At 71.1% G+C, this 112,177-nt stretch carries 112 protein-coding genes and 1 riboswitch (1 of these 113 cut by a window edge); of the genes, 63 read left to right on the top strand and 49 right to left on the bottom strand.

The genetic code is table 11. The annotated features are described in order from the left end of the window. From ACFYWS_RS37205 to ACFYWS_RS37195, 3 genes are all read right to left on the bottom strand, one after another. Positions 1-792, bottom strand: the 5' portion of a protein-coding gene (locus ACFYWS_RS37205; RefSeq protein ID WP_389283887.1) for an ABC transporter substrate-binding protein. The gene continues 582 nt to the left of window position 1, outside the view; 792 of the gene's 1,374 nt are visible here — the first part of the coding sequence; its start codon is at positions 790-792; its stop codon lies beyond the left edge, outside the window. A 25-nt stretch (positions 793-817) separates the two neighbouring features. Beyond that, complete coding sequence (locus ACFYWS_RS37200) at positions 818-1,579, bottom strand: DeoR/GlpR family DNA-binding transcription regulator (protein ID WP_389283885.1); 762 nt, start codon at positions 1,577-1,579, stop codon at positions 818-820. Positions 1,580-1,848: 269 nt separating this feature from the next. Next, a complete protein-coding gene (locus tag ACFYWS_RS37195) occupies positions 1,849-2,694 on the bottom strand; it encodes an NAD-dependent epimerase/dehydratase family protein (protein ID WP_389283884.1) in 846 nt (281 codons plus the stop codon). A 215-nt stretch (positions 2,695-2,909) separates the two neighbouring features. Between ACFYWS_RS37195 and ACFYWS_RS37190 the strand changes: the two genes are divergently transcribed. The 15 genes from ACFYWS_RS37190 to ACFYWS_RS37120 all read left to right on the top strand — a co-directional run bounded on the left by ACFYWS_RS37190 (position 2,910) and on the right by ACFYWS_RS37120 (position 20,477). Next, positions 2,910-3,854, top strand: a complete 945-nt coding sequence (locus ACFYWS_RS37190) for a 5-dehydro-4-deoxyglucarate dehydratase (RefSeq protein WP_389283883.1) — start codon at positions 2,910-2,912, stop codon at positions 3,852-3,854. Further along, positions 3,851-5,011, top strand: a complete 1,161-nt coding sequence (locus ACFYWS_RS37185) for a hypothetical protein (protein ID WP_389283881.1) — start codon at positions 3,851-3,853, stop codon at positions 5,009-5,011. Before ACFYWS_RS37190 ends, ACFYWS_RS37185 begins: the two co-directional genes overlap by 4 nt. A gap of 140 nt (positions 5,012-5,151) precedes the next feature. Continuing rightward, positions 5,152-5,823 carry a GntR family transcriptional regulator gene (locus ACFYWS_RS37180; protein ID WP_389283879.1) on the top strand — a complete coding sequence of 224 codons (672 nt, stop codon included), beginning with the start codon at positions 5,152-5,154 and terminating at the stop codon, positions 5,821-5,823. Beyond that, on the top strand, positions 5,820-6,737 hold the full coding sequence (locus ACFYWS_RS37175; protein WP_389283877.1) for a dihydrodipicolinate synthase family protein: 918 nt from the start codon (positions 5,820-5,822) through the stop codon (positions 6,735-6,737). Before ACFYWS_RS37180 ends, ACFYWS_RS37175 begins: the two co-directional genes overlap by 4 nt. After that, on the top strand, positions 6,734-8,470 hold the full coding sequence (gene araD, locus ACFYWS_RS37170) for an L-arabinonate dehydratase (protein ID WP_389283875.1): 1,737 nt from the start codon (positions 6,734-6,736) through the stop codon (positions 8,468-8,470). The genes ACFYWS_RS37175 and araD overlap by 4 nt, the downstream gene beginning before the upstream one ends. A 129-nt stretch (positions 8,471-8,599) precedes the next feature. Further along, the gene (locus ACFYWS_RS37165; RefSeq protein ID WP_389283874.1) at positions 8,600-9,541 is read left to right on the top strand and encodes a carbohydrate ABC transporter permease; all 942 of its coding nucleotides are present in this window, start codon (positions 8,600-8,602) and stop codon (positions 9,539-9,541) included. Between the two features lie 77 nt (positions 9,542-9,618). Next, positions 9,619-10,464: a carbohydrate ABC transporter permease gene (locus ACFYWS_RS37160; protein WP_389283942.1), complete on the top strand. Its 846-nt coding sequence runs from the start codon at positions 9,619-9,621 to the stop codon at positions 10,462-10,464. An 8-nt stretch (positions 10,465-10,472) separates the two neighbouring features. Further along, positions 10,473-11,717: a Gfo/Idh/MocA family protein gene (locus ACFYWS_RS37155; protein ID WP_389283872.1), complete on the top strand. Its 1,245-nt coding sequence runs from the start codon at positions 10,473-10,475 to the stop codon at positions 11,715-11,717. Beyond that, a complete protein-coding gene (locus ACFYWS_RS37150) occupies positions 11,714-12,580 on the top strand; it encodes a PmoA family protein (RefSeq protein WP_389283870.1) in 867 nt (288 codons plus the stop codon). Before ACFYWS_RS37155 ends, ACFYWS_RS37150 begins: the two co-directional genes overlap by 4 nt. A gap of 499 nt (positions 12,581-13,079) precedes the next feature. Beyond that, the gene (locus ACFYWS_RS37145; protein WP_389283869.1) at positions 13,080-14,651 is read left to right on the top strand and encodes a family 43 glycosylhydrolase; all 1,572 of its coding nucleotides are present in this window, start codon (positions 13,080-13,082) and stop codon (positions 14,649-14,651) included. After that, positions 14,648-16,018, top strand: a complete 1,371-nt coding sequence (locus ACFYWS_RS37140) for an ABC transporter substrate-binding protein (protein ID WP_389283867.1) — start codon at positions 14,648-14,650, stop codon at positions 16,016-16,018. Before ACFYWS_RS37145 ends, ACFYWS_RS37140 begins: the two co-directional genes overlap by 4 nt. A gap of 116 nt (positions 16,019-16,134) precedes the next feature. Continuing rightward, positions 16,135-16,980 (top strand): rhamnogalacturonan acetylesterase, encoded by an 846-nt coding sequence (locus ACFYWS_RS37135; RefSeq protein ID WP_389283866.1) that lies wholly within the window; start codon positions 16,135-16,137, stop codon positions 16,978-16,980. Positions 16,981-17,025: 45 nt separating this feature from the next. After that, complete coding sequence (locus ACFYWS_RS37130) at positions 17,026-18,339, top strand: polysaccharide lyase family 1 protein (protein ID WP_389283864.1); 1,314 nt, start codon at positions 17,026-17,028, stop codon at positions 18,337-18,339. A gap of 88 nt (positions 18,340-18,427) precedes the next feature. Beyond that, positions 18,428-19,525 (top strand): pectinesterase family protein, encoded by a 1,098-nt coding sequence (locus tag ACFYWS_RS37125; protein WP_389283862.1) that lies wholly within the window; start codon positions 18,428-18,430, stop codon positions 19,523-19,525. Positions 19,526-19,682: 157 nt separating this feature from the next. Next, complete coding sequence (locus tag ACFYWS_RS37120) at positions 19,683-20,477, top strand: HAD family acid phosphatase (protein WP_389283861.1); 795 nt, start codon at positions 19,683-19,685, stop codon at positions 20,475-20,477. A 58-nt stretch (positions 20,478-20,535) separates the two neighbouring features. On the opposite strand, the gene ACFYWS_RS37115 is transcribed toward ACFYWS_RS37120, so the two are convergent. The 5 genes from ACFYWS_RS37115 to ACFYWS_RS37095 form a co-directional block, all read right to left on the bottom strand. Further along, positions 20,536-21,363 (bottom strand): pectate lyase, encoded by an 828-nt coding sequence (locus tag ACFYWS_RS37115; RefSeq protein WP_389283859.1) that lies wholly within the window; start codon positions 21,361-21,363, stop codon positions 20,536-20,538. 42 nt (positions 21,364-21,405) lie between these two features. After that, complete coding sequence (locus ACFYWS_RS37110) at positions 21,406-22,041, bottom strand: hypothetical protein (protein ID WP_389283857.1); 636 nt, start codon at positions 22,039-22,041, stop codon at positions 21,406-21,408. Then, entirely contained in the window at positions 22,038-22,625 is a 588-nt protein-coding gene (locus ACFYWS_RS37105) for a SigE family RNA polymerase sigma factor (protein ID WP_389283855.1), read from the bottom strand. The genes ACFYWS_RS37110 and ACFYWS_RS37105 overlap by 4 nt, the downstream gene beginning before the upstream one ends. A gap of 124 nt (positions 22,626-22,749) precedes the next feature. Next, complete coding sequence (locus ACFYWS_RS37100) at positions 22,750-24,210, bottom strand: peptidoglycan D,D-transpeptidase FtsI family protein (protein WP_389283853.1); 1,461 nt, start codon at positions 24,208-24,210, stop codon at positions 22,750-22,752. 204 nt (positions 24,211-24,414) lie between these two features. Beyond that, positions 24,415-25,200, bottom strand: a complete 786-nt coding sequence (locus ACFYWS_RS37095) for an IclR family transcriptional regulator (RefSeq protein ID WP_389283852.1) — start codon at positions 25,198-25,200, stop codon at positions 24,415-24,417. Positions 25,201-25,331: 131 nt separating this feature from the next. Between ACFYWS_RS37095 and ACFYWS_RS37090 the strand changes: the two genes are divergently transcribed. The 6 genes from ACFYWS_RS37090 to ACFYWS_RS37065 all read left to right on the top strand — a co-directional run bounded on the left by ACFYWS_RS37090 (position 25,332) and on the right by ACFYWS_RS37065 (position 31,294). Beyond that, positions 25,332-26,864: an aldehyde dehydrogenase (NADP(+)) gene (locus tag ACFYWS_RS37090; RefSeq protein ID WP_389283850.1), complete on the top strand. Its 1,533-nt coding sequence runs from the start codon at positions 25,332-25,334 to the stop codon at positions 26,862-26,864. 45 nt (positions 26,865-26,909) lie between these two features. Continuing rightward, a complete protein-coding gene (locus tag ACFYWS_RS37085; RefSeq protein WP_389283848.1) occupies positions 26,910-27,518 on the top strand; it encodes a DUF1349 domain-containing protein in 609 nt (202 codons plus the stop codon). A gap of 88 nt (positions 27,519-27,606) precedes the next feature. Beyond that, positions 27,607-28,323 (top strand): DsbA family oxidoreductase, encoded by a 717-nt coding sequence (locus ACFYWS_RS37080; RefSeq protein WP_389283846.1) that lies wholly within the window; start codon positions 27,607-27,609, stop codon positions 28,321-28,323. A gap of 61 nt (positions 28,324-28,384) precedes the next feature. Further along, entirely contained in the window at positions 28,385-29,491 is a 1,107-nt protein-coding gene (locus ACFYWS_RS37075) for an aminotransferase class V-fold PLP-dependent enzyme (RefSeq protein WP_389283844.1), read from the top strand. Positions 29,492-29,546: 55 nt separating this feature from the next. Next, complete coding sequence (locus tag ACFYWS_RS37070; RefSeq protein ID WP_389283843.1) at positions 29,547-30,179, top strand: sigma-70 family RNA polymerase sigma factor; 633 nt, start codon at positions 29,547-29,549, stop codon at positions 30,177-30,179. Next, positions 30,179-31,294, top strand: a complete 1,116-nt coding sequence (locus tag ACFYWS_RS37065) for a maleylpyruvate isomerase family mycothiol-dependent enzyme (protein ID WP_389283841.1) — start codon at positions 30,179-30,181, stop codon at positions 31,292-31,294. The genes ACFYWS_RS37070 and ACFYWS_RS37065 overlap by 1 nt, the downstream gene beginning before the upstream one ends. A 78-nt stretch (positions 31,295-31,372) precedes the next feature. On the opposite strand, the gene thpD is transcribed toward ACFYWS_RS37065, so the two are convergent. From thpD to ACFYWS_RS37040, 5 genes are all read right to left on the bottom strand, one after another. Further along, positions 31,373-32,269 carry an ectoine hydroxylase gene (gene thpD / locus ACFYWS_RS37060; RefSeq protein WP_389283839.1) on the bottom strand — a complete coding sequence of 299 codons (897 nt, stop codon included), beginning with the start codon at positions 32,267-32,269 and terminating at the stop codon, positions 31,373-31,375. Between the two features lie 5 nt (positions 32,270-32,274). After that, positions 32,275-32,679, bottom strand: a complete 405-nt coding sequence (locus ACFYWS_RS37055) for an ectoine synthase (RefSeq protein WP_266721029.1) — start codon at positions 32,677-32,679, stop codon at positions 32,275-32,277. Positions 32,680-32,719: 40 nt separating this feature from the next. Beyond that, positions 32,720-33,991 (bottom strand): diaminobutyrate--2-oxoglutarate transaminase, encoded by a 1,272-nt coding sequence (gene ectB / locus ACFYWS_RS37050; protein ID WP_389283838.1) that lies wholly within the window; start codon positions 33,989-33,991, stop codon positions 32,720-32,722. Between the two features lie 65 nt (positions 33,992-34,056). Continuing rightward, positions 34,057-34,599: a diaminobutyrate acetyltransferase gene (gene ectA / locus ACFYWS_RS37045; RefSeq protein ID WP_389283836.1), complete on the bottom strand. Its 543-nt coding sequence runs from the start codon at positions 34,597-34,599 to the stop codon at positions 34,057-34,059. Positions 34,600-35,007: 408 nt separating this feature from the next. Further along, complete coding sequence (locus ACFYWS_RS37040) at positions 35,008-36,108, bottom strand: pyridoxal-phosphate-dependent aminotransferase family protein (protein ID WP_389283835.1); 1,101 nt, start codon at positions 36,106-36,108, stop codon at positions 35,008-35,010. A gap of 75 nt (positions 36,109-36,183) precedes the next feature. Here ACFYWS_RS37040 and ACFYWS_RS37035 point away from each other — a divergent pair, with 75 nt between their 5' ends. After that, positions 36,184-37,278: an amidohydrolase family protein gene (locus tag ACFYWS_RS37035; RefSeq protein ID WP_389283834.1), complete on the top strand. Its 1,095-nt coding sequence runs from the start codon at positions 36,184-36,186 to the stop codon at positions 37,276-37,278. Positions 37,279-37,508: 230 nt separating this feature from the next. Further along, positions 37,509-38,432, top strand: a complete 924-nt coding sequence (locus tag ACFYWS_RS37030; protein WP_389283833.1) for an SCO1860 family LAETG-anchored protein — start codon at positions 37,509-37,511, stop codon at positions 38,430-38,432. An 86-nt stretch (positions 38,433-38,518) separates the two neighbouring features. On the opposite strand, the gene cobC is transcribed toward ACFYWS_RS37030, so the two are convergent. Beyond that, complete coding sequence (gene cobC / locus ACFYWS_RS37025; RefSeq protein WP_389283831.1) at positions 38,519-39,970, bottom strand: Rv2231c family pyridoxal phosphate-dependent protein CobC; 1,452 nt, start codon at positions 39,968-39,970, stop codon at positions 38,519-38,521. 72 nt (positions 39,971-40,042) lie between these two features. Continuing rightward, the gene (locus ACFYWS_RS37020; protein WP_389283829.1) at positions 40,043-40,462 is read right to left on the bottom strand and encodes a cobalamin biosynthesis protein; all 420 of its coding nucleotides are present in this window, start codon (positions 40,460-40,462) and stop codon (positions 40,043-40,045) included. Between the two features lie 6 nt (positions 40,463-40,468). On the opposite strand from ACFYWS_RS37020, the gene ACFYWS_RS37015 reads away from it, so the two are divergent. After that, on the top strand, positions 40,469-41,203 hold the full coding sequence (locus ACFYWS_RS37015) for a ZIP family metal transporter (protein ID WP_389283828.1): 735 nt from the start codon (positions 40,469-40,471) through the stop codon (positions 41,201-41,203). Positions 41,204-41,382: 179 nt separating this feature from the next. Here the strand turns inward: ACFYWS_RS37015 and ACFYWS_RS37010 are convergent, their stop codons facing one another. The 8 genes from ACFYWS_RS37010 to ACFYWS_RS36975 form a co-directional block, all read right to left on the bottom strand. Further along, positions 41,383-42,834, bottom strand: coding sequence for a cobyrinate a,c-diamide synthase (locus ACFYWS_RS37010; RefSeq protein ID WP_389283826.1), 1,452 nt, complete (start codon positions 42,832-42,834; stop codon positions 41,383-41,385). Continuing rightward, a complete protein-coding gene (cobO, locus tag ACFYWS_RS37005) occupies positions 42,828-43,427 on the bottom strand; it encodes a cob(I)yrinic acid a,c-diamide adenosyltransferase (RefSeq protein ID WP_389283825.1) in 600 nt (199 codons plus the stop codon). The genes ACFYWS_RS37010 and cobO overlap by 7 nt, the downstream gene beginning before the upstream one ends. Beyond that, positions 43,428-45,521, bottom strand: coding sequence for a putative cobaltochelatase (locus ACFYWS_RS37000; RefSeq protein ID WP_389283823.1), 2,094 nt, complete (start codon positions 45,519-45,521; stop codon positions 43,428-43,430). It lies immediately after the preceding gene. Between the two features lie 85 nt (positions 45,522-45,606). Further along, on the bottom strand, positions 45,607-47,124 hold the full coding sequence (locus ACFYWS_RS36995; protein WP_389283822.1) for a cobyric acid synthase: 1,518 nt from the start codon (positions 47,122-47,124) through the stop codon (positions 45,607-45,609). Beyond that, a complete protein-coding gene (locus ACFYWS_RS36990) occupies positions 47,121-48,083 on the bottom strand; it encodes a cobalamin biosynthesis protein (RefSeq protein WP_389283820.1) in 963 nt (320 codons plus the stop codon). Before ACFYWS_RS36990 ends, ACFYWS_RS36995 begins: the two co-directional genes overlap by 4 nt. A 37-nt stretch (positions 48,084-48,120) precedes the next feature. Further along, positions 48,121-48,265, bottom strand: a riboswitch (cobalamin riboswitch). Positions 48,266-48,342: 77 nt separating this feature from the next. Further along, on the bottom strand, positions 48,343-48,564 hold the full coding sequence (locus ACFYWS_RS36985) for a hypothetical protein (RefSeq protein WP_389283818.1): 222 nt from the start codon (positions 48,562-48,564) through the stop codon (positions 48,343-48,345). A gap of 22 nt (positions 48,565-48,586) precedes the next feature. After that, positions 48,587-49,861, bottom strand: coding sequence for an anion permease (locus ACFYWS_RS36980; RefSeq protein WP_389283816.1), 1,275 nt, complete (start codon positions 49,859-49,861; stop codon positions 48,587-48,589). 204 nt (positions 49,862-50,065) lie between these two features. After that, positions 50,066-50,815 carry a lysozyme gene (locus ACFYWS_RS36975; protein ID WP_389283814.1) on the bottom strand — a complete coding sequence of 250 codons (750 nt, stop codon included), beginning with the start codon at positions 50,813-50,815 and terminating at the stop codon, positions 50,066-50,068. A 191-nt stretch (positions 50,816-51,006) separates the two neighbouring features. Here ACFYWS_RS36975 and ACFYWS_RS36970 point away from each other — a divergent pair, with 191 nt between their 5' ends. The 3 genes from ACFYWS_RS36970 (at position 51,007) to ACFYWS_RS36960 (ending at position 54,367) form a co-directional block, all read left to right on the top strand. After that, positions 51,007-51,690 carry a class II aldolase/adducin family protein gene (locus ACFYWS_RS36970; RefSeq protein WP_389283812.1) on the top strand — a complete coding sequence of 228 codons (684 nt, stop codon included), beginning with the start codon at positions 51,007-51,009 and terminating at the stop codon, positions 51,688-51,690. A gap of 76 nt (positions 51,691-51,766) precedes the next feature. Beyond that, the gene (locus ACFYWS_RS36965) at positions 51,767-52,894 is read left to right on the top strand and encodes an alpha/beta hydrolase (RefSeq protein WP_389283810.1); all 1,128 of its coding nucleotides are present in this window, start codon (positions 51,767-51,769) and stop codon (positions 52,892-52,894) included. 81 nt (positions 52,895-52,975) lie between these two features. Further along, entirely contained in the window at positions 52,976-54,367 is a 1,392-nt protein-coding gene (locus ACFYWS_RS36960; protein WP_389283808.1) for a hypothetical protein, read from the top strand. Positions 54,368-54,392: 25 nt separating this feature from the next. Here ACFYWS_RS36960 and ACFYWS_RS36955 read toward each other — a convergent pair whose 3' ends face one another. Next, positions 54,393-55,280: a neutral zinc metallopeptidase gene (locus tag ACFYWS_RS36955; protein WP_389283940.1), complete on the bottom strand. Its 888-nt coding sequence runs from the start codon at positions 55,278-55,280 to the stop codon at positions 54,393-54,395. Positions 55,281-55,503: 223 nt separating this feature from the next. Here ACFYWS_RS36955 and ACFYWS_RS36950 point away from each other — a divergent pair, with 223 nt between their 5' ends. From ACFYWS_RS36950 to ACFYWS_RS36940, 3 genes are all read left to right on the top strand, one after another. Further along, complete coding sequence (locus ACFYWS_RS36950; RefSeq protein WP_389283806.1) at positions 55,504-57,102, top strand: ABC-F family ATP-binding cassette domain-containing protein; 1,599 nt, start codon at positions 55,504-55,506, stop codon at positions 57,100-57,102. Positions 57,103-57,484: 382 nt separating this feature from the next. Then, complete coding sequence (locus ACFYWS_RS36945; RefSeq protein WP_009337982.1) at positions 57,485-57,706, top strand: helix-turn-helix domain-containing protein; 222 nt, start codon at positions 57,485-57,487, stop codon at positions 57,704-57,706. Between the two features lie 117 nt (positions 57,707-57,823). Beyond that, positions 57,824-58,615, top strand: coding sequence for an enoyl-CoA hydratase/isomerase family protein (locus tag ACFYWS_RS36940; protein WP_389283804.1), 792 nt, complete (start codon positions 57,824-57,826; stop codon positions 58,613-58,615). A 12-nt stretch (positions 58,616-58,627) separates the two neighbouring features. Here the strand turns inward: ACFYWS_RS36940 and ACFYWS_RS36935 are convergent, their stop codons facing one another. Beyond that, positions 58,628-59,365, bottom strand: coding sequence for a nucleopolyhedrovirus P10 family protein (locus tag ACFYWS_RS36935; protein WP_389283802.1), 738 nt, complete (start codon positions 59,363-59,365; stop codon positions 58,628-58,630). A 107-nt stretch (positions 59,366-59,472) separates the two neighbouring features. Between ACFYWS_RS36935 and ACFYWS_RS36930 the strand changes: the two genes are divergently transcribed. The 5 genes from ACFYWS_RS36930 to amaP are packed head-to-tail and all read left to right on the top strand — an operon-like array spanning position 59,473 to position 61,754. Further along, positions 59,473-59,943, top strand: a complete 471-nt coding sequence (locus ACFYWS_RS36930; protein WP_389283800.1) for an Asp23/Gls24 family envelope stress response protein — start codon at positions 59,473-59,475, stop codon at positions 59,941-59,943. Between the two features lie 43 nt (positions 59,944-59,986). After that, a complete protein-coding gene (locus ACFYWS_RS36925; RefSeq protein WP_266721070.1) occupies positions 59,987-60,172 on the top strand; it encodes a hypothetical protein in 186 nt (61 codons plus the stop codon). A gap of 3 nt (positions 60,173-60,175) precedes the next feature. Then, complete coding sequence (locus ACFYWS_RS36920) at positions 60,176-60,520, top strand: Asp23/Gls24 family envelope stress response protein (protein ID WP_389283798.1); 345 nt, start codon at positions 60,176-60,178, stop codon at positions 60,518-60,520. Beyond that, on the top strand, positions 60,517-61,170 hold the full coding sequence (locus ACFYWS_RS36915; RefSeq protein WP_389283797.1) for a DUF6286 domain-containing protein: 654 nt from the start codon (positions 60,517-60,519) through the stop codon (positions 61,168-61,170). The genes ACFYWS_RS36920 and ACFYWS_RS36915 overlap by 4 nt, the downstream gene beginning before the upstream one ends. After that, complete coding sequence (gene amaP / locus ACFYWS_RS36910; protein ID WP_389283795.1) at positions 61,167-61,754, top strand: alkaline shock response membrane anchor protein AmaP; 588 nt, start codon at positions 61,167-61,169, stop codon at positions 61,752-61,754. Before ACFYWS_RS36915 ends, amaP begins: the two co-directional genes overlap by 4 nt. 16 nt (positions 61,755-61,770) lie before the next feature. Here amaP and ACFYWS_RS36905 read toward each other — a convergent pair whose 3' ends face one another. The 6 genes from ACFYWS_RS36905 to ACFYWS_RS36880 form a co-directional block, all read right to left on the bottom strand. Further along, on the bottom strand, positions 61,771-62,526 hold the full coding sequence (locus ACFYWS_RS36905) for an SDR family oxidoreductase (protein ID WP_389283793.1): 756 nt from the start codon (positions 62,524-62,526) through the stop codon (positions 61,771-61,773). Between the two features lie 4 nt (positions 62,527-62,530). Next, positions 62,531-64,351, bottom strand: a complete 1,821-nt coding sequence (locus ACFYWS_RS36900) for a glycoside hydrolase family 15 protein (protein WP_389283791.1) — start codon at positions 64,349-64,351, stop codon at positions 62,531-62,533. A 69-nt stretch (positions 64,352-64,420) separates the two neighbouring features. Further along, positions 64,421-65,215: an SURF1 family protein gene (locus ACFYWS_RS36895; protein ID WP_389283790.1), complete on the bottom strand. Its 795-nt coding sequence runs from the start codon at positions 65,213-65,215 to the stop codon at positions 64,421-64,423. Between the two features lie 77 nt (positions 65,216-65,292). Further along, positions 65,293-65,526 carry a hypothetical protein gene (locus ACFYWS_RS36890; protein ID WP_351336486.1) on the bottom strand — a complete coding sequence of 78 codons (234 nt, stop codon included), beginning with the start codon at positions 65,524-65,526 and terminating at the stop codon, positions 65,293-65,295. Positions 65,527-65,615: 89 nt separating this feature from the next. Then, on the bottom strand, positions 65,616-66,605 hold the full coding sequence (locus ACFYWS_RS36885) for a DEDDh family exonuclease (RefSeq protein WP_389283789.1): 990 nt from the start codon (positions 66,603-66,605) through the stop codon (positions 65,616-65,618). A 79-nt stretch (positions 66,606-66,684) separates the two neighbouring features. Further along, complete coding sequence (locus ACFYWS_RS36880) at positions 66,685-67,311, bottom strand: TetR/AcrR family transcriptional regulator (RefSeq protein WP_389283787.1); 627 nt, start codon at positions 67,309-67,311, stop codon at positions 66,685-66,687. Positions 67,312-67,440: 129 nt separating this feature from the next. Here ACFYWS_RS36880 and ACFYWS_RS36875 point away from each other — a divergent pair, with 129 nt between their 5' ends. The 8 genes from ACFYWS_RS36875 to ACFYWS_RS36840 all read left to right on the top strand — a co-directional run bounded on the left by ACFYWS_RS36875 (position 67,441) and on the right by ACFYWS_RS36840 (position 75,127). Next, positions 67,441-68,238 carry an acetoacetate decarboxylase family protein gene (locus ACFYWS_RS36875; protein ID WP_389283786.1) on the top strand — a complete coding sequence of 266 codons (798 nt, stop codon included), beginning with the start codon at positions 67,441-67,443 and terminating at the stop codon, positions 68,236-68,238. A 1-nt stretch (position 68,239) separates the two neighbouring features. Continuing rightward, positions 68,240-69,124: an SDR family NAD(P)-dependent oxidoreductase gene (locus tag ACFYWS_RS36870; protein ID WP_389283784.1), complete on the top strand. Its 885-nt coding sequence runs from the start codon at positions 68,240-68,242 to the stop codon at positions 69,122-69,124. Between the two features lie 25 nt (positions 69,125-69,149). Further along, the gene (locus tag ACFYWS_RS36865) at positions 69,150-70,433 is read left to right on the top strand and encodes an amidohydrolase family protein (RefSeq protein ID WP_389283782.1); all 1,284 of its coding nucleotides are present in this window, start codon (positions 69,150-69,152) and stop codon (positions 70,431-70,433) included. Beyond that, entirely contained in the window at positions 70,430-71,665 is a 1,236-nt protein-coding gene (locus tag ACFYWS_RS36860; protein ID WP_389283780.1) for an amidohydrolase family protein, read from the top strand. Before ACFYWS_RS36865 ends, ACFYWS_RS36860 begins: the two co-directional genes overlap by 4 nt. A 24-nt stretch (positions 71,666-71,689) precedes the next feature. After that, positions 71,690-72,412: a VIT family protein gene (locus ACFYWS_RS36855; protein ID WP_389283779.1), complete on the top strand. Its 723-nt coding sequence runs from the start codon at positions 71,690-71,692 to the stop codon at positions 72,410-72,412. A gap of 72 nt (positions 72,413-72,484) precedes the next feature. Then, positions 72,485-73,369, top strand: a complete 885-nt coding sequence (locus tag ACFYWS_RS36850) for a sterol desaturase family protein (RefSeq protein WP_389283777.1) — start codon at positions 72,485-72,487, stop codon at positions 73,367-73,369. Continuing rightward, positions 73,366-74,043 (top strand): lysoplasmalogenase, encoded by a 678-nt coding sequence (locus ACFYWS_RS36845; protein ID WP_389283775.1) that lies wholly within the window; start codon positions 73,366-73,368, stop codon positions 74,041-74,043. The genes ACFYWS_RS36850 and ACFYWS_RS36845 overlap by 4 nt, the downstream gene beginning before the upstream one ends. Positions 74,044-74,083: 40 nt before the next feature. After that, positions 74,084-75,127, top strand: coding sequence for a zinc-dependent alcohol dehydrogenase family protein (locus tag ACFYWS_RS36840; protein WP_389283773.1), 1,044 nt, complete (start codon positions 74,084-74,086; stop codon positions 75,125-75,127). Between the two features lie 22 nt (positions 75,128-75,149). Here the strand turns inward: ACFYWS_RS36840 and ACFYWS_RS36835 are convergent, their stop codons facing one another. The 3 genes from ACFYWS_RS36835 to ACFYWS_RS36825 all read right to left on the bottom strand — a co-directional run bounded on the left by ACFYWS_RS36835 (position 75,150) and on the right by ACFYWS_RS36825 (position 79,398). Beyond that, positions 75,150-76,163 carry a CopD family protein gene (locus ACFYWS_RS36835; RefSeq protein ID WP_389283938.1) on the bottom strand — a complete coding sequence of 338 codons (1,014 nt, stop codon included), beginning with the start codon at positions 76,161-76,163 and terminating at the stop codon, positions 75,150-75,152. Between the two features lie 154 nt (positions 76,164-76,317). Beyond that, positions 76,318-77,730 carry a CoA transferase gene (locus ACFYWS_RS36830; protein WP_389283771.1) on the bottom strand — a complete coding sequence of 471 codons (1,413 nt, stop codon included), beginning with the start codon at positions 77,728-77,730 and terminating at the stop codon, positions 76,318-76,320. 111 nt (positions 77,731-77,841) lie between these two features. Beyond that, positions 77,842-79,398 (bottom strand): S8 family serine peptidase, encoded by a 1,557-nt coding sequence (locus ACFYWS_RS36825; protein WP_389283769.1) that lies wholly within the window; start codon positions 79,396-79,398, stop codon positions 77,842-77,844. Between the two features lie 289 nt (positions 79,399-79,687). Between ACFYWS_RS36825 and ACFYWS_RS36820 the strand changes: the two genes are divergently transcribed. The 3 genes from ACFYWS_RS36820 (at position 79,688) to moaA (ending at position 82,821) form a co-directional block, all read left to right on the top strand. Continuing rightward, positions 79,688-80,056: a DUF485 domain-containing protein gene (locus ACFYWS_RS36820; protein WP_389283768.1), complete on the top strand. Its 369-nt coding sequence runs from the start codon at positions 79,688-79,690 to the stop codon at positions 80,054-80,056. Beyond that, on the top strand, positions 80,053-81,681 hold the full coding sequence (locus tag ACFYWS_RS36815) for a cation acetate symporter (protein WP_389283766.1): 1,629 nt from the start codon (positions 80,053-80,055) through the stop codon (positions 81,679-81,681). Before ACFYWS_RS36820 ends, ACFYWS_RS36815 begins: the two co-directional genes overlap by 4 nt. Before the next feature lie 150 nt (positions 81,682-81,831). Beyond that, the gene (gene moaA / locus ACFYWS_RS36810) at positions 81,832-82,821 is read left to right on the top strand and encodes a GTP 3',8-cyclase MoaA (protein ID WP_389283764.1); all 990 of its coding nucleotides are present in this window, start codon (positions 81,832-81,834) and stop codon (positions 82,819-82,821) included. Positions 82,822-82,825: 4 nt separating this feature from the next. On the opposite strand, the gene ACFYWS_RS36805 is transcribed toward moaA, so the two are convergent. Then, a complete protein-coding gene (locus tag ACFYWS_RS36805) occupies positions 82,826-83,071 on the bottom strand; it encodes a hypothetical protein (protein ID WP_389283762.1) in 246 nt (81 codons plus the stop codon). 205 nt (positions 83,072-83,276) lie between these two features. Next, positions 83,277-83,630 (bottom strand): DUF3099 domain-containing protein, encoded by a 354-nt coding sequence (locus tag ACFYWS_RS36800; protein WP_389283760.1) that lies wholly within the window; start codon positions 83,628-83,630, stop codon positions 83,277-83,279. 221 nt (positions 83,631-83,851) lie between these two features. On the opposite strand from ACFYWS_RS36800, the gene ACFYWS_RS36795 reads away from it, so the two are divergent. Further along, positions 83,852-84,127 carry a GlsB/YeaQ/YmgE family stress response membrane protein gene (locus ACFYWS_RS36795; RefSeq protein ID WP_389283758.1) on the top strand — a complete coding sequence of 92 codons (276 nt, stop codon included), beginning with the start codon at positions 83,852-83,854 and terminating at the stop codon, positions 84,125-84,127. Positions 84,128-84,238: 111 nt separating this feature from the next. On the opposite strand, the gene tyrS is transcribed toward ACFYWS_RS36795, so the two are convergent. From tyrS to ACFYWS_RS36780, 3 genes are all read right to left on the bottom strand, one after another. Next, the gene (gene tyrS / locus ACFYWS_RS36790) at positions 84,239-85,513 is read right to left on the bottom strand and encodes a tyrosine--tRNA ligase (protein WP_389283756.1); all 1,275 of its coding nucleotides are present in this window, start codon (positions 85,511-85,513) and stop codon (positions 84,239-84,241) included. Positions 85,514-85,565: 52 nt separating this feature from the next. Continuing rightward, positions 85,566-86,960, bottom strand: a complete 1,395-nt coding sequence (locus ACFYWS_RS36785) for a metallopeptidase TldD-related protein (RefSeq protein WP_389283755.1) — start codon at positions 86,958-86,960, stop codon at positions 85,566-85,568. 82 nt (positions 86,961-87,042) lie between these two features. Beyond that, positions 87,043-88,566: a TldD/PmbA family protein gene (locus ACFYWS_RS36780; protein WP_389283754.1), complete on the bottom strand. Its 1,524-nt coding sequence runs from the start codon at positions 88,564-88,566 to the stop codon at positions 87,043-87,045. A 183-nt stretch (positions 88,567-88,749) separates the two neighbouring features. Between ACFYWS_RS36780 and fabG the strand changes: the two genes are divergently transcribed. The 3 genes from fabG to ACFYWS_RS36765 all read left to right on the top strand — a co-directional run bounded on the left by fabG (position 88,750) and on the right by ACFYWS_RS36765 (position 90,669). Beyond that, positions 88,750-89,469 carry a 3-oxoacyl-[acyl-carrier-protein] reductase gene (gene fabG / locus ACFYWS_RS36775; RefSeq protein WP_389283752.1) on the top strand — a complete coding sequence of 240 codons (720 nt, stop codon included), beginning with the start codon at positions 88,750-88,752 and terminating at the stop codon, positions 89,467-89,469. 3 nt (positions 89,470-89,472) lie between these two features. Next, positions 89,473-90,249 (top strand): enoyl-ACP reductase FabI, encoded by a 777-nt coding sequence (gene fabI / locus ACFYWS_RS36770; protein ID WP_389283750.1) that lies wholly within the window; start codon positions 89,473-89,475, stop codon positions 90,247-90,249. Positions 90,250-90,327: 78 nt separating this feature from the next. Continuing rightward, positions 90,328-90,669 carry a hypothetical protein gene (locus tag ACFYWS_RS36765; protein WP_389283748.1) on the top strand — a complete coding sequence of 114 codons (342 nt, stop codon included), beginning with the start codon at positions 90,328-90,330 and terminating at the stop codon, positions 90,667-90,669. Here the strand turns inward: ACFYWS_RS36765 and ACFYWS_RS36760 are convergent. Next, a complete protein-coding gene (locus ACFYWS_RS36760) occupies positions 90,644-91,339 on the bottom strand; it encodes a FadR/GntR family transcriptional regulator (RefSeq protein WP_389283746.1) in 696 nt (231 codons plus the stop codon). The two genes, ACFYWS_RS36765 and ACFYWS_RS36760, sit on opposite strands and share 26 nt — an antisense overlap. Before the next feature lie 86 nt (positions 91,340-91,425). Between ACFYWS_RS36760 and ACFYWS_RS36755 the strand changes: the two genes are divergently transcribed. The 4 genes from ACFYWS_RS36755 to ACFYWS_RS36740 all read left to right on the top strand — a co-directional run bounded on the left by ACFYWS_RS36755 (position 91,426) and on the right by ACFYWS_RS36740 (position 93,911). Continuing rightward, a complete protein-coding gene (locus ACFYWS_RS36755; RefSeq protein WP_389283937.1) occupies positions 91,426-92,718 on the top strand; it encodes a CynX/NimT family MFS transporter in 1,293 nt (430 codons plus the stop codon). A gap of 38 nt (positions 92,719-92,756) precedes the next feature. Further along, on the top strand, positions 92,757-92,867 hold the full coding sequence (locus tag ACFYWS_RS36750) for an SGM_5486 family transporter-associated protein (protein ID WP_266725572.1): 111 nt from the start codon (positions 92,757-92,759) through the stop codon (positions 92,865-92,867). Between the two features lie 189 nt (positions 92,868-93,056). After that, positions 93,057-93,263, top strand: coding sequence for a hypothetical protein (locus ACFYWS_RS36745; protein WP_389283936.1), 207 nt, complete (start codon positions 93,057-93,059; stop codon positions 93,261-93,263). Between the two features lie 129 nt (positions 93,264-93,392). Further along, complete coding sequence (locus ACFYWS_RS36740) at positions 93,393-93,911, top strand: SixA phosphatase family protein (RefSeq protein ID WP_389283744.1); 519 nt, start codon at positions 93,393-93,395, stop codon at positions 93,909-93,911. 74 nt (positions 93,912-93,985) lie between these two features. Here the strand turns inward: ACFYWS_RS36740 and serB are convergent, their stop codons facing one another. Continuing rightward, positions 93,986-95,227 (bottom strand): phosphoserine phosphatase SerB, encoded by a 1,242-nt coding sequence (gene serB / locus ACFYWS_RS36735; protein ID WP_389283742.1) that lies wholly within the window; start codon positions 95,225-95,227, stop codon positions 93,986-93,988. A gap of 163 nt (positions 95,228-95,390) precedes the next feature. Beyond that, positions 95,391-96,869, bottom strand: coding sequence for a streptophobe family protein (locus ACFYWS_RS36730; protein ID WP_389283740.1), 1,479 nt, complete (start codon positions 96,867-96,869; stop codon positions 95,391-95,393). A 272-nt stretch (positions 96,870-97,141) separates the two neighbouring features. Between ACFYWS_RS36730 and ACFYWS_RS36725 the strand changes: the two genes are divergently transcribed. Beyond that, a complete protein-coding gene (locus ACFYWS_RS36725; RefSeq protein ID WP_389283739.1) occupies positions 97,142-99,667 on the top strand; it encodes an FHA domain-containing protein in 2,526 nt (841 codons plus the stop codon). Between the two features lie 102 nt (positions 99,668-99,769). Here ACFYWS_RS36725 and ACFYWS_RS36720 read toward each other — a convergent pair whose 3' ends face one another. The 3 genes from ACFYWS_RS36720 to ACFYWS_RS36710 all read right to left on the bottom strand — a co-directional run bounded on the left by ACFYWS_RS36720 (position 99,770) and on the right by ACFYWS_RS36710 (position 102,614). After that, positions 99,770-100,516 carry a transglycosylase SLT domain-containing protein gene (locus ACFYWS_RS36720; protein WP_389283737.1) on the bottom strand — a complete coding sequence of 249 codons (747 nt, stop codon included), beginning with the start codon at positions 100,514-100,516 and terminating at the stop codon, positions 99,770-99,772. Positions 100,517-100,836: 320 nt separating this feature from the next. Beyond that, positions 100,837-101,919 (bottom strand): S-adenosylmethionine:tRNA ribosyltransferase-isomerase, encoded by a 1,083-nt coding sequence (locus ACFYWS_RS36715; RefSeq protein ID WP_389283735.1) that lies wholly within the window; start codon positions 101,917-101,919, stop codon positions 100,837-100,839. Continuing rightward, positions 101,919-102,614, bottom strand: a complete 696-nt coding sequence (locus ACFYWS_RS36710) for an SDR family NAD(P)-dependent oxidoreductase (RefSeq protein WP_389283733.1) — start codon at positions 102,612-102,614, stop codon at positions 101,919-101,921. Before ACFYWS_RS36710 ends, ACFYWS_RS36715 begins: the two co-directional genes overlap by 1 nt. 185 nt (positions 102,615-102,799) lie before the next feature. Between ACFYWS_RS36710 and ACFYWS_RS36705 the strand changes: the two genes are divergently transcribed. The 4 genes from ACFYWS_RS36705 to ACFYWS_RS36690 all read left to right on the top strand — a co-directional run bounded on the left by ACFYWS_RS36705 (position 102,800) and on the right by ACFYWS_RS36690 (position 105,470). Beyond that, complete coding sequence (locus ACFYWS_RS36705; RefSeq protein WP_389283732.1) at positions 102,800-103,945, top strand: GAF domain-containing sensor histidine kinase; 1,146 nt, start codon at positions 102,800-102,802, stop codon at positions 103,943-103,945. Next, complete coding sequence (locus ACFYWS_RS36700) at positions 103,938-104,579, top strand: response regulator (RefSeq protein ID WP_389283731.1); 642 nt, start codon at positions 103,938-103,940, stop codon at positions 104,577-104,579. The genes ACFYWS_RS36705 and ACFYWS_RS36700 overlap by 8 nt, the downstream gene beginning before the upstream one ends. Before the next feature lie 171 nt (positions 104,580-104,750). Next, complete coding sequence (locus tag ACFYWS_RS36695) at positions 104,751-104,996, top strand: chaplin (RefSeq protein ID WP_389283729.1); 246 nt, start codon at positions 104,751-104,753, stop codon at positions 104,994-104,996. Positions 104,997-105,230: 234 nt separating this feature from the next. Then, the gene (locus tag ACFYWS_RS36690) at positions 105,231-105,470 is read left to right on the top strand and encodes a chaplin (protein ID WP_389283727.1); all 240 of its coding nucleotides are present in this window, start codon (positions 105,231-105,233) and stop codon (positions 105,468-105,470) included. Positions 105,471-105,548: 78 nt separating this feature from the next. Here ACFYWS_RS36690 and ACFYWS_RS36685 read toward each other — a convergent pair whose 3' ends face one another. Next, a complete protein-coding gene (locus ACFYWS_RS36685) occupies positions 105,549-106,331 on the bottom strand; it encodes a hypothetical protein (protein WP_389283725.1) in 783 nt (260 codons plus the stop codon). Between the two features lie 164 nt (positions 106,332-106,495). Between ACFYWS_RS36685 and ACFYWS_RS36680 the strand changes: the two genes are divergently transcribed. From ACFYWS_RS36680 to ACFYWS_RS36670, 3 genes are all read left to right on the top strand, one after another. Next, the gene (locus ACFYWS_RS36680; protein ID WP_389283723.1) at positions 106,496-107,293 is read left to right on the top strand and encodes an ABC transporter ATP-binding protein; all 798 of its coding nucleotides are present in this window, start codon (positions 106,496-106,498) and stop codon (positions 107,291-107,293) included. Positions 107,294-107,371: 78 nt separating this feature from the next. Continuing rightward, complete coding sequence (locus tag ACFYWS_RS36675) at positions 107,372-107,806, top strand: NfeD family protein (protein WP_389283721.1); 435 nt, start codon at positions 107,372-107,374, stop codon at positions 107,804-107,806. Positions 107,807-107,942: 136 nt separating this feature from the next. Beyond that, positions 107,943-108,899, top strand: coding sequence for an SPFH domain-containing protein (locus ACFYWS_RS36670; protein ID WP_389283719.1), 957 nt, complete (start codon positions 107,943-107,945; stop codon positions 108,897-108,899). 60 nt (positions 108,900-108,959) lie between these two features. Here ACFYWS_RS36670 and ACFYWS_RS36665 read toward each other — a convergent pair whose 3' ends face one another. From ACFYWS_RS36665 to ACFYWS_RS36655, 3 genes are all read right to left on the bottom strand, one after another. Further along, a complete protein-coding gene (locus tag ACFYWS_RS36665) occupies positions 108,960-109,466 on the bottom strand; it encodes an HNH endonuclease (RefSeq protein WP_389283718.1) in 507 nt (168 codons plus the stop codon). A 174-nt stretch (positions 109,467-109,640) separates the two neighbouring features. Beyond that, positions 109,641-110,183, bottom strand: coding sequence for a YbhB/YbcL family Raf kinase inhibitor-like protein (locus ACFYWS_RS36660; RefSeq protein ID WP_389283716.1), 543 nt, complete (start codon positions 110,181-110,183; stop codon positions 109,641-109,643). 68 nt (positions 110,184-110,251) lie between these two features. Continuing rightward, the gene (locus ACFYWS_RS36655; RefSeq protein WP_389283714.1) at positions 110,252-111,034 is read right to left on the bottom strand and encodes a sporulation protein; all 783 of its coding nucleotides are present in this window, start codon (positions 111,032-111,034) and stop codon (positions 110,252-110,254) included. A 116-nt stretch (positions 111,035-111,150) separates the two neighbouring features. Between ACFYWS_RS36655 and ACFYWS_RS36650 the strand changes: the two genes are divergently transcribed. After that, positions 111,151-111,792, top strand: coding sequence for a DNA-3-methyladenine glycosylase (locus ACFYWS_RS36650; RefSeq protein WP_389283712.1), 642 nt, complete (start codon positions 111,151-111,153; stop codon positions 111,790-111,792). Positions 111,793-112,177 lie beyond the last annotated feature (385 nt).

Genomic DNA, 112,177 nt, shown 5'->3' with positions numbered 1-112,177 from the left:
GGACTGGGCGGCGCCGGACTGGCCGTGCTTGCGTACGAGGTCGACGTAGAACTCGGTGGCTTCCTTGAAGCCCTTGTCGTCGAGGCGGGCCTTCCAGTCCTTGTCGAACCAGGTGCCGCCGAAGGTGTTCACGACGGTGGTCAGCGGCGCCATCGACTCGCCCCAGCCGGGGAGGCCGCGCAGGCAGATGCCCTTCATGCCCTTCTCGGCGCCGTCGGCCTTCGCCGAGAGGTCCGCGACCTGCTGCCAGGTCGGGTGCGCGGGCATCTTGAGGCCCTTCTTCGCGAAGACGTCCTTGCGGTACATGAGGAAGGACGACTCGCCGTAGAACGGTTCGCCGTAGAGCTTCCCGTCGTCGCCGGTGAGCGACTCGCGCATGGGGGTGAGGATGTCCTTCTGGTCGAAGGCCTTGTCCTTGCTGACGTACGGGCCGAGCGAGCGCAGCCAGCCGTTGCGGGCGTAGATCGGGATCTCGTAGTTGGAGAGGGTCGCGACGTCGTACTGGCCCGCCTGGTTGGCGAAGTCCTGGCTGATCTTGTCGCGGACGTCGTTCTCCGGCAGCACCGTGAAGTTCACTTTGATGCCGGTCTCCCGCGTGAAGTGCTTCGCGGTGAGCTTCTGCAACTCGACCATCTGCGGGTTGTTGACCATCAGGACGTTGAGGGAGTCACCGCCGCTGCCGAGCCCGCCGGCGCCGGCCCAGCAGCCGGACAGGAGGGGGGTGAGCAGCGTCCCTGCGGCGGCCATCACGAGCAGGGGGCCCGGTGGCCTGCGTCGGCTCTGGGTTCGCATCGATGCTCCTGGAGTTGTGGGTGTGTCAGACGCGGATGACCTGCGGCCCCATCAGCGAGTAGCGGTGGGCCTCGGCCGCGGGCAGCTGGGTGCTGGTGACGATCGCCTCCAGGGCGCCCACCGGGGCGAAGCGGCAGAAGCTGATCGCGCCGAACTTGGTGTGCACACCCGCGAAGACCGTGCGCCGCGCGGCCCTGATGGCCTGCGACTTCACCTCGCTGACGGCCGGGTCGGGGGTGGTCAGGCCGTGGTCGCGGGAGATGCCGTTGGCGCCGATGAACGCGAGGTCGACGACGAACCCGGCGAGCATCTTCGCCGTCCAGTGGTCCACGGTCGCGAGCGTGCCCGGGCGGACCCGGCCGCCGAGCAGCAGCACGGTCGAGTTGGCGTTCTCGGCGAGCGTGCCCGCGGTGGCGAGGGAGGCGGTGACGACGGTCAACGGCCGCTCGCGCGGCAGCGCTTCGGCGATCAGCTGCGGAGTGAAGCCCTCGTCGACGAAGACGGTCTCGGCGTCGCCGAGCAGATCCGCGGCGGCCGTCGCGATCCGCCGTTTCTCCGGTACGTGCATCGTCGTGCGGAACGCCAGCGTCGTCTCGAACCCGGCGCTCTCCACCGGATACGCGCCGCCGTGCGTGCGCCGCACCAGGCCGTGGTCCTCCAGGGCCCGCAGATCGCGGCGCACGGTCTCCTTCGCGACGCCGAGCGCGGCCGCGAGCTCGTTGACGTCGACGGAGCCGGAGTGCCGCGCCGCCCGCACGATCTCCCGCTGTCGTTCCTCGGCGCTCATGCCCGCCGGCCTCCTGACGTACCGTCCTGCCCGTTCGGGCCCGGAAGGGCCCGCACCGGAAGTTTTACCGGGGGTACGACGAGGTGAACAGGCCTGTAGCGGGCCCGATGCGGCCCGTTCCCGCCCGTTTCGCGGGGCGTGCGGTCCGGCGCGGACCTGCGGGGGAGCGGGGGATCAGGTGGGTTCGGGCGGGGCGGATGTCCGAACAAGGCGGCGGGCGGGCCCGTTCGGTGCCCGCCCGCCTGGAAGTGCCGTGCTCGGTGCCGTGCTCAGTAGGGCCAGATCGGCGGGTCGTTGACGAAGCGGCCGCCCATGTACTGGTGCGCCGGGTTGTCGTCGCTGAGCGGGCCGTGCTCGGCCAGGAGCTTCTCCGCGTACACCTCCGAGTCGTCCTGCGGCTCGTAGCCGAGGGCGCGGGCGCTGGAGAGGTCCCACCACAGGCGGGTGTTGGCGGACGAGCCGTAGACGACGGTGTGGCCGACCTTCTCGGCGGTCAGCGCCGCGTGGAAGAGGCGGGCGCCGTCAGCGGGGCTCATCCACACCGACATCATGCGGACGTCCGTGGGCTCCTTGAAGCAGGAGCCGATCCGCACGGAGACGGTCTCGACGCCGTGCTTGTCCCAGTAGAACTGGGCGAGGTCCTCGCCGAACGACTTCGAAAGGCCGTAGTACGTGTCGGGGCGGCGCAGCGTCTCGACCGGGACCAGCGGTGCGCCGTCCTCCACGTGCGGGCGCGGCGTGTAGCCGATCGCGTGGTTGGAGGAGGCGAAGACGATACGCGGCGCCGTGCCGTCCTCGCGGGACACGGCCTCGTCGCGTACGGCCTCGTAGAGGTGGTACGCGCCCTTGATGTTCGAGTCGAGGATCTTCTCGAAGGTCGACTCCACGCTGATACCGGCGAGGTGCAGCACGGCGTCGACGCCGCGGACCGCCTCGCGCAGCGCGTCCGTGTCGTTGAGGTCGGCGATGATCGCGTCGGGCGCGTCCTCGACGGGGCGCACGTCGAGCAGGCGCAGCTCGTAGCCGTACTGGGGCAGCAGCTCGCGCATCAGGGTGCCGAGTCCGCCGGCCGCGCCGGTGAGCAGGATGGTGCGGGTTCGGGAGGGGACTGGCATGCGTGTGATCTCCGGGTGCGTGAGCGGCATTCACATTCATGGACACGCTATGAAGCCCCCGGGTGGCCAGTCAAGAGGCGTGCGTGCGAAGTGAGTTCGCGTGATTCGCGTGCTTGACCGGCCCGGAAGGGGCGTCCTACCGTGGCTTTGTTCAGAAATGTAAACGCGGATCACAAACGTGCACATCGTGCGATGTGTGCGCCCAGGGAGAACTCGTGACCCCAGTCCCTCTCGCCGCTCGCCTCAGTATCCCCAGCGGGCCGCTGTTCTTCCCCGTCACCGCCTACGGATCCGACGGGGCCGTGGACCTCGACACCTACCGCACCCATGTCCGGCGCGGCGTCGAGGCCGGGGCCGCCGCCGTGTTCGCCTGCTGCGGCACGGGGGAGTTCCACGCCCTCACGCCCGAGGAGTACGAGGCCTGCGTCGCGGCCGCGGTCGAGGCGACGGCGGGCCGGGTGCCCGTCGTCGCGGGCGCCGGATACGGCGCCGCGCTCGCCGTCCGCTACGCGCGCGCGGCCGAACGGGCGGGCGCGGACGGCCTGTTGGCGATGCCGCCCTATCTCGTCGTCGCCGGTCAGGAGGGGCTGCTGCGGCACTACTCCGAGCTGGCCGACGCGACCTCCCTCGACACGATCGTCTACCAGCGCGACAACGCGGTCTTCACCCCGGAGACGGTCGTCGCGCTCTCCCGCCACCCCAAGGTGATCGGCCTCAAGGACGGGCTCGGCGACCTGGACCTGATGCAGCGGACCGTGAGCGCCGTACGCACGGAGGGCGCGGCGGAGTTCCTCTACTTCAACGGCCTTCCCACCGCCGAACTCACCGGCCTCGCCTACCGCGGCATCGGCGTCACCCTCTACTCCTCCGCCGCCTTCGCCTTCGCACCCGAGCTCGCGCAGGCCTTCCACAAGGCGCTGAACGCGGGCGACGACACCACGGTGAACCGGCTCATCGACGGCTTCTACCGGCCCCTCGTCGAACTCCGCAACCAGGGGCGGGGGTACGCGGTCTCCCTCGTGAAGGCGGGGGTACGGCTCAGCGGGCTGGACGTCGGCGGGGTGCGGCCGCCGCTGCACGAGCCGCGCGAGGAACACATCGAGCGGCTCACCGAACTCATCGAGCGGAGCACCAAGTTGCTGGAAGGAATCGACGCATGAGGACCTCCACCTTCGTCTACCCCTGGGACGTCAACGGCGACCCGGACGCCGCCCGCCGCATCGCGGACCTCGGCGTCCAGCAGGTCACCCTCGCCGCCGCGTACCACTCCACGCGCGCGCTGACGCCCCGCCACCCGCGCCACCGGATCGTGACGGCGGAGCATGCCGCCGTGCTGTACCCCGTCGACCAACAACGTTGGCAGGGGCGGGAGTTGGCGCCGTACGAATCCGGGGACTGGGCCCCCGGTGACGCCTACGGAGAGGCTGCCGAGGCCCTCGCGGGCGCCGGGCTCGACGTCCACACGTGGGTCGTGCTCGCCCACAACTCCCGGATGGGCGCCGAGCATCCGCACACCTCCGTCGTCAACGCCTATGGAGACCGCTACCCCTGGGCGCCGTGCATCGCGCAGCCCGCCACGCGCGCGTATCTCGTCGACCTGGCCGCGGAGGCGGCGACGCGCCCCGGCGCGCGCGGCACCGAACTCGAATCGCTCGGCTGGTACGGCCTCGCGCATCTGCACGCCCACGACAAGACCGGCGGCGTCGGTCTCGGTGAGGCCGGGCAGTACCTGATGTCGCTGTGCTTCTGCGACACCTGCCGCGAGGGGTACGCCCAACAGGGCCTGGACCCTGTCGAGTTGGCGGTGTCCGTGCGGTCCGCCCTGGATCCCGTATGGCGGGGGGAGGTGACGGACGACGGCTGGGGGACGGTCGAGAAGCTGCTCGGCGCCGAGGTCGCGGCCGCCACGCGCGCGTACCGCGACACCACGGCCCGCACCCTCCAGGAGGCGGCCGTGACGGCGGTACGGGCCGCGGCCCCGGCCGGCTTCCAGGTGCTGCTGCACGCCGACCCGGCCTCGTACCACTGCGGCGCCAACGCCGGCGTCGACCCGGAGCACATCCTCTCCGTCGCCGACGGCGTCACCGTGCCCTGCACGGGCGGCGCGGACCTGGTGCGCCCGTTCGCGGAACAGGGCAGGGGTGTCGTCGCCGCGAACCTCACCGTCGTACGCGGCATGGGCGGCAGTCCGAGCACCCTCGCCCGGGACGCACGGGCCGCGCGCGACCTGGGCGCGACGCAGCTGCGGCTGTACCACGCGGGGCTCGCGTCGGACGGGGACCTGGAGGCGGTGGCGGGGGCGCTCGTGGAACTCTGATCAACGCCCCCGGGATGTATGGAAGTTGTGTGAACTTCTTTCGTCGGAAGCGTTGACGAAACAGGGCCGCCCTTCTAGCTTCAACGCGTCGTACTTCGTACGTCATATATGAGACGCGATACGCCATACGAGAGGCCCGCATGACCTCTGTGCCCACGCCGATCCCCTCCCGCACCCAGTACGTCCTGGAGGAGATCAAGCACCGCATCCTGACGGGTCGGCTGCGACCCGGCCAGGCCCTGGTGGAGACCGATGTCGCCGCCCAGTTCGGGGTCTCCAAGACCCCGGTGCGCGAGGCGCTCAAGACCCTCGCGGGGACCGGACTCGTCGTCATGAGCCAGTACAAGGGCGTCACGGTGCGCATGGTGGACGCCGACATGGCCCGCGAGGTCTACGACGTGCGGCTGCTGCTCGAACCGGAGGCGCTGCGCCGCACCGTGTGCCGCCGCGCCTGTCTCGACGCCGCCCGCGACGCGCTGCACAGCGCCGCCACCGCGAGCGACACGGCCCAACGCTCCCTCGCCAACCGGGAGTTCCACCGCGCCCTCTACCTCCCGTGCGGCAACCCGCTGCTCGGCAAGATGCTCGACGAGGTCCGCGACCAGGCCGCGCTGGTGTCCGCCGTGGCGTGGGCCGCCGACCCCTCGTGGGACCGGGAGGCCGCCGAGCACCGGGAGATCCTGGAGCTCGCCCTCGCCGGCGACGCCCAGGGGGCCTCGCGTGCGCTGCGTGGCCACATCGCTTCGTTCGTCGAGCGGGCCTTCCCCGAAGCGCGGGAGGACCGAGAAGAAGAGGGTGAGCACCACTCATGAGAGTCACACCAGCCATGTTCGAGACCCAGCGGGCCGCGCTCGCCGATGTGGTCGCGATCCCGGTGACCCCGTTCGCCGAGGACGGATCCGTCGCCGAGGGGCAGTACAGGACCCTGCTGCGGCGCCTGCTCGACAGCGGGGTGCGCACCCTCACGCCGAACGGGAACACCGGCGAGTTCTACGCCCTCGGCCCCGAAGAGCGCCGCCTCGTCACCGAGTCGACCCTCGACGAGGTGGGGGAGCGGGGCATCGTCCTCGTCGGCGTCGGCCATGACGTGCCGACCGCGATCGAGGCCGCCCGGCACGCCCGCGAGCACGGCGCGCACATGGTGATGGTCCATCAGCCCGTGCACCCGTACGTCTCCGAGGTCGGCTGGGTCGACTACCACCGGGCGATCGCGCGGGCCGTGCCCGAGCTCGGTGTCGTCCCGTACGTCAGGAACGCGGCGCTGCCCGGCGCCCGGCTCGCCGAACTCGGCGCGGCCTGCCCGAACGTGATCGGCGTGAAGTACGCGGTGCCGGACGTGGCGCGCTTCGCCGGCTTCGCCCGGGACGCGGGCCTCGACCGGTTCGTCTGGGTGGCCGGGCTCGCCGAGCCGTACGCGCCCTCCTACTTCTCCGCGGGCGCCACCGGCTTCACCTCGGGGCTCGTGAACGTCGCGCCGAGCGTCTCGCTGTCCATGATCGAAGCGCTTCGATCCGGCGACTACGCCGCCGCCATGAAGGTGTGGGAGCAGATCCGCCGCTTCGAGGAACTGCGCGGCGCCGACGCCTCCGCCAACAACGTCACCGTCGTCAAGGAGGCCCTGGCCTCCCTCGGCCTGTGCCGCCGCGACGTCCGCCCGCCGAGCAAGGAACTGCCGGAGGCGGCGCGCGCGGAGGTCGCCGAGATCGCAGCGGGGTGGTCCATATGAGCACCGACCGGAGACTCGCGCCCGAGCGGCTCCGCTCCCACCAGTGGTACGGCACCGAGGGTCAGCTGCGCACCTGGTCGCACAACGCCCGGATGCGCCAACTCGGCTACGAGGCCGAGGAGTACCAGGGCCGCCCCGTCGTCGCCGTCCTCAACACCTGGTCCGACATCAACCCCTGCCACGTCCATCTGCGCGAGCGCGCCGAGGCCGTCAAGCGGGGCGTGTGGCAGGCGGGCGGCTTCCCGCTCGAATTCCCCGTCTCCACGCTCTCGGAGACGTACCAGAAGCCGACCCCGATGCTCTACCGCAACCTGCTCGCCATGGAGACGGAGGAGCTGCTGCGCTCCTATCCCGTCGACGCGGCGGTGCTGCTCGGCGGCTGCGACAAGTCGACTCCCGCCCTGCTCATGGGCGCGGCGTCCGCCGACGTGCCGGCGATCTTCGTGCCGGCCGGGCCGATGCTGCCTGGGCACTGGCGCGGCGAGACCCTCGGCTCCGGCACCGACATGTGGAAGTACTGGGACGAGCACCGCGCGGGCAACCTCACCGACTGCGAACTGCGGGAACTCCAGGGCGGGTTGGCGAGGTCGCCGGGTCACTGCATGACCATGGGGACCGCGTCCACCATGACCGCGGCCGCGGAGGCCCTCGGCATGACATTGCCGGGCGCCTCCTCGATCCCGGCCGTCGACTCCGCGCACGAGCGAATGGCCGCCGCCTCCGGGCGCCGCGCCGTCGGCCTCGCCTGGACGGCCCTGAAGCCCTCCGAGATCCTCACCCCCGAGGCCTTCGAGGACGCCGTCACCACGGTGCTCGGACTCGGCGGCTCCACCAACGCCGTCATCCACCTCATCGCCATGGCGGGACGGTCCGGGGTGTCGCTCACCCTCGACGACTTCGACCGCGTGGCGCGCACCGTTCCCGTGCTCGCGAACGTACGGCCGGGCGGACAGACATACCTGATGGAGGACTTCTACTTCGCCGGCGGCCTGCCCGCGTTCCTCTCCCGGATCACCGACCTGCTGCACCTCGAACGGCCCACGGTCAACGGGCGGTTCGGCGAGCAGATCGAGGGCGTCGAGGTCCACGACGACGACGTGATCCGCACCCGTACGAACCCGGTCGCGGCCGAGGGAGGCGTCGCCGTCCTGCGCGGCAACCTCTGCCCCGACGGCGCCGTCATCAAGCACATCGCCGCCGAACCGCGACTGCTCAAGCACACCGGCACGGCAGTGGTCTTCGACGACTACAAGACCATGCAACGCACCATCAACGACCTGGAGTTGGGCATCACCGCCGACAGCGTCCTGGTGCTGCGCGGCTCCGGCCCCAAGGGTGGGCCCGGCATGCCCGAGTACGGGATGCTGCCCATCCCCGACCACCTGCTCAAGCAGGGCGTGCGCGACATGGTGCGGCTCTCCGACGCCAGGATGAGCGGCACGAGTTACGGGGCGTGTGTCCTGCACATCGCCCCCGAGTCGCATGTCGGGGGGCCGCTCGCGCTGATCCGCAGCGGGGACACCGTCACCCTCGATGTCGCCGCCCGCTCCCTTCAACTCAACGTAACTGATGAGGAGTTGGAGCAACGGAGGGGCGAGTGGGCGCCGCCTGCCGAGCGCCAGCAGCGCGGCTACGGCGTGCTCTACAACGAGCAGATCACCCAGGCCGACACCGGCTGCGACTTCGCCTTCCTGGCGCGGCCCGGCACGGTCCCGGACCCGTACGCCAGCTGAAGCACCTCGAACCCCGCTTGTGAAGCGTTTCGACAGGTGTGTCGTGCAAGCGCTTTCTGTCGACCGTGAAACAGACCCGTGGAAAAGCAAGAAGCACCGACCTGAGCCACCGAGAACGGAGTTCCCGTCATGGCCCAAGCCGCAGCAGTGGCCAAAGCCCCGCAGGGTGCGTCGCCGCCCCGGCGCCGCAAATCAGCCACCCCGCGCAGGCTCCCGTATCTGCTGATCGCGCCCGCCGGGCTGCTGATGCTGGGCTTCATCGCGTATCCCGTCATCAGCGTCTTCTACTACAGCCTTCAGCACTTCAACCCGACCAAGCCCTGGCGGAACGGGTTCGCGGGACTCGACAACTTCGTCACCGCGTTCACCAACGACCCTGATTTCTGGCGGACGCTGGGCTTCAGTCTCCAGTGGGTCGTCGTCCAGGTGGTGCTGCAGCTGCTGCTCGGCCTCGGGCTCGCACTCGTCGTCAACCAGACATTCGTCGGCCGCGGCATGGCCCGCGCCCTCGTCTTCTCACCGTGGGCCGTCTCCGGCGTGCTGACCTCCGCCGTCTGGATGCTGCTCTACAACTCGCAGACGGGCATCACGCGTTACCTCGCGGACATGGGCATCGGAACGTACGGCACCTCATGGCTGTCGGACACCGCGACCGTCTTCCCCGCCGTCGTCACCGCCGAACTCTGGCGCGGCGTCCCCTTCTTCGCGATCCTCATCCTCGCCGACCTGCAATCCGTGTCGAAGGATCTGTACGAGGCCGCCGAGGTCGACGGGGCGAGCCGGCTGCGCCAGTTCTTCCACATCACGCTGCCGCACCTCAAGGACGCCATCATCCTGTCCACGCTGCTTCGCGCGGTATGGGAGTTCAACAACGTCGACCTGCTCTACACCCTCACAGGCGGCGGGCCCGCGGGCGAGACGACCACCCTGCCGCTGCGCATCGCCTCCATCGCCGTCGACAGCCACGACTTCGGCTACGCGTCCGCGCTGACGTCCATCGCCTTCGTGATCCTCCTGTTCTGCTCGATGATCTATCTCCGCCTGAGCAAGTTCGGGGGCGACGACAAGTGACCGTCAAGGAAGCCGAATTGACCGCCACCACGACCGCGCCCGACACCACGACGGGCGGCGGCCGGCACCGGGCCGCCCTGCGCCCCTCCAAGAAGGGCCGCTCCGGGCCCTCCTGGGAAGACGTGCCGCGCTGGCAGATCTACGTACCGCTCGGCGTCTATCTCCTCTTCACACTCATCCCCTTCTACTGGATGCTGCTGTTCGCGTTCCGGCCCGCCGGATCCACGTCCCTCGTGCCGTGGCCGCTCACCTTCGAGCACTTCGACAAGGTGTGGAACGAGCGGTCGTTCGCGATCTTCTTCCAGAACAGCCTGCTCGTCGGCCTCGCCTCGATGCTGATGACGACGGTCGTGGCGCTGGCCGGCGGCTACGCGCTCGCCCGCTTCAACTTCCGGATCAAGCGGGGCTTCATGCTCGCGCTGCTGTGCTCGCAGTTCATTCCGGGCGCCCTGATGCTGGTCCCGCTGTTCCAGATCTTCGCCAATCTGCGGCTGATCAACTCGCTCGGCAGCGTCATCATCGCCGAGACCGTCTTCCAGCTGCCGCTCACGATGATCCTCATCAGCGGCTTCATCAGGAACGTGCCGTACTCGCTCGAAGAGGCCGCCTGGGTCGACGGCTGCGGACGCTTCCGCGCCTTCTGCGCCGTCGTGCTTCCCCTTCTGCGGCCGGGGCTCATCGCGGTCGGCTCCTTCGCCTTCGTGCACAGCTGGAACCACTTCCTGTTCGCCCTCATGTTCCTCTCCAACCAGGACAAACAGACGATCCCGGTCGGCCTCGCCACCCTCATGGGCGCCGACTCCGTCGACCTGGGCGCGCTCGCCGCCGGCGGCGTCGTGGCCGCGCTGCCCGTCGTGATCGTCTTCGCGTTCATCCAGAAATGGCTCGTCACGGGGTTCAGCGCGGGGGCGGTGAAGGGATGACAAGCCCTATGAAGATCAAGCAGATCAAGCCGCTCGTGGAGACACGCGACAGCGGCCCGGTGCGCGAGCCCGTCCCCGTCGTCCTCGCGGGGGCGCGCGGGCACGGACGCTGGCACCTGAACAACCTGCGGGGCCTCGCGGAGGCGGGGCGGGTGCGGCTCGTGGGAGTGTGCGAGCTGCGGCCGCTGGACGCGGCGGAGCTCGACGGGTTCGATGCCGACGACGTGGTGCAGTCCGCCGACTTCGGGGAGCTGCTCGACCGCACCGGCGCCCGGATCGCGGTCATCTGCACCCCGATCCAGACCCACACGGACCTGGCGCTGGTCGCCGCCGAGCGGGGCGTGCATCTGCTCCTGGAGAAGCCGCCCGCGCCGTCGTACACGGAATACGAGCGGATGGCGGCCGGGGTGGCAGCGGCGGGCATCGCCTGCCAGATCGGCTTCCAGTCGCTCGGCTCGCATGCGGTGTCCCACATACGGGATCTCGTACGCGACGGCGCCATCGGCGAGCCCCTCGGCATCGGCGCCGCCGGAGCCTGGGCCCGCGACGAGGCCTACTTCCGGCGCGCCCCCTGGGCCGGGCGCCGCCGCCTGGACGACGGCAGCGGCACGGGCCGCACGGTCGACGTCGTCGACGGCGTGCTCACCAACCCCCTCGCCCACGCCGTCGCCACCTCCCTCGCCCTCGACGGAGCGACCGGCGGCGACGACCTCACCGCGATCCGCACCGAGCTGTACCGCGCCAACGACATCGAGGCCGACGACACCTCGTACGTCGAGCTGACCACCCGTACCGGATCGCGCGTCACCGTCGCCGCGACCCTGTGCGCGGAGCTGCCCGACGAGCCGTACGTCATCGTGCACGGCAGCCGTGGCCGGATCACGTTCTGGTACAAGCAGGACCGCGTCCTCGTGCAGCGCGCGGGCCGCGGCCCCGAGGAGACCGTGCACGGGCGCACCGACCTCCTCGCGAACCTCGTCGAGCACCTCGCCACCGACGGGGAGACGCCGCTGCTCGTGCCGCCCGCCTCGACCGGCGCGTTCATGCGCGTGGTCGAGGCGATCCGGCGGGCCCCCGCCCCGGCGGCGCTGCCCGACGACGCGTGGAGCGTGGTGCCCGCCGACCGGCCCGACGCCGTACGCCGGGTGGTGCACGGAGCCGACGGTCTCGTCGCCGCTAGCGCCGACAGTCTCACCGGCTTCGCGGGACTCGGCGCGTCCTGGGCCCGCTCCGGAGCGGAGGCCTCGTCGTGACCCGAACCGTGCACGGCCTCGCCACCGCCCCGCTGACGCTGAGCTGCGCGGGCCGCCCCGTCGCCCGCTACGAGATCCGCCCCGACGTCGAACGGCGCCTCTCGCCGCGCCCCTTCCTGCACCCGGTGACCACGCTCGCCGGCACCCCCGTCACCGAGTACGCGCCCGCCGACCACGCGCACCACCTCGGGGTGGGCGTCGCCGTGCCGGACGTCGCGGGGCGCAACTTCTGGGGCGGGCGCACCTACGTCGAGGGCCGGGGGCCGACCGAGCTCGACAACCACGGCGAGCAGCGGCACCGCGAGTTCAAGCTGTGCGACCCGGACGGGTTCGTGGAGGACCTGGACTGGACCGCGGACGGCTGCGAACCGCTCCTGCGTGAGCGCCGCACCGTGGCCGTCACCCAACTGTGCCGCGACGCCTGGGCGTTGGACTTCACGTTCTCGCTCACCAACCCGTCGGGGGACGGCCTGAGCATCGGCAGCCCCGCGACCAACGGCCGCCCCGGCGCCGCGTACGGAGGCTTCTTCTGGCGCGCGCCGAAGGAGGCCGCCGCCCCCGCCGTGTTCACCGCGGACGGCGAGGGCGAGCAGGCGGTCCACGGCCGTACCGCCGACTGGCTGGCCATGGCGGGCGACGGCTGGACCCTCGTCTTCGCGGGCGCCACCGCCGAGACCCGCCGCGACCCGTGGTTCGTCCGCACCGACGAGTACCCGGGCGTCGGCTCCTCGCTCGCCTCCGCCGCCCGGCTGCCCATCGGCCCCGGTGACACCGCCGTACGCCGCGTGATCACGGTCGTCGCCGACGGCACGCTCGACCCGAAGCGGGCGGCGACACTCGTCCGAAAGGCGGTGGCCGCATGAGCCGCGCGCGGAGTGGAATCGGTGGCTCGGGTGGCGGCGTGTGCCGCGCCCTCGCGCGTGCCGCGGTCGGTGGGTCTGCTCGGAGGCGGTGCGCGGGGCCGGTGGTAGTGGCGGTGGCCTGCATGAGCCGTGCGCGGAGCGGAGTCGGTGGCTCGGGTGGCGGCGTGTGCCGTGCCCTCGCGCGTGCCGCGGTCGGTGGGTCTGCTCGGAGGCGGTGCGCGGGGCCGGCGGTACTGGCGGTGGCCTGCATGAGCCGTGCGCGGAGTGGAATCGGTGGCTCGGGGGTCGGCGTGTGCGGCGCCCTCGCGTGTGCCGCGGTCGGTGGGTCTGCCCGGAGGCGGCGTGCGGGGCCGGTGGTACTGGCGGTGGCCTGCATGAGCCGTGCGCGGAGCGGAATCGGTGGCTCGGGGGTCGGCGTGTGCGGCGCCCTCGCGCGTGCCGCGGTCGGTGGGTCCCCCCGGAGGCGGCGCGCGAGGCCGGCGGAACTGGCGGTGGCCGCATGAGCCGCCGCGCCCTGCCGACCGGTGACCTGGGTGACGGCACGTACCGCAACCCGGTGCTCGCCGCTGACTGGTCCGACCCCGACGTGGTCCGTGTCGGTGACGACTTCTACCTGACCGCGTCCAGCTTCGGCCGGGTCCCCGGGCTGCCGCTGCTGCACTCCCGCGACCTCGTCAACTGGACGCTCGTCGGGCACGCCCTCGACCGGCTCGAACCCGCCGAGGCCTTCGCCGCCCCGCGCCACGACTGCGGCGTGTGGGCCCCGGCGATCCGCCACCACGACGGCCGCTTCTGGATCTTCTGGGGCGACCCCGACCACGGCGTGTACCAGATCAACTCGCCGTCCATTCAAGGGCCTTGGACGGAACCCCACCTCATCAAGGCGGGCAAGGGTCTCATCGACGCCTGCCCACTGTGGGACGAGGAGACCGGCGAGGCGTACCTCGTGCACGCCTACGCCAAGTCCCGCGCCGGCATCAAGAACCGCCTCACCGGACACCGCATGGCACCCGACGGCAGTGAACTCCTCGACGAGGGAATGGTGTTGATCGACGGGGACCGCATCCCCGGCTGGTTCACCCTTGAGGGCCCCAAGGTCTACCGGCACGACGGCTGGTACTGGATCCTCGCCCCGGCGGGCAGCGTGGAGTCCGGCTGGCAGGGCGCCTTCCGCTCCCGCTCGTTCTTCGGCCCCTACGAGGAGCGGGTCGTGCTCGAACAGGGCGACACCGACGTCAACGGCCCCCACCAGGGCGGATGGGTGCGCACGGCGACGGGCGACGACTGGTTCCTGCACTTCCAGCAGCGCGGCCCGTACGGGCGGGTGGTGCACCTGCAGCCGATGCGCTGGGACGCCTCCGGGTGGCCGGTGATCGGCGACGACGGCGCCCCCGTCGACGTACACGAGAAGCCCGCGCTGCCGCCGCGGCCGGTGACGGCGCCCGCGACGGACGACACCTTCCCCGGTGGGCGCTTCGGGCCGCAGTGGCAGTGGACGGCCAACTTCGCGCCGGACTGGACGAGTCCGCACGACGGAGACGGCCTGCGGCTCGCCTGTGTGCGCTCCGCCGACGGGGTGCGCGACCTGCGCCGCGTCCCGCACCTGCTGACCCAGCGGCTGCCGCTCCTGCCGAGCCGGGTGGAGGTCGACCTACGGCTCGACGCCACAACTCCCGGTGTCCGCGCCGGACTTGCCGTTCTCGGCGACGCGTACACGTGGATCGGCCTGGAGCGCGGGGCTGACGGAGCGGCCCACGCGGTGCACCGGTTCGCCGAGACCACCGCCGACACGGAACGAGACGCGGCGCACCCCCGGGCGGCGCCCGACGCGACCGCGCGGCTGCGCGTCGACATCACTGACGGGGCCCGCTGCCGCTTCTTCGTCGACACCGGAGACGGCTTCCGGCGCTCGGGCCAGGTGTTCGCCGCGCAGCCCTGGCGCTGGGTCGGCGCCCTGCTCGGCCTGTTCGCGGCGGCGCCACCCGACGGTCAGGCCGTCGGCGCCGCCTGGTTCACGCACTTCCGCAGCACCACCCTCCAGTTGGATCCAGAAGAAGAGAGCCGATCATGACCATCCGTACACGCAGAGGAACCCGCAACGGCATCCGCCGATCCGCGCTGCGCACCGGCACCGCCGTCGCCATCAGCACCGTCCTCGCGCTGACCGTCACCGCCTGCGGCGACGACGGCAGCGGGGCCGGCGGCGACAAGGGCGACGAGGGCTCGGGCAAGGGCGAGATCACCTTCTGGGACAACAACACGGCCGTGCGCCGTGACGTCTGGATGCAGATCATCAAGGACTTCGAGAAGAAGTACCCGGACATCAAGGTCAAGTACGTCGGTATCCCCGCCGAGAACGTGCAGTCCAAGTACGACACCGCCATCCAGGGCGGCGGACTGCCCGACGTCGGCGGCGTGGGCACCGCGATGCTCGCCGGTGTCGCCGCGCAGGGCGCCCTCGAACCGCTCGACGAGCGGATAGCGACGAGTCCGCTCAACGGGAAGCTCAACGACGCCTTCATGGAGTCGGTGAAGTCCGCGGGCGCGGGCGACAAGCTCTACGAGCTGCCGACCTCCGCCAACAACGGCGTCCTCTACTACCGCACCGACCTGTTCAAGCAGGCCGGCCTGGGCGCGCCGACGACCTGGGACAAGTTCTTCGAGGCGGCGTCCAAGCTCACCAACGCCGGGAAGAACGAGTTCGGTTACACCATCCGCGGCGGCGAGGGCTCCATCGCGCAGGCCCTCGACGCGACCTACGGGCAGAGCGGCATCACGTCCTTCTGGGACAAGAACAACGAGAAGACCACGGTCAACGACCCCAAGAACGTGGCCGCGCTCCAGAAGTACGCCGACCTCTACAAGAAGGCGACGCCGTCCGCCGACGTCAACAACGACTTCACGAAGATGGTCGCCCAGTACGACAGCGGCAAGATCGGCATGCTGAGCCACAACCTCGGCTCCTACGGCGACCACGTGAAGGCCTTCGGCACCAAGTTCCGCGGCATTCCCAACCCGACGGGCCCGAACGGCACCCGCGTCCAGGTCTCCAACCCGGTCGACGGACTCGGCCTGTTCAAGGCGAGCAAGAACAAGAAGGCCGCCTGGCAGTTCATGGAGTTCGCCGCCTCGCACGCGGAGAACAGCAAGTGGAACGAGGCGGCCAAGCAGATCCCGGCCAACACCGAGGCCGCCAAGGACGACTGGGTGCAGAAGTCCGAGCCGACCAAGCTCGCCGCCGACGCGCTGCAGTCCGGCTCCACCAAGATCGTGCAGCTGCCGTACTACCTGCCCGACTGGAACACCATCTCCAAGGCCGAGAACGAGGACGACTTCCAGAAGGTCATGCTCGGCAAGACGACGGCCAAGACCTTCCTGGACGCGCTCGCCGACCAGCTCAACAAGGCACAGTCCGAATGGAAGCAGCAGGCCAACTAGCCGCCCCTGCTTGTCTGTTCACCTCCTACCGGGCCGGCGGCGGGACGCCCCGTGCCCCGCGGCTCCCGCCGTCGGCCCCACCACACCCTGGTTCTCTGAAAGGACGGCACCTCGACGTGTCGACCACCCGAAGATCCACCCGAAGAGCCACACTGGCCGCCCTCGCGTCCCTGCCGCTCGCGGCGGTCCTCGCGCCCCCTGCATCGGCCGCCACCGACCGCCGCGAGCGCCGGACCCTCTTCATCGCCGGCGACTCCACCGCCGCCCAGAAGTACCTCGACGCCAAGCCCGAGACCGGCTGGGGCATGGCCCTCCCGCTCTTCCTCTCCGACCGCGTCCGGGTCGCCAACCACGCGGTCAACGGCCGCAGTTCGAAGAGCTTCGTCGACGAGGGCCGCCTCGACGCGATCCTCGCCGCGATCCGCCCCGGCGACCTCCTCCTGATCCAGTTCGCGCACAACGACGAGAAGAGCGCCGACCCCACGCGCTACACCGAACCCTGGTCCACGTACCAGGACTTCCTGAAGCTGTACGTCGACGGGGCGCGGGCCCGAGGCGCCCGCCCGGTGCTCGCCACCGCCGTCGAGCGCAGAAAGTTCGACGGAAACGGCAACTCCGCGCCCACCCACGGCGACTACCCGGCGGCGATGCGCGCCCTCGCCGAACAGGAGGGCGTCGCGCTGCTCGACGTCCAGGCGCTGTCCCTCGCCCTGTGGCAGAAGCTCGGCGTCGAGGACACGAAGACGTACTTCAACTGGACCGCGACCGAGCAGGACAACACGCACTTCAACCCGCCGGGCGCGATCGCGGTGGCCCGCCTCGTGGCCACCGAACTGCTGCGCCGCAAAGTGCTGCCCGCCCGCGACGTGCGCCGTACCGGCGACGGTAAGGACGCCGTCGACGAACGGGACCCGGCCTGGCAGTCCCGCCTGACCTGGCTCGCCGGAACCACCCCCGCCTGAACCACCACCGCCTGACCCCCGCCACCGTCCTCCAGGAGCCGCACAGTGAGAGCACACAGGAAGAGCAAGAAGGCCTACGCGTTCGCCGTCGCAGGGGCCGCCGGCTGCACCGCCGTCGTCCTCGCCGTCACCGGCACGGTCACCACCGCGGGCGCCGCGGAGCCCCACGGCCGCGACCTCGCCCGCCAGACCCTCGCGAAGGGCGACGGCTGGGGCTCGGCCACCACCGGCACCACGGGCGGCGCCGCCGCCGACGCCGCGCACGTCCGCACCGTCACCACCTGGGCGGGGCTGAAGGCCGCCTTTGCCGAAGGCGGCACCGCGCCGAAGATCATCAAGATCAAGGGCACCCTCGACGCGGACGGCGCGACCTGCGCGGACTTCGCCGCCGACGGCTACGACCTCGACGAGTACCTCGCCGACTACGACCCCGCCACCTGGGGCTACGACAAGGAGGTCAGCGGAGAACAGGAGGACCTGCGCGCCGCTTCCGCCGCCGCCCAGGCCAAGGCCATCAAGGCGAACGTGCCCGCCAACACCACGATCATCGGCGTCGGCAGGAACCCCGGCATCGTCGGCGGCAGCCTCCAGATCAACGGCGTCGACAACGTCATCGTGCGCGGTCTCACCCTGGAGTCCCCGCTCGACTGCTTCCCGCAGTGGGACCCGACGGACGGCGACACCGGAAACTGGAACTCCGAGTACGACGCGGCCGTCGTCTACAACGCGACCCATGTCTGGCTGGACCACAACGAGTTCACCGACGGCGACCACCCGGACTCCACGCTGCCCAGCTACTACGGCCGCGTCTACCAACAGCACGACGGCGAGCTCGACATCGTCAAGGGCGCCGACTACGTGACCGCCTCCTGGAACGTCTTCGCCGACCACGACAAGACCCTGATGATCGGCAACAGCGACGGCGCGGCCGCCACGGACCGCGGCAAACTGCGCGTGACGCTGCACCACAACCTCTTCAAGAACCTCGTCGAGCGCGCCCCGCGCGTCCGCTTCGGGCAGGTCGACGTCTACAACAACTCGTATGTGGGCAATGCCGATTACGCGTACTCGTTCGGCATCGGCTTCGAGTCGCAGCTCTACGCGGAGAAGAACGCGTTCACGCTGCCGAAGGGGACCGGGGCGGGGTCCGTCCTGCACCGCTGGAACGACTCTCCGCTGACGGCCTCGGGCAACCAGGTCAACGGCAAACCGGTCGACCTCGTGGCCGCCTACAACGCCACACACGCCGACGCGCCGCTCCGCGAAGGGGCGGGCTGGAAGCCGAGCCTGCGACGCGACGTGGACCCGGTGAAGTCGGTGCCGCGGGTGGTCGCGCGGGGCGCAGGCCCGGCCAATTGAGCTCTCCGGCGATTGAGGCGCGGGGTCCGGGGCGGAGCCCCGTGACGTGCGCCTCAATCGCCGCCCACCCCCTCCCAGGAGCCGCCCCATGCGCACACGTCTCGCCAGACGCACCTTCCTCGCCGGCACGGCACTCGCACTGACCGCCACAGCCACACCCGCCCGGGCCACGCCACCCCGCCCCTTCGGCCGCTACGGCTCACCCAGGTCCCGCCTCACCCCGACCACCCTCTACGTCCACCCCCGCGGCGCGGGCGACTTCACCACCGTGCAGGCCGCGGTCACCGCCGCGACCGGCGCCGGCCACACCCTCGTCATCGCCCCCGGCGTCTACCGCGAGACGGTCACCGTCCCGGCCACGGCCACCGACACGACCTGGCTCGGCGCCACCGGCGACCCCCGCGACACGGTCATCGTGTACGACAACGCCGCAGGCACCCCGAAGCCCGACGGCTCAGGCACATACGGCACCACCGGCAGCGCCACCACCACCCTGCGCCCCGACGGCTTCACCGCCCACGCCATCACGTTCGCCAACGACTGGCTGCGCGCCGACCACCCCGGGATCACCGGCACCCAGGCCGTCGCCCTCAAGGTGCAGGGCGACCGCTCGGCGTTCTTCCGCTGCCGCTTCCTCGGCCACCAGGACACCCTGTACGCCGACTCGACGGCGCTGACCGCCTTCGCCCGCCAGTATTTCCGCGACTGCCACGTCGAAGGCGACGTCGACTTCGTCTTCGGCCGGGCCACCGCCGTCTTCGAGCACTGCCACTTCCGGGCCCTGACCCGCACCGACCTGGCCGCGGCCCCGTACGGCTTCGTGTTCGCGCCGTCCACCGCCGGCGCCAACCCGCGCGGCTACCTCGTGTCCCGCTCCCGCGTCACCAGCACCGCCCCGGACGCGTACTACAAGCTGGCCCGCCCCTGGGTGCCCAGCTCCGACACGACGGCCCGGCCCTCCCTCATCGTCCGCGACACGCGTCTGGGCGCCGGGATCGACGCCGCCGCGCCCTACGCCAACATGTCGGACAGCTTCCCCTGGCAGAACCAGCGGTTCGTCGAGTACCACAACACAGGGCCGGGCGCCGCGACCGCCGCCCCGGCGAACCGCCCCCAACTGACCCGCCTCGAAGCCGAGTCGGCCACGCGCGCGACCTACCTCGGCGACTGGCGGCCCCATGCGTGAGCTGAGCAGGCTGTGGCCGGGCCCGCGTCGGGTATCGATCGGGTAAAGCGGGTCGCGGGGCTGATGTGATGCGCGTAGACATGCATTCACCTGCACGAAGTCCCCCGTCCCCGACGGCTGTCAGAGCCGTCACGGCCAGAATTGGATCACGTCACCGATGCGCAAGCGCCATCTCGCCGCCGCCACAGCGACGGTCGCTTCCCTCGTACTCGCCGGCATCGGCACCGCCGGCTCCGCCGACGCGGGCGGAACGAACGACAAGGCCACCGCGGAGCCGCACAACATCGGCCTCCTCACCCAGGAGATCGACTCCTACTACGGAGCGAAGCAGGACGCCGACGGCGTCTGGCAGGCCTCGCCCGACAGCCCGTACGCCCAGGACCTCGCCCGCATCGAGAAGGGCGCGAAGCGGCAGATCGCCGCGGCGGCCCGGCAGCACCACGCAAAGGGCGACAAGCCGGCGATCGTCTTCGACATCGACGACACGCTGCTGCTCAGCCTCGACTACGAGAAGAAGACCAACTACGTCTACAACGACGCCAGTTGGAAGAGCTACGTGGGCAAGGCGGACCGCCCCGCCGTCTTCGGTACGCCCGCGCTCATCCGCTACGCCGAGTCCAAGGGCGTCGAGGTCTTCTACAACTCGGGGCTCGGCGAGACACAGCGCTCCGCCGCCGTGGAGAACCTGAAGAAGGTCGGCATCGACGTCAATCTCGACGCCGACCACGTCTTCCTGAAGGACAAGGCCGACCCGCCCGCGTACCTGGCCGACTGCGCCACGGCCGCCGCCTGGAACTGCACGACGGTGCAGTACAAGTCGGGGACCCGGAAGCACATCGAGTCCCGTGGCTACGACATCGTCGGCAACTTCGGCGACCAGCACTCGGACCTGGAGGGCGGGTACGCGGACAAGACGTACAAGCTCCCGAACCCGACGTACTACGTGGACTGATGTGGGTGGGCCGTGGGACGTACCCGCCGTCGGGCGGGTACGTCCCACGGCCGCCCGGTCAGTCGTACGTCAGGTCCGACGCCGTGTACCGGCAGTACGTGCCGTCGGGGCCGCTGCCCAGTTCCTTGGGCTCGGCGCCGGTGTTGTTGCCCTCGTACCGGATGCACGGCTTGATCTTCTTGCTGCTGTCGCCGTGGATGCGCACGTTGCGCAGGGCCGCCGTGTCGCCGTAGTTGGAGTTGATGCCGACGAGCGACTTGCCCGGCGCCGTCACGTCGACGTCGTTGATGGTGATGTCGCGGTTCTTGTACTGCGTCGAGCAGTTGCCGCAGGAACGGACCAGCTTGCCGAAGTCGGAGACCTGGAACTTGGTGACGACGAGCTTGCCCGCGCCGTTGAACTGGAACACCTTGTCGTCGGCCTTCTTCGCGCCGCCTCCGGTCACCGTGTACACGGACGACGTCGACTTGCCCTTGAACGTGGCCGCGTCCTCGCCGACGTCCTCCCACCAGACGTTCTGGAGCGTGCAACTGCCCGCGCAGTGCACGCCGTCGGCGGCGGGCGAGCCGATGATGACGTTCTTGAGGACCGCGCCGTCCTTCAGGTTGAAGATCGGGTCCTGGCCCTCCTCCTGCCCGTCGCCGCCGAGCTCCCCGGAGCCGTAGTGGCGCTTGAGCCCGCCGTCGTACGTGCCCGAGACGGAGATCGAGCTGCTGACGGCCTTGGTGCCGGTGGGCGAAGGCCAGGCGGACGCGGCCCCCGCGGTGCCGAGCATGCCGCTCGCCATGAGCGCGCCCCCGGTCAGCGTGAGCGCCCCGAGCCCGCCGAGCAGGGCTCTGCGGCGGGTGGTGCGGCGGCGATGAGTGTGTCCTGTTGTGTTGGTCATGCCCTTCAGTGGTCACCGGCCGGGGAAGGGTTGCCGCCTTCGTCAGGCGAAGTCCCCGTCCGCGTGGACCTGTTGGCCGGAGCCGGTCCGCCCGCTGACGGAGTACCTGTCGGAGCCCGCGTCCCGCCCGCCCTCGGCGTGGTTGTACTGCCCGGCGAACACATGCTCACCCACCGGCACCGTACGTCCCGGCCTCAGCGTCCACCGATACACGAGGAACCCGTCCCGCTCGGTGACGGACTCCTTGAAGTCGGTGGCGGGCAGGGAGCGCCAGTGACCCGTGCTGTTGACCTTCCCGGTCCGCGCCACCCTCAACTCGACGGTCAGCGCGGCAAGTTCACGCTTCGTCTTGAAGGTGACGTTCGACTGCGCCCAGTACGCGTTGGACCCCGGGTCCACCGAACCGTCGGCCCACAGCGGGTCGGCCGGGGGCGACACCGCGACCTGCCGCTGCTGCGGCCCCGGGTCGGGGCGCAGCGCCGAGCCGACCGCGAAGCCGCCGACGGCCAGCGCCGCCGCGGCGCCCGCGGTGAGCGCCGCGATCCGTACCCAGCCCACCGCGGGCCGCCGCTCCGGCTCGTGCAGCCCGCGCTCGACGCGGGCGAGCATCCGCGCGCGGTCGGGCCGGTGGGCGTCGGCGGCCGCGCGCAGCCGCTGCCGCACGTCCTCCTCGCTCATCGATGGCCCCCTTCCGTGGCGTCGAGCGGCGCGCCGACCGACCGTACGCGCCCGGACGCCGGAGCGCCGGACCCGCCGTGTCCCAGCCGTCGTTCCAGCTCGGCCATGCCCTTCGAGGTCTGGCTCTTCACCGTACCGACCGAGACGCCGAGCGTGAGCGCGGTGTCCTTCTCCGACAGATCGAAGGCGTGCCGGAGCACCACGCAGGCCCGCTTGCGGAACGGGAGTTCACGCAGCGCGCCCTGCACGTCGACGACCGCCGGCACGTCGGGCCCCTCGGTGCGGTCCTGCCGGCCGGACCAGAAGAGGGCCACGCGCCGCCGCTCGCGCACCGCGCTGCGGATCCGGGTGCGCGCGAGATTGGCGACGACGCCGCGCGCGTACGCCACCGGGTGCTCGGCGTCGCGCACCCGGTCCCAGCGGTGCCAGAGCGCCAGCAGGGCGTCCGCGGCGAGGTCGTCGGCGGCGTCCGCCTCACCCGTCAACAGGTGGGCGAGGCGGGCGAGTTCACGGTGGTGCCGTTCGAAGAAGGCATGGAACTCGGCGGAAGCGGAATCGTCCCGGGTGTCCACAACCGTGCTCACGCGATCCCTCCCTCACAGTGGCGGCCCGATGGGGGAGGCGTGAGCGTACCAGCGTTGCGTACGACGCACCGAAGGGTGTCCGTGATACCGGACACCCTTCGGTGGAGCTGAGCTTGATGAGGCGTCAGTTCTTCAGCGCCGCCTCCATCATCGCCTTGGCGATCGGCGCCGCCAGACCGTTGCCGCTGACCTCGGAGCGGGCCGCGTTCGACTGCTCGACGAGCACCGCCACGGCGACCTTCTTGCCGGTCGAGTCGTCCTTCGCGTACGAGGTGAACCAGGCGTACGGCGTCTGGCTGTTGTTCTCGCCGTGCTGCGCCGTGCCCGTCTTGCCGCCGACCGTCGCGCCGTCGATCCGCGCGTTCGTACCGGTGCCCTCCGAGACCACGGTCTGCATCGCGGACTGCAACTGCGAGGCCGTCCGCTCGCTGACGACGCGGGTGTCGTCGCCGTCCGCGAACTCCTTGACCGCGTCGCCGTCGGCGTTCGTCACCTGGGACACCATGTGCGGGGACGCCTGCTCGCCGCCGTTCGCGATGGTCGCGGAGACCATCGCGATCTGCAGCGGCGTCGCCGTCACGTCGAACTGGCCGATGCCGGACAGGGCCGTCTGCGCGTCGTCCATCTTCGTCGGGTAGACGCTCTTGGAGGCCCGCACCGGCACATCCGTCTTGGCGTTGTTGAAGCCGAACTTCTCGGCCGTCGCCGCGACCTTGTCCTTGCCCAGGTCTGCGGCCAGCTTGCCGAAGACGTTGTTGCAGGAGTACTGGAGCGCCGTGCGGAGCGTGGCGTTCTCGCAGGGCGCGGAGGCACTCTCGTTCTTCAGGTACGTGCTGGTGCCGGGGAGCCTGTACGGGTTCGGCGAGTCGGTCTTCTCGTCGACCGAGGAGTACAGACCGTCCTCCAGCGCGGCAGCGGCGACCACCAGCTTGAACGTCGAGCCGGGCGGCAGCGCCTGCTTCAGCGCCCGGTTCACGGTCGGCGCGTCCTTGTCCTTGGCGAGCTTCTGCCACGCCGAGGCGTCCGAGGAACCGGAGCCGCTGATCTTCGTCGGGTCGAACGACGGCGTCGACACCATGCCGAGGATCTTGCCGGAGTCCGGGTCGATGGCGACGGCGGCGCCCTTCTTGTCGCCGAGCGCGCCGTACGCGGCCTTCTGCACGCCCGGGTCGATCGTCGTGATCACGTCACCGGGGTCGGTGCTCTTGCCGGTGAGCGTGTCCAGCGGGTTCTTCAGCTGCGTGTCGGTCCCGTCGAGCACGCTCTGGTAGATCCCCTCCAGCTGGGTGGCGCCGTACACCTGCGAGGTGTAGCCGGTCACTGCCGAGTACAGCGAACCGTCCGTGTACGTCCGCTTGTACTTCAGGTCGCTGGAGTCGTCCGTCTTCGCCGAGCCGGTCACCGCCTTTCCGCCCACGATGATGTCGCCGAGCGGATTCGCGTACTGCGAGATCGTCTTCCGTCGGTTGTCGTCGCTGTTGGCGAGGGCCTGGCCGTCGTAGAACTGCACCCAGGTCGCCCTGACCAGCAGGGCGAACACGAGAAGCAGCGTGAAGACGGAGGCGCGCCTGATCGTCTTGTTCATTGCGTACGGAAAGACGAGCGGGTCGGGGCGATTCGTTCCTGCCGGTGCGATTTCTCACCGTACGTTCATGTGGGAACCCGGCACCGGCGTTGCGGCCACGGGGCTCCGCCCCGGACCCCGCTGCTCAATCGCCGCAGGGGCTTGAAAAATCAAGCCCCGCCGGCGATTGAGGCGCGGGGTCCGGGGCGGAGCCCCGAGACCGGGTCACAGCCTCCGTGTCGCCAGCGTCAACCGGTCCCGCGCATCGAACAACGCGTCCTTGACCATCTGCTCGTGCGCGGGCGTGAGACGCGCCACCGGCACCGAGCAGGAGATCGCGTCACGGGCCGGTGTGCGGTACGGGACCGCCACGCCGAAGCACCGCAGGCCCAGCGTGTTCTCCTCGCGGTCGACCGCGAAGCCCTGCTCCCGGATCTGGTGCAGCTCCTCGATGAGCTTCTCCCGGTCGGTGATCGTGTGCTCGGTCAGCGCGGGGAGCGTCTCCGGGAGCAGCTTGCGGACCTGCTCGTCGGTGTGGGTGGCCAGCAGTGCCTTGCCGAGCGACGTGGAGTGGGCGGGCAGCCGGCGGCCGACGCGGGTGAAGGGGCGCAGATAGTGCTGCGACTGGCGGGTGGCGAGGTAGACGACGTTGATGCCGTCGAGCCGGGCCAGGTGGATGGTCTCCGTCGTGTCGTCGGACAGGCGGTCGAGGGTGGGGCGGGCCGCCGCCACGACCTCGTCGCCGTCGATGTACGAGGTGCCCACAAGGAGGGCGCGGACCCCGATGCCGTACCGCGTGCCGGTCGCGTCCGTCTCCACCCAGCCGAGGTCGACGAGCGTGCGCAGCAGCATGTAGAGGCTGGACTTCGGGTACCCGACGGCCTCCTGGACCGCGGCCAGGGAGTGCATCCCGGGTCGGCCCGCGAAGTACTCGAGCAATTCCACGGTCCGCACCGCGGACTTGACCTGCCCGCCGCCGCCCGCCGCGGCCCCCGTCTCGTCTGCCGACATCGCCCTTGACCCCTTCGTTCCACGAGAAATAGTCTCGGTGAGTAGTTCATCATCAGAGACAGCGTTCAGTATATCGAACGATCCTCGTTGCTCACCCTGGTGCGCGGCGAGAAAAGCTGGAGGAATGTGCCGTGGCAGCAACACCAGTCTGGAGTGTCGACCCCCGAACCGGGAAGCAGCGGGAGCAGGTCGCGGACGAGGCCACGGCGCAGGAAGTGGACGAGGCGGTGCGCGCCGCGCAGGCCGCCCGCGGCGCCCTCGCCGACCGCGCCGTGCGTGCCGCGTTCCTGCGCACCGCGGCCGACCGCCTCGAAGAGGCCAAGGACCACCTCGTGGAGGCGGCGGACGCGGAGACCGCGCTCGGCCCGGTCCGGCTCACCGGCGAACTCACCCGCAGCTGCTTCCAGTTGAGGAAGTTCGCGGACATCGTCGACGAGGGCGCCTTCCTCGGCGTCGTCATCGACCACCCCGACGACACGGCGACGCCGCCCATCCCGGACCTGCGTCGCTACAAGATCCCGCTGGGCGTCGTCGCGGTCTACGCGGCGTCGAACTTCCCGTTCGCCTTCTCCGTGCCCGGCGGCGACACGTCGAGCGCGCTCGCGGCCGGCTGCCCGGTCGTCGTCAAGGCGCACCCCGACCACCCGGCCACCTCCGAGCTGGTCGCCGCCACCATCCGGCGGGCCGCCGCCGAGCACAGCATCCCCGAGGGCGTGCTCGGCCTCGTGCACGGCTTCGAGGCGGGCGTCGAGCTGGTCAAGCACCCGCTGGTGTCCGCGGCCGGCTTCACCGGTTCCGTACGCGGCGGGCGCGCGCTCTTCGACGCCGCGGCCGCGCGTCCGGTGCCGATCCCGTTCCACGGTGAGCTGGGCTCGCTGAACCCGGTCGTGATCACCGAGGCCGCGGCCGCCGAGCGCGCCGACCAGATCGGCACGGGGCTCGCCGGTTCCATGACGCTGGGCGTCGGCCAGTTCTGCGTGAAGCCGGGTCTTGTCTTCGCGCCGAAGGGCGAGGCGGGCGACACGCTCGTCAAGTCCCTCACGGCCGCCGTCAGCGACACAGCCTCCGGCGTCCTCCTCGACCACCGCATGCGGGACAACTTCGTCGCCGGTGTCGCCGCGCGCGCCGAACTCCCCGACGTGGAAGCCCCCGTCACCCCGGGCGCGGGCAGCGAGCACACCGTCGCGCCCGGCTTCCTCACGGTCCCGGCCACCCGGCTCGCGACCGAGGGCGGCGCGCACGACCTCCTCCTGGAGGAGTGCTTCGGCCCGGTGACGGTCGTCGCCCGCTACGAGACGCCCGACGAGATCACGGCGGTTCTGGAGAGGCTCCCCGGCAACCTCACGGCGACGGTGCAGCTGTCGTCGGGCGAGGCGTCCGGCGAGGGCCGCGGCGCCGAGATCCTCGCCGAGCTGACGCCCATCGCGGGCCGCGTCCTCGTCAACGGCTGGCCGACCGGTGTAGCGGTCGCGCCCGCCCAGCACCACGGCGGCCCGTACCCGGCGACGACGTCGACGTCCACGTCCGTGGGCGGCACCGCGATCGAGCGCTGGCTGCGCCCGGTCTCGTACCAGACGACGCCGGAGGCGCTCCTCCCGCAGGAGCTGCGCGATGCCAACCCGCTGGGGCTGCCGCGCCGCTTCAACGGCCGCCTGGAGAACTGAGGCTCCGACCGGACGGGGCCCGCGGGCCCCTGCGAGACTGACGGCATGGACCTCGACATACCGCCCCTGCCCTTCCCGTTGCGCACGTACGGACCCGACGGCCACTGGTCGTACGAGGACGGGGTGCTCACCGGGTGGGCGGGGCCCCGCCAGGACCGCTTCGTGCCGCCGACCGGTACCTCGCTCGAACCGGCGTCGGACGCGCCGCGGCTCCTCGGGGCCCCCGACGGTGACTTCCAGCTGATCGCCCGCGTCACGGTCGGCTTCGCCGCGGCCTTCGACGCGGGGGTGCTCTACGTCCACGTGGGCGACCGGGAGTGGGCGAAGCTCTGCTTCGAGCGGTCCCCGGACGAGCCCACCATCTGCACGGTCGTCACCCGCGGCCACTCCGACGACTCGAACGCCTTCGTGGTGCCGGGCTCCTCGGTGTGGCTGCGCGTCAGCCGCACGGGCTCGGCCTTCGCCTTCCACGCCTCGACCGACGGCTCGACATGGACGTTCATCCGCATCTTCTCCCTGGGCGACGAGAAGTCCGCTTCGGCGGCCCTGATCGGCTTCCTGGCGCAGTCCCCGGTGGGGGAGGGGTGCGTGGTCACGTACGACCACATCGAGTTCCGGCCGACGTGGCCGAAGGGCCTGCGGGACGGCTCCTGACCGGTCGGGGAATGCGCGGCGGATCCGTCCGGTTGTAGCGGAGCGCAGGGCACCCCCTGTCCCGTACGACACCAAAGCGAGAGACCCCATGCGCGTCGAGATCTGGACCGACATCAACTGCCCGTTCTGCTACATCGGCAAGGCGCGCTTCGAGGAGGCGCTCGACGGGTTCGCGCACAAGGGCGACGTTGAGGTCGTGCACCGGTCCTTCGAGCTCGACCCGAACGCCAAGCCGGGGGAGACCGGGCTCGTCGTCCCGTACATCGCCAAGAAGTACGGCATCAGCGAGGACCAGGCCGCCGCCAACGAGCAGGGCCTCGGGCAGCAGGCCGGCGCCCTCGGCCTGCCCTACCTCACCGAGGGCCGTGACTTCGGCAACAGCTTCGACCTGCACCGGCTGCTCCACCTCGCCAAGGACAAGGGCGTGCAGGACGCGATGATCGACGCCCTGTACCGGGGAAACTTCGCCGAGGAGTCCTCCGTCTTCGGTGACGAGGAGACCGTCGTGCGGCTCGCCGTCGAGGCCGGTCTCGACGAGGGCGAGGTCCGGGCGACGCTCGCCGACCCCGACGCGTACGCGGACGCGGTGCGCGCCGACGAGCGAGAGGCCGCCGAGCTCGGCGCGAACGGCGTGCCGTTCTTCGTGCTCGACCGCAAGTTCGGCGTCTCCGGCGCCCAGCCCGCCGAGGTGTTCACGCAGGCGCTGACCCAGGCGTGGGCCGACCGCTCCCCGCTCACCGTCATCGACAGCACGGACGGCGGCGACGCCTGCGGTCCCGACGGCTGCGCGGTGCCGCAGGCCTGACCCATTCGCCCTGACCCATTCGTAATGGACGGGCAGTTGGCGGCGCGGCACAGTGGGTGCCATGGAGACTTCCGGTGCGCACCAGGACCAGCCTCAGGCGCAGGTTCTCGACGCGGAGCTCGTCCGCGCGCAGTACACACCCGCCACCACCTACCTGAACACCGCGAGTTCCGGACTGCTCCCGGCGCGGGCCGCGGACGCGATGCGGGCCGCGATCGCCGACATGACCGAGGGCCGTTCCCCCGACTCGCTCTTCGCCGACGTCGAGGAGGCCCGCGCGGCGTTCGCCCGGCTCGCGGGAGTCCCGGTGAGCCGGGTCGCGGCCGGCGGTTCCGTCGCCGTCTACAGCGGCCTGATCGCCGCCTCCCTGCCCGCCGGGGCCGAAGTCCTCACGGCGGAGGGCGACTTCAGCTCCACCGTCAACCCGTTCCACGTACGCGGCGACCTCAAGGTCCGCGCCGTGCCGCTCGACGCGCTGCCCGACGCCGTACGCCCCGGAACCGCGCTCGTCGCGGTGAGCGCGGTCCAGTCGGCCGACGGCCGGGTCGCGGACGTGCCCGCACTGCGCGCCGCCACCCGCACGCACGGCGCCCGGCTCTACGTCGACGTCTCGCAGGCGGCCGGCTGGTATCCGGTCGCCGCGCACGCGGCCGACGCCGACTATCTGGCCTCCGTCGCCTTCAAATGGCTGACCTGCCCGCGCGGCGCCGTCTTCTTCGTCGGCCCCGCGGACCCGGAGGGCTTCGACGCGCTCGCACCCGTCTTCGGCGGCTGGGTCTCGGGGGAGAACCCCTGGGACAGCTGCTACGGGCCCGTCACCGAACCCGCCCGATCGGCCCGCCGGTTCGACGAGACCCAGAGCCTCGTCGCGTACACCGGGGCCCGCCGGTCCCTCGCCCTGATCGAGGAGTTGGGCCCTGAGGCGATCCACGCCCATGACCTGGCGCTCGCGGACCAGTTCCGCACGGGCCTCGCGCGGCTCGGACACGATCCGGTGCCCTCGCCCGGCTCCCCGATCGTCTCGGTCCCCGAACTCGGCGTAAAGCAGGCCGACTTGCAGCGCGCCGGTATCGAAGTCTCCAACAGGGCGGGGAACTTGCGGGCCTCCTTCCATCTCTACAACACCCTCGCGGACGTCGACCGGCTCCTCGACGCGCTCTCGTCCTGAAGTCCGGCCTACCCCTGGCGTCCCGGTCCCCAGGACGCTAGGAAGGCAGTACGAGGTGGTGGTGCCGGTGGCCCGTACGGACGCGTACGACCCCAAGGACCGGGCCGCGGACGACGCCGAGCTGCACCGACGTCTCGTCTACGGTGACGAGGCCGCGCTCTCCGAGGCGTACGACGTGTACAGCGGGCTCGTCCGTGGCGTCGCCGTGCGTGTGACCCGCTCCGCGGGCGCCGCGGACGACGTGGCGCAGGAGGTCTTCGCGCAGCTGTGGGCGCGGCCCTACGCCTTCGACGCGCGGCGCGGCTCGCTCCGCACCTGGCTGGCCATGCTGGCGCACCGCCGCGCCGTCGACTGGGTGCGCAGCGAGGCCCGCCACCGCAAGGCCGTCACCGCGGACGACGCGGCGCTGCACGCCATCCCGGCCCCCGACCCGGGGCCCGACGAGCGGGTCGTCGACCGCGAGCGCTCGCTGCTCCTGCACTCGGCGCTGGCCCAACTCCCGCTGCCCCAGCGTCAGGTGGTGCATCTGGCGTACTTCGCGGGCCGGACGTACCGTCAGGCGGCGGCGGAACTCGGCATCCCGGAAGGGACCGCCAAGACCCGCCTGCGCACCGCACTGCACCGCCTGGCCGAAACCCTGGCGGACCCGGCGGAGCCGGGCTACGAGGCTCACGAAAGGGGTGCCTGATGGCCATGGACGCGCGCGACCACGCGACAGTGAGCGAACTTCTGGGCGCCTGGGCCGTGCGGGCCCTGCCCGCCGACGAACAGCGCGCCGTCCCCGCGCATCTCGCGGACTGCGAGGAGTGCGCGGCCGAGGCGGAACGGCTGAGGGCGACGGTACGGTCCCTGAACGGGCCGCAGGAAAACGGGCCGGAGGGAAACGGTCCGGAGGGAAACGGGAACGCTTCGAACGGGCACGGGGTGGGACACGTGCCGCAGGACGACGCGGCGGGTCACCCGTTCCGTACCGGCACAGGACCGCTCGCCACCGCCCTGGCGCGGCGCCCGCCCGTACCCCGCGCCGCCCCCGCCATCGCCCCGCACGCCCAGCCCTACGCGGCCACCGTCGCCGCCCTCCAGGCGCTGCTCGCCGAGGCGGACGACGCGTGGTCCACGGAGGTGGTCCACGGCTGGACGGCGCACGACACGGTCGCGCACCTCATCGCCGCCGACGAGCCGCTGGCCGTCCACCTCGGTCTGCCGGCCCACGAACCGCCCGCCGACGCGGCGGACGACGGCGACTGGCGCACGGCCTGGGAGGCCCGCACCCGCACCGTCATCGCCCACGAACGGGCGCGTGACCCGCACGCCACCGTGGCCGTCTGGCGCGCCCGGGCCGCCGAGCTGCTCACCGCCCCGGCCGCCCACGACCCCGAACTCGCCGCGCAGGCCGCTATGTTGATGGGAGCGCGGCTCCCCGTCGCCGAGCACTTCCTGGTCCGCGCCTTCGAGACGTGGATCCACAGCTACGACATCGGCCGCGCCCTGGACCGCCCCGTGCCCCCGCCGCCCGCAGGTCATCTGTGGCACCTGGTCCGGCTGGCCGTGCGGATCCTCGGCCAGGCGATCGGACCGAAGGCCCCGCCCGTCGCCCTCACCGTCACGGACGCGAGCCGCACCACGGAGTGGATCCTCGGCTCCGAGGACGAACCGGTGCGGGCCGAACTCGCCCTGGACCCGGTCGACTTCTGCCTCCTCGTCGGCGGCCGCACCACCCCCGACACCCTCCCACCGGGCACCGGCGACCCGACGGCGGCCCGCACCCTCCTGAACCGGGCGGCTCGACTGGCCTGGCTGTGAGCCCTTACGGGCGTGGACGACACAGCAGTTGGGGCGGGACCGAAGACGGTCCCGCCCCAACTCGTGCGCGTACGAGGATCACTTCACCGGAGTGAAGTCCCGCGCCCCGATGAACTCCGGACGCCGCACCGGCGCCGCGAACGGCTCCACCGCCGTGTTCTCCACGCTGTTGAACACGATGAACACGTTCGAGCGCGGGTACGGGGTGATGTTGTCGCCGGAGCCGTGCATGGCGTTGCAGTCGAACCACGTCGCCGAGCCGGGAGAGCCGGTGAACAGCTGGATCCCGTGTGCGTCGGCGAACTTGGTGAGGGCCTCGTCCGAGGGCAGGCCCGCGTCCTGCATCTGCAGCGACTTCTTGTAGTTGTCCTTCGGCGTCTCACCCGCGCAGCCGAGGAACGTCTTGTGCGAGCCGGGCATGATCATGAGCCCGCCGTTGGTGTCGTAGTTCTCCGTCAGCGCGATGGAGACGGACACCGTCCGCATGTTCGGCAGGCCGTCCTCGGCGTGCCAGGTCTCGAAGTCCGAGTGCCAGTAGAAGCCCCGCGCCCCGAAACCGGGCTTGACGTTGATCCGCGACTGGTGGACGTACACGTCCGAGCCGAGGATCTGCCGGGCCCGCTCCACGATGAGCTCGTCACGCACCAGACTGGCGAAGACCTCGCTGATCTTGTGGATCTCGAAGACCGAGCGGATCTCCTGCGACTGCGGCTCGACGATGGAACGCTCGTCGGCGCGCATCGTCGGATCGGTCACCAGACGGTTCAACTCGGCCTGGTAGATGCCGATCTCGTCCGGGCCGATCAACTCGTCGATGGCGAGGAAGCCGTCCCGCTCGAAGGAAGCGAGGTCCGACTGGCGGATCGGCCCTCGCGCTCCCTCCGCCGACCAGACGACCGGGTCGACACGCGGCGTGGCCACCTCGGAGGCGCCTCGCGTCGGGTACAGGTCCGTGATGTCGGGTGCGGTCGTCATCGGGATCAGGCCTCCTCGTCCTCTGTCAGCAGCGGGTAGACGCCGTTCTCGTCGTGGTCCTCCCGTCCGGTCACCGGAGGGTTGAACACGCAGACGCAGCGGAAGTCGGTCTTCGGGCGCATGGTGTGCTTCTCGTGGCCGTCCAGGAGGTACATCGTCCCTGGCTCGATCCAGTGCGTCTCCCCGGTCTCCCGGTTGGTGAGCTCGGCCTCGCCCTCCACACACAGCACGGCCTCGATGTGGTTGGCGTACCACATGTCGGTCTCGGTCCCCGCGTAGAGGATCGTCTCGTGCAGAGAGAAGCCGACCTTCTCCTTGGCAAGCACGATGCGCTTGCTCTCCCAGGTGCCGGTCGCCGACTTCACGTGTCGGTCGGTGTTCTCTATCTCCTTGAACGAACGGACAATCACGGTGAGTTGCTGCCTTTCCTCGTAAACTTGGTTGTGCTGGTCAGGCGGTCTCGCGCACGGCTCGGGTGAGCGTGCGAAGCCCCTCTTCCAGCTCCTCGCGCGTGATCGTCAGCGCCGGAAGCAGCTTGACGACCTCGCTGTCGGGGCCGGAGGTCTCGATGAGCAGGCCCAGCTCGAAGGCCCGCTTGGCGACCTTGTTGGCCCGCTCCTTGTTCCGGAACTCGATGCCCCAGACCAGGCCGCGGCCGCGGTATTCGACGATCTCGTCGTGGTACTCCGTGCGCAGCGCGCCGAGCACCTCGTCGACCTGCTCGCCGCGCTCCAGGGTCTGCTTCTCCATGGCCGCGCCGTCGGTCCAGTACGTCTCCAGGGCAGCGGCCGCCGTCACGAACGCCGGGTTGTTGCCGCGGAACGTGCCGTTGTGCTCGCCCGGCTCCCAGATGTCGAGCTCCGGCTTGAACATGCACAGGGACATGGGGAGCCCGTACCCACTGATGGACTTGGAAACGGTCACGATGTCCGGCGTGATGCCCGCCTCCTCGAAGGAGAAGAAGGCACCGGTGCGGCCGCAGCCCATCTGAATGTCGTCGACGATCAGGAGCATGTCCCAACGTTCGCAGACATCTGCCAGTTTGCGCAGCCACTCTGCACGGGCGACATTGATGCCGCCCTCGCCCTGGACCGTCTCGACGATCACTGCGGCCGGGGTGTTCAGGCCGGAACCGGAGTCCTCCAGGAGGCGCTCGAACCAGATGAAGTCCGGCGTCTGCCCGTCGAGGTAGTTGTCGAACGGCATCGGCGTGCCGTGCACCAGCGGGATGCCGGCGCCCGCGCGCTTGAACGCGTTGCCCGTCACCGCGAGCGCGCCGAGCGACATGCCGTGGAAGGCGTTGGTGAAGGACACGATGGACTCGCGGCCCTTGACCTTGCGGGCCAGCTTCAGCGCGGACTCGACGGCGTTGGTGCCCGTCGGGCCCGGGAACATGACCTTGTAGGGCAGGTCGCGCGGGCGCAGGATGATGTTCTGGAAGGACTCCAGGAAGTTGCGCTTGGCCGAGGTCGACATGTCGAGCCCGTGCACGACGCTGTCGCGCTCCAGGTAGTCGATCAGGGCGCGTTTCAGGACCGGGTTGTTGTGGCCGTAGTTGAGCGAGCCGGCACCGGCGAAGAAGTCCAGGTACTCGTGGCCGTCCTCGTCGTACATACGGCTGCCCTGGGCCCGGTCGAAGACGGTGGGCCAGCTGCGGCAGTAGCTGCGCACCTCCGACTCAAGGGTCTCGAAGACGCTCAGGTCCGGCTGGGTGATGGTCACAGCAAAAACTCCTCTAGGGAGGGAAAGTTGAGGGGGGTCCGTGGTGAGTGGGGTCGAGGGCGCGCTCAGGCCAGCGGGCCTATGCGGTACAGCTCCTCGGGCAGGTGCCCGTCGTCCGGGAACAGGCCCGCGTCGAACAGCACCGTGCGGGCCACACCGACGCGGTGCCGGCGTGCGAACGAGGTGAACAGGGCCTGGGAGGCGGCGTTGTCGGGCGTGATGGTGGTCTCCAGCGTGGTGACCGGACGCGCCGCCGCGACCCGCGCTGCCAGCCCGTCGAGCAGCGCGGCGGCGAGGCCGCGCCCGCGCTGCGCGGCGTCCACGGCGACCTGCCACACCACGAGGATGTCGGGCCGGTCGGGACGTACGTAACCGGTGATGAAACCGGCCACCTCTCCCTTCTCGTCGCGGGCGATCACCGACGTGGCGGCGAAGTCGCGACACCACAGCAGGTAGCTGTAGGAGGAGTTGAGGTCGAGCACCTTCGAGTCGCGGGCGATACGCCAGATCGCGGCTCCGTCGGCCACCTCGGGGTGGTCGATCTTCAGCCCGTCGGGGACCGGGGCCACTGCGGCGACTTCCAGGAATTGCGCTTGTGCGGCGGTCATGCAAATTGAATTTACCGAGCAATTTCCGGGATTGCACCCGCAGAAGGGGTTACGGAAAGCGGGGTTGTGTGTTATCGCGCGCAGGTGTGTGCGCGCACGAGATCGCGGCGGTATGTCCCGGTTCGACCGGGACAAAATGGTCGTATCTAAATTAGTGTGGAGTGCGTCACAGCGTCGTAATCGCCACGAGACGCGTCCGAATTACGACGGTTCCCGTTGATGAAATCTCAGTGTTTACGCCGCAAGAAAGCGGGCAGAAGCAGAACAGGAAGCCTGGCCGTATGGCCCCGATAAAGTGCGGGATAATTCTGCCCGAATAATTCTTGGATAAAAGCAAAGGCGCCGCCCGGAAAAGGGCGACGCCTAGTCGAGTGCGCCGGTTCGTGTGCCGGTTCGTGCGCCGGGGGCCTATTCCCAGGCGGCCGCGACCGCCTTTCGCGCCCCTTCCAGATCGACCTCGAACCCGGCCTCCGCGAGCGCCCCGCCGAGCGCCGCCAGCGAGGACTGCACAACGCCACGGGTCGCCTGCGGACCGTAGTGGTTGACCCGGATCATCTCCTGCGCGAGCGCGCCACCCCCCGCGACCAGCGGAAGCACCGGGTCCACGGTCAGGGCCCTCGCCACCAGTTCGCGGGCGTCCGTACCGGCAGGGGCGCGCAGTGTAGTGGCGACAGGGGCGGCGTCGCGGGCTTCGTGGACGTATGGCTCAAGTCCACCGCCCAGCGCCAGCGTTCCGGCGCGGGTGGCCGCGGCGGCCGAGGCGTGCCGCGCCATCAGGGCGTCCAGGTCCTCGCTCTCGATGCGCTCCACACACGCCTCCAGGGCGAGCATCTCCAGTTGCGCCGGCGCGTGCAGCAGCGCCTTGCGCCCGCCGTCCACCCACCGCTGCTTCCAGTCGAGGAGCGAGAGGTAGGAGTGGCGCGGCGCGTTCGGATTGGCGGCCATCCGCTCCCACGCCCGCGCGCTCACGGAGACGGCCGAGACGCCGGCCGGGCCGCCCATCGCCTTCTGTGCGCCGATCACACACAGGTCCACGCCCCACGCGTCGGGGAGCACCGGCTCGGCGGCGATCGACGCGACGGCGTCCAGGTAGAACAACGCACCGTGCCCCCGCACCACTTCACCGATCTCGGCGACCGGATTGGTGTTGCCGGTCGCGGCCTCCGCGTGCACCAGGGACACGAAGTTGATCTCGGGGTGCTCGGCGAGCGCCTGCCCGACCTGCTCGGCGGTGACGGCCGTGTGGAAGGGCACCGCGAGGTCGTGCACCGTGGCGCCGCAGTCGCGCAGCCAGTCGCCGAAGGTCTGCCCGTACGGACCGGTGATCACGTTCAGCGCCACCGTGCCGGGGCCCGCGGCGGCACGGATCGCGCCCTCCAGCGGAAGCAGCGCCTCACCCTGCATGATCACGACATCCTGCGAGGTGTCCATCAGCCGGGCCACCCGGTCCTCGATGGAGGCGAAATGCTCGGCGCTCAACGGGGCCAGGTCGAGAAACGGATGCGTCACGGTGGTGCTCTCTTCGCTCACGGGTTCGTACGGGTGCCGGTGTCGAGCGTACCCACCGCCTCATAGGCTGCGCGCATGAGTATTGGCGGGGTACTGCACGTGAAGGGCCGGGTCCTGGTCGGGCCCGACGACGTACGCGACGAACTCTGGGTGGTGGACGGCCGGATCACCTACGAACGGCCGCGGACCGCCGGCCTCGACATCACCACGGTCGAGGGCTGGACGCTGCCGGGCCTGGTCGACGCGCACTGCCACGTCGGGCTCGGCACACACGGCCCCGTCGACGCCGAGACCGCGGAGAAGCAGGCCCTGACCGACCGCGACCACGGCACGCTGTTGCTGCGCGACGCGGGCTCCCCCTCCGACACCCGCTGGGTCGACGACCGCGAGGATCTGCCGCGCATCATCCGCGCCGGCCGGCACATCGCCCGCACCCGCCGTTACATCCGCAATTTCGCGCACGAGATCGAGCCGGACGAGCTCGTCGCGTACGTCGCCCAGGAGGCGCGCCGCGGCGACGGCTGGGTCAAGCTCGTCGGCGACTGGATCGACCGGGGGACGGGCGACCTCGGCGCCTGCTGGCCGCGCGACGCGGTCGAGGCGGCGATCGCGGAGGCGCACCGGCTCGGCGCCCGCGTCACGGCCCACTGCTTCGCGGAGGACTCGCTGCGCGATCTCGTCGAGGCGGGCATCGACTGCGTCGAGCACGCCACGGGCCTGACCGACGACACCATCCCGCTGTTCGCGGAAGCCGGCGTCGCGATCGTCCCGACCCTCGTGAACATCGCTACGTTCCCGCAGCTCGCGGCGGGCGGCGAGAGCAAGTTCCCCGAGTGGTCCGCGCACATGCGCCGCCTCTACGACCGCCGCTACGACACCGTCCGCAATGCCTACGACGCCGGGATCCCGGTCTACGTCGGCACGGACGCCGGCGGCTCCCTCGCGCACGGTCTGGTGGCGGGCGAGGTCGAGGAGCTGGTGCGGGCAGGCATCCCGCCCGTCGAGGCGCTCTCGGCGACGGCGTGGGGCGCGCGCTCCTGGCTCGGCCGCCCCGGCCTGGAGGAGGGCGCTTCCGCCGACCTCGTGGTCTACGGGGCGGATCCGCGCGACGACGTACGGGTGCTGGCGGCGCCGCGCAGGATCGTGCTGCGGGGCAACGTGGTGGGTTGACGCGGTGTTACCCCCGTACGGGCGACTCGCGGGCGGTATAGGTGGGGCGGATGGGAACGCACGAGCCTGAAGATTCGAAGGCGTGCGCGGAAACGCCCCGTTGGGGTGAACTCACGCCTGGTTGCTGACCGTTCACTCTCAGTGCGTAAAGATTCCCCTCACGATGACCAGCCGGGACCGTCCCGTCCCGGCGCTGTCCCGGTTCAGCTCTCTCTGGGGGTCCCACCAGCATGCCCAGCTCCACCCTGAACACCGTCCTGCGCACACCCGCCCGTCGCCTCGCCGCGACCGCCGCCGCCACCGCGCTCGCCCTCGGCCCCGCGGTCCTCGCGACCGCGGGCCCGGCCGCCGCCACCGAGCACAGCGGCGGCAAGGCCGGCGCCGTCGTGCTCCGCACAGGACTCGACGTATCGCTCCTCAACAAGACCGTGAACGTCCCGCTCAAGGTCTCGCTGAACGAGGTGCAGGCGCCCAAGAGCGCCGACAGGACCGCGCTGAGCGCCCAGTTGGACGGAGTCGACGGCGGGCAGCCGTTCAGCGTGCTGCGCGCCGACGTGGCACGGACGAAGGCCACGGTCGAGGGCGGAAAGGCGGAAGGGCTCACCCGGCTCGCCCACGCCAAGGTGCACGTCCCCGGCCTTCCGCTGCTCTCCCTCATCGAGGTCGACCAGGTCACGTCCAGGGCGCTGTGCGTGGCGGGCGAGAAGCCGGTCGCCGAGTCGAACCTGCTCGGCGGCGTCACCGTCCTCGGCAAGAAGATCACGCTGTCGACCGGCGGCACGACGTCCATCAAGGTCCCGGGGGTCGGCGAGGTGACACTCGGCCTCTCCAGCCGGTCCACGACGGACACCACGGCGGCGGCCTCCGCCCTCCAACTCAAGGTCCACGTCAACCCGTTGAACCTCAACGTCGCCGAGGTCGACGGCGAGGTCACACTCGCGGAGGCCACCTGCGAGACGCCGAAGGCGGCGTCTGCGCCTGCGCCTGCGGCTCCGAAGCCGCAGGGTGAGCGGGCCGAGGCTCCGGCCCAGAAGGCCCAGTCGCAAGACCTCGCGGAGACGGGTGGCGATGAGATGACGCCGTACATCGCGGGCGGGGCGATCGTGCTGCTCGCCGCCGGCGGTGGGGCGGTGGCGATGGCCCGCCGGCGGTAATTCAAGCTCCTCCCGCGCCGGGGTTTCGGGGCTCCGCCCCGGACCCCGCTGCTCAATCGCCGCAGGGGCTTGAATGCCGCAGCGGCTTAGGCGAAGGCACGCAACACCCCGGCCAGTGCGGCAGCGAATGTGTCGCTGGTGCGGCGGTCCCGGACCGCGACCCGGACCCAGTCCGGGCCGAGGCCCGGGAACGTGTCGCCCCGCCGCACCGCGAACCCGGCCCCCCGCAACCGCTCCCGCACGGCGTGCGCGCCCGGCACCCGCACCAGCACGAACGGGCCCTCCGCCGGTCCGGCCACCGACACCCCGTACGGCGCCAACTCCCGCAGCAGGCCCACCAGATACTCCCGGTCCGCCGCGACGGCAACCGCCGCCTCCGCCGCCTCCGCCACCCCGCGAGCGGACACGCACGCCTGCGCGGCGACGAGTGCGGGCGAGGACACCGGCCACAGCGGCTGCGCCCGCTCAAGCGCCGCCACCACCTCCGGCTCCGCCACCACGTACCCGACCCGCAGCCCGGCCAGGCCCCACGTCTTCGTCAGGCTCCGCAGCACCACGAGCCCCGGTACGTCCGTCCGCCCGGCCAGTGACTCCCGCTCGCCCGGCACGGCGTCCATGAACGCCTCGTCGACCACCAGGAACCGCCCCGGCCGCGCCAGCCCGGCCACCGTGTCCGCCGGATGCAGCACCGAGGTCGGGTTCGTCGGATTGCCGACGACCACCAGATCCGCGTCGTGCGGCACGAGCGCCGGATCGATCCTGAAGCCGTCCTCCGCCCGCAGCAGCACCCGCCCCACCGCGTGCCCGGCATCCTCCAACGCGGCCTCGGGCTCGGTGAACTGAGGGTGTACGACGACGGGTCTGCGCACCCGCAGCGCCCGCGCGAGCAGCACGAACGCCTCCGCCGCCCCAGCCGTCAGCAGCACCCGCTCCACCGGCACCCCGTGGTGCGCCGCCACCGCGGCCCGCGCGGCCCGCCCGTCCGGATACGCCGCGAGCCCGTCCAGCGACGCGGCGATGTGCTCCCGCAGCCACGACGGCGGCGTGCCCGTGCGCACGTTCACCGCGAGATCCGTCAACTTCTCACCGTCGTCGCGGACTTCGGCGTCCCCGTGGTGCCGCAGATCGGGCCCGTCGACCGGATCCGCCGCGGCGGGGGCGGCCGCGCAGCGCACATCCACCTCCGGATGCGCCGCCGCCCACCCCACGGCCTGCGCGTGGTACCGCTCCGAGGGCAGGGTTCCGTAAGGCAGTACGACGACCCGCCGCGCGCCGAGCGCCGCGCACCGGTCGAGCCCCGCGGGCACGTCCGGCGCCGCCGACACATACGCCGGCTCCACGCCCGCGTAGCCGCTTCCCTCCCACAACAGCCTTGCTGCCGCGGCGAGTTCGGCGTTGGCCGCGGAGTCGGCCGAGCCGGCCCCGACGAGCAGCACGGTCACATCGGCACGGTCGCGCGGCGTGCGGCGGCCGCCGCCCAGAACGTCGTCGAGCCGTTGCTCCAGAGCGGCGAGCAGGGCCGGGGGAGGGGTGTGCATCGGGACGGGCTCCTTGCGGGAAGTCGAGAGGGGAATCCGGGGATCCAGAGGAGGGCGAAGCAGGGCCGGTCCCTACCCGGGCCGTGCCACCGCACACGTCACCCGGCCCGGGCCCCCGCCCACCCCGGTCGACGTCCGCTTCGGGACGAGCAGTTCACCCCCGCGTACGAGGGCGGCGGCCTCCGCGACCGACGGGGTGCCCACGGCGTCGCGCGCCCGCGAGGACGGATGCGGCACGGGGACGGCGGCGAGCCGCTCGGGCGCGTACGCCTCCAGGGGCACGCCCAGGGCTTCGGCTGCCGCGACGATGCCGGGCTCCCGGCGCTTCGCGTGCAGCGTCGCGAGCGCCAGCACGTCCGTCGCGCCCGCCTCGGCCAGCACGGCCCGGACGAGCCCGAGCACCTCGTCGGCCGACGCGCCGGACCGGGCGCCCACTCCGACGACCACGGCGCGGCGCCGGATGTGCGCGCAGGCCTCCGGATGGGTTAGCAAGGGGCCATGGCCGTGATCGTGGCGCTGAGCGCCTTCTTGATGACTTTGGTCGGCGGCTGGACCGCGCAGCGGGTCACCGACCGGCGCCACCTGGTGCTCGGCCTCGCCGGTGGCCTGATGCTCGGCGTGGTCGGCCTCGACCTGCTGCCCGAGGCCCTGGAGGCGGCGAACGGCGAAGTGCACGGGGTGCCGACGGCGCTGCTGCTGTTCGTGGCCGGGTTCCTCGGGGCGCACATCATGGAGCACCTGCTGGCCCGCCGCCAGGCCGCCCACGGGGCGGAGGAAGGCGCGTCGGGCGGCCGGGCCCCCGAGGTGGGGATCACGGCGGCGTCCGCGATGGTCGGGCACAGCCTGATGGACGGCATGGCGATCGGCGCCGCCTTCCAGATCGGCGGCGGCATGGGCACCGCCGTGGCGCTCGCCGTGGTCGCCCACGACTTCGCCGACGGCTTCAACACGTACACGATCACCCGGCTGTACGGGAACGCCCGCCGCAAGGCGCTGATCATGCTGTTCGCGGACGCCGCGGCGCCCGTCGTGGGCGCCGCGTCCACGCTCCTGTTCACCATTCCGGAGCAATTGCTCGGCGGCTATCTCGGCTTCTTCGGCGGCGTGCTCCTCTACCTGGCCGCCGCCGAGATCCTCCCCGAGGCCCACCACGAGCACCCGGCCCGCTCGACGCTGCTGTGCACCGTCGCGGGCGTGGCCTTCATCTGGCTGGTGGTCGGCATCGCGGGCTGAGAGCCTGTGCCGGAGCCACCGCCTGCGCCACGACGTCCGGCACGCACGCTCGCGGCGTTGCCGAATCGTCCGAGTAGCTCCGCTACTAGGACGCTCCGGCGCCTTGCGATCGCACGCACCGGACGCCGTGACGCCCGCCCTTCGGGCGGACGACGGTGGCTCCGGCACAGGCTCTCCGTTCACCGTGCGCCGCTCCACTGGACCAGGCGGTGCGCGATGTCCGGCAGCGCCGCCCAGTGCGTGTGCAGATAGCTGGCGTGCACGCCGCCCTGTACGAAGCCCTCGACACGCGGCGTCGGCAGCCGCATGCCCCACGCGGGCGTGGGCCCCGCCCCCGGCTCAAGGACGGTCCGGTGGAACTCGTGGCCGCGCAGCCGGGCCCCCGTCGCGGTGAGCGGGCTGTCGGACAGGGCCACGGCGTCCCGGTAGCCGAGGGTGAGCCGGCCGGACATCTTCGCGTCCGCGTCCAGCACTCCGCACATCGGCTGTCCGTCGAGCGAGCGGGAGAGGTAGAGCAGGCCCGCGCACTCGGCGATCACGGGGGCGCCGCCGCGGGCGAGCTCCGCCACGGCCTTGCGGAGCTGTTCGTTGGCGGACAGTTCCGGGGCGTAGACCTCCGGGAAGCCACCACCGATCACCACGGCCGAGGTGTTCTCGGGAAGCTGCTCGTCGCGCAGCGGATCGAACGTGACGACGTCGGCGCCCGCCGCACGCAGCAGCTCCGTGTGCTCGGCGTACGAAAAGGTGAACGCGGCCCCTCCGGCCACCGCAACAACGGGCCGGGCCACTCCAGCCCCGCCGGCAAATCCAGCCCCGCCGGCGTTTGAGGCGCGGGGTCCGGGGCGGAGCCCCGCGGCCTCAACCCCGGCTTCGGCCAGACCCTCCGGCCCACCGGGACTCCACACCTCCGTATGGAGCGGCGGCGCGCTACGGGCCAGCCCCAACAACCCCTCCAGGTCACACCCCTCCCGCACCATCGCCGCCGACACCCGAACCGAGTCCACCGCGTCAGCGCTCCGCTCGGCCACCGGGACCAGGCCCAGGTGCCGGGACGGCGTGGCCACCCGCGGGGTGCGGCGCAGCGCCCCGTACACCGGGACGCCGACCTCCTCCATGGCCTCGCGCAGCAGCTCCTCATGGCGGTCGGAACCGACCTTGTTGAGGATGACGCCCGCGAGACGCACCTCGGGGTCGAAGGAGGCGAAGCCGTGCACGAGCGCCGCCACCGACCGCGACTGCGAGGAGGCGTCGACGACGAGCACGACAGGGGCCTTCAGCAGCTTCGCGACGTGGGCCGTCGAGGCCAGCTCGCCCTCTCCCGACGCACCGTCGAACAGGCCCATCACGCCTTCCACGACGGCGAGTTCACACCCGGCCGTCCCGTGCGCGAACAGCGGGGCGACGAGCTCGGGTCCGCACATGTACGCGTCGAGGTTGCGGCCGGGACGGCCGGTCGCGAGCGCGTGATAGCCGGGGTCGATGTAGTCGGGCCCCACCTTGTACGGCGACACGGCGAGCCCGCGCTCGGCGAACGCCGCCATCAGGCCCGTCGCCACGGTCGTCTTGCCGGTGCCGGAGGCGGGCGCGGCGACCACAAGGCGCGGCACGCCCACGGTCTGCGTACCTACCATTCGATGCCCCGCTGGCCCTTCTGGCCCTCGTCCATCGGGTGCTTCACCTTCGACATGTCGGTGACGAGATCCGCGAACTCGACCAGCTTCTCAGGGGCGTTGCGGCCGGTGATGACGACATGCTGCTGCCCGGGACGGTTCCGCAGCGTCTCGACGACGTCGTCCACGTCGATCCAGCCCCAGTGCATCGGGTAGGCGAACTCGTCGAGCACGTACAGCTTGTACGTCTCGGCGGCCAGGTCACGCTTGACCTGCTCCCAGCCCTCGCGCGCCTTCTCCTCGTTGTCGGCCTGGTCGTCGCGCTGCACCCACGACCAGCCCTCGCCCATCTTGTGCCAGGCGACGGTGCCGCCCTCGCCGCTCGCGCCGAGCGTCCTGAGCGCGTTCTCCTCGCCGACCTTCCACTTCGCCGACTTGACGAACTGGAACACCCCGATCGGCCAGCCCTGGTTCCAGGCGCGCAGCGCGAGCCCGAACGCGGCCGTCGACTTGCCCTTGCCGATGCCGGTGTGCACGAACACCAGTGGGCGGTTGCGACGCTGACGTGTCGTCAGCCCGTCGTTCGGTACGACGCTCGGCTGTCCCTGCGGCATTTAAGCGGCCCTCCTGATGGTGTTCTGCGTCCCAGTGACGTCCTTCACGAGCCCGGCGATCGAATCCGCCCGCAGCTCGTCCAGCGTGACGGCGGTGCCGCCGAGCCGGCCGGCCAGTTCCCCGGCGAGCCCGAGCCGCACCATGCCGGTCTCGCAGTCGACGACGACGCTCGCCGTCCCCTCCGCGGCGTGCAGCCCGGCCGCCCGGCCCGCCAGCTTCACGGGCTCAGGACCACCGGTCGCCCGCCCGTCGGTCACGACGACCATCAGCGGCCGCCGCGCCGGATCCCGCAGCCGCTCCACACGCAGCACCTCGTGCGCCTTCAGCAGCCCGGCCGCCAGCGGGGTGCGCCCGCCGGTCGGCAGCGACTCCAGGCGGGCCGCCGCCGTGTCCACGCTCGACGTGGGCGGCAGGGCGACCTCGGCCGCCGACTTCCGGAAGGTCACGAGCCCGACCTTGTCCCGCCGCTGGTACGCGTCGAGCAGCAGCGACAGCACGGCGCCCTTCACCGCGGTCATCCGCTGCCGCGCCGCCATCGACCCCGAGGCGTCGACCACGAACAGGACGAGGTTCCCCTCGCGCCCCTCGCGGGTTGCCTGCCGCAGATCGTCACGGCGTACGACGAGCCCCCGGCCCGAACGTCCGCGCGCCCGCTGGTGCGGGGCGGCGGCCTGCACGGTGGCCGCCAGGTGCAGCTTCGTCAGGGCGCCACGGGGTCGCGTCGCCCCCGTCGTGCGGCCGTGCTCGGTACGCGCCCGGGACCGCCGTCCCGCGGCTCCTTCGCCGAGGCCGGGGACGCTCAGCATCTTCGTACGAAAGGGCTCACCGGCCGCCACGGGCTTCTGCTCGGGGGCGCCGCCGCCGGACGCGGGGGCAGCGGCGGGCTCCTCGGGGGAGTCCTCCCGGCCGTCGCCGGCCGGGGCGTCCTGCGTGTCCTGCGAGTCCCGCGAGTCCTTGGTCTCCTGGGGGCCGTCGTGCGGGCCGTCCTGCGGAGGCACGCCGCCACCGGAGCCGCCGCCGTCGGGCCCACCGTCCGGATCGTCGTCGCCCTCGGGACCCTCGGACTCCTCGGGCTCCTCCTGTGGTCCGAACTCGTCCAGGGTCTCGTCGAGCTTGTCCTCGTCGAGTCCCGGCGCGTCAAAGGGGTTCCGGCGCCTGCGGTGCGGGAGCGCGAGCAGCGCGGCCTGCCGCACGTCCTCCGCGAGGACGTCGGTGCGCCCGGCCCAGGCCGCGAGCGCGGTGGCGGTGCGCGCCATCACGATGTCGGCGCGCATGCCGTCCACCTCGAAGGCCGCGCACGTCGCCGCGATCTGCGTCAACGCCCGGTCGCCGAGCCGCACTTGGGGCAACAGCTCACGCGCGGCGACGATCCGGGCCCGGACATCGGCCTCCTCGTCGGCCCACTCGCCCACGAAGCTCTCGGGGTCGTCGTCGTAGGCGAGCCGCCGCTTGACGACCTTCACCCGCTGCTCGGGCTCGCGCGAGGCCGCGACCTCCACGGTCAGCCCGAACCGGTCGAGCAACTGCGGCCGCAGCTCGCCCTCTTCGGGGTTCATCGTCCCTACGAGGAGGAAGCGTGCGGCATGCCGTACGGAGACGCCCTCGCGCTCCACGTACGAGGCGCCCATGGCGGCGGCGTCGAGCAGCAGGTCCACAAGGTGGTCGTGCAGCAGATTGACTTCATCCACATACAGGATTCCGCGATGCGCGTCCGCGAGCAGTCCCGGCTCGAAGGCCTTCACGCCCTCGGAGAGCGCCCGCTCGATGTCGAGCGCACCCACGAGCCGGTCCTCGGAGGCGCCGACCGGCAACTCGACCATGCGCGCGGCTCGTTGGGCACCCGGGGTGTCGGCGTGCGGCCCGTCGGGGCACTGCGGATCGGGCGCCACCGGATCGCACGAGAACCGGCATCCGGAGACGACGTCGACGCCCGGCACGAGCGCGGACAGGGCACGTACGGCGGTGGACTTGGCGGTCCCCTTCTCCCCGCGCACGAGCACACCGCCAACGGCGGGCGACACGGCATTCAACAACAGGGCAAGCCGCAGATCGTCCTGCCCGACGACGGCGGTGAACGGGTAAGGGGTGGGCATCAGCCGACAACCTCCAGTGAGTAAAACGTGTCCAGGGGCGCGGGGAACGGTGCAAAGGGGGGCGGGTGGCGGGGGCGACCTCCCATCACGGCGTCCCCGGTGCTCCCGGCGGCACGAACGGCAACCCCGCCGGCGCACCCCCCTCGATCAACCGCCAGAGCGCGTCCGTATCCGCATGCCGCTCGATCAGATCCCCGAGCCGATCGAGCTGCTCCTCCCGCAGCGCCTCGAACGACGTGTCCGGCGCCGGTACGAACCGCCGCCCCGCCGCGTCGGAGACGGCCCGCAGGAACGCCCGCCGGAAGCCGTCCGACTCCAGCGAGCCGTGCCAGTGCGTCCCCCACACGGACCCGACCCGGCACCCGTCCAGGAAGGACTCGCCGCCCAGCACTTCGGCGACGCCGTGATGGATCTCGTACCCCTCGACGTACTCGCCGAGCGCCTCGCCCACCGGCCGGGAGAGGGTCTTCTCGGCCTCGAACCGTACGCGTACGGGAAGCAGCCCGAGCCCGTCGACGACACCGGCCCGCGACTCGACCTCGTCCTCGATCGTCTCGCCGAGCAGCTGGAAGCCACCGCAGATACCGAGCACGGGCCGCCCCTCGGCGGCCCGCCGCGCGAGGGCGTCCGCGAGCCCGCGCTCACGCAGCCACTCCAGCGCCTTCACGGTGCCGCGCGTGCCCGGCACCACGACCAGGTCCGCGTCGACGAGCTCCTCGGCCCGGTCCACGAACCGCACGACGACACCGGGCTCGGCGGCCAGCGCGTCCACATCGGTGAAGTTCGACATCAGAGGGACCGCGCACACGGCGACCCGCAGCACGTCCTCGCCCACGGGCGGCGCTACGACCGACTCCCGTACGGAGCCCCGCAGGGATACCCGGAGCCCGTCCTCCTCGTCGATGCCGAGACCGTGCTGGAACGGCAGGACACCGTAAGTGTCGCGCCCGGTAAGGGACTTGAGCATGTCGAGCCCCGGCTCCAGCAGGCTCACGTCGCCGCGGAACTTGTTGACGAGGTACCCGGCGAGCAGCTCCTGGTCCTCCGGCGCGAGCAGCGCCGTGGTCCCGAAGAACGAGGCGAAGACACCGCCCCGGTCGATGTCGCCGACGACGAGCACCGGCAGCCGCGCGGCCCGCGCGAGCCCCATGTTCACGATGTCGGTGCGCCGCAGGTTGATCTCGGCGGGCGACCCGGCGCCCTCACAGATCACGGCGTCATGGGTGGCGCGCAGCTCCTCCAGGCACCCCACGACGGTGTCGAGCAGCGCCGCCTGCCGACCGCCGTGGTAGCCGCGCGCACTCAGCTCGCCCACGGGCTTGCCCATGAGGACGACCTGGCTGCTGCGGTCGCTGCCGGGCTTGAGCAGGACGGGGTTCATGAGCGCGCTCGGCTCCGCCCGCGCGGCCTGCGCCTGCATGGCCTGCGCGCGCCCGATCTCGGCGCCCTCCCTGGTCACGAACGAGTTCAGGGACATGTTCTGCCCCTTGAACGGCGCGACCTTCACGCCTTGGCGCACCAGCCACCGGCAGATCCCGGCGGTGACGACACTCTTCCCGGCGTCGGAGGTGGTTCCGGCGACGAGCAGTCCTCCGCCGGTCATCGCCGCCCCCGTGCTCGTACCAGTCGCGCACCCACACAGACTCCCAACGCCAACAGAGACACCCGCCGTGACAAGCGCACGGCCCGATCCACATCACGCACTTCGACCGCGCGCCCCGGCGCGTTCAGCACCGGCCGGTGCTCGACCAGGCCGCCGTACGCCAAGGTCCCGCCGAGCCGCACCCCGAGCGCCCCCGCGAAGGAGGACTCGACGACGCCCGCGTTCGGGCTGGGATGGCGCCGCGCGTCCGCACGCCACGCGTCCAGCGCCTGCCGGGGCCTGCCGCCCGCGAGGACCGCCAGGGCGCCGGTGAGGCGCGCTCCCGGCCAGCCCGCCACGTCGTCGAGGCGGGCCGAGGCCCAGCCGAACCGCCGGTACTTCACGGACTTGTGCCCGACCATCGCGTCGAGCGTGTTCACGGCGCGGAAGGCGACCAGGCCCGGCACCCCGCCGAGCGCGCCCCACACGAGCGCGCCCACGACGGCGTCGGAGGTGTTCTCCGCGACGGACTCGACGACGCCGCGGGCGATCCCGTCGGCGTCGAGCCCCTGCGGGTCGCGGCCGCACAGCCGGGGCAGCAGCTCCCGCGCGAGCTCCACGTCCCCGGCGTCGAGCGCGGATCCGACCGCCCGCGCCTCCCGGCCCAGCGAGGTGCCGCCGACGACGGCCCAGGTGACGGCGGCCGTCAGCGCGACGGTGGCGGCGGGGGAGCGGCGTACGGCACGGGAGGCGGCAGCGGCGAGAGCGGCGGCGCCACCGGCGCACACCGCGGTGTGCAGGGCGCCCGCGCCACGGTGGTCCCGCCACAGGCCGCGCTCGACGGCCGAGGCGGCGCGTCCGAATCCGGCGACGGGATGCCCACGGCGCGGATCGCCGAGAAGAAGGTCGGCGAAGATTCCGGCGGCGGCACCGCACGCGTACACGCGCTCGTGCCGCCAAGTGCCGCGCGGGGCGAACATGGCGGTAGGTGTCCTCACTCAGGGTGTCCACGCCCTGGTTCGAAGAGACCGGCAGCGAGAGTTCCTGGCTCACCCCGAGTGATGCAGGGGGTTCACAGTGGCGGGACCGCGCCGGATTCGCACCGGCTTCCTCAACTGCTGCCGTATATGGCGGGGGAAGTCCACCACGCTCCGAGTTGGCACGTCAACTTGCTGTTGATCACGCAAGCGGGGTGCGGGACGTCGCACGTCCCGCACCCCGCTCACCTATGACTGCCTGTCAGGCCACGATCAGATAGATCCCGTAGGCCACGGCCGCCGCGCACAGCGCGAAGCAGACATACGCCCCGGACGTCAGAGCCGCCGCCGAGCCACCGTCGCGCGCCGCCGACTCCCGCTTGGAGAGGCCCACGATGCCGAGGGTGAACAGGCCGACGAGGGCCACGGTGACCACGAGAGAGACGCCGAAGACGGAGCCGAGGGCCGCCCAGTCGATGTTCATTCCTGCCCTGCTTCCTTCTGCACTACAGCGTGGCGCCGGCGGGGCGCGCGGGGTCGCTCACCGCACCGGCCTTCGGGCGGTCGGAGATCTTCGCCTCGGACTCGGCCGATTCGACCGTGCCCGTCGGCGGCGGGGTGACCGAGGCGATCGCGGTCGTCACGACGCCCGGAGCCTCCTGGGCGGGGGCGGCGTGCGGCTCGTCCGCCGTCACGTTGGTGTGGTCGATGGAGTTGCGGCGCGACAGCTTCCAGATGATGCCGGAGCCGATCACGAGCAGCGCGGCGGTGAGACCGATGCCCCACGGGCCCTGCTTGGTCAGGAACTCGGCGCCCGCGCCCACCAGGCCCGCGGCCGGCAGCGTCAGACCCCACGCGATGAACATCCGGGAGGCGGTCGACCAGCGGACGACGCCGCCCTTGCGGCCGAGGCCCGCGCCCATCACACCGCCGGAGCAGACCTGCGTGGTGGAGAGCGAGAAGCCCAGGTGCGAGGAGGCGAGGATCGCGGTCGCCGCACTGGTCTGCGCGGCGAAGCCCTGCTGCGGCGCGAGTTCGGTGAGGCCCTTGCCCATGGTGCGGATGATGCGCCAGCCGCCCAGGTAGGTGCCGAGCGCGATGGCGACACCGGCCGAGACGATGACCCACATCGGCGGGTCGGCGTCCGGCGCGATGACCCCGCCGGTGATCAGGGCGAGGGTGATGATGCCCATCGTCTTCTGCGCGTCGTTCGTGCCGTGCGCGAGGGAGACGAGGCCCGCGGAGGCGATCTGCCCGGCGCGGTAGCCCTTGGCGGTCGCCCGCTCGTCCGTCTTCTTGCTGATGCGGTACGTGAGGCGGGTGGCCAGCATCGAGGCGATGCCGGCGACGAGCGGCGCGGCCACCGCGGGCAGCAGCACCTTGGAGACGACCGTGCCGCCGTTGACCGAGGACCAGCCCATCGACATGACCGCGGCGCCGATGAGGCCACCGAACAGGGCGTGCGAGGAGCTGGACGGCAGGCCGAGCAGCCAGGTCAGCAGATTCCAGAGGATGGCGCCCACAAGCGCCGCGAAAATGACCTCTGTTTTGAGGCCGTCCTCATTGACGATGCCGCCGGAGATCGTCTTCGCGACTTCGACGGAGAGGAATGCTCCGACGAGGTTCAGCACGGCGGACATGGCCACCGCCGTCTTCGGCTTGAGAGCGCCTGTCGAGATGGTCGTCGCCATCGCGTTGGCGGTGTCGTGGAAACCGTTGGTGAAATCAAAGACCAGCGCGGTAACGATCACGATCGCTAGGAGCAGCGTGATGTGTTCCATTTACCCAGGCTTCGGTTGGACGTCAGTGGCTCTTGGAACGTAAAGAGCCCGAGTGAACGGAAGATGAACTGGGTCGGGCGTCGCGGTGACCCGAACCGGAGGGGCCTCGCTCCGCTTGCCGCGAGGTGGCGCCGCGGGTTCCGGTTCGAGGTGCCCGCAGCCCCGGAACCAGGGGCTCCGGGGACCTTCGGCCGGGTCTTTCGGCTACCCCCTCGCGAACCGCTTGAGCTGGGTCATCGAGCCGTTGAAGAGATTCTGATCACCTGGCAGCCGGCCCTTGTCGGCGTACTGCCAGAACGTCCAGTAGGTCCAGCCCGCCGGGAGTGCGCCCGCGCTCTTGTCGTACCGGGCGAGCCACAACGCGTGGTTGCCGGCGAACGCCCCGCTGTTGCCGGTGCACTGCTTCCACCATCGCGCGTTGGTGTAGATGACCGGACGGCGCCCTGTCTTGCGTACGACCTCGTTGCTGAAGGACTTGATCCAGGACACCAGCGTCGACTTCCGCAGCCCGTAGCAGGGGTGCTTGCCCTTGCCGTACGGGTTGTACTCGATGTCGAGCGCGGGCGGCAGCGTCCAGCCGTCGCGCCGCCAGGCCCCGCCGTTGCGCACGAAGTACGAGGCCTGCGCCTTGCCGGAGGACTTCTGCGGCAGCGCGAAGTGGTAGGCGCCGCGGATGATGCCCGCGTTCCGGGCGCCCTTGTACTGCCGGGAGAAGTAGGGGTTGCGGTAGTTCGTCGACTCGGTCGCCTTGACGTAGGCGAACCGGGCGCCCTTGTTCTTCGCGCTCTGCCAGTTCACGTTCTTCTGGTGCGACGAGACGTCGTTCCCGCGCGGCTTGCCCGCGCCCTGTGCCGGCAGCTCCGTGAGCAGGGTGCCGCCGATGGTCAGTGCGGCGACGGACGTGAGTGCGGCGGCGCGGCGGCGGCGCGGGGACGCGGTGAGACTGAGAGCCATGAATACCCCCCGAAAGTGACGACGTGCATGACAAATCCCCAGGGAACTCCCAGAGAGTAGCGAGAGATCATTAATTACCCGGCCAAGGTCAGCCAAATAACATCAGAGAGTGATCAATCCCCATATGGGGCATTCCGGAAGATCGGACTCCGTACGGATCCGCCCCGGCCACGCTCCGGGCGGCTGGCAGGATGCGCGCCATGACACAGCTTCAGGAACTCGACGAGGCTTGGCAGGAACTGGTGCTGACGGCCCGTCGGACGGTGACCGACGGCCTGGTCGTCGGGACCTCGGGCAACGTCTCGGTACGAGTGGGCGGGGCGGACGGCGACACGGTCCTCGTCACACCGACCGGCGTCCCGTACGAGGACCTCGGCCCGGACGATCTCGTCGCCGTCGGCCTCGACGGCGAACGGCGGGCCGGCGCCCTGAAGCCGACCAGCGAACTCCCCATGCACCTCGCGGTCTACCGGCACACCGACGCCCGCGCCGTCGTGCACACCCACGCCGTGCACGCCACCGCGGTCTCCACGCTCGTGCCCGAACTCCCACCCGTGCACTACATGACCGCGACGCTCGGCGGCCCCGTCCGGGTCGCCCCCTACGCCACGTACGGAACCCAGGAGTTGGCCGAGAACATGCTGCTCGCCCTGGCCGACCGCACGGGATGCCTGCTCCAGAACCACGGCACTCTCACATACGGAGCCACTCTCGCCGCCGCTTACGACCGCACCGCCCAACTGGAGTGGATGTGCCGCTTGTGGCTCACCGCCCACTCCGTCCCCGGCCTGACCCCGTCGCTGCTGACCGGGGAGCAGCTGCGCGAGGTGGAGGAGCGGCTGAGCGGATACGGGCAGCGGGGCGCCACCCGGTGACCGGTTCGCGCTGTTCGCGTCACCCGTAGCCGTCGCCCCACTGGCCGGGGCGGGCGCGGACGCCGACACTGGACGGGTGCGCACCGCCAGAGCGACGGCCGCTGCCGTCACCACCGTCATAGGGGCCTCGGCCGCCGCGATCGCCGTCGGCCGCCTGGCCAGCGACGCGGCGCTCAAGGCAGCCCCGGGCCGCCCGCTGCCCACCGAGCCGAGACTCACCGTGCACGCCACCGCCGCGGGCCAGGTCACCCTGACCCGCGACCTGGCCTCGCTGCGCCCCGGCACCTACGGGCTACGGGGCGACGGCTACCACGCGGTGGTCGGCCCGGTCGTCGAATCGGCCACGACCTCCGCCGACACCGTCGTACGCCGCCTGGAGCGGGTCACCCACGGCACCCTGGAACCCGGCGCCAGGGCCTGGCTCACGCCCCAGGTGCACATCGGTGACCCCAAGGCCGCACTCGGCCTCGACCACGCCGACGTCGACGTGCCCGGCGAACTCGGCGCGCTGCCCGCCTGGTTCGTGCCCGGCACCCGCGACACATGGGTGATCACCGTGCACGGCCTCGGCACCACCCGCGAACACCCCATGAACCTCATGGAGTTCCTGCACCACCACCAGTTCCCGGTGCTCGACCTCGCCTACCGCGGCGACCTCGGCGCGCCCCGCTCCCCGGACGGCCTCGGCCACCTCGGCGAGACGGAGTGGCGCGACCTCGACGCGGCGATCCGCTACGCCGTGCGCTACGGCGCCCGCGACGTCATCGTGCTCGGCTTCTCCACGGGCGCCGCGATGGCCCTGCACGCGGCGGCCCACTCGGCGCTGCGCGACCGCGTCAAGGGCCTGGTCCTGGACTCGCCGGTGCTCAGCTGGGAGGTGACGCTGCGCGCCCTGGCCCGCGCCCGCCGCACCCCGGGACCGCTGCTCCCGCTCGCGGTCCGCGCCGCGCAGGGCCGCACGGGCCTGAGCGGCGACCGCCTCTCGGAGGCCGCGGACCCGCGCTCCCTCAAGGTCCCCACGCTCCTGGTCCACGGCCCCGGCGACGAGGTGTCCCCGTGGGTGCTCTCCCGCCGCCTGGCGGACCGCCGCCCGGACCTGGTCACCCTCCACGAGGTGGACGAGGCCCCGCACAACGCGATGTGGAACGCGGACCCGAAGGGCTACGAGGAGGCGCTGAGAAGGTTCCTGACGCCGCTGATGTAGCCGGCGCCGGAACCGTTGGTGAAACGGCTTTACAGGCCCCCCGTTTGGGAATTGGCGGGGTCAACCGAGAGACTGCCCCTCGTGACGTCCCGTACCCCGCGCGACTCCCGGCTCCGACTCGTCAGCCCGCGCCGCCAGCCCCTGGCCGCCCCGACCCCGCGGCCGGTCGCCGCACGCCGTCCCGCACCCCGCCCACCGGAGGGCACCCCGCCGCCCGCCGAGCTCGCCCGCGCAGCGCGCCGCGACCTCGCCGCCGCCGTCCGCGTGGCCCGCTGGGCGGACACCAGGATCGGCCCCGGCAACAACATGGCCGCCCGCGACGGCAAGGGCACACTCGCCGACGCGACCGCCCTCCGCGCCGCGGACGAGCTCGGGCTGACGGTCGATCAGGTCCGTGCGGACTGGGACACGGCCCGCCTCGCGGGACTCGTCGAGGTACACGGAGCCAGCGCCCGGCCCGGCTGGCGGCTGCGCGCCTGGGACCGTGACGACACCGCCGTACTGCGCGGCTGGGTCGCCCTGTTCGACGCCTGGTCGCTGGTCCACCGGGCGCCGGAGGAGGTCGGCCCCGCCGCGGTGGCCGAGGTCGTCGAGGCGGTGCCGCAACTGCTGAGCTTCCTGCAGCTGATGGCGGACCGCGTCGCCGCGACCCAGCTCCTCGACCTCCTCGACCAGCGCGTCACGGAACTGCGCACGGAACGCTGCGAGATCCCCTTTGGGCCCCAGCCGGAACCGACCCCGCCGCAGGACACCCCGCTCCGCCCGCTGCTCGACTGGTCCCTGCGCGGCCTCGCCGCCGTGGGCGCGCTCACCTACGACGACGGGCACGCCACCCTCACGCCGCTGGGCAGCTGGGCGGTGTGGGTCAAGCTGGAGCAGATCTGCGTCGCCGCCCAGTCCCCGGCGGGGAACATCGAGGTGTCGGCCGAGGACATGCTGCGCGGCTGCGCACGGCTTCGCCCGAAGGCCGCGCGCGACGAGTACCGGGCCTGGCTCGCCGCCCGCGACATCGGCACCGCCGTCACCGACCTCCTCGACGCCGCCCGCGGCGAGGACGCCCTGCTGCGCGGCCTCGCCTTCGAGGCGCTGCGGGTCGTCGGCGCCCCCGCCGAGCCCGAGGTCCGCCGCGCCGCCGACGACTCCCACCTGCGCCCCTACGCCCTGCTGTGGCTCGCCGAGTACGAGGGCGCCGACCCCGAGGACGTGCACACGGTGCTCAGCCGCGAGGAGGCGACCTGGCTGTGGGTCGACACCGCCGCCGCCGTCGCCGACCACGGCGAAGCCCCCCTCCTCGTACGGCACTTGGAGGCCGCGGTGCAGCCCACGGTGCCCGCGCTGATCGCGGAGGTGCGCGCCGTCGGGCACCCGCGCACGGTGCAGGTGCTCGTCGCGCTCGCCGCCGCGCACCCCGACCCGGCGCTCGCGAAGGCGGTCCGCAGAGCGGCCTTCCAGGTCCACACGGGCGGGGTGTAGGTCAGCGGCGCACTGGCTCAGCGGCTCACCGGAAGGTGTCGCACCGGTCCATGTCGCCGCTCTCGAAGCCCCGGTAGAACCACTGCTGCCGCTGCCGCGCCGAGCCGTGCGTCCACGTCTCCGGCGTCACCTGCCCCTGGAACCGCTCCTGGATCCGGTCGTCGCCGACCGCCGCGGCGGCGTCCAGGCCGTCCCGGATGTCCGCGTCGGTCAGGCTCGTGATCAGCGGCCTGCCGGTGGACTCGGTGGGCGTCGTCGTCGCGTGGTGCGCCCACACGCCCCCGTAGCAGTCCGCCTGCAGCTCGACCCTGACCGCGTTGCTGTTCTCGCCCGTGCGCCCGTCCTGGGCGCGCGTCAGCGTGCCCATCAGGTTCTGCACGTGGTGCCCGTACTCGTGCGCCACGACGTACGCCTGCGCGAAGGGCCCGCCGCTCGAACCGAACTTCGTGCGCAGCTCGTCGAAGAAGCCGAGATCGAGATAGACCCGCCGGTCGCCGGGGCAGTAGAACGGCCCGACCGAGGAGGTCGCCGAGCCGCAGGCGGTGGCGACCTGGTTGGTGAAGAACACCGTCGAGGCGGGCGTGTACGTGGCGCTCCTGCGGCCGAATTCCGAGCCCCAGAAGTCCTGCACGCTGTTGACCACGGCGACGGTCCGGCAGTCCTGTCTGCTGTTCGCGTCCGAGCCCGTCCGGCACTGCTCCTGGACCTGCGCCTCGCTGGACATCTGCGCCGCCGGAGCGCCGGTGGTCCCGTCGGACAGCCCGAACTGGTCCGTGCCGAAGAGCAGCCCGAGGACGAGCGCGATCACCCCCACGAGCCCGCCGCCCATGGTGGCCCTCCCGCCGGGAAGCCGGCTGCCGCGTACGTCCTGGACCTCCGAGGTGTCCAGACGCGCGTCGTCGTCGAACTGCATGCGCACCGCCTTCTCGCCGGTCATCGACCCCCTCATCCTGTTACGTCCCTGGTCAGCGGGGTCGGATCCGAGGGCCGAACGGGGGACGCGCAGGCCTGGGAAAAGAGCTTGCACGTCACCGGTAAACTGGTTCGTATGACGTTCCTTCTCTGGGTGCATTAGCGGCGCTGATTGGCCCCCCGCCCTGTCAACCAGCCGTTAATCCTGTCCTGGAGTACTTCCCTTGATCACCGCATCCGGCATCGAACTGCGCGCGGGCGCGCGCATGCTCATCGAGAACGCCAACTTCCGTATCGCCAAGGGCGACCGCATCGGCCTGGTCGGCCGTAACGGAGCGGGCAAGACGACCCTCACGAAGTGCCTGGCCGGCGAGGGCATCCCGGCCGGCGGCACCATCAGCCGCTCCGGCGAGGTCGGCTACCTCCCGCAGGATCCGCGCACCGGCGACCTCGACGTGCTGGCCCGCGACCGCATCCTCTCGGCGCGCGGTCTGGACACCCTGATCCGCAAGATGCGCGAGAACGAGCAGCGCATCGCGACCGGCTCGGGCGCCACACAGGCCAAGGCCCTGCGGCAGTACGAGCGCCAGGAGACGGAGTTCCTCACCAAGGGCGGGTACGCCGCCGAGGCCGAGGCCGCCACCATCGCCGCCGCGCTGAACCTCCCCGACCGTGTGCTCGGCCAGCCCCTGCACACGCTCTCCGGCGGTCAGCGGCGCCGTATCGAGCTGGCCCGGATCCTCTTCTCGGACGCGGACACCCTGCTCCTCGACGAGCCCACGAACCACCTGGACGCGGACTCGATCGTCTGGCTGCGCGACTACCTCAAGAGCTACAGCGGCGGCTTCATCGTGATCTCCCACGACGTCGAGCTGATGGAGACGGTCGTCAACAAGGTCTTCTACCTGGACGCCAACCGCTCCCAGATCGACGTCTACAACATGGGCTGGAAGCTCTACCAGCAGCAGCGCGAGGACGACGAGAAGCGCCGCAAGCGCGAGCGGCAGAACGCCGAGAAGAAGGCCTCCACGCTGCACGCGCAGGCCGACAAGATGCGGGCCAAGGCGACCAAGACCGTCGCCGCGCAGAACATGGCCAAGCGCGCCGACAAGCTCCTCGCCGGTCTCGACGAGGTCCGCCAGTCCGACAAGGTCGCCAAGCTGCGCTTCCCCGAGCCCTCGCCGTGCGGCAAGACGCCGCTGATGGCCGAGGGCCTGTCGAAGTCGTACGGCTCCCTGGAGATCTTCACGGACGTCGACCTGGCCATCGACAAGGGCTCGCGCGTCGTCATCCTCGGCCTCAACGGCGCGGGCAAGACGACCTTGCTCAAGCTCCTCGGCGGCGCCGAGAAGCCCGACACGGGCCAGGTCATCGAGGGCCACGGCCTCAAGCTCGGCTACTACGCGCAGGAGCACGAGACCCTCGACCCGGAGCGCACGGTCCTGGAGAACATGCGCTCCGCCGCCCCCGACCTGGACCTGATCCAGGTGCGCAAGACGCTCGGCTCGTTCCTGTTCTCCGGCGACGACGTCGACAAGCCGGCCGGGGTCCTCTCGGGCGGCGAGAAGACCCGCCTGGCGCTCGCCACGCTCGTCGTGTCGTCGGCGAACGTGCTGCTCCTCGACGAGCCCACGAACAACCTCGACCCGGCAAGCCGCGAGGAGATCCTCGGCGCGCTGCGCACCTACAAGGGTGCCGTCGTCCTCGTCACGCACGACGAGGGCGCCGTGGACGCGCTGCAGCCGGAGCGGATCATTCTGCTTCCGGACGGAATCGAGGACCTGTGGGGCCAGACGTACGCGGATCTCGTGGCCCTCGCATGATCCACTCGGTGATCGCCGGGCTGATCCACGCCCCGGTCACCGGTTGATCCATTGAATGATCCACTCCGTCTGGATCATTCGGCCGATCCGTGATCCTTCATCTGGGTGAGATCGCCTCGTACCCAGGTGTGTCGTGCACGGAATTCGCGGCCGCGTCGTCCATGGCGCCCTTGTGGCGCCTGGGCGGTGGCTGACCTGCCACTTCTGTCGCGCAGGCGCTTTTCAGGGCCGGGAAACCACGCCGGAATTCCGGATTCCACTCGTGTGGATCCCCGTCGCGCCCGGAATTGGGGGTCTATGGACCTTGCCGAATGGGTGGCCAGGAAGCCCGCAAGGGGTGATCATGGGAAATCCAGAGCGCACTTCCCATGAGGAGGCACGGGTGGCCGAGACTCTGAAGAAGGGCAGCCGGGTAACCGGCGCCGCGCGCGACAAGCTCGCGGCAGACCTGAAGAAGAAGTACGACTCCGGTGCGAGCATTCGGGCATTGGCCGAGGAGACCGGCCGCTCGTATGGCTTTGTGCACCGGATGCTGAGCGAATCCGGGGTCACGCTGCGCGGTCGCGGCGGGGCCACGCGAGGCAAGAAGGCCACGTCGGCCTGACCCTCGTAGGGCGCGTTCGGTGCACTGGCTCCAACTGACCACCCGGTCGGTCCGCTGTCCGGCCGGGTGGTTACTGTGCAGTCACTTATGTTCGGCTGCGCAGACCCGGAGGCCCAGATGAACCTGCCCGCACCGCTGCTCGACCAGGACGGCGTCCGGCTCACCGTCGACGATGCGATCGCCACGGTCAGCCTGACCAACCCGGACAAGCGCAACGTCCAGAGTCCCGCGCTGTGGCGGGCGTTGGGTGAGGCCGGGAACGCCCTGCCGGGTTCCGTGCGGGTCGTCATCGTGCGCGGTGAGGGCAAGTCCTTCTCCGCGGGCCTCGACCGTCAGGCCTTCACGCCCGAGGGCTTCGACGGCGAGCCGTCCTTCCTCGACCTGGCACGCGGCGACGACGACGTCCTCGACGCGACGATCGCCGAGTACCAGGCCGCGTTCACCTGGCTGCGGCGCAGCGACATCCTGTCCGTCGCCGCGGTCCAGGGGCACGCCATCGGGGCCGGGTTCCAGCTCGCCCTCTCCTGCGATCTGCGCGTCGTCGCCGACGACGTGCAGTTCTCCATGCGCGAGACCAGCCTCGGCCTGGTGCCGGACCTGACGGGCTCGCATCCCCTCGTCGCGTTGGTCGGATACGCGCGCGCCCTCGAAATCTGCGTCACCGGGCGCTACGTCCACGCCGACGAGGCGGTACGCAGCGGCCTGGCCAACGTGTCCGTCCCCGCGGGCGAACTCGCGGACGCGACCCAGGACCTGGTCGCGGCGCTCGTCGCCGCACCCCGCGACGCCGTGATCGAGACGAAGGCGCTGCTCCAGGGCGCGGCCGACCGCACCCTCGACGACCAGCGCACCGCGGAGCGAGCGGCCCAGGGCCGCCGGCTGCGTGACCTGGCGGGGCTGGGCGACTGACGTCACGCCGGTCTACGTCGTGAGCTCCGTGACCAGCACCGCGACCGTCGGGTTGTTGGGGAGCGCCTTCGCCACCGCCGCCCGAACGGCCCCGGTCACCTCGATGGCGCGGACGTCCGCGGACACCGCCAGCTCCACCCGCACGTGACGACGGGGGAGTGCCGCCTCCCCGGGCTGCTCCTCGATGTGGACCGCGCGCCCGAGTCCGCCCAGCGCCCCGGTCAGCCGGCTCACCCCCGGCACCGCGAGCGCGGCCTCGGCGGCGCGGCCCGCGTCCCCCGAGGGAGCGGTCGGCTTCGAAGCGGCGGGATCCGGCTCCCCGGCGGAACCGGAATCCGCTTCCGCCACCTGATCGGCCTCATCGAGCAGCGCCGTGATCTGGAGGTCGACCTCCGTCACCACCAGGCCGACCCACTCCGCCGCCCCCGCGAGCGCCTCCCTCAGCCGATCGGCGGCAACCGGCAGCGGTTCGTCCGTCGTCGCCGCACAGTCCGCGGTGAGCCGCAACGACCCCGGCGGCAGCGCGCTCGGCGGGGCCGGCACCGCGGGCTCCGCCGCCGTGTCGGGGTCGGCGAGACCGATACGCAGCGCTCCTAGGCGTACGCCGTGCAGCCCTTGGACCGCACGGCGCAGCGCCTGTGTCGCCGCCGGTTCCGTGAGCCACGCGCCGTCCTGCGGCCCGCCGAGCGGCAGCAGTCTGCCGAGTCCCAGCTGCGTACGCACTGCCTGTGTCCATCGATCAGCCGTCATTGCCCCAGGCTGCCCCATTGCGAGCGCGCCTTCCTGTTGCTGGACCTAATGTGGGCAAAAGAAAGCAACACCCCACCGATATCGCACCTCACCGAGGGGACGGCCCGATGAGTGACACCGCGCAGAAGCCGGGCGAGACGCCCGGTCCGGCCGCAGCCAAGGCCAATGTGACCAAGCGGGGCGGCGGTGATCCCGCCAACAGGGGGCGGACCACCATCGCCGACGGCGTCGTCGAGAAGATCGCGGGCCTCGCGGCGCGCGACGTCGAGGGCGTCCACGCCATGGGCAGCGGCATCTCCCGTACGTTCGGCGCGGTGCGCGACCGGGTCCCCGGCGGCGCCAAGTCCGTGTCGCGCGGAGTGAAGGCCGAGGTCGGCGAGGTACAGACGGCGCTCGATCTGGAGATCGTCGTCGAGTACGGCGTGTCGATCGCGGACACCGCGCGCGCCGTCCGGGAGAACGTGATCGTCGCCGTCGAGCGCATGACCGGGCTCGAGGTCGTCGAGGTCAACATCGCCGTCAGCGACGTGAAGCTGCCGGACGAAGAGGACGAAGAGCCGGAGTCCCGGCTCCAGTGACATCCGTCGGCACAGCTACGGGCTTCCCTAGGAGGAGCGCACGATGAATCTGGCCGTGGTCGGCATGATCGCCGGCATGGCCCTCGGATTCGCCGGATACTTCGGCGGTTTCGGGGCCTTCCTACTGGTGGCGGCGCTCGGCGCCATCGGTTTCGTCGCGGGCAGGTTCCTGGAAGGGGACCTGGAAGTCGGCGAGTTCTTCCGTTCGCGCGGCGATCGGCGGGGGTGACCGATGGCGGCACAGGTCGCGCCGGCCGAGCGCGGCGCGACCCGGATCGCCGACCGGGTCGTCGCGAAGATCGCCGCGCACGCGGCACGAGAGGCACTGAGTCGGATCCCCGAGGACGGTGCGGCGCCGGGCGCCACGGTCACCGTACGGCAGGACAGCGCGCGGGTCCGGATCAGCCTTGAGCTGGAGTACCCGACGGACATCGGCCGCCAGTGCGGCGCTGTGCGTCGTCAAGTGTCCCAGCGGGTAAGGGAGTTGGCGGGAATGGAAGTGCCCGAGGTGGCCGTCCAGGTCGAGCGGCTGCACTCGGCGCACACTCGTGGCACGGACCGGGGGAGGCTCCGATGAGTGAACCCACCCGGCCGATTCCGGTGGTCGAGCGGGACGGAAGCTCGCTCGACCAGTCGGCGTCCGCCGCCTCGTACGAACCACATCCGACGCTGGACAGCGAACCGAAGGCGAGCCGTTTCTGGTCGGGGCGGCGCGTCCCCGCGGCGCTCGTGGCCCTGGTGATCCTGGCCGCCGCCGGACTGCTGCTCTACGACGTGGCAGCGGTGCGGGCGGGCCGCGCGTCGATGCAGTGGCGGCAGACGCTCGCGGACGAGCTCTCCACGCGGCCCCTCGACGACACCGCGGTCCTCGTCGGCGCGGGCGTCGCGGCCGCGCTCGGCCTGTGGCTGATCCTGCTCGCGGCGACGCCCGGGCTGCGCGCCCTGCTGCCGATGCGCCGTACCCACCCCGAGGTCCGCGCGGTGCTGTACCGGGACGCCGCGGCGATGGTGCTGCGCGACCGGGCCATGGAGGTGTCGGGCGTGCAGTCCGTACGGGTCCGTATGAAGCGCTCCAAGGTGGACGTGCGGGCGCTCTCGCACTTCCGTGAACTCGACGACGTACGGGCCGACTTGGACGCGACGCTCGGCGACGGGATCAAGGAGCTGGGGCTCGGCAAGGCGCCGGGCCTGTCCGTGCGTGTCGCACGGCCGGGGAAGAAGGGGTGAGCGGCGTGCTCAGGACCGTCAACCGGATCGTGCTGGGGTTGCTGGGGCTCGTCCTCGTACTCGGCGGCGGTTCGGTGCTCGCCGTCGGGCTCGGGGTGAAGCCGCCGTCATGGTGGATCCACGACGGACCGGACGACGTGCTGGTCAGCGATGCCGACCGGGCGCGCTGGCACGACGAGGGCTGGTTCTGGCCGACGGTGATCGCCGTGCTCGGCGTCGTCGTGCTGCTCGCCCTGTGGTGGCTGGTGGCTCAACTGCGGCGCCGCAGGCTCGCCGAGGTGCTGGTCGACAGCGGCGACGGCGAGGGGGCGGTGCTGCGGGGCCGGGCCCTGGAGAACGTCCTCGTGAGCGGCGCGGAGTCCCTGGACGGGGTCGACCGGGCCGGGGTGCGGCTGACCGGCCGCCGCTCCAGCCCGCTGGCCCGCGCGACCCTGAGCCTGGAGCCGCACGCGGTTCCCGGCGAGGCCCTGCGCCTGCTGAGCCAGGAATCCCTGAGGCAGGCGAGGGACTCGGCGGGCCTGAGCGAACTGCCGACAGAGGTCCGCCTGAGGGCGGTCAAGCACCGCGCGGAACGGGTCAGCTGAGCCCTGCCGCCGACCGTCAGAAACCGTGCCGGAAACCTCCGTCCACCGGCAGCATCACACCGGTGAGGTAGGACGCGGCGGGGGACAGGAAGAACGCCGCCGCCCGACCGAACTCCTCCGGAGTCCCGTACCGCCGCAGCGGGATACGGGACTCCTGCGCGATCCGCGCCGCTTCCGGGTCCGCCGCCATCCCGTCCAGCTCGCGCACCCGGTCCGTGTCGATACGGGCGGGCAGCAGCCCCACGACACGAATGCCGCGCGGCCCCAGCTCGTTCGCGAGGGACTTGGCGAAACCGGCGAGCCCGGGCCGCAGCCCGTTCGAGATGGTCAGCCCTGGGATCGGCTCGTGCACGGAGCCGGAGAGCACGAAGCCGATGACCCCGCCCTCCTCCAGCTGCGCCGCGGCCGCCCGCGCGAGCCGCACCGCCCCGAGGAACACGGACTCGAACGCGGCCGTCCACTGCTCGTCCGTGTTGTCGGCGACGAAGCCGGGCGCGGGCCCGCCGACGCTCACCAGAATCCCGTCGAAGGAGCCGAACTGCTCCCGGGCCGCCCCGATGAGCCGCTCGGCGACGTCCGGGTCCGAGTTGTCGGCGGCGACGCCGTACGCGTTCGGCCCGAGCGCTGCCGCCGCCTCCTTGGTCTTCTGCTCGTCGCGGCCGCTGATGACGACCTTCGCGCCGTCGGCGACCAGCTCGCGCGCGGCCGCGTTGCCGAGGCCCCGCGTCGCGCCGGTGACTACGTACACACGGTTCTTCAGTCCAAGATCCATGGCCCTATCCTCCCGCTCCCTCGTCCGCCGCGCCGAACAGGGTCAGCGCGGTGCCCACGAGGCCGATATGGCTGAACGCCTGCGGGAAGTTGCCGAGCTGCCGGCCCGCCACGGGGTCGTACTCCTCGGCGAGCAGTCCCACGTCGTTGCGCAGCGCCACGAGTCGCTCGAACAGCTCGCGCGCCTCCTCCGTACGCCCTGTCATGTGCAGCGCGTCCGCGAGCCAGAACGAGCAGACCAGGAACGCGCCCTCCTGGCCGGGCAGCCCGTCCACGACGGTGTCGTCGGCGCTGTAGCGACGCAGGAAACCCTCGTACGACAGCTCCTCGCGGACCGCGTCGACCGTGCCGATCACGCGCGGGTCGTCCGGCGGCAGAAAGCCGACGCGCGGCAGGAGCAGCAGGGCCGCGTCCAGTTCGGACGAGCCGTAGAACTGGGTGAACGTGCCGCGCTCCGCGTCGAAGCCGCGCTCGCACACCTCCCGGTGCACGGCGTCGCGCAGCTTGCGCAGCCGGTCGATGTCGCCGGGCAGCCGCGGGTCGTCCTCCATGGCGCGCACGGTGCGGTCGGCGGCGACCCACACCATCACCTTCGAGTGCACGAAGTGGCGGCGCGGCCCGCGCACCTCCCACAGCCCTTCGTCGGGTTCGCGCCACGCCTCCTCCAGGAAGTCGAGCAGCGCCAACTGGAGCCGCCAGGCGTGGGGTTGGGCCTTCAGCCCCTCGCGGCGGGCGAGCGCGAGGGAGTCGACGACCTCGCCGTACACGTCCAGCTGCAGCTGATGGGCGGCGTCGTTGCCCGCGCGCACGGGGCGGGAGTCGCGGTAGCCGCTCAGCCAGTCGAGCTCCTGCTCGGGAAGGCGTCGCTCGCCCGCGAGGCCGTACATGATCTGCAGGTCGGCCGGATCGCCCGCGGCGGCCCGCAGCAGCCAGTCGCGCCAGGCCTCGGCCTCGTCGAGATAGCCGGCCGAGAGCAGCGCGCCGAGCGTCAGGGTCGAATCGCGCAGCCAGCAGTACCGGTAGTCCCAGTTCCGTACGCCGCCGATCTCCTCGGGCAGCGAGGAGGTGGGGGCGGCCACGATGCCGCCGGTCGGCGCGTAGATGAGGGTCTTGAGCGTGAGCAGGGAGCGGAGTACGGCTTCCTTGTGCGGGCCTTCGTAGGTGCAGCGGTCCGTCCACGCCTGCCAGTCCTCCAGGCTGTGCCGCAGCGACTCGTGCGGGTCGATCAGCGGCGGGCGCTTCTCGTGCGAGGGGTGCCAGGTCAGGACGAAGGCGACGGTCTCGCCGGCCTCGACCGTGAACTCCGAGTGGGTGCCGAAGTCCTCGCCCCACGTGTGGACGTCCGGTTCGCTGCGCAGCCATGCCGAGTCCGGGCCCGCGACGGCGACCCGGTGGCCGTCGGCGCGGCGCATCCACGGCACGACGGAGCCGTAGTCGAAGCGCAGCCGCAGCGTGCCGCGCAGGGTGACGCGTCCGCTGAGGCCCTCGACGATGCGGACGATGTCCGGGGCCTCGTCGCGCTGCGGCATGAAGTCGGTGACGCGGACGCTGCCGTCCGGGGTCTCCCACTCGGTGTCGAGCACGAGGGAGCCGGGGCGGTACGCGCGCGTGGTGCGGTGTTCGGCGCCGGAGGCGCTGTCGGCGCTGTCGGCGCCTTTGGGAGCGAGCCGCCAGTGGCCGTTCTCCTCGTTGCCGAGCAGTGCGGCGAAACAGGCGGGGGAGTCGAACCGGGGCAGGCACAGCCAGTCGATCGACCCGTCCCTGCCGACGAGCGCGGCGGTCTGGTGGTCACCGATGAGGGCGTAATCCTCGATATGTGGGAGCACACGCCATGGGTTCCCCGTCAGCGGCCCGGGGTTGCATGAAATTTCGGGCGGGTCCCGGGAGGCGCTCGGTCAGCCGACGGCGGCCGGCGTCTCGGCCTCGGCCGTGGGCGTCTCTTCCTTGCGTCGCCGCTCCCGCAGCTCGCGCCGCACCAGCACCACCCAGCCCACGGGCACCGCGGCGGCGAACAGCCACCACTGGATCGCGTACGCGTAGTTCAGCGCGGAGTCCTCCTTGCCGGGGGCTCCGACCAGCTCAGGGATGTCGCCCTTCGGGGCGGGGGCGGTCTGGGCGACGTAGCCGCCGAGCACCGTCCTGCCGAGACGCTCGGCCTCCTGCTTGCTGTTGATCAGCATGACCTGCCGGTCGGGCAGGTCCTTGAGGTCCTTGATGCCGCTGGCCTCGGTCGTCTCGTTGGGCATCAGACGGCCGGTGACGGTGGTCTCGCCGCGCGGCGGGGCGGGGACCTTCGGGAAGGAGGTCTGCGCCCCGTTCGCAGGGATCCAGCCGCGGTTGACCAGCAGGACCCTGCCGTCCTTCAGGACGAACGGGGTCAGGATGTGATAGCCGACCTCTTCGTTGGAGTTGACGCGGCGTCGCACCACGAGCTCGTCGTCGGTGTCGTAGCGGCCCTTCGCGGTCACCGCGCGGTACCGCTCGTGGCTGTTGACGACGTGGCCGGGGGACGCCAGGTCCTCCACGGGCACGGGCTTCGCGTTGAGCGCGTTCGTGACCAGCTGGTTCCTGGCGTCGCGCTCCTCGTAGCGGTGCATCTGCCAGATGCCCAGCCAGATCATCGTGGGGATGAGGACGAGGGCGACCAGGGTGAGGATCACCCACTGCCGGGTCAACAGGAAGCGGTACACCCCATGACCGTACAGCGGCGGGCATGGGGTGCTTTCAGTGGGGTGTGCCCGATTGTGTCGGGCGTGTGCCGAGGGTTTCAGGCGTTGTCGACGATGCCCACCTTCCCCTCCGCGCGGGAGCAGTGCGCCCCGCAGAACCAGTGCCCGTCGACCTCGACGCCCTGCCCGATGATGCGGCAGCGGCAGTGCTCGCAGATCGGCGCCATGCGGTGGATGGCGCAGCTGAAGCAGTCGAAGACGTGGACCGCTCCCTGGGCATGGACCTCGAAGGACATGCCGTAGTCGTTTCCGCAGACTTCACAACGTGCCATGCGCCACAGGGTGGGCGTCCGAAGCGGCGCCGGGCGAGCGGGCGCGGGGCGAGTCGCCCCGCGTTCACCCGTCTGCCAGGCCCCGTGGCCTACGCGCCGTCCGCCGCCGTCACGTCCTGCAACAGCTGTCCGAACGCCGCCTCGTCCATGACCGGCGTCCCGAACTGCTTCGCCTTCACGACCTTCGACGTGTACGAGTCCGGGTCATTGGTCACCAGGAGGCTGGTGAGCCGGGACAGGCTCGTCGCGACATGGAGGCCCGCTTCGGTCGCCCGGTCCTCCAGGAGCTCGCGGTCGACCGACGTGTCCCCGGAGAACGCCACCCGCATGCCCTGCTTGAGCGGCTTGTCCGGCTCGTAGCGGCCCGGGTTCGGGTAGGGGCAGGCGGGGCGCTTGCGGGAGGCGCGCCAGGTGCCCCCGCCGCCTCCTCCTCGGTAGGAGGAGGACCCGGACTGACGCGGCACCGAGCCTTCCGACCACTCGGTGAGCGGGCGGCATTCGAGCAGCGGCAGCCGCACGCTCGAAGCCGCGGCCGTGCGCAGGCTCGGGCGGAACGCCTCCGCGAGCACGCGCGCGTCGTCGAGCGCGTTGTGCGCGTGCTCCTGTACGACGCCGAAGTGCGCCGCGAGGGACTCCAGCTTGTGGTTGGGCAGCGGCAGGCCCAGCTCCTTGGAGAGCGCGATGGTGCACAGGCGCTGGCGGACCGGGGCGGTGCGCTGTGCGCGCGCGTACTCGCGGGCGATCATCGACCAGTCGAACACCGCGTTGTGCGCGACCAGGACGCGGTCGTCGAGGCGCGCGGCGAACTCCTCGGCGATGTCCGGGAACAGCGGGGCGGCCGTGAGCATGTCCGTCGTCAGGCCGTGGATCCACACGGGGCCTGGGTCGCGCTGCGGGTTGACCAGCGTGTACCAGTGGTCCTCGACATCGCCCCGCGCGTCCAGGCGGTAGACGGCGGCGGAGATGATCCGGTCGTCCCGGGACAGACCGGTGGTCTCCACGTCGACGACCGCGTATCCCTTCGGATACGCGGCCGGCCAGGAGGCTGCGGACGCTGCGGTCGGATGGTCTTCGAGCATGGTCCCAGAGGATACGGGCCGGGACTGACACTCCGGTCGCCGCCTTCCCCACAAGCCGTGTCGCGGATCACGTCGCGGCTCAAGTGGGCGGGTCCAGGAGCGACTTCACCAGGGCGCGTACGGAAGTTGTGAAGATCCGCTCCGGGTCGGCGGGCGCGGCGAGCGCGCGGGCCAGCACCCGGTCCTCCTCCGCGGTGCCCGCGCCCCAGAGTTCCTCTTCGCGCGGGTGCTGGGCCGGGGCCCGCTCCCGGTTCCGCTCGACGAGGACGTGGCCGACGACCTGGAAGAGGACCGCGCGCACGGCCTCGGCGGCGCGCGTCCCGCGCAGTCCCGCGGCGTGCACCTCGTGCACGAGGGCCTGCTGTGCGGGCAGGAACATCCGCTCGGTGAGGCCGCGTTCATGGACCATCGCGATCAGGTGCGGGTGGGCGCGCAGCCGGCGGCGCAGTGTGCGGGCGACGGAGAGGACGCGGTCCTGTGGCGTGGCGCCGCGGGGCCGGAAGCCGCCGAGGTCGGCGACGGTGCGCTCCACGAGGGCGTCGAGCAGGGACTCGCGGTTGCCGACGTGCCAGTAGATGGACGTGACGGCCGTGCCCAGTTCGGCCGCGAGTTTGCGCATGGTGAGTGCCTGCGGGCCGTGCTGCTTGACGAGGTCGGCGGCGACGGCGACGACCTCTTCGCGGGTGAGCGGTGCGCGTGCTGCCACTTTCCGCCTCCCGGTCCTTGCCCTGTGCGCATGTCTTTACCCTTCATCGCCTCCGGTGTAACTGTGTTACAGGCGACTCGCGAACGACCGAACGACCCCCATCACGTCTCGTACGAAGGGTGGTACGACATGGCACGCGTACGCTACGGAGCGCGCAGTGAGGCGGAGATCGCCGCTTCGCGCTCGGCGAGCAGCAAGCTTCCCGACATCTGGTCCACCGGTGTGGTGGCCGTGTGGGAATCCGATCCGGACGCGGTGGCCGCGGTGCTGCCGCCGCCGCTGAAGCCCACAGGACGGCCCCTGGTGCGGGCCAACATCAGCAAGGTCGACCTGCCGGGCTATCCGCTGGGCGCGGGCTCGGTGGCCGTCGCCGCCGAGCACGGGGGAGTGGAGGGCTGGTATCCGCTCGTCATGCCGATGACGCACGAGCGGGCGCTCATCGGCGGGCGCGAGGTCTTCGGTGAACCGAAGAAGCTCGGCGAGGTCACCGTGGAGCGCGACGGGCTCGTCGTGACGGCGGCGCTCGCGCGGCACGGCATCGCGTTCGTGGAGGTGCGCGGCGCCGTCAGCGCCGACCTGCCGATCCCGGAGCCCTCGCAGAAGACGGACTTCTACTTCAAGTTCCTTCCAGGAGTGGACGGTTCGGGTTTCGACGCGGAGCCGGTCCTGGTGCACTGCCTGCGCAACGAGAAGATCAGGAAGCTGGAGCGGATCACCGGGGACGTCGTCCTGCGGGAGTCCATGTACGACCCGGTCGCCGACCTTCCGGTGCGTTCCCTGGTGGACATCACCATCGGTGAGAAGACCACCGACCAGAAGGGCAAGGTCGTCGAGCGGGTCAGCGCGCAGGCCCTGCTCCCGTACATCCATCAGCGCTACGACGACCCGCAGCAGATCCACGACGGCCCGCCCGAGGGGAGCGCCTGACATGGAACTGCGCGAGGGACAGGTCGCCGTCGTCACGGGCGCGGCGAGCGGGATCGGGCTCGCCATGGCGCGGCGGTTCGCGGCGGACGGACTGAAGGTGGTCCTCGCCGACGTCGAGAAGGGCGCGCTGGAGAGCGCGGCCGAGGACCTGCGCCGCACCGGCGCGACCGTGCACGCGCGCGTGGTCGACGTCGGCGAGCGCGAGCAGGTCATGGACCTGGCCGCGGACACGTACGCGACGTTCGGCGCCTGCCATGTGCTGTGCAACAACGCGGGTGTCGGCTCGGGCGCCGAGGGCCGCATGTGGCAGCACGAGCCGAACGACTGGAAGTGGGCGTTCAACGTCAACGTGTGGGGTGTCTTCCACGGCATCCAGGCCTTCGTGCCGCGCATGATCGAGGGCGGCGAGGAGGGCCACATCGTCAACACGTCCTCCGGGGACGGCGGCATCGCGCCACTGCCGACGGCGTCCGTGTACGCGGTCACGAAGGCGGCCGTCGTGACCATGACCGAGTCGCTGTACGCGCATCTGAAGGCGGAGCACGCGCGCGTGGGCGCGTCCGTGCTGTTCCCCGGCCCCCATATGTTGCGCACCGGCCTGTGGGAGTCGCACCGCAACCGGCCCGACCGGTTCGCGAAGGAGCGTCCCCGTAAGACGCCGTACCGCAGCCTCGACCAGTGGGAGACCGCGATGAAGGAGGCCGGGAACGAGGTCGCGTTCACGCCCGTGGAGGAGGTCGCCGACTTCGTCGCGGAGGGCATCGCGGCGGACCGGTTCTGGCTGCTTCCGGCCAGCGAGCACAGCGACAAGCAGATCCGGGCGCGGTCGCGGTCGATGCTGGACCGCGGCAACCCGGCGTACCTGGAGAGCTTCATTCTCGACTGAGCACGAGGGGACGTGTGACGACCGAATGACCGACCAAGACCCGTACCTGATCATCTCCTCCGACTGCCACGCCGGACTGCCCACCGAGGAGTACCGGCCCTACCTGAACAGCCGGTTCCACCGCGAGTTCGACGCGTTCCTCGGCGAGCGGGACAAGCGCCGCGAGGAGGCGACCCGGCTCGGCATCCGCAACGACGCGTTCGCCGCCAAGTGGTTCGAGGACAACGAGGAGGGCCTGCGCGGCGGCTGGGACTCCGCACAGCGCCTCAAGGAGCTCGACGGCGACGGGGTGGCCGCCGAGGTCGTCTTCCCCGACGCGGACGCCGTGGACAGCCAGACGGCGGCGCCCTTCGGTGTCGGGCTCGGCCTCTCCGGCGACCAGGACCCCGAGCTCGGCATGGCGGGTGCGCAGGCGCACAACCGCTGGCTCGCCGAGTTCGTCTCGCAGCACCCGGAACGACACTGCGGTGTCGCCCTGTTGCCCGTCACCGCGGACCCGGACAAGGTCGTCGCGGAGATCCACCGGGCGAAGGAGTCGGGGCTCGGCGCTCTGATGATCCCCTCCATGTGGGTCGACCAGGACCCGTACCACGCGCGCCGCTACGACCCCGTGTGGGCGGCCGCGGCCGAGTGCGAGATGCCGGTGGTGACGCACTCGGGGGCGGCGCCGCGGCACGAGTACGGCGACCATCTGGGCATCTACGTAAGCGAAGTGACGTGGTGGCCGGCCCGGCCGCTCTGGTTCCTCCTCTGGTCGGGCGCCTTCGAGCGGCATCCGGGGCTGAAGTTCGGTGTCGCCGAGTCGGGCTGCTGGTGGCTGCCGAACCTGCTGTGGTTCATGGACCGCCTCTACCTGGGCGCGCACGGCGGCAAGAAGCTGTCCCCGTTCGCCGAGTTGAAGCGCTCCCCGGCGGAGTACCTGGACCGGCAGGTCTTCGTCTGTGCCACCAACACCAAGCGCCGCGAACTCGCCCAGCGTTACGAGATCGGCGTCGACAACATCCTGTGGGGCAGCGACTTCCCGCACCCCGAAGGGACCTGGCCGGACACGCGCGCGTGGTTGAAGAAGACCTTCCACGACATCCCGGTCCCGGAGACCCGGCGGATGCTCGGCCTGTCCGCCGCCGAGGTGTTCGGCTTCGACACCGCCAAGCTGGCGCCGCTCGCGGCCCGCATCGGCCCGACTCCCGCCGACCTCGGCCAGGACGCCGACCAGAGCGCCGTGGAGGCGTCCTGGGCGCGCTCGCGCGAGGTGGGACGGCACTGGCTGACCGAGCACGACTTCCCGCACATCGGGGTGACCCCATGAGTGCCGCTCAAGATCGCTACACCGTCATCTCGGCGGACTGCCACGCGGGCGCCGATCTCCTCGACTACAAGCCGTACTTGGAGGCGCGGCACCACGACGCGTTCGACGCGTGGGCCGCCGGCTACGTGAACCCGTACGAGGACCTGGTCGCCGACACAGCCGACCGGAACTGGAACTCGAAGCGTCGCCTCGAAGAGCTGGAGCAGGACGGCATCGTCGCCGAGGTCGTCTTCCCGAACACCATCCCGCCGTTCTTCCCGTCCGCCTCGCTCATGGCGCCCGCGCCCACCCGCGAGGAGTTCGAGCAGCGCTGGGCCGGTCTGCGCGCCCACAACCGGTGGCTGGCGGACTTCTGCGCCGCCGCCCCTGGCCGCAGGGCGGGCGTCTTCCAGATCCTCCTCAACGACGTCGACGAGGCCGTCAAGGAGATCCGCTGGGCGGCCGAAGCGGGCCTGAAGGGCGGCCTGTTGCTGCCCGGTACGCCGCCGGGCTCGGGCCTTCCGGAGCTCTACTCGTCGACGTACGACCCGATCTGGCGGACCTGCGCCGAGCTCGGCGTCCCGGTCAACCACCACGCGGGTTCGGCGTCCCCGCCGCTCGGCGAGGAACCGGCCGCCCGCGCGGTGTTCATGGTCGAGACGACGTGGTTCTCGCACCGCGCACTGTGGCACCTCGTCTTCGGCGGCGCCTTCCGTAAGCACCCCGATCTGAGGCTCGTCCTCACGGAGCAGGGCTCGGGCTGGATCCCCGGAGTCCTGGACATGCTGGACTACTACCACGCGCGCCTGGTCAGGGCGGCCACGAAGGCCAACACGGCCGAGGCCAAGTTCGGTGCGGGGCTCGCCGATTCGATGGGCAAGGGCCCCTCTACGGTGTGGCGTGAGAACTGCTACGTAGGCGCGAGTTTCATGCGGCCCCACGAAGTGCCCCTGCGCAACCGGATCGGCCTCGACAAGATCATGTGGGGCAGCGACTACCCGCACGACGAGGGCACGTACCCGTACACGCGCGAAGGTCTGCGCATCGCCTACGCGGGGCTCCCGAAGGACGAGATCGCCGCGATGGTCGGCGGCAACGCGGCCCGCGTCTACGGGTTCGACCTCGGCCTCCTCGACCCCATCGCGGCCCGCGTCGGTCCCACCGTCGCGGAGATCGACGAACCGCTCAAGGAGCCGCCCGCGGACGCGACGAGCCCGGTGTTCGCGCCAGGGGCGTCGGTACGCGTGTGGTGACGCGCCGGGTGGCATGCTCACCGCGTGACGGAACCAGGAGCGCACACCACCCATGACGAGTCGCACGGCGGCGCGCTCGGCTCGCGGCTCAACTGGCTGCGCGCCGCCGTACTCGGCGCCAACGACGGCGTGGTCTCCACCGCGGGACTCGTCGTCGGCGTCGCCGGAGCCACCGACGACCGCTCCACGCTGCTCACGGCGGGGCTCGCCGGGCTGCTCGCCGGATCGATGTCCATGGCGGCCGGCGAGTACGTCTCCGTGTCCACGCAGCGCGACTCCGAGAAAGCCGCCATCGCCATGGAGAAGCGCGAGCTGACCGAGCAGCCGGACGCCGAACTGGAAGAACTCACCGACCTGTTGGAGGAGCGCGGGCTCAGCCGCGACGTCGCCCGCGAGGCCGCCGAGCAGCTCACCGAACGGGACGCGCTGCGCGCCCACGCGCGCGTGGAGCTCGGCATCGACCCCGACGACCTCACCAACCCGTGGCACGCCGCCTGGGCCAGTTTCCTCGCCTTCACGGCGGGCGCGCTGCTGCCGCTGCTCGCGATCGTCCTGCCGCCCTCCGAGTGGCGGCTGCCCGTCACGGTCGGCTCCGTCCTCGCGGCGCTCGCCTTCACCGGCTACAGCAGCGCCCGGATGGGCAGCGCGGCGGTGCGGCCCGCGGTGTGGCGCAACGTGGGCGGGGGAGCGCTCGCGATGGCGGTCACGTATGCGGCGGGTTCTTTGTTGGGTGCTGCCGGAATTTGACCCTTACCGGCGGTACTACTTGTCGGTAACTACCTATAGCCGGGGGCAGGTCAGGGACCTTACGGTGCACGTATGCCGTCCCCGAACCTGCCCGATGCCGTGCTGTGGTCGATCCCCGCCTTCGTGCTGCTCACGATCGTGGAGATCATCAGCGTCCGGATCCACCCCGACGAGGACGCCGCGGGCTACGAGACCAAGGACGCGGCGACCAGCGTCACCATGGGGCTCGGAAGCCTGGTCTTCGACCTCCTGTGGAAGATCCCGATCGTCGCGATCTACACGGCCGTGTACGAACTGACGCCGCTGCGCGTGCCCGTCCTGTGGTGGACGATCCCGCTGATGCTGCTCGGCCAGGACTTCTTCTACTACTGGTCGCACCGCGGACACCACGTGATCCGCATCCTGTGGGCGTGCCACGTGGTGCACCACTCCAGCCGCAGCTTCAACCTCACCACGGCGCTCCGGCAGCCCTGGACGAGCCTGACCGTGTGGCCGTTCTACCTGCCGCTCATCGCGCTCGGCGTGCACCCGGCGGCGCTCGCGTTCTGCTCGTCGGTCAACCTCGTGTACCAGTTCTGGATCCACACCGAGCGCATCGACAAGATGTGGCGGCCCTTCGAGTTCGTCTTCAACACGCCCTCCCACCACCGCGTCCACCACGCCTCCCAAGGCGACTACCTGGACCGGAACTTCGGCGGGATCCTCATCCTCTGGGACCGGCTCTTCGGGTCGTGGGTGGCGGAGGTCGAGCGCCCCGAGTTCGGGCTCACCAAGAACATCAGCACGTACAACCCGCTGCGCGTCGCCACCCACGAGTACGCGGCCATCGCCAGGGACCTGCGGGCGGCGGCCGGTTGGCGTGAGCGGGCCGGGAGGGTCTTCCGGGGGCCGGGGTGGCAGCCGGAGCCCGCCGACGTGCCGAACGCCCCGCAGAAGGTCACCGAGGGCGCCGCATGAGGCCTGCCGCACCGATGTGGCGCGCCGCGTTCTTCGTGGTGTGCGCCGCCGACCTCGTCGCGCTGCTCGTGGGCACGGAGAGCGCGCACGTCGTCCTCAAGCCCCTGCTCATGCCGCTGCTCGCGGCCTACGTGATCGCGTGCCGCGGCCCCCGGCTGCTGTGCGCCGCCCTGCTGCTGGGGTGGTGCGGCGACGTGCTGCTGCTGTTCGACCAGGACACCGTGTTCCTCGCCGGGATGGGCGCCTTCGCCGTCGGGCACGTCTGCTACCTGGTGCTCTTCAAGCGGCACGGGACGCCGCGCGCGCGTGGCGCGCTGCTCGGCGCCGCGTACGGCGTCGCGCTCGTCGTGACGGTGGCCCTGCTGTGGACCGATCTGCCGCCGGACATGCGCGGGCCCGTCGCCGCGTACAGCGTGCTGCTGACCTGCATGGCGTTCGCGTCCTCCCGGCTCGGGGCGGCGGCGGGCGCGGGCGGCGCGCTCTTCCTGCTCTCGGACTCGCTCATCGCCATGGGAGTCGCCGACTGGCCCGCTCTGCCGCGCCCCGACTTCTGGGTCATGGGCACCTACGTAGCGGCGCAGTACCTGATCGCGCGCGGGGTGCTCGGGGAGCGGGCCGCGGCCCCTCCGGCGTACCGTGAAAGGCGCGCCGCGACCCGGCGCATCGCTCACTGACCTGCGTCGATGGCAGGTCCCGCACAAAGGAACACCTCCCATGCGCGCCACCACCATCCACGCTCCGTACGACCTGCGCGTGGAGGACGTTCCCGACGCCGCCGTCGTGCGGCCCACGGACGCCGTGGTGCGTGTTCTGCGCGCCTGCGTCTGCGGCAGCGACCTCTGGGCCTACCGGGGCGAGGCCGCGCGGCAGGCCGGGCAGCGCATCGGGCACGAGTTCCTCGGCTTCGTCGAGGAGACCGGCTCCGAGGTGTCCGTCTTCAAGCGCGGAGACCTGGTCGTCGCGCCCTTCATGTGGTCGGACGGGGTGTGCGACTACTGCCGCGAGGGCCTGACCACGTCGTGCGAACACGGCGGATTCTGGGGCGCGGTCGGCCACGACGGAGGCCAGGGCGAGGCCGTGCGCGTCCCCTACGCCGACGGCACGCTCGTCGCGCTGCCGGCCGAAGCCGCCTCCGACGACCGTCTGCTGTCCGCCCTCCTGACGCTCTCCGACGTGCTGGGCACCGGCCACCACGCGGCGCTCGGCGCGGGCGTGCGCGAGGGCGCGACCGTCGCCGTCGTGGGGGACGGCGCCGTGGGCCTGTGCGGTGTCCTCGCGGCCCACCGGCTCGGCGCCGAGCGGATCATCGCGCTCGGCCGCCATCAGGTGCGTACGGACATCGCACGGAGCTTCGGCGCCACGGACGTCGTCTCGGAGCGCGGCGAGGCGGCCGTCGCGGCGGTCCGCGAACTCACCGGCGGCCAGGGCGCGCACGCCGTGATCGAGGCGGTCGGCACCGAGCAGTCCATGAACACCGCCGTGAACATCACCCGCGACGGCGGCGCCATCGGCTTCGTCGGCGTCCCGCACGGCAGCGGCAGTGGAGTCGACCTGCGCGTCATGTTCGACCACAACATCGCGCTGCGCGGCGGCGTCGCCCCTGTCCGCTCGTACATCCCCGACCTGATGCCCGACGTCCTGGACGGGACCATCGACCCGTCGCCCGTCTTCGACATGACGGTCGACATCGAGGGCGTGCCCGGTGGCTACAAAGCGATGGACGAGCGCGCCGCCCTGAAGGTGATGGTCACCAACTAGGCGCCGCTACGGGGACACGGGCTCACCAGCGGATCGGCACCGGCAGCGCTGTCAGCGCCGCCGACACCGCCACGACGACCGCCAGGATCACGACCTCCGCGCGCGCGGGCACGTAGGCGCTCCCGCGGTCCGGGGCGCGTCGCAGGCGCAGCCGCGCCACCAGGGCGAGGCCCGCGACGACGGTGACCAGGAGCACCTTCGCGAGCAGCACGCGACCGTAGGCCGTCGTCGTCAGCTGGTCGAGGACCGTGCTCGGCGGCATCCGGCGCAGGGTGCTGCACACGCCCGTCGCGGTGATGGCCGCGAGCAGTACCGCGGCCACGCGCGCGTAGAGGCCGAGAAGTGCCGTGCCCGCCTCGGGGGCGGTCGTGCGCCAGGCGTGCGTCGTGCGCAGCACGTACAGCAGTCCGCCCACCCACAGGGCGGCGCAGACCAGATGGACCAGGGTGAGTCCCGAGCCGAGCAGTGCGGTCTCCTCGGCCGCCGGATGCGCCCGCAGTGCCTCCGCCACGGCCACGGCGGCCAGCGGGAGGAGCGCCGTCGTCGGACGCCGCCAGCGGGCGCACAGGCCTGCGAGCAGAAAGCCGTTGACCTCCACGAGCGCGAGCGCGCCGTCGCGTGTCCCGCCCAGGCCGCCGATGTCCAGCGCTGCGACGCTGTGCGGAATCAGGTTCCCGGAGGCCACCACGGAGGCGAGCCCGAGCGCGGCCGCGAACCCGGCCCACGGCGCGTACGCCGACCAGGTGCGCGGCGGCTCCCGCGACGGGTCCACCTTGCGCGCGAGGAACCCGGCGAACACCTCGCCCACCTGGACGCACAGCGCCGCGAACAAGGCCGTGCGCAGGAGTGCGATCACGCCGACGCCGGGCGCCGAGGCCTCACCGGTGCCGTCGAGCGCGGCGCGCGGCCCCAGCAGCGGGATCAGTGCGGCGACGGCGACGAGTACGAGCACGGCGACGGCGCGCCCCGCGCCGGGGCTGCGCAGGGAGACGTCGGCAGCCGCGACGGAAACGGGAGCCTCGGTGGGCGGCGGTATGGAACTCACCACTGGATCTTCACCAGGCGGCACGGATCCCGGCAAGCGCAGACCGACAAGTGGGGCATGCGAATCCGGACCATGTGCGGCCGGGTCCGGTGCTGCGCTGCGTCGGTTCACGACTACGTAGGACGCGATTTCGGGGCCCCGCGGTTCACCCGGCCGGCAGCCACCCGGCCTCGTCCGTGCCCCAACCCCCGGGAGGGCGCGCCCAGTTCGCGGGACCGCCGTCGAACGACAGAGGCGGCAGGGCGTGCCGCAGGCGCCCGATCGGGCTGTCCGCCTCGGTCAGCCAAGCGGCCGGATCGTCCGCCTCGTACGGCTCCGCGCGCTCGCCGTACCCTCTCGGGCGCGCCCCTTGCAGGAGCCAGGCGGCCGTCTGCGCGAGCGCGAGCCGCACCACCCGCGAACCGCCCTGTGCCGTCTGCTCGGTGAGCGCGCGCAGCACCGCCGCCGCGAGCAGATAGCCCGTACCGTGGTCGAGCGCCTGCGCGGGCAGGGCGCCAGGGCGCTCGGGGGAGCCCTCGGTCGCCGCGATGCCCGCCGCCACCTGGACGAGGCTGTCGAAGCCGCGCCGCCCGCTCCACGGGCCGTACTCGCCCCAGGCCGACAGCGCCGCCACCACGAGCCCCGGCCGCCGCTCGGCGAGCGCTTCCGGAGCGAGCCCGAACCGGTCGAGCGCGCCGGGCCGGTACCCCGTGACCACCACGTCCGCGCCCGCGAGCAGCTCGTCGAATGTGCGCCGGTCCGCCGCGTCCGCCAGGTCGAGCCGGGCCGAGCGCTTGCCGAAACCGGTGTCCGCGTGCGCGTCCGCCGCCTCGGGCAGCTGCGGCGCGTCCACCCGCAGCACGTCCGCGCCGAGCAGCGCCAGGGTGCGCGTGGCGACAGGGCCCGCGATGACGCGGGTGAGGTCGAGGACCCGGATCCCGGCCGCGGGCGAGAGCACCCCGCGCGACAGCGTCCGGGCCGGCGCCGCGTCGGCCCGGTCGAGCGTCAGGAGTGGACGGGCCGCCACCTGCGCGCCCTGGGGATGCGCGGCCCACTCCTCGGGCGTGCGCAGCGCGACGGCCAGGCCCCCGGCCGCGTACACCGTCTCCTCGACCTCGTACGCGGAGCGCTCCGCGAGCAGCGCCGCCACCTCGTCCACGGTCGCGTCCACGCCGGTCCCGAGGGCCGCACACAGCCGCGCCCGGTGGTGCGGATAGTTCGCGTGGGTGCGCAGCCAGCCGTCCCGCGTGCGCCAGAAGCGCGACAGCGGCGCGAAGTTGACCGGCGCGCGCCCGTCGATCAGCAGATGCCGCTCGCTGGTGAACGCGGTGGCCACCGCGCCGTCGTCGACACGCGCCCGGATGGCGCCGAGGGGGTGCCTCGCGCGCGTGGCGGCCAGTTCGGCGGCGGCGAGGGAACAGCAGCCGACGCAGGACCTGGCCAGGTCGACGACGGGGAGGCGGGCGGGCAGCGAACCCGCGCGCGTGCGGTACGAGACGCGGGCGAGCAGGGCGGGGTCGCCGCCGAGCGCCGCCCACGCGGCCCGGGTGTCGACCGGTGCATGGGGCGCATGTGTCATGTCCGCACTATCGCGCAGCAGTTGGCCCCGGCACACGGTCGGCACACGCAGGGGCCGGGTGGCGTGCGCCACCCGGCCCCTGTCCGCCTCACATGGTGCGTACGGCGTCGGTCACTTGACGGCCTTCAGCGCGTCCACGATCCCGTACCCGTAGAAGCCGTTGCGCCGCTCGGGGCCCTCGCAGACCGCGTCGACCGTGCCGTCGCCGTCCCCGTCGTACGCGGTCGGGCACGGCTCCTTGTCGGCCTGCGCCTTCATCAGGGACTGCAACTGCGCCGGAGTGGCCTTCGGGTGCGTCGACTTGAGGAGCGCGGCGACGCCCGCGGCGTGCGGCGAGGCCATCGACGTGCCCTGCAGCCAGCCGTACTGGTTGCCCGGCAGCGTGGACAGGATGCGGCCGTCCTTCGACGGGGTGTCGGCCGGCTTCTGATACTTGTCGCCGCCCGGCGCCGCGATGTCGATGACACCGTTGCCGTACGTCGAGTAGTACGACTTGGCCTTGGTCACGCCCGTCGCGCTCACCGTGACGACGCCCGGCAGCTGCGTCGGGATGTCGAGGCAGGTGTGCGGGTCGATCGTGCGGTTCACCGGCGTCGAGTCGTCCGGGCTGGAGTCGTCCACGATCGCGTCGGAGTCGAGGTCGTGGTTGGAGTTGCCCGCGGACGCCAGGTTCAGCGTGCCCTTCTTCTGGGCGTACAGCTGGGCCCGGTTGACCGCGTCGACGATGCCCCGCTGGTCGGGGTCGTCCATGCAGTTGTAGAGCCACGGGTCCACGTAGTAGCTGTTGTTGGTGACCTCGATGCCGTGGTCGGCCGCGAACACGAAGGCGCAGACCACGCTCTCCGGGTAGAACAGCTCGCTGACCGGGTCGGCCACCTTGATGCCCGCGACCTTCACGCCCGGAGCGACACCGGCGACGCCGACCCCGTTGCGCGCGGCGGCGATCTCACCGGCGACGTGCGTGCCGTGGTAGTGGTCCGGGTTCGCGGGCCGCCAGGCGCCCGGCGAGGTGTCCGCCTTGCCGCCGACGCAGTTCGCGGACTGCGACGCGGAGAAGTTCGGGGCGAGGTCGGGGTGGGTGTCGTCCACACCGGTGTCGATGACGCCGACGGTGACCTTCTTGCTGCCCGGGGTGATCTTCGCGGCCTTGTCGGCGCCCATCGCCCGCAGGTCCCACTGGTCGGCCTCGAGCGGTTCCTGGGCGGAAGTCGCCTGCGCGGCCGCGGACTTGGCGTCCGCCTTGGACAGCTTCTGGACGGCGCCCTCTTCGGTGGTGCCGGCCGGGCTGAGCGGCGCGGTGCGGGTCGCGCCCGCCGTGGCCACCCCCTTCGCCGCGCGTATTCGCTTGCCGAAGTCGGCGTTCGAGGAGTGGGCGACGATGACGCCGATCTTCGCGTACGTCGCGACGATGGAGCCGTCGGCCGCGGATATCGCCTTCGTCACCGAGGAGATCGTGCGGGCATCGGTGCCGCGCGTGTTCACCACGTACGCGAGCGAGGAGGCCGAACTGGCCGTCGCCGAGGGGGAGTCGACGGCGGGGGCCGCCGTCGCGGACGGCAGGAAGCCGAAGGAGGCCGTCAGCGCGATGCCGATCGGCAGGGCGAGGGCCAAGCGGCGCCGGGACGACAGGCGTCTGGCGGGCAGACGTCTGGAAGGCAGATGAGCCATGGGGTCTCCACATCATCCGTCGGTTATGGAAATGCCCGGTAGACGAGAACACGAGTGGGTTCCGGGCAGGTACATGACGCGTGGTGCGATGTGAACGTATCTCTGGTCACCGCAGGTCATCAACGAGTTCCGAAAGAAGTTCCGAAAGAAACAAGGTGAGTTGAACCGCGTCGACCGTGCGCCCGTGCCGTTGTGCAGGGGGTCGGGGAGCTCTACCATCGCGACCCGGCCCGCGTGATCCAGATCACGTCGAGGTTCGAGAGACAGCACCCCATCGCGAGGAGAGTCCGTGTCCACCGACGCACCACCACCGCAGCAGGGCAGCCCGCACGACGGGCCCGCGCTGCCCTCCACCGAGAAGTTCATCGAGGTGCAGGAAGGCGCGGAGTTCGGTGAACTGCGCCGTGCGCACCGCTCGTTCGCCTTCCCGCTGACCGTCGGCTTCATCGCCTGGTACCTCGTGTACGTGCTGCTGTCGAACTACGCGGGCGACTTCATGGGCACCAAGGTGTTCGGCAACATCAACGTCGCCCTCATCCTCGGCCTCGGCCAGTTCCTGACCACGTTCCTCATCGCCTGGTGGTACTCGCGGTACTCCGCCGCCAAGCTCGATCCCAAGGCAGAGGCCATCAAGGCCCGTATGGAGGGCGGCGCATGAGCCCCGTCATGTCCCAGATCCCCCTGGCCGCCGAGGCCAGCGAGCACCGGCCGCTGATCATCAGCCTGTTCGCGGTGTTCGTCCTCGCGACGCTCGTCATCACCGTCTGGGCGGGCCGCCAGACCAAGAGCGCGTCCGACTTCTACGCGGGCGGCCGCCAGTTCACCGGCTTCCAGAACGGCCTCGCGGTATCCGGCGACTACATGTCCGCCGCGTCGTTCCTCGGCATCGCGGGCGCCATCGCCCTCTTCGGCTACGACGGCTTCCTCTACTCGATCGGCTTCCTGGTCGCCTGGCTCGTCGCCCTGCTCCTGGTCGCGGAACCGCTGCGCAACTCCGGTCGCTACACGATGGGTGACGTGCTCGCCTACCGGATGCGCCAGCGCCCGGTGCGTACGGCGGCCGGCACCTCGACGATCGTCGTCTCGATCTTCTACCTGCTCGCGCAGATGGCGGGCGCGGGCGTGCTCGTCTCGCTGCTGCTCGGCATCACCTCGGACGCGGGCAAGGTCGGCATCGTCGCGCTCGTCGGCGTCCTGATGATCGTGTACGTCACCATCGGCGGCATGAAGGGCACCACCTGGGTGCAGATGGTCAAGGCGGTGCTGCTGATCGCCGGCACCATCCTGCTGACCTTCCTGGTCCTGCTGAAGTTCAACTTCAACATCTCCGACCTGCTGGGTACGGCTTCCGAGACCAGTGGCAAGGGTTCGGCGTTCCTGGAGCCCGGCCTGAAGTACGGCCTCACCGCCACGTCGAAGATCGACTTCATCTCGCTCGGCATCGCGCTCGTGCTCGGCACGGCGGGCCTGCCGCACATCCTGATCCGCTTCTACACGGTGCCGACCGCCAAGGCGGCCCGTAAGTCGGTCAACTGGGCCATCGGCATCATCGGCGCCTTCTACCTGATGACGATCGCGCTCGGCTTCGGCGCGGCCGCGCTCATCAAGCCGGAGGAGATCATCGCCTCCAACCCGGCGGGCAACACGGCGGCACCCCTGCTGGCGCTCCATCTGGGCGGCGTCGACTCCAGCTGGGGCGCGATCCTGCTCGCCTCGATCTCGGCGGTCGCCTTCGCCACGATCCTCGCGGTCGTCGCGGGTCTGACCCTCGCCTCGTCCTCCTCGTTCGCGCACGACATCTACGCGAACGTCATCAAGAAGGGGCAGGCCACCGAGAAGCAGGAGATGAAGGCGGCCCGCTGGGCCACCGTCTTCATCGGCATCGTCTCGATCGCCCTCGGCGCGCTCGCCCGCGACCTGAACGTGGCGGGCCTCGTCGCCCTGGCCTTCGCGGTCGCGGCCTCCGCGAACCTGCCGACGATCCTGTACTCCCTCTTCTGGAAGCGGTTCAACACCAACGGCGCGCTGTGGTCGATCTACGGCGGCCTGTTCACGGCGGTCTTCCTGGTCCTCTTCTCGCCCGTCGTCTCGGGCAACCCGAAGACCTCCATGTTCAAGGGCGCCGACTTCCACTGGTTCCCGCTGGAGAACCCGGGCATCATCTCGATCCCGGTCGGCTTCCTGCTGGGCGTCATCGGCACCTACGTCGCCAAGGAGAAGGCCGACAAGGGCAAGTACGCGGAGCTCGAGGTCCGCTCCCTGACGGGCACCGGAGCCCACTGACCAGCTCTGTCTCCTGTGTGCCGTGCCCCGCGTCGTAGATCCCTACGAGGCGGGGCCCGGCACACTCGTCTGTTCGCAGGCCTGCCGCTGTCAGACCCGTCACGTAGGCTCGGGATCAGTAGGTAAGAACCGCCGAGGGAGGGGGCCCACGTGCTCATCGACACATACGGCCGAGTGGCAACCGACCTGCGGGTCTCGCTGACCGACCGGTGCAATCTGCGCTGCACGTACTGCATGCCCGAGGAGGGCCTGCAGTGGCTCGCCAAGCCGGATCTGCTCACCGATGACGAGATCGTCCGCCTCGTCCGCATCGCGGTCACCGACCTCGGCATCACCGACGTCCGCTTCACCGGCGGCGAACCCCTGCTCCGGCCCGGCCTTGTCGGCATCGTCGAGCGGGTCGCGGCCCTGGAGCACCGCCCGAAGATGTCGCTCACGACGAACGGGATCGGGCTGAAGCGCACGGCGGGGGCGCTCAAGGAGGCGGGCCTCGACCGGGTCAACGTCTCGCTGGACACGCTCCGCCCCGATGTCTTCAAGACCCTGACCCGGCGTAACCGGCACCAGGACGTCATCGAGGGCCTCGAAGCGGCGCGCGACGCGGGCCTGACCCCGGTGAAGGTCAACGCGGTCCTGATGCCGGGGCTGAACGAGGACGAGGCCCCGGACCTCCTCGCCTGGGCGGTCGAGCACGACTACGAGCTGCGTTTCATCGAGCAGATGCCGCTCGACGCCCAGCACGGGTGGAAGCGCGAGGGCATGATCACCGCGGGCGACATCCTCACCTCGCTGCGTACGCGCTTCGAGCTCACCGAGGAAGGGTCCGGCGAGCGGGGCTCCGCGCCCGCCGAGCGCTGGATCGTGGACGGGGGGCCGCACCGCGTCGGCGTCATCGCCTCGGTGACCCGCCCGTTCTGCTCGGCCTGCGACCGCACGCGGCTCACGGCGGACGGCCAGGTCCGCACCTGCCTGTTCGCCACGGAGGAGACGGATCTGCGGGCGGCCCTGCGCTCCGACATGCCGGACGAGGAACTGGCCGCCATCTGGAAGCGCGCCATGTGGGGCAAGAAGGCGGGCTCGGGTCTCGACGACCCGTCGTTCCTGCAGCCGGACCGCCCGATGTCGGCGATCGGCGGCTGAGGCCTCAGCCCTCGGTCTCGGGGCCGTCCCACTCCGCGAGCGCCACGACATCCTTCAGGAACCCGCGTACGCCGAGGAACTTGGCCAGGTGCTCGCGGTGCTCGTCGCACGCCAGCCACGTCTTGCGGCGCTCCGGAGTGTGCAGCTTCGGGTTGTTCCACGCGAGCACCCACACGGCGTCGGCGCGACAGCCCTTGGCCGAGCACTGGGGAGTTTCGGGCGACGGTCCGGAGAGGTTCGCGAGGTTCACGCGTCAACCTTAAACGCCCCGGAAATGGCGACGCCGAGCAGCCACGGGGGGAGCTGCCCGGCGTCGGTCCGTCGCTCCGACGGGGGATGCGGAGCGCTCCCGCAGTATGCCACGGGGGACCCACCGCCCGGCACCGGAACAACATGATTGATCTGAGCTTTTCTTGAGCTTTGTCGACCGGTTGTGCGCCGGGTCCGACCCTTGCTCAGGCCCGGTCCTCCGGGGCGGATTCCGCGGTGTCGGCGGACGGCACCGGGGAGATCACGGGGCGTGAGGGCGCGGGTACGAAGGTCGACGGAAGGGAGGGCGCGTTCTCCCGGCCCGCGTTGGCGAAGACCACGGAGACGTAGGGGAGGAGTACGCCGAGAACGAGCGTCACGATGGCGACGTGCCGCTCCACGTTCCACAGCACTGCGGTCAGGATCACGGAAACGGTGCGGACGGACATCGAGATGATGTACCGGCGCTGCCGGCTGCGGACATCGTCGGCGAGCCCCTGCCGGGCGCCCGTGATCCGGAAAACCTCTGCCCCACCGTTGCCCTTGCGCTTCCGCTTCACACTCCACCACCCGCCAGCTCGCCGGACTCTCCCCGGACCGGACTCGTCCACGGTACGCCCGGTATGCGTCGGCTACGAGACCGGGGGCGGGCCCGGCCTGGGAGCACGGCCTGCGCCATACCACGTACGGAGCTGTCCGACATGCGCCGTATGGCGTACGCGGTGAGACTGATCGCGTGGGCGGCCGCTCGGCGTCCCGTACCGCATGAGGAGGCGACGACATGAGCTGGTTGTGGGCGATCATCGTGGGCTTGATCCTGGGCCTGATCGCGAAGGCGATCCTGCCCGGCAAGCAGCAGATCCCGCTGTGGCTGACAGTGGTCTTCGGCATCATCGGCAGCGTCCTGGGCAACTGGGCGGCCACGGGCATGGGAGTCAACGACACCAAGGGCATCGACTGGATCCGCCATCTGCTGCAGCTGATCGGCGCGGTGGTCGTGGTCGGCGTGGGCGACCGGGTGTGGGTGGCGCTGCGCGGGAACAAGAGCAAGGCGTAGGTCCTGTCGCACTGGGGCCTGTCGTTTGGATCAGGCCCTACGCCCGGAAACGGCTGAAGGCCCGGCCCCGCTGAGTGGCGGGCCGGGCCTTCCGGGTACGGGGCGAGAGCCCTACGCGCCCTTGACCTCCACGGCCGCGAGGTTCTTCTTGCCGCGCCGCAGAACCAGCCACCGCCCGTGCAGCAGCTCGTCCGCGCCCGGCACGAAGTCCTCGGCGGCGACCTTGACGTTGTTCACGTAGGCCCCGCCCTCCTTCACGGTGCGGCGCGCGGCCGACTTGCTGGCGACGAGGCCGACCTCGGCGAACAGGTCGACGACCGGGCCGAGCTCGGTGACCTCGGCCTTCGGCAGCTCGGACAGGGCCGCGGCGAGCGTCGCCTCGTCCAGGTCCGAGAGGTTCCCGTCGCCCTGACCGAACAGCGCCTTCGAGGCGGAGATCACGGCGGCCGTCTGGTCCGCGCCGTGCACCAGCGTCGTCAGCTCCTCGGCGAGGGCACGCTGCGCGGCACGGGCCTGCGGCCGCTCCTCCGTCTGCTGCTCCAGCTCCTCCAGCTCCTCGGGGGACTTGAAGGACAGGATCCGCATGTACTTCGAGATGTCCCGGTCGTCCGTGTTCAACCAGAACTGGTAGAACGCGTACGGCGTCGTCATCTGCGGGTCGAGCCAGATGGCGCCGCCCTCGGACTTGCCGAACTTGGTGCCGTCCGCCTTCACCATCAGCGGCGTCGCCACGCAGTGCGCCACCGCGTCCGGCTCCAGGCGGTGGATCAGGTCGAGCCCGGCCGTGAGGTTGCCCCACTGGTCGGAGCCGCCCTGCTGGAGCGTGCAGCCGTAGCGGCGGTACAGCTCCAGGAAGTCCATGCCCTGCAGGAGCTGGTAGCTGAACTCCGTGTAGCTGATGCCCTCCTGGGACTCCAGGCGGCGGGCCACGGAGTCCTTGGTCAGCATCTTGTTGACCCGGAAGTGCTTGCCGATGTCACGCAGGAACTCGATCGCGGACATCCCGGAAGTCCAGTCCAGGTTGTTCACCATCGTCGCCGCGTTCTCACCCTCGAAGTCGAGGAACGGCTCGATCTGCGAGCGCAGCCGGTCGACCCAGAGCCTGATCGTCCCCGGGTCGTTCAGCGTGCGCTCCGCCGTCGGGCGCGGGTCGCCGATCTGGCCCGTGGCCCCGCCCACCAGGGCGAGCGGGCGCAGGCCCGCCTGCTGGAGCCGGCGCATGGTCAGGACCTGCACCAGGTGGCCGACGTGCAGGGAGGCCGCGGTCGGGTCGAAGCCGCAATAGAACGTGACCGGACCGTCCGCGAGCGCCTTGCGCAGTGCGTCCTCGTCAGTGGACTGGGCCCACAGGCCACGCCACTTCAGCTCGTCGACGATGTCGGTCACGGTTCTGGTTCTCCTTGAACAGGTCTGCTGGGACCCTGCCAGTCTATGGGCGTCAGACGCCTTGACTGACCGAGCTCATGTTGAAGTCCGGCACCCGCAGGGCGGGCATCGCAGCCCTGGTGAACCAGTCGCCCCACTCCCTGGGCAGCGTCTTTTCCGTCCGCCCGGCCTCCGTGGCCCGGCCCAGCAGGCCGACCGGCGACTCGTTGAACCGGAAGTTGTTCACCTCGCCCACGACCTCGCCGTTCTCCACGAGGTACACACCGTCGCGGGTGAGCCCGGTGAGCAGCAGCGTCGCCGGGTCGACCTCGCGGATGTACCAGAGGCAGGTGAGCAGCAGGCCCCGCTCCGTACCGGCGACCATCTCGTCCAGCGACTTCGTGCCGCCGCCGTCGAGGATCAGGTTGTCGATGGCGGGGGCGACGGGCTGCCCGGTGAGCGCCGCGCTGTGCCGGGTCGTCGTGAGGTGCTTCAGCTCCCCCTCACGGATCCAGTCGGTGGCGCCGACCGGCAGCCCGTTGTCGAACACCGACGACGCGTCGCTGGAGGCGTGCGCGAGGACGAACGGGGCCGATTCGAGCCCCGGCTCGTGCGGATCGCTGCGCAGGGTCAGCGGCAGCTCGCTGAGCCGCTCGCCCAGCCGCGTACCGCCGCCCGGCTCGGAGAACACGGTGCGGCCCTCGGTCGCGTCCCGCGCCCCCGCCGACCACATCTGGTAGATCAGCAGGTCCGCCACGGCGGTCGGCGGCAGCAGCGTCTCGTAGCGCCCGGCGGGCAGGTCGATGTGCCGCTGCGCCCACCCGAGCCGGGTGGCGAGCTCCGCGTCCATCGCCGCCGGGTCGACGTCCTTGAAGTCCCGCGTCGACCGGCCCGCCCACGCCGACCGCCTGCGGCCGTGCGACTTGGCGTTCATCTCCAGGGTCCCGTTGGGCTGGTCGTGACGCAGCCGCAGCCCCGTCGACGTACCGAGATAGCTGCTGGTCAGCTCGTGGTTGGCGAACCCGTACAGCTCGCGGCCGCCCGCCCTGGCCCGCGCGAACGCCTCGCCGAGCGCCGGCGCGAACTCCGCGAAGACGGCGGACGAGGTCTCGGCGGGCGCGTCCGTGAAGTCGGGGGAGTGCGCCACGTCGCCGATCAGCGGCTGCGCGTCCTCGGCGGGCCCCGCCTTGGCGGCGGCCTCCTCGGCGGCGCGCACCAGCGGTTCGAGGTCGTCGGCGGTCACGGCGGAGCGGGACACGACACCACTCGCCGTGCCCTCCTTGCCGTCGACCGTCGCGACGACGGTGAGGGTGCGCCCGCGCGTGACGCCGTTCGTGGTGAGCGCGTTGCCCGCCCAGCGCAGATTGGCGGTGGACGTCTCGTCGGCGATGACCACGCAACCGTCGGCCCGCGACAGTTCGAGGGCCCGCTCGACGATCTCGTACGGCTTGCTGGCACGCGGGCTCATCGACCGGCCTCCTGCGTCGTATTCAGACTGTGCTTGCCCGGGGGACAACCCCCGGACCCCCGGCCGCTCCCGTGCGTGACGCTCATCGACCGGCCTCCTGCGTCGTATTCAGAATGTTGACGCCCTTGAAGAGCGCGCTCGGGCAGCCGTGCGAGACGGAGGCGACCTGGCCCGGCTGGGCCTTGCCGCAGTTGAAGGCGCCGCCGAGTACGTAGGTCTGCGGGCCGCCGACCGACGCCATGGAGCCCCAGAAGTCCGTCGTCGTCGCCTGGTACGCGAAGTCCCGTACCTGCCCGGCGAGCTTCCCGCCCCGGATCGCGTACGCGCGCTGCGCCGTGAACTGGAAGTTGTAGCGCTGCATGTCGATGGACCACGACCGGTCGCCCACGAGGTAAAGACCCCGGTCGACCCCCGAGATCAGGTCCTCCGTCGCGAGCCCGCCCGGGTCCGGCTGGAGCGACACGTTCGCCATCCGCTGTACGGGAACGTGCCCGGGGGAGTCCGCGTACGCACACCCGTTGGAGCGCTCGAACCCGGTCAACTTGGCGATGCGCCGGTCGAGTTGATATCCGGCGAGGGTCCCGTCCTTCACCAGGTCCCAGGACTGTCCCGCCACGCCCTCGTCGTCGTACCCGATGGTGGCGAGCCCGTGCTCGGCCGTCCGGTCCCCGGTCACGTTCATGATCTCGGAGCCGTACTTGAGCTTCCCGAGCTGGTCGAAGGTGGCGAAGGAGGTGCCCGCGTACGCCGCCTCGTAGCCGAGCGCGCGGTCCAGCTCAGTGGCGTGCCCGATGGACTCATGGATGGTCAGCCAGAGGTTGGACGGGTCCACGACCAGGTCGTACGCGCCCGCCTTGACGCTCGGCGCGCGCATCTTCTCGGCGAGCAGCTCGGGGATCTCGGCGAGCTCCCGGCCCCAGTCCCAGCCGGTCCCGGTGAGGTACTCCCAGCCGCGCCCCACCGGCGGCGCGATGGTGCGCATGGAGTCGAACTCGCCGCTGGAGTCGTCCACGGCGACCGCGGTCAACTCCGGGTGCAGGCGCACCCGCTGCTGCGTCGTGACGGTCCCCGCCGTGTCCGCGTAGAACTTGTTCTCGTGCACGCAGTACAGCGAGGCGTCCACATGGGCCACCCCGTCCGCCGAGAGCAGCCGCGCGCTCCAGTCGGCGAGCAGCCCGGCGCGCTCCTCCTCCGGCACGGTGAAGGGATCGATCTCGTACGAGGAGATCCAGGTCTTGTCCGCGTGCACCGGCTCGTCCGCCAGCTCCACGCGCTCGTCCGAGCCTGCCGCCTTGATGACCTGCGCGCTCAGCTTGGCCATCGCGACGGCCTGCGAGGCGACCCGCGCCGCCGCGTCCATCGTCAGATCGACACCGGAGGCGAACCCCCACGTCCCGCCGTGTACGACGCGCACGGCATATCTCAGGTCGGTGCTGTCGGACGCCCCCGAAGGCCTGGCGTCCCGCAGCCGCACCGACGCACCCCGCACCCGCTCAAGACGGAAGTCCGCGTGGTCCGCTCCCAACGCGCGTGCGCGCGCGAGGGCGGCGTCGGCGAGTGCCCGTAGGGGCAGTGCGAGGAACGACTGATCGATCTCATGGGCCATGGGCGGCTTCCCCTTCTGTCACGGCGCAGGCGGCACAGTGCGTGTGAGTGAACCACGACACGTGCTGTCTGTGGGAACCCCACAGACAGCACCCCCTCGCCCTGTCGCCCCCGGATTCGGCACCCGGTGCCGCGGCCGGATAGGTTCAAGACGTACCTGACCGCCGAACGAAAGGGTGATCCGTTGAGCCGCTCGGTTCTCGTCACCGGGGGAAACCGGGGCATCGGCCTCGCCATCGCCCGCGCCTTCCTGGAGCAGGGCGACAAGGTGGCCTTCACCTACCGCTCCGGTGAGCCCCCCAAGGAGCTCGTCGACGCCGGCGCCCTCGCCGTCCGCTGCGACATCACGGACTCCGAGCAGGTCGACGTGGCCTACAAGGAGATCGAGGAGAAGCACGGCAACGTCGAGGTCCTCGTCGCCAACGCGGGCGTCACCAAGGACCAGCTCCTCATGCGCATGTCCGAGGAGGACTTCACGTCCGTCCTCGACACGAACCTCACCGGCACCTTCCGTGTCGTGAAGCGTGCCAACCGCGGCATGCTGCGCGCCAAGAAGGGCCGCGTCGTGCTGATCTCCTCCGTCGTCGGCCTGCTCGGCTCGGCGGGGCAGGCGAACTACGCCGCTTCGAAGGCCGGCCTGGTCGGTTTCGCGCGTTCGCTCGCCCGTGAGCTCGGGTCGCGCAACATCACCTTCAACGTCGTCGCCCCCGGTTTCGTGGACACCGACATGACGCAGGCGCTCACCGACGAGCAGCGCAAGGGCATCGTGTCGCAGGTGCCGCTCGGCCGGTACGCGCAGGTCGAGGAGATCGCCGGAGTGGTGAAGTTCCTGACCTCCGACGATGCCGCGTACATCACTGGAGCCGTCATCCCGGTTGACGGCGGACTGGGAATGGGTCACTGAACCATGGCTGGAATCCTCGAGGGCAAGAAGATCCTCATCACCGGTGTGCTGATGGAGTCCTCCATCGCCTTCCACGCCGCGAAGCTGGCCCAGGAGCAGGGTGCGGAGATCATCCTCACCGCCTGGCCGCGTCCCACGCTCACCGAGCGCATCGCCAAGAAGCTGCCGGAGCCCGACAAGGTCAAGGTCCTGGAGCTCGACGTCTCGAACGACGAGCACCTCGCCCGCCTAGAGGGCCAGGTCCGTGAGCAGCTCGGTGACCGGCTCGACGGCATCGTGCACTCCATCGGCTTCGCGCCGCAGGACGCCCTCGGCGGCAACTTCCTGAACACGCCGTTCGAGTCCGTCTCCACGGCCATGCACGTCTCCGCCTTCTCGCTGAAGTCGCTGACGATGGCGCTGCTGCCGCTGATGACCGAGGGCGGCTCCGTCGTCGGCCTCACCTTCGACGCGAAGTTCGCCTGGCCGCAGTACGACTGGATGGGCCCGGCCAAGGCCGCCCTGGAGGCCACCAGCCGCTACATGGCGCGCGACCTGGGCAAGCAGAACATCCGCTGCAACCTCGTCTCGGCCGGTCCGCTCGGCTCCATGGCCGCGAAGTCGATCCCCGGCTTCAGCGAGCTGGCGTCCGTGTGGGACACCCGCGCCCCGCTGGAGTGGAAGCTCGAGGACCCCGAGCCGGCGGGCAAGGGCATCGTCGCGCTGCTCTCGGACTGGTTCCCGAAGACGACGGGCGAGATCGTGCACGTCGACGGCGGTCTGCACGCCATCGGCGCCTGACATCTGACTCACTCGTTCGGCCCACCGGCCGGGCGGGCCGAGGGGACCTCCACGCACGCTGGTGCGAGGAGGTCCCCTTTGCGTTTCTCACGCCGCGTCGTCCCCGCGCTTGCCGCGCTGACCCTGCTGTTCACGCTGCCCTACGACGCGGTGTCGGACGAGAAGCCGACGAAGCGGCGGGCGCCCTCCGGCGCCTCGTGCCGGATCGACATCGACCGCGACCTCGTCAGCGCCACCTGCCACAACCCGTACCCGACGATCGACCGCGTCGCCCTGCACATCGAGTGCGACGAGTGGTGGGACATCGACACGGACACACGTCCGAAGGCGGTGTTGCCGGCCGAGACCCTGCGGCTGGACGGCCGGTGCTGGAAGAACGTGCGGACCGCCTGGGTCAGTCACCACAAGCCGTCGCCGTGAGCCGGCCGGGGCGGCAGTCGAACGGATAGCGCGCGGCCTCCTTGGCGGCGGCCTCGGCATCGCCCGCCCGGATCGCGTCGACGAGCGTGGCGTGGTCCATGTGGTTCTCCGCGGTGAGCCGCTCGCCCACGTCCTCGCGCAGCCAGTCCCGCATGACCTCGCCGAGGTCCGCGTACATCGCCGTCAGTACGTCGTTGTGGGACGCGGCCACCACGGCCAGGTGGAACGTCGCGTCCGCCGACACGAACGCCTCCGTGTCCCCGGAGGACCACGCCTCCTCGCGCCGCACGAGCAGCGCGTCGAGCTGCTTCAGGTCGCGCTCGGTGCGCCGCTCCGCCGCGAACTTCGCCGCGCTCGACTCCAGCGTGGCGCGCAGCTCCGCGATGTCCTGCGGTGCGGCCTCCGCGAACCGCCGCTGCATGACGCCCGCCAGCTCACTCGTCGCCACGACGTACGTGCCCGAGCCCTGCCGAATGTCCAGCAGACCGTTGTGTGCGAGGGCGCGCACCGCCTCCCGCACCGTGTTCCGGGCCACACCGAGCTGTTCCACGAGCTCCGGCTCCGTCGGGATGCGGGAGCCCACCGGCCACTCGCCCGAGGAGATCTGGGCGCGCAGGGCGGAGATGACCTGCTCGGACAGGGCCGAACGCTGGGGCGAGGTCAGCGGCATGACATTCCTTCGTAGCGAACCGATTGGACAACCAATCATCCCATGATTCTAAGATGGGTCTCATGGCTAGTGAGGAAACCCCGACGATGGCACCACCGAGCGCCGACCCCGAGACGCCCCTGCGGGCCGAGAAGCCCGCCCCGCGCGCGTGGGTGGTCCGCCTGGTCATGGTCGGCATCGTGCTCGCCGCGGTGAACCTGCGGCCCGCCATCACCAGCCTCGGCGCCCTCCTCGAAGAGGTCCGCGACGGGCTCGGGATGAGCGGCAGCGTCGCCGGACTGCTCACCTCCGTGCCGCCGCTCTGCTTCGCGATCTTCGGTGTGATGGCGCCCCGGCTCGCCAGGCGCTTCGGCGCGAGCGCCGTCGTCTGCGCCGGCATGTTCGCCATCGCCGCGGGTCTCGTCGTCCGCCCGTTCACCGGCGGCACCGCCGGCTTCCTCGTGGCCAGCGCGCTCGGCCTGATGGGCATAGCCGTCAGCAACGTACTGATGCCGGTCATCGTCAAGCGCTGGTTCCCCGACAAGGTCGGCACCATGACCGGCCTGTACTCGATGGCCCTCGCGCTCGGCACCTCCACCGCGGCCGCCGCGACGGTTCCGGTGACCTCGGCGCTCGGCGGGAGCTGGAAGGCCGGGCTCGCGGTGTGGGCGGTGCTCGCCGTCGCGGCGGCCCTGGCCTGGCTGCCGCTCGTGGGCAAGAAGGACACGTCGACCATGGCTGCCGCCGCGTCGCCCGCCGCCGAGTCCGCGGCGGCCTCCGAGGGAAGCGGCCTGCGGATCGCCCGCAGCCGTACCGCCTGGGCGCTCGCCGTCTTCTTCGGGCTCCAGGCCACGGCCGCGTACATCACGATGGGGTGGATGGCGCAGATCTTCCGCGACTCGGGGGTCTCCGCGTCGACCGCGGGTGTGCTGCTCGCCGTCACCATGGCGATGGGCATCCCGCTCGGCTTCGTCATCCCGCGCATGGCCGCCCGGCTGCCCAGCCAGGGGCCGATGGTGATCGCCCTCGGCGTCTGCGGCCTCGCCGGTTACGCGGGCCTGTACTTCGCCCCGTCCTCCGGCGCCTGGGTGTGGGCGGTGCTGCTCGGCATCTCCAACTGCGCCTTCCCGCTCGCGCTCACCATGGTCGGAATGCGTGCCCGCACGGGCGCGGGTGTCGCCAAGCTGTCCGCCTTCGCGCAGTCCACCGGCTACCTGATCTCGATCCCCGGACCGCTGCTCGTCGGCGTCCTCTACCAGCACAGCGGTGGCTGGGGCGCGCCGATCGCGCTGATGGCCGCGCTGATGGTGCCGCAGATCGTCGTGGGCGTGTTCGCGGGCCGCAACCGCACCGTCGAGGACGAGGCGGCCGACACGGCCGAGGCGGCCCCGGCGTCCTGAGGGGCGGGGACAGGTGCGACACTTGGCGCATGTCGCCTGTGCTCGAGCCGAATCCCCAGAACGGCCAGAAGAAGCTGCTCCTCGTGCTCGGCGCGATGCTGGCCGTCACCGTCGTCGTCGGCATCATCGCGTCCATCGCCGCACCGTAGGGCGGGGCCGCGGGGGAGGGGTGGGGTTAACTCCACCATCCCTTAGGGGGCCAGTGTCAGGGTGAAGTGGGTGGATCACCGGATGGGCCCGAGGTCCCCGGTTCCGTACCTTCGAAGTGTCGCCGAGATCCTCGGCACACCGGACGAAGCGCATACGGAACACGGCCCCCGGAGGCAGCAGCCATGTCGATGTCAGCCCCCACGCCCTCCCGGCCCACCACGGCAGCCGCGGGGCGCGTCGACATCCGGCTGCCGTGGTGGGCGATCGTGCTCCCGGCCGTGGCCTTCGTGGCGCTGCTCCTGCTGATCCTCAACCCGGCCGACGCCCAGGCCGTCGCGGGCGAGCCGAGCCTGGTCCACATCCTGGGCCGCGCGAAGGACCTGGTGCTCCGCTAGGGACCTGGTGCTCCGCCAGGGCATGATCCAATCGACAGGCCCTGGCGTCCCCGTACGTCGTTCACTCGTGCCGGGGGAGCCCTTCAACTCCCTGCGCCCGACGGAGGGTTTCATGCGAAGCTGGGACGCATGAGCGTCGCAGAACCCCGCAGGATTGTCCTTTTCCGGCATGCCAAGGCGGACTGGCCCCAGGTCTCCGATCATGAGCGGCCGCTCGCCGAGCGGGGCCGCAGGGACGCCCCCGTCGCCGGCCGCAAGCTGGCCGACGCAGGCATCTCCTTCGACCTGGCCCTGTGCTCGACCGCCGCGCGTACCCGTGAGACCTGGAAGCTCGCCGTGCACGAGATGCCGGAGCGACCGAAGACCGTGTACGAGGAGCGGATCTACGAAGCGTCGCCCGGCGAACTGATCGCCGTGCTGAACGAGACCCCCGACGACGTGCACAATGCCGTGCTGATCGGCCACAACCCCGGCGTGCAGGCCCTCTCCGAGATCCTCGCCGCGGACGCCGAGGGCGACGCCCGGCAGCGGCTGAACAAGCGCGGCTTCCCGACCGCCGCCTACTCCGTGCTCACGTTCACCGGACCGTGGAAGAGCCTGGAGCCCGGCGCCGCCACGCTCGTCGACTACTGGGCGCCGAGCGAGTAACCGCCACCGTCCGTCATACGTACGACGTGGGGCCCGGTACCGACGCATCGGTACCGGGCCCCACGTATGACGTCCTACGCGCTCTGCGCGTCCGCGGCCTCGACCTCTTCGCGCGTGACGCCCAACAGATACAGCACCGTGTCGAGGAACGGCACGTTCACCGCGGTGTGCGCGGCCTCGCGCACGACCGGCTTGGCGTTGAAGGCGACGCCGAGCCCGGCCGCGTTCAGCATGTCCAGGTCGTTCGCGCCGTCACCGATCGCCACGGTCTGCTCGAGCGGCACCCCCGCTTCCGAGGCGAACCGGCGAAGGAGACGCGCCTTGCCCGCGCGGTCCACGATCTCGCCCGTGACCCGGCCGGTCAGCTTCCCGTCGACGATCTCCAGGGTGTTGGCCTGCGCGAAGTCGAGCCCGAGGCGCTCCTTCAGATCATCCGTGACCTGCGTGAACCCGCCGGACACGACGCCCACTTGGTAGCCGAGACGCTTGAGCGTACGGATGAGGGTCCTGGCCCCCGACGTCAGCTGGACCTCGCTGCGCACCTTCTCCACGACCGAGGCGTCGAGGCCCGCGAGCAGCGCCACGCGCGCGTGCAGCGACTGCTCGAAGTCGAGCTCGCCGCGCATCGCCGCCGCTGTCACCTCGGCGACCTGGTCCTCGCAGCCCGCGTGCGCCGCGAACAGCTCGATCACCTCGTCCTGGATGAGCGTCGAGTCGACGTCCATCACGACGAGCCGCTGCGCGCGCCGGTGCAGTCCGGCCGAGACGACCGCGACGTCCACACCCAGCTTCGCGGCCTCGGTGGCGAGGGCCGTGCGCAGCTCCTCCGTCGCGGTGCCGGACACCGCGAACTCGACCGCCGTCACGGGGTACTTCGCGAGCCGGAAGATACGGTCGATGTTGCCGCCGGTGCCGGTGATGGCGGCCGCTATCGACGCGGCCGACTCGGCGGTGAGCGGGTGACCGAGGACGGTGACGTGGGAGCGGCCGGTGCCGCGCGGACGGTTGTCGCCGATGCCGGAGATGATCTCCGCCTGCATCTTCATCGACTCCGCCCAGCTGTGGACGGTCGACCGGAGGTCCCCTTCGAGACCGGCGGGCGGCTGGGTCACCAGGGCGCACAGGACGATGCGGCCACGGGTGACGACCTGCTCGATGTCGACGACATCCACGGAGTAGGCGGCGAGGGTGTCGAAGAGCCCGGCGGTGATGCCGGGCCGGTCCTTGCCGAAGATCTTGACCAGGAGAGTGGGGACGTCCGCCGGAACGTCCACGGGAGGGGCATCAGCGGTGGGCTGGGGCTGCGAAGCGCTCATGATGGGCCCTACGTTATCGGGCCTGTGTACGGACCCCGCAATCACGCCCACCGTGTAAGGGCGACCTCGACATTTCAGGCCCCTCCGGAGTCCCTCCAAGCCCCGCCGGCGATTGAGGCGCGGGGTCCGGGGCGGAGCCCCGCGACCGCAATCCCGGCCACCGTCACTGCCGATACGGCCGCAGATACGGATTCGTATCCGGGTTGGCCGGCCGATACGGCCGACTCGGCTGATACGGCCCCGACGGACCACCGGCCCCGCCGTCCGAGGGCGGCCCGGCCCGAGCCGCCGCCCCGGTCGCATACGCCAGCCCCGCACCGAGCGCCCCCGCCCCCGCCCCCCACGCCGCCCCGAGCAGCACCGCCATCCCGATCCGCCCGTGCAGCTCGATGCCCGCCCCGAACGCGTCGAAGCCGAGGACCGAGAGCGAGGCTCCCGCCGACACATCGGTGAGCCACACAAGGAGCGGCAGCGCGACCGCCGTCACGCCCCCAAGGCGCAACGCACACCGCCCCGCGAACCCCCACACGCCCCGCGTGACGGGCGAGCGCACCGCCGTCAGCACCCCGGCGAGCAGCATCATCACGCCCGCCGCGACGCCCAACAGCCACACTCTGCCGTCGAGTTCCGCGAGCCGCCCCAGCGTCACCGGCTCGTTCGCCGACGCCCCGAGCAGCTCGTCCAGCGGATCCGGCAGCAGCTTCGCGAGCTCCCCCGTCGCCTCGCCGTCCCAGGGCACGAAGAGACCGATGGGGATGCCGAGCCACACCCCGTTGGGCGCCCCGAGCAGCGCGGCGCCCGCGATCCGCTTCGGATGGTCGTCGCCGATCATCGCGTACGCCGCCGCTGCCAGGCCCGCGACGACCGCCATCAGCAGCACCGCCACGAGCGCCGAAGCGGCGGGGCGGACGGCCCGGTGCAGCGGGGCGAGCGCGCGCGGCAGCGGAGTGCGCCGCGACGCGAGCAGAGCGATCACCAGGACACCCGCCACGAACGCCGCACCGCCGAACAGCGAGGGGACCGTCTCCACGGTGAACCCGACGGAGGCCTTCGCGTCGACCAGATCGCCGACCCGGTCGGGCAGCAAGCCGCCTATCCCGCCCGGCAGTTTGTCCGAGATGCCCTCCGGCAGCCCCTTCCCGCCGCCCGGAATGTCGTCGAGCCCCAACTGCGAGCCGTTGATGGTGATGATGTCGTGACCGGCCCAGGCGAGGCCGCCCACCATCGCCACGAAGAGCGCCACCACGGCGCCCGCGCGCGCGAGGAGCTCCCCGGGCGACACCTCAACTCCCGCCGCCCGCAAGGAGCGTAGAAAGAACCACCCCAGTACGAGCGCGCCCACCAGGCCCACGCCGAGCGGCCAGACGTCGATCGAGGTGTCCGCCTGCGCACCCTTGAGCCCGAACGCCGAGACGTCCCCGGACGGCGTCACGCGCCCGCCCGCCCCGAGCGCCACCACGGCGGCCGTCATCGGCCCGAGCGAAGCGACCGTGTCGGCCTCCAGCAAGTGCAGGCCGAGCGCCGCGACTCCGGCCATGGCGATGAACGCCCAGCTCACCGCGGCCACGGCGGACAGCAGGACATCGCCGACGGACGGGCGCGCGCGCCGCTTCGCGTCCTGGCCGCTCCCCGCCAAGGCCATCAAGGCCCCCCCGATCCGCCCCGCCTCGCCCCGGAGATCCCATTTGCTCATGATCCGCCTGGAGTTGTGGGCTCTTACCACTCTCCCGGGGCCGCGTCCGTACCGTCAACGGGGCGGGAGCCAAGGGGCGTACAGGAGGTGCGAACGGGCTCGGCGCAAGGCCCGCCTTTCGGTCACGGAGGGCTTCCTGAAATAGTTCCTCACGATGTTCGACATCCCTAGACTCCCCATGTCGGGGGAAAAACTCGGGGGACAACTCAGTGGGGCATGGAGTGCCTGATCTCGTACTGGAATTGAATGGCAGGACCTGGACGCTCGACGCGTCCAGGCCGTACACCCTCGGACGTGATCCGCAGGGCGACATCGTGCTCGACGACGCCCGGGTGTCCTGGCGTCACGCCACGATCAGCTGGGGCGGCCGCAGTTGGGTCGTCGAGGACCACGGCTCGACCAACGGCACCTTCGTGCAGGGGCAGCGGATCCACCAGATGGAGATCGGCCCCGGCTCGTCCGTGCACCTGGGCAACTCCACCGACGGCCCGTGCCTGAGCGCGCAGGGCAGCGCCCGCGCCGCCGCCGTGGCCTCACCGCACCAGGCGCAGCAGCAGGCCGCCGGCCTCGCGCAGCAGCCGCCACCGCAGGAGTACCAGCAGCAGCCGAGCTGGTCCCAGCAGGCGCCCCAGCAGCGTGAGGCGCCGGGGGCGCCGGGGCAGCAGCAACCGCAGGCGCAGAAGGTGCCGCAGCAGCAGGGCGCCGGCGGGGTCGCGGGGGCCCCGCCCGTGTACGGCGACCGCAGCCCCACCACGTTCCACCAGCTGGCACTCGGCCGCGTCATGCGCATCGGCCGCTCCCTGGAGAACGAGCTGGTCGTCTCCGACCTCCAGGTCTCGCGGCTGCACGCCGAGTTCCACGCGTCGCCCGACGGCCGCTTCGAGATCCACGACCTCGGCTCGCACAACGGCACTTACGTCAACGGCCAGCCGATCCCCAAGGGCGGCACGGCGCTGCTCGGCCCCACCGACATCGTGGGCGTCGGGCACTCCACGTTCCGCCTGGTCGGCGACCGGCTCGAGGAGTTCGTCGACACCGGTGACGTCTCGTTCTCCGCGCGCCATCTCACGGTCACCGTCGAGGGCGGCAAGGAGATCCTCAAGGACGTCTCCTTCGGCGTCCCCGAGAAGTCGCTGATCGCGGTCATCGGCCCGTCGGGCTCCGGCAAGTCGACGCTCCTGAAGGCGCTCACGGGCTACCGCCCCGCCGACAAGGGCGACGTCCTCTACGACAACCGGAACCTCTACAAGCAGTTCGCCGAGCTGCGCCAGCGCATCGGTCTGGTCCCGCAGGACGACATCCTGCACAAGGAACTGACCGTCAAGAAGGCGCTCAAGTACGCCGCCAAGCTGCGCTTCCCCGCGGACACCAGCGTTCAGGAACGCCAGCAGCGCATCGACGAGGTGCTGCGCGAGCTCAAGCTGGACATCCACAAGGAGAAGAAGGTCACCTCCCTCTCCGGTGGCCAGCGCAAGCGCGTGTCGGTGGCCCTGGAGCTGCTGACCAAGCCGTCGCTGATCTTCCTGGACGAGCCGACCTCCGGCCTCGACCCGGGCATGGACCGCGACGTCATGCAGCTCCTTCGCGGACTGTCCGACGACGGGCGCACGGTCCTCGTCGTCACCCACTCGGTGGCCGAACTGGCGCTCTGCGACAAGCTGCTCGTGATGGCGCCGGGCGGCGCGGTCGCCTACTTCGGTCCGCCGGAGGAAGCCCTCAACTTCTTCGGCTACAAGACGTGGGCCGATGTGTTCTCGGCGTTCGAGAACTACCGCGACTACGACTGGGCGGGCCGCTGGAAGGGCTCGCAGCACTACCAGATGTACGCGGCCGACATCGACGCCGTCGCCGCGCAGTCGGACCCGGTGGCACCGCCCGCCGCGATCAAGCCGCCCAAGACGCAGCCCTGGGGCTCCCAGCTGATCACGCTGATCCGGCGCTACTGCTCGGTGATCGCCTCGGACAAGGGCTTCCTGGGCCTGATGGTGATCCTGCCCGCGGTCCTCGGCATCGTCTCGGTGGTCATCCCGGCCGACTTCGGCCTGGGCCCGCCCAAGCCGCCGGCCAAGTTCAACGGCGACGCCGGCACGATCATGCTGATCCTCGCGGTCGGCATGTGCTTCTCCGCGGCGGCCAACTCGGTCCGTGAGCTGATCAAGGAGCGGGTCATCTACGAGCGAGAACGGGCCACCGGCCTGTCCCGCTCCGCGTACCTGATGTCCAAGGTCATCGTCCTCGGCTTCATCACGGCCATCCAGGGCGTCATCATCTGCGCCATCGGCTTCTCGACACGTGACCTTCCGAAGGAAGGTCTTGTGCTGCCGCCGGCCGCCGAGCTGTGCATCTCGATCATCGCGCTCGGCTTCACGTCGATGATGTTCGGGCTCGTCATCTCCTCGCTGGTGAAGACCTCCGAGAAGACGATGCCGCTGCTCGTCATGTTCGCGATCGTCCAGGTCGTGTTCACCGGCGTGCTCTTCCAGATCTACGGCACCGTGGGCCTCGAACAGTTCGCCTGGCTGATGCCGTCCCGCTGGGCGGTCGGCGCCGCCGGCGCCACCCTGGACCTCGGCCGCCTGATGCCGCCGTGGGACCCGCAGAAGCCGAACGACCTCGACCCGCTGTGGGAGCACTCGGTCGGCCAGTGGGGCCTCAACCTCACCGTCCTGATCGTGCTCGGCGTCGTCTGCGGCTTCGCGGTCGCGCGCCTGCTGCGCCGCCACGAGCCCGAGGTCATGCGCAAGTAAGCGACCTCCTGCGGACACACGAAGGGCGGCACCCTATGGGTGCCGCCCTTCGTGCCGTGGGGGATCAGCGTGTGCCGGACCTGGAGGTCCCGACTACAGGGATCAGTACGCGCTGTCCACGTTGTCGATGGAGCCGTACTTGTCGGCCGCGTAGTTGGCCGCGGCCACGAGGTTGGCGACCGGGTCGGTCAGGTTGTTCGCGGTGCCGGCGACGTGGTACGCGTCGAAGGTCGGCTGGATGACCTGCAGCAGGCCCTTGGAGGGCGTGCCGTTCTGGGCGTTGATGTCGGTGCCGTTGACCGCGGCCGGGTCGCCGCCCGACTCACGCATGATGTTGCGGTGCAGGCCCTCGTAGGAGCCCGGAATGCCCTTGTCCTTCATGATCGCGAGGGATTCCTTGATCCAGCCGTCCAGGTTGTTGGCGTAGACCGGCTTGCGGGCGGCGGCACGCGCGGCGGCCTCCTGGGCCTCGCGCTCCTTCTTCGCCTGCTCGTCGGCCTTCGCCTTGGCCTCGGCCTGCGCCTTCTTCTCGGCCTCGGCCTTCTGCTCCGCCTCGGCCGCCTTGCGGGCCTTCCACTTCGCCTCGGCCTGCTTGGCCTTCTCGCTGGCGGAGGCCTGCTGGTCGGTGACGCTGGCGTGGACGTCCTTGATCTGCTTCGCACCGGCGTCGGTGGTGAACGCGACCGGGGCGGCGGCGACCGTCTCGTCCTTCGCCTGGGCCTGGGTGTCCTGACCCGGCACCAGCGTCACCGCGAGGGCGGCGGCACCGAGAGCGGCGACACCGGCAAGCGAGAACTTGTGGGTCCGGGTCAGCTGACTATGGCCTGCGTTGGAGCTGTGCTTGGGCATGAGAAGGGGACCTCTCTAAGAACGGAAGTCGCTCGCCGACCAGGGGACCGGACGGTCGTGTTTAGGACACGAACGCCACGGGTAGGACCCCGCGGCGCTGAACAACGTTGGCCATTCTTAGCGGCCGCAAAATGCCGAGGCAAAGGTGTGACCTACGAAGCCGGGTAGTGGGCCGGGTAGGCACGAAAAGGGACAGGAAGCCTATGTCCGACTTCCTGCCCCAGTGCTGCAACGGGACCATCGTCCCTTACCCCTCCACTACGGACCTTCGTACGTGACGTGGACCCTATGCGCGGCGTCACACGCCCCCTCGTCCGAACTCACCCGCAGTTGCCACTGCAACGCACAGCGTGAGGCCCCTCCTCCGGCAGGATGAGGTGCACGTCGCCGAACTCGTGCCACAGGTAGCGCCCCCTCAGCGCCTCCTCATACGCACGGTCCACGGCGGCCCGTCCCGCCACCGCCTCCAGCATCAGAAGGTGGGAGGCCTCCGGCTCGTGCAGCCCCGTCAGCAGCCCGTCCACCACCCGCACCCCGCGCTCCGGCGTCACGACGAGATCCGTCCAGCCACGCGCCGCCCGGACGACCCCGTCGCCGTCCACGGCGGACTCGACGGCCCGCACGGCCGTGGTCCCCACGGCGATGACGTTCTGTCCCGCGGCCCGCGCGGCGTTGATCAGACGGGCCGACGCCTCGGGCACCTCGAAACGCTCCGCATAAGGAGGTTCGTGCGACTCGGCGGACGCCACCCCCGTATGCAGCGTGATCGGCGCGAACTGCACACCGCGGCTCACGAGCCGCGACACGATCGACTCCGTGAAGGGCCGCGCCGCACTCGGCATCTCCGCGCTCCCCGCCCCGGCGGCGTACGGCAGCGCGAACACCGTCTGGTACGCGGCCAGCGGCTGATCCCGCTGCGTGTAGGAGTAGCGGATGGGCCGCCCGCGCCGGCCCAGCAGCGCGGGCACGTCCCCACTCGCCCGCACCCACCACAGCCGCTCGCTCCCGGCCGCCAGCGGCTCCTCATAGGTGAGGCGTACGTCGCCGGGGAGCGCGACCACGGACCCCGCGGGCCCGCCGGCGCGCGGCCGCGTCGTGCCCCGGTCGTCCGGGTCCCGCAGCTCGACCGCCCACCGGCCGTCGTCGCCGCGCGTCGAGACATGCACGACCACGCGCGCGTGCCCCAGCCTCCCGTCCACGGCGGCCGCCAACGTAGGAGACGTATTGACGACGAGCAGATCCCCGGCCCGCAGCACGGACGGCAGCTCGGGGAAGCGGTGATGGGCGGCACCGGTGCCGCGCGACACCAGAAGGCGTACGGACGATCTGTCCCGGCCGGGCCCCCGCTGCTCGGCCGGGACCCGCGCCGACAGCTCCTCGGGCACCCGCAGCGCCAGCGCCATCACGCCTCCAGGAGGGACGGGGCCGAGTACCGCCCGCTCGCGGGGCGCCGGTCCAGCAGGCTCAGGAAGGCGGGGACCACGTCCTCGGGGCGCGGCACCCCGCTCAGGTCCTCGTCCGGCTCCGCCGCCGCCAGCATGTCCGTCCGCATCCCGCCCGGATCGACCGCCCACACGCGCAGCTCCGGCTCCTCGACGGCGAGCACGGCCACGAGCTGGTCGAGGGCCGCCTTCGTCGCCCCGTAGCCGCCCCAGGTGGGGTACGCCTCCGTGGCCGCATCCGAGCTCATGCTGAGCACCGTCCCGGCCGGGGCCTCCCGCAGCAGAGGCAGCGCCTCCTGGAGCAGACCGAGCGGAGCCACCACATTGACCTCAAGAGCCGCCCGGAAGTCGTCCAGCGAGTGACGGTCGAGCGGCACCAGGGGCTCCGCGCCCAGCACACTCGCGTTGTTCACCAGCAGATCGAGCCCGCCCAGCTCCCATGCCGCGGCGATCAGCTCCACCCGGTGCTTGCCGTCCGCGACATCGCCCGGCAGGGCCGTCACCGCTCCGCCGTGCCCCCGAAGCCGCTCCGCCACGTCCTCCAGCGGCCCGGCGGAGCGCGCGTCCAGGACCAGATCCCAGCCCCGCTCGGCCAGGGCCGTCGCCAACGCCCTCCCGAACCCCCGCGAAGCCCCCGTGATGATCGCTACCGTCATGACAACCGTCCCCTTGAGTACGCCATCCGTTGTGCGTCGTGTCCTCAACGTAGGAACGCGACGGCCCTCGGCACCTCGTACGCGAGCAGCAACCACGCAGGGCCCTTCGCCCTACGCCGACCGACCTAGGCGAAGGGCGCCATCGGTCCGATCCGGCTGTCACACCCCGCCGGTACGGTGAGGTCATGAGTCAGGGTCCACGTACAGGCTTGGCCGCGGTGAGCGCCGCGCTCCTCGCCATGAGCAGGCATCTCGAGGTGCGCGACGTCCTCAAGACGATCGTCGCCTCGGCCCGCGAGCTGCTCGACGCCGAGTACGCGGCGCTCGGCGTGCCCGACGACCACGGGGGCTTCGCCCAGTTCGTCGTCGACGGCGTCAGCGAGGAACAGTGGAAGGCCATCGGCCCGCTGCCCCGCCAGCACGGCATCCTGGCCGCGATGCTCCACGACGCGAAGACCGAGCGCCTCGCCGACGTCCGCAAGGACCCCCGGTTCGAGGGCTGGCCCTCCGCCCACCCGGACATGTCCGACTTCCTCGGCCTGCCCATCAAGGACGGCGAGGAGACGATCGGCGCGCTCTTCCTGGCCAACAAGAACTGCCCCAAACCACAAGGCGGTTGCGGCTTCACGCAGGACGACGAGGAACTGCTCGGGATCCTCGCCCAGCACGCGGCCATCGCGCTCACGAACGCCCGCCTCTACGAGCGCAGCCGCGAGCTCACCATCGCCGAGGAGCGCTCCCGCATCGCCCACGAACTGCACGACGCGGTGAGCCAGAAGCTCTTCTCCCTGCGCCTGACCGCACAGGCCGCCGCGACCCTGATGGACCGTGACCCGGACCGCGCCAAGGGCGAGTTGGCGCACGTGGCGGAGCTCGCGGCACAGGCGGCGGACGAACTGCGCGCGGCCGTCGTCGAGTTGCGCCCCGCGGCGCTCGACGAGGACGGCCTGGTCGCCACCCTCCGCACCCAGATCCAGGTGCTCGACCGCGCCCACTCGGCGCACGTCACCTTCACCACCAGCGGCATCAAGGCGCTGCCCGCGGCCCAGGAGGAGGCGATGCTGCGCGTCGCCCAGGAGGCGCTGCACAACGCGCTGCGCCACTCCGGAGCCGAGAAGGTACGGGTCACGCTCGACAAGCACGGCCAGGGCGCCATACTGCGCGTCACCGACGACGGAACGGGCTTCGACCCGAAGGCGGTCCGCAGCGCGGGCCGCCACCTGGGCCTCGTCTCCATGCGCGACCGGTCCGGCGGGGTCGGCGGCAGGCTCACAGTGGAATCGGAGCCCGGCAAGGGCACCACGATCGAGATGGAGGTCCCCGGTGGCTGACCCGATCAAGGTACTGCTGGTCGACGATCACCAGGTCGTCCGCCGTGGCCTGCGCACCTTCCTGGAGGTGCAGGACGACATCGAAGTCGTAGGCGAGGCGGCGGACGGCGCCGAAGGGGTCGCCCGCGCCGAGGAGTTGAAGCCCGACGTCGTCCTCATGGACGTCAAGATGCCGGTCATGGACGGAGTCGACGCCCTGCGCCGGATCCGCGAACTCGACAACCCCGCCAAGGTGTTGATCGTCACCAGTTTCACCGAGCAGCGCACCGTCGTCCCCGCCCTGCGCGCCGGGGCCGCCGGTTACGTCTACAAGGACGTGGACCCGGACGCCCTGGCCGGCGCCATCCGTTCCGTCCACGCGGGCCACATCCTGCTGCAACCCGAGGTGGCGTGCGCCCTGCTGTCCCAGGAGGAGACCAACAACGGGCAGGGGAGAGGCGGTTCCCTCACCGAGCGCGAGCGCGAGGTGCTCGGCCTGATCGCCGACGGCCGCTCGAACCGGGAGATCGCCCGCGCCCTCGTCCTCTCCGAGAAGACGGTGAAGACCCATGTCTCGAACATCCTGATGAAGCTCGACCTGGCGGACCGTACGCAGGCCGCCCTGTGGGCCGTGCGACACGGCGTCGCGGGCTGAGGGGCACGCGGGCGCACCGGTGGGACGGCAACACGGAACGTCGCACTCCGTTCTGGAATTCATACCGTCGTGTAGATGTCCCCCGGATGGCGTATCCATTCCGGTGGTGCCGCGTTCTCCAATGCGTGCTGCGGCGGTCATGTCGCGGCGACCGCTTAGGAGGATCCAGAAGTGAAGAACCTGAAGAAGGCCGCGGCCGTCACCCTCGTCGCCGGCGGCCTTGTCGCGGCCGGTGCGGGCCTCGCATCCGCCACCGACGGTGCGCAGGCCCACGGCCATGCCGTGAAGTCCCCGGGCGTCGGCTCGGGCAACCTGATCCAGGCTCCGGTGCACGTTCCGGTGAACGCCGTGGGCAACACCGTCTCGGTGATCGGCGCCCTCAACCCGGCGTTCGCGAACGACGGCTACAACGGCTGACGCGTGCTCAGGGTTCGCCGGCCCCCGGGGTGTTCCCCGTGGGGCCGGTCTGCTTTTCTCGGGGGTGGCTGGGGTAACTCTCCAGTTCGATAGCGCGACTGATCGAATCGTCGGCCTATTGATCCAATCGGGCGGATCGGGCGTTCGCCCCGTGTCTGTCACGCGCCCCGCGCGTTTCTCAGCGTGCGACCCCGCGGCTGGGGTCGGACCGCAATATCTGGAGGAACGCTTCTCATGAACATCGCCAAGAAGGCCGCCCTGGCCGTCGCCGTCGCCGGTCTCGCCGCGGGTGCCTCCGCCGGCGCCGCCTTCGCCGACTCGGAAGCCGAGGGCGTGGCCGCGAACTCCCCGGGCGTCGGCTCGGGCAACAACGTCGGCGTTCCGGTTCACGTCCCGGTGAACGTCGACGGCAACTCCGTCAACGTGATCGGCCTGCTGAACCCGGCGTTCGGCAACACCGCGGCGAACAACTGAGGTTCGCTGCCCCTGAGGCACAGGAAGGCCCCCACGGATCCGGTCCGTGGGGGCCTTCCCCCTTTCCCGGCCCCGCCCTCAGCCCCGCTCCCGCTCCTCCACGAACGCGTTGTACGCGGCCACCAGCGCGCGCCGGGCCGTGCGCTCCACCGGGCGCAGCGCGAGCGCCCGCGCCCCCATCTCCGACGCGCTCACGGCGCCCCCGTGCCCGCTCTCGTACGCCACGGAGACCAGCAGCCCGACCCGCTGCGCCAGCTCCAGCACCCGCACGGCCCGCCCCGGATACCCCGGCGCCAGCGCCTCGCGCCCCCGCTCGGCCCGCGCCCGGTACGCGTCAACGGCGGCCTCGGACACCGGCCCCGACCCGGCCACGTCGAGCCGCGTCAGCACCTCCGTCGCGTCCCGCAGCGCCTCCGCCAGCTCCCGCTCCGCCTCGCCGAGCGAGGGCACATCCGCCGGCGGCGCCTCCCGCACCGGCAGGCAGTGCCACATCACCTGGACATGCACATCGCCCTCGGGACCGACCTCGTACACCTCGGGAACGAGCCCGAGCGCGGCGCCGTGACAGACCACCGCCTCCTCGGCCTCCAGGGCCCGCGCGTTGAACTCCGGCGGCCCGCTGAGACCCAGCGGATGCCCCGGAGCGGGCAGCGCCACGCGCAGGCCGCCGACGCCGAGCGCCCGCAGGCGGCCGAGCGCCAGCGTCAGGCCGACGGGCGCGTCCTCGCCCGGAAGCCCCGCCACGCGGTGAGATGTGTCCTCGCCAACAATCGCGAGCGCCGCGTCATCGGGCGCGACAAATCCACCAAGAAGGGCATTTCCCCAGGCCGCGAGCCGCCCGGAGCGTGGTTCAGTGAGCATGCGCCCCACCTTAGAAGCCCGCAAAGCCGCCAAAAGCCCGACCGATGGAATGGACCGCTGGGGCGGTGGCGTAGGTTTTCCCTGGGGGCCGCGCGGAGCAGGAACTGTGCGAAGGCATACGGACGCGGCGAACAGACGAGACTGCAATGGGAGACAACGCGCTCATGAGCGATGTACTGGAGCTGGAGGACGTATCCGTGGTCCGCGAGGGCCGGGCTCTGGTGGACCAGGTCTCCTGGTCGGTGAAGGAGGGGGAGCGCTGGGTCATCCTCGGACCCAACGGCGCGGGCAAGACCACCCTCCTGAACGTCGCCTCGAGCTACCTCTACCCGAGCAGCGGTACCGCCACGATCCTCGGCGAGACCCTCGGCAAGCCCGGCACGGACGTCTTCGAACTGCGCCCGCGCATCGGCGTCGCCGGCATCGCGCTCGCCGACAAGCTGCCCAAGCGGCAGACCGTCCTGCAGACCGTGCTCACCGCCGCGTACGGCATGACGGCCGGCTGGCAGGAGGAGTACGAGGAGATGGACGAGCGGCGCGCCCGCGCGTTCCTCGACCGGCTCGGCATGAGTGAGTACCTGGACCGCAGGTTCGGGACGCTCTCCGAAGGAGAGCGCAAGCGCACGCTGATCGCCCGCGCCCTGATGACCGACCCCGAGCTGCTGCTCCTCGACGAGCCCGCGGCCGGCCTCGACCTCGGCGGCCGCGAGGACCTGGTGCGCCGGCTCGGCCGCCTCGCCCGTGACCCGATCGCCCCCTCGATGATCATGGTGACGCACCACGTCGAGGAGATCGCCCCCGGCTTCACGCACGTCCTGATGATCCGCCAGGGCCAGATCCTCGCCGCGGGCCCGATCGAGCTCGAACTCACCTCCCGCAACCTCTCCAAGTGCTTCGGCCTCCCGCTGGTCGTCGAGGAGAACAACGGCCGCTGGACCGCCACCGGCCTGCCGCTGACCTAGGGGCATCCGGGCATCCACGCTCCCGCGCGGGCCGGACGTCCCCTGTCCGCGCGGCAGTTACGGATCTACCATGGCCATGTGGCAGACATCGACGCATGGGTGTGGTGGCTGATCGGGGCGGCCGCACTCGGAATTCCGCTCGTCATCACCGCCATGCCCGAACTGGGCATGCTGGCCGTCGGCGCCGTCGCGGGCGCCGTCACGGCGGGCATGGGCGGCGGTGTCGTCCTCCAAGTGATCGTCTTCGCAGTCGTCTCGTGCGCGCTCATCGCGGTCGTACGACCCGTGGCCGCCCGGCACCGCGCCCAGAAACCCCAACTGGCGACGGGCGTCGAGGCGTTGAAGGGCCAGCAGGCCGTCGTCGTCGAGCGCGTCGACGGACAGGAGGGCGGCCGGATCAAACTCGGCGGCGAGATCTGGTCGGCCCGCGCCCTCGACACGGATGCGACGTTCGAGCCGGGCCGCCAGGTCGACGTGGTCGAGATCGAGGGGGCCACGGCGATCGTCATGTGAACCGATATGTGGCCCGAACCAGCCCCGCCACGTGGGCAGTTCTGACACACTCGACTGCGCAAGACCTCATGATCTTCTGGCGCGAGGGCGCCGGGACCACGACGGTACGAACGGTACGAGGGGCACGGGAGACTCGATGTCAGCGATCATCATCGTCCTGATCATTCTGGTGGTGTTGGTCTTCATCGCGCTGATCAAGACCATCCAGGTCATCCCGCAGGCCAGCGCCGCCATCGTCGAGCGCTTCGGCCGCTACACACGCACGCTGAACGCGGGCCTGAACATCGTCGTCCCGTTCATCGACTCGATCCGTAACCGCATCGACCTCCGCGAGCAGGTCGTGCCGTTCCCACCGCAACCGGTGATCACCCAGGACAACCTGGTCGTCAACATCGACACCGTCATCTACTACCAGGTGACCGACGCCAGGGCCGCCACCTACGAGGTCGCCAGCTACATCCAGGCCATCGAACAGCTCACGGTCACCACGCTGCGAAACATCATCGGTGGCATGGACCTGGAGCGGACCCTGACCTCCCGCGAGGAGATCAACGCGGCACTGCGCGGCGTCCTCGACGAGGCCACCGGCAAATGGGGCATCCGCGTCAACCGCGTCGAGCTCAAGGCGATCGAGCCACCCACCTCCATCCAGGACTCGATGGAGAAGCAGATGCGCGCCGACCGTGACAAGCGCGCCGCGATCCTCACCGCCGAAGGCATCCGCCAGTCCCAGATCCTCACCGCCGAGGGCGAGAAGCAGTCCGCGATCCTCAGGGCCGAGGGCGAGGCGAAGGCCGCGGCCCTGCGCGCGGAGGGCGAGGCCCAGGCCATCCGTACGGTCTTCGAGTCCATCCACGCCGGAGACCCGGACCAGAAGCTGCTCTCGTACCAGTACCTGCAGATGCTCCCGAAGATCGCCGAGGGCGACGCCAACAAGCTCTGGATCGTCCCCAGCGAGATCGGCGACGCCCTCAAGGGCCTCTCGGGCGCCTTCGGCAACTTCGGCGGCATGGGCGGCGGCAGCGACGCGAAGGCGCCGCCCGTCATGCCGACGCCGCCCCAGCCCCGCCGCGAGCAGCCCCCGATCGACTAGGACTTCGAACAACGCGAGGGCCCGCCGACCTCACGGTCGGCGGGCCCTCGCGTCATGTCTCTACGCGGCGGCCTGCGCCAGCCAGTCCGGCAGCCCGGCCCGCCCGCCTGCGCCGAGCGACAGCAGCATCGCATCGGCGGGCGTCGGCTCGAACGGCTGCCGCAGCAACGGCATCCCCGCCTGCTCGGGCGTCCGGTTCGCCTTGCGGTGATTGTCGGCGGCGCAGGACGCCACCGTGTTCAACCACGAATCAGCACCGCCGTGCGACCGCGGCACCACGTGGTCGACGGTCGTCGCCCGCTTGCCGCAGTACGCGCACCGGTGCTGATCCCGTACGAGCACGCCCCGCCTGGACCACGGCGCGCGTCTTCGGAACGGCACCCGTACGTAGCGGCACAGCCTGATCACCCGGGGCACCGGTATATCGATCTCGGCACCACGCATCCGCAGCTCGGGGTGGATCTGCTCAACGACGGCCTTGTCCTGCAGCACCAACACGACGGCTCGATTGAGCGTCACCGTGGAGAGCGGCTCGAAGCTCGCGTTCAGCACCAGTGTGTCCCGCACCCTGCCCACCTCCCGTACGCAGCGGATCACCCCTCGGCGTCCGTGCGTCAACTCTGGCCGTGCACGCCGAGATGGACAACGCAATATCTGCGGGCCCGCGCATAAAAAATGCCCGCCCCTGATCAATTCCATGACCAGAGGCGGGCAAACGTTCAGTGAACGCCGTGCTGAGGCTCAGCCCTCCACGGGAGCCCCGTACTCGGCGATGACCTGGGCCCGGGCAATCGTGTGAAACCGCAGGTTGAACCCGACGAAGGCCGGCGTGCCGTCCGAGTCGGGGCCGAGCTTCTCCTGATCGACCGCGTACACGGTGAACACATAACGGTGGGCGGGGTCCCCGGGAGGCGGCGCAGCGCCCCCGAACTCCTTCGTCCCGTAGTCGTTGCGCACCTGCACGGCGCCCTCGGGAAGCCCCTCGAACTTGCCGCTGCCGGCGCCCACCGGCAGTTCGGTCACCGAGGCCGGGATGTCGAACACGCTCCAGTGCCAGAACCCGCTGCCGGTCGGCGCGTCCGGGTCGAAGCACGACACGGCGAAGCTCTTGGTCTCCGCCGGGAAACCCTCCCAGCGCAGGTGCGGCGACGTGTTCCCGGCCGCGTACACCTGCGCGTCGTCCAGCGTCCCGCCCGGCTCGAAGTCCTGGCTCACGACGGTGAACGACGGCACCTGCGGATGAAAGTCATGAGGAAGCGAAGCCCTCTGGGGCTGCTCGGTCACAACGACACACCTCCTGGATCTACGGAAACACTGGTCCTACAGGGCCTGTCGACCCTGCTCCTGAAACCCTAGAACCAGTTCCTCTTGCTGCCGACCTCGGACAGCCACTGGTGCACATACGCCGACCAGTCCGTGCCCTGGAAGTCGTGGTGCCCGACGACGAACGACCGGAACGTGTCACTGCCCTCGCTGAACAGCCCCGGCTTCTTGTCCATCTCCAGCACGACGTCCATCTCCCGGTCGTCGGCCACGAAGCTCAACTCCACCTGGTTGAGTCCCCGGTACTGCTGCGGCGGGTGGAACTCGATCTCCTGGTAGAACGGCAGCTTCTGCCGCGTACCCCGGATGTGCCCGCGCTCCATGTCCGCGCTCTTGAACCGGAAGCCGATGCCGATGAAGGCATCGAGCAGCGCCTGCTGGGACGGCAGCGGGTGCACATTGATCGGGTCGAGGTCACCCGAGTCGATGGCCCGGGCGATCTCCAGCTCGGTCGTCACCCCGATGTTCATGCCGCGCAGCTGCTGCCCGTCGATCATCGTGACGGGCGTCTCCCACGGAATCTCAAGCCCGAAGGGTACGGCGTGCACGGCCTGGGCCTTCAGCTCGAACGCACCCCCGAGCCGCACCTTGGTGAACTCGATGTCCTGCTTCGTCTCCTGGTCGTTGCCCTCGACCTCGACCCGCGCCTGCAGACCGACGGAAAGCCCCTCGATCTCCTGGTCGACGGACCCGCCCTGGATCCGCACCTCACCCTGAACGACACCACCGGGCACGACATTGACCTCAGTGAGCACCGTCTCCACGGATGCCCCGCCCGCGCCCAGACTCGCCAACAGCCGCTTGAACCCCATGCCTCGATCTCCTCCGTGTGCGAACCATTGCTGATACTGCTGACTACAAACGCGGGACACGCGCGCCCGGTTCCGCGAGCGCCCGTCCCCCACCCGCTCCACTACCCTCGGAGGGCATGATCGCGGCCACTGACCGTACGCCCCTCGCACGTGGGTTCTTCGACCGACCTGTACTGGACGTCGCCCCCGACCTACTCGGACGCACGCTGGTCCGTCGCACCCCCGACGGGCCGATCGAGCTCCGCCTCACCGAGGTCGAGGCCTACGACGGCGCGAACGACCCCGGGTCCCATGCCTACAAGGGCCAGACCGCCCGCAACAGCGTGATGTTCGGCCGCCCCGGATACGTGTACGTCTACTTCACCTACGGCATGTGGCACTGCATGAACCTGGTTTGCGGCGAGGAGGGCAGGGCGAGTGCCGTGCTCCTCCGCGCCGGCGAGGTCACCGCAGGTGCCGAACTGGCCCGCAAGCGTCGACTCTCGGCCCGACATGACAAGGAACTGGCCAAAGGCCCGGCCCGCATGGCCACGGCCCTCGGTGTGGACCGATCCCTGGACGGCACCGACGCCTGCGCCCGATCGGGCTCCCCGCTGCGGATCCTGCACGGCACTCCCGTACCCGCTGACCAGGTACTCAACGGCCCACGCACCGGCGTGTCCGGCGAGGGCGGCGTCCACCCCTGGCGCTTCTGGGTCGCCAACGACCCGACGGTGAGCCCTTATCGGGCCCATACGCCGCGCCGCCGCTCAACTTGACGTGCCCCTACGGGATCCGTAACGTGGCCCGAGCCGCTGAACCCGGGTCTGGCTCTCAGCCAACCACCGGAAGCGGCCAAACCACTCATTACGACATCCCTCGGCGGGGTCTTTTCGGCGTGCTCGCATGCCGGAATTGGAACCCGCGAAACTCGATTATGAGTTGCCGGGAGATTCGGCTAATGTGGTGGACACGCCGAAAGGCAAAGGCCCTCCAACGGCCACCGGAAATGAAATTCCGAACCGGAAGCGGAACGGAAAACGGATCTGGTAAGGTTGGAAACACGAAGTACCGAAGGGAAGCGCCCGGAGGAAAGCCCGAGAGGGTGAGTACAAAGGAAGCGTCCGTTCCTTGAGAACTCAACAGCGTGCCAAAAATCAACGC

Source organism: Streptomyces sp. NPDC002795 (genome assembly GCF_042888725.1).
In the GTDB taxonomy this organism is placed as follows: Bacteria; Actinomycetota; Actinomycetes; order Streptomycetales; family Streptomycetaceae; genus Streptomyces.
The sequence above is the reverse complement of the archived record's forward strand: the minus strand, read 5'-3'. Positions and strand labels throughout refer to the sequence as shown.

Coding starts and splice junctions, on each gene's coding strand:
- ACFYWS_RS37200 (WP_389283885.1), bottom strand. CDS start 1,579: ATGAGCGCCGAGGAACGACAGCGGGAGATCGTGCGGGCGGCGCGGCAC.
- ACFYWS_RS37195 (WP_389283884.1), bottom strand. CDS start 2,694: ATGCCAGTCCCCTCCCGAACCCGCACCATCCTGCTCACCGGCGCGGCC.
- ACFYWS_RS37185 (WP_389283881.1), top strand. CDS start 3,851: ATGAGGACCTCCACCTTCGTCTACCCCTGGGACGTCAACGGCGACCCG.
- ACFYWS_RS37180 (WP_389283879.1), top strand. CDS start 5,152: ATGACCTCTGTGCCCACGCCGATCCCCTCCCGCACCCAGTACGTCCTG.
- ACFYWS_RS37175 (WP_389283877.1), top strand. CDS start 5,820: ATGAGAGTCACACCAGCCATGTTCGAGACCCAGCGGGCCGCGCTCGCC.
- araD (WP_389283875.1), top strand. CDS start 6,734: ATGAGCACCGACCGGAGACTCGCGCCCGAGCGGCTCCGCTCCCACCAG.
- ACFYWS_RS37165 (WP_389283874.1), top strand. CDS start 8,600: ATGGCCCAAGCCGCAGCAGTGGCCAAAGCCCCGCAGGGTGCGTCGCCG.
- ACFYWS_RS37155 (WP_389283872.1), top strand. CDS start 10,473: ATGAAGATCAAGCAGATCAAGCCGCTCGTGGAGACACGCGACAGCGGC.
- ACFYWS_RS37145 (WP_389283869.1), top strand. CDS start 13,080: ATGAGCCGCCGCGCCCTGCCGACCGGTGACCTGGGTGACGGCACGTAC.
- ACFYWS_RS37140 (WP_389283867.1), top strand. CDS start 14,648: ATGACCATCCGTACACGCAGAGGAACCCGCAACGGCATCCGCCGATCC.
- ACFYWS_RS37125 (WP_389283862.1), top strand. CDS start 18,428: ATGCGCACACGTCTCGCCAGACGCACCTTCCTCGCCGGCACGGCACTC.
- ACFYWS_RS37120 (WP_389283861.1), top strand. CDS start 19,683: ATGCGCAAGCGCCATCTCGCCGCCGCCACAGCGACGGTCGCTTCCCTC.
- ACFYWS_RS37115 (WP_389283859.1), bottom strand. CDS start 21,363: ATGACCAACACAACAGGACACACTCATCGCCGCCGCACCACCCGCCGC.
- ACFYWS_RS37110 (WP_389283857.1), bottom strand. CDS start 22,041: ATGAGCGAGGAGGACGTGCGGCAGCGGCTGCGCGCGGCCGCCGACGCC.
- ACFYWS_RS37100 (WP_389283853.1), bottom strand. CDS start 24,210: ATGAACAAGACGATCAGGCGCGCCTCCGTCTTCACGCTGCTTCTCGTG.
- ACFYWS_RS37095 (WP_389283852.1), bottom strand. CDS start 25,200: ATGTCGGCAGACGAGACGGGGGCCGCGGCGGGCGGCGGCGGGCAGGTC.
- ACFYWS_RS37085 (WP_389283848.1), top strand. CDS start 26,910: ATGGACCTCGACATACCGCCCCTGCCCTTCCCGTTGCGCACGTACGGA.
- ACFYWS_RS37080 (WP_389283846.1), top strand. CDS start 27,607: ATGCGCGTCGAGATCTGGACCGACATCAACTGCCCGTTCTGCTACATC.
- ACFYWS_RS37075 (WP_389283844.1), top strand. CDS start 28,385: ATGGAGACTTCCGGTGCGCACCAGGACCAGCCTCAGGCGCAGGTTCTC.
- ACFYWS_RS37065 (WP_389283841.1), top strand. CDS start 30,179: ATGGCCATGGACGCGCGCGACCACGCGACAGTGAGCGAACTTCTGGGC.
- thpD (WP_389283839.1), bottom strand. CDS start 32,269: ATGACGACCGCACCCGACATCACGGACCTGTACCCGACGCGAGGCGCC.
- ectA (WP_389283836.1), bottom strand. CDS start 34,599: ATGACCGCCGCACAAGCGCAATTCCTGGAAGTCGCCGCAGTGGCCCCG.
- ACFYWS_RS37035 (WP_389283834.1), top strand. CDS start 36,184: ATGAGTATTGGCGGGGTACTGCACGTGAAGGGCCGGGTCCTGGTCGGG.
- ACFYWS_RS37030 (WP_389283833.1), top strand. CDS start 37,509: ATGCCCAGCTCCACCCTGAACACCGTCCTGCGCACACCCGCCCGTCGC.
- cobC (WP_389283831.1), bottom strand. CDS start 39,970: ATGCACACCCCTCCCCCGGCCCTGCTCGCCGCTCTGGAGCAACGGCTC.
- ACFYWS_RS37015 (WP_389283828.1), top strand. CDS start 40,469: ATGGCCGTGATCGTGGCGCTGAGCGCCTTCTTGATGACTTTGGTCGGC.
- ACFYWS_RS37010 (WP_389283826.1), bottom strand. CDS start 42,834: ATGGTAGGTACGCAGACCGTGGGCGTGCCGCGCCTTGTGGTCGCCGCG.
- cobO (WP_389283825.1), bottom strand. CDS start 43,427: ATGCCGCAGGGACAGCCGAGCGTCGTACCGAACGACGGGCTGACGACA.
- ACFYWS_RS37000 (WP_389283823.1), bottom strand. CDS start 45,521: ATGCCCACCCCTTACCCGTTCACCGCCGTCGTCGGGCAGGACGATCTG.
- ACFYWS_RS36995 (WP_389283822.1), bottom strand. CDS start 47,124: ATGACCGGCGGAGGACTGCTCGTCGCCGGAACCACCTCCGACGCCGGG.
- ACFYWS_RS36990 (WP_389283820.1), bottom strand. CDS start 48,083: ATGTTCGCCCCGCGCGGCACTTGGCGGCACGAGCGCGTGTACGCGTGC.
- ACFYWS_RS36985 (WP_389283818.1), bottom strand. CDS start 48,564: ATGAACATCGACTGGGCGGCCCTCGGCTCCGTCTTCGGCGTCTCTCTC.
- ACFYWS_RS36980 (WP_389283816.1), bottom strand. CDS start 49,861: ATGGAACACATCACGCTGCTCCTAGCGATCGTGATCGTTACCGCGCTG.
- ACFYWS_RS36975 (WP_389283814.1), bottom strand. CDS start 50,815: ATGGCTCTCAGTCTCACCGCGTCCCCGCGCCGCCGCCGCGCCGCCGCA.
- ACFYWS_RS36970 (WP_389283812.1), top strand. CDS start 51,007: ATGCGCGCCATGACACAGCTTCAGGAACTCGACGAGGCTTGGCAGGAA.
- ACFYWS_RS36955 (WP_389283940.1), bottom strand. CDS start 55,280: ATGCAGTTCGACGACGACGCGCGTCTGGACACCTCGGAGGTCCAGGAC.
- ACFYWS_RS36940 (WP_389283804.1), top strand. CDS start 57,824: ATGAACCTGCCCGCACCGCTGCTCGACCAGGACGGCGTCCGGCTCACC.
- ACFYWS_RS36935 (WP_389283802.1), bottom strand. CDS start 59,365: ATGACGGCTGATCGATGGACACAGGCAGTGCGTACGCAGCTGGGACTC.
- ACFYWS_RS36930 (WP_389283800.1), top strand. CDS start 59,473: ATGAGTGACACCGCGCAGAAGCCGGGCGAGACGCCCGGTCCGGCCGCA.
- ACFYWS_RS36925 (WP_266721070.1), top strand. CDS start 59,987: ATGAATCTGGCCGTGGTCGGCATGATCGCCGGCATGGCCCTCGGATTC.
- ACFYWS_RS36920 (WP_389283798.1), top strand. CDS start 60,176: ATGGCGGCACAGGTCGCGCCGGCCGAGCGCGGCGCGACCCGGATCGCC.
- ACFYWS_RS36915 (WP_389283797.1), top strand. CDS start 60,517: ATGAGTGAACCCACCCGGCCGATTCCGGTGGTCGAGCGGGACGGAAGC.
- ACFYWS_RS36905 (WP_389283793.1), bottom strand. CDS start 62,526: ATGGATCTTGGACTGAAGAACCGTGTGTACGTAGTCACCGGCGCGACG.
- ACFYWS_RS36890 (WP_351336486.1), bottom strand. CDS start 65,526: ATGGCACGTTGTGAAGTCTGCGGAAACGACTACGGCATGTCCTTCGAG.
- ACFYWS_RS36885 (WP_389283789.1), bottom strand. CDS start 66,605: ATGCTCGAAGACCATCCGACCGCAGCGTCCGCAGCCTCCTGGCCGGCC.
- ACFYWS_RS36875 (WP_389283786.1), top strand. CDS start 67,441: ATGGCACGCGTACGCTACGGAGCGCGCAGTGAGGCGGAGATCGCCGCT.
- ACFYWS_RS36870 (WP_389283784.1), top strand. CDS start 68,240: ATGGAACTGCGCGAGGGACAGGTCGCCGTCGTCACGGGCGCGGCGAGC.
- ACFYWS_RS36865 (WP_389283782.1), top strand. CDS start 69,150: ATGACCGACCAAGACCCGTACCTGATCATCTCCTCCGACTGCCACGCC.
- ACFYWS_RS36860 (WP_389283780.1), top strand. CDS start 70,430: ATGAGTGCCGCTCAAGATCGCTACACCGTCATCTCGGCGGACTGCCAC.
- ACFYWS_RS36850 (WP_389283777.1), top strand. CDS start 72,485: ATGCCGTCCCCGAACCTGCCCGATGCCGTGCTGTGGTCGATCCCCGCC.
- ACFYWS_RS36845 (WP_389283775.1), top strand. CDS start 73,366: ATGAGGCCTGCCGCACCGATGTGGCGCGCCGCGTTCTTCGTGGTGTGC.
- ACFYWS_RS36840 (WP_389283773.1), top strand. CDS start 74,084: ATGCGCGCCACCACCATCCACGCTCCGTACGACCTGCGCGTGGAGGAC.
- ACFYWS_RS36830 (WP_389283771.1), bottom strand. CDS start 77,730: ATGACACATGCGCCCCATGCACCGGTCGACACCCGGGCCGCGTGGGCG.
- ACFYWS_RS36825 (WP_389283769.1), bottom strand. CDS start 79,398: ATGGCTCATCTGCCTTCCAGACGTCTGCCCGCCAGACGCCTGTCGTCC.
- ACFYWS_RS36815 (WP_389283766.1), top strand. CDS start 80,053: ATGAGCCCCGTCATGTCCCAGATCCCCCTGGCCGCCGAGGCCAGCGAG.
- ACFYWS_RS36795 (WP_389283758.1), top strand. CDS start 83,852: ATGAGCTGGTTGTGGGCGATCATCGTGGGCTTGATCCTGGGCCTGATC.
- ACFYWS_RS36785 (WP_389283755.1), bottom strand. CDS start 86,960: ATGAGCCCGCGTGCCAGCAAGCCGTACGAGATCGTCGAGCGGGCCCTC.
- ACFYWS_RS36780 (WP_389283754.1), bottom strand. CDS start 88,566: ATGGCCCATGAGATCGATCAGTCGTTCCTCGCACTGCCCCTACGGGCA.
- fabI (WP_389283750.1), top strand. CDS start 89,473: ATGGCTGGAATCCTCGAGGGCAAGAAGATCCTCATCACCGGTGTGCTG.
- ACFYWS_RS36760 (WP_389283746.1), bottom strand. CDS start 91,339: ATGCCGCTGACCTCGCCCCAGCGTTCGGCCCTGTCCGAGCAGGTCATC.
- ACFYWS_RS36755 (WP_389283937.1), top strand. CDS start 91,426: ATGGCACCACCGAGCGCCGACCCCGAGACGCCCCTGCGGGCCGAGAAG.
- ACFYWS_RS36745 (WP_389283936.1), top strand. CDS start 93,057: ATGTCAGCCCCCACGCCCTCCCGGCCCACCACGGCAGCCGCGGGGCGC.
- ACFYWS_RS36740 (WP_389283744.1), top strand. CDS start 93,393: ATGAGCGTCGCAGAACCCCGCAGGATTGTCCTTTTCCGGCATGCCAAG.
- serB (WP_389283742.1), bottom strand. CDS start 95,227: ATGAGCGCTTCGCAGCCCCAGCCCACCGCTGATGCCCCTCCCGTGGAC.
- ACFYWS_RS36730 (WP_389283740.1), bottom strand. CDS start 96,869: ATGGCCTTGGCGGGGAGCGGCCAGGACGCGAAGCGGCGCGCGCGCCCG.
- ACFYWS_RS36720 (WP_389283737.1), bottom strand. CDS start 100,516: ATGCCCAAGCACAGCTCCAACGCAGGCCATAGTCAGCTGACCCGGACC.
- ACFYWS_RS36715 (WP_389283735.1), bottom strand. CDS start 101,919: ATGGCGCTGGCGCTGCGGGTGCCCGAGGAGCTGTCGGCGCGGGTCCCG.
- ACFYWS_RS36710 (WP_389283733.1), bottom strand. CDS start 102,614: ATGACGGTAGCGATCATCACGGGGGCTTCGCGGGGGTTCGGGAGGGCG.
- ACFYWS_RS36705 (WP_389283732.1), top strand. CDS start 102,800: ATGAGTCAGGGTCCACGTACAGGCTTGGCCGCGGTGAGCGCCGCGCTC.
- ACFYWS_RS36690 (WP_389283727.1), top strand. CDS start 105,231: ATGAACATCGCCAAGAAGGCCGCCCTGGCCGTCGCCGTCGCCGGTCTC.
- ACFYWS_RS36685 (WP_389283725.1), bottom strand. CDS start 106,331: ATGCTCACTGAACCACGCTCCGGGCGGCTCGCGGCCTGGGGAAATGCC.
- ACFYWS_RS36680 (WP_389283723.1), top strand. CDS start 106,496: ATGAGCGATGTACTGGAGCTGGAGGACGTATCCGTGGTCCGCGAGGGC.
- ACFYWS_RS36670 (WP_389283719.1), top strand. CDS start 107,943: ATGTCAGCGATCATCATCGTCCTGATCATTCTGGTGGTGTTGGTCTTC.
- ACFYWS_RS36655 (WP_389283714.1), bottom strand. CDS start 111,034: ATGGGGTTCAAGCGGCTGTTGGCGAGTCTGGGCGCGGGCGGGGCATCC.
- ACFYWS_RS36650 (WP_389283712.1), top strand. CDS start 111,151: ATGATCGCGGCCACTGACCGTACGCCCCTCGCACGTGGGTTCTTCGAC.